The organism is Patescibacteria group bacterium, assembly GCA_041651155.1.
GTDB lineage: Bacteria > Patescibacteriota > Patescibacteriia > CAIXNZ01 > CAIXNZ01 > JAPLYF01.
This window is the reverse complement of sequence record JBAZJU010000007.1, coordinates 1-86,644: the sequence shown is the minus strand read 5'-3', so window position 1 is coordinate 86,644 and position 86,644 is coordinate 1. Positions and strand designations below refer to the sequence as shown.

The following is an 86,644-nucleotide window of genomic DNA, read 5'->3' as shown; positions in this document are numbered from 1 at the left end:
CGTCTCACCTGCCCACAGCCCATTACTTATTACCTCCCTTTCTTCAAGGGTTAAACGATGATATTTGTTTTTCATAGCAAAACCTTAAATGATTTTAAAGTTTTGCGCTAGTCCTTTGAACCCAGTTATGGGTGTATTGACAAAAACATTAAAATATAGTAGTTTTAAATATAACTTGAAAACAAAAAATAGGAGGGATACAGTGAAAAGTATAGTTTTGATGGTGGCCATGGATATTGAAATTCCAGATTCTTACCAAAAAAATCAAGGTAAATTAATAGTATCTGGTTTTGGTCCCCAAAATGCCAGCCAAGCCATGCGAAAACTTTTATCCCAATCGCGGCCAGACTTTATAGTTTTTACTGGTTTTTGCGCATTTGTTGATGATAACCTTAAAACTGGAGACATAATTGTCGCCAATGGTTACAAATCAGAGTTCGGGGAGGAAATAATTAGCAAACCAGAACCGCAGATCTTAAAAAAACTTGAAAAGAAAATTTACTTCACCCAAGGAAAATTTCAAAGCTTTTCGCATTTCGTAGAGGAGCGAAAAATAGTGGCTCCTGATATAACTGCGGTTGATATGGAAACTTTCGATTGGGCGCGAGAAGCTACATTTTCTAAAATCCCATTTATTACTGTCAAAGTCTGCTGTGACCTAATTCCTCCAAGGGAGAATGAAGTTTATCCCATTTTCCCCAGAGCCAAACCATTTTTAAACTTGGTTTGGCAGGAACTTGTCAAACTTATTTGAACTCAAAAGCGCCTCGGAAAACCGGAGCGCTTTTTTTATATTCTATATTCCTACCTCCGCTCTTTGAGCTTCGGCCTTCGCCGACTAAAGTCGGTAGGCAGGCTAAATTCTTTATTCTATTTCAGCAATAACCCCACTATCAACAAAGCCACAATATTTAAAATCTTAATCATCGGATTTATCGCCGGTCCAGCAGTATCTTTATACGGATCGCCAACAGTATCGCCTGTTACAGCAGCCTGATGGGCAAAAGATTTTTTGCCGCCGTAATTGCCTTCTTCAATAAATTTTTTAGCATTGTCCCAGGCTCCGCCGCCACTTGTCATGGAAATAGCCACAAAAATTCCAGTTATAATAGAACCGACTAATAAACCGCCTAAAGCTTGAACGCCTAAAATAAAGCCGACTAGAATTGGAGCAACGACTGGAATTAAAGCAGGGAATATCATTTCGTGAATCGCGCTTTTAGTTACAATATCAACTGTCTTGCCATAATCAGGCAGTTCAGTGCCTTGCATAATGCCTGGCTTTTCTTTAAATTGCCTGCGCACTTCTTCAACTACGGAACCAGCTGCCTTGCCTACTGCTTGCATGCATAAGGCGCCAAAATAATAAGGCAAAAGACCGCCAATAAATAAGCCGACTAAAACCCGGGGATCATTAATTAAAAATGGGACATTATCGCCCAGTGCATGAGTAAAATCAGCAAATAAAACTAAAGCGGCTAAAGCAGCGGAAGCAATGGCATAACCTTTGGTCACTGCTTTGGTTGTATTGCCAACAGAATCTAAGGGATCGGTAATTGCTCTGACTTCTTCTGGCAAGTCTGCCATTTCCGCAATACCGCCGGCATTGTCAGTGATTGGGCCATAAGAATCAATGGTCACGATTATGCCAGCTAAAGAGAGCATGGCCATAGCTGCGATAGCAATGCCATAAATACCTGCCAATGCATAAGCAATTAAAATTGCCGCGGAAATAACAAGGACTGGCCAGCCAGTAGATTTCATGGATACTGCCAGGCCGGCAATAATATTTGTGCCATGGCCGGTTTGCGAAGCTGCAGCAATGGATTGAACAGGCTTGTATTTTTTAGAAGTGTAATATTCAGTAATTGCAACCATGGCGCCAGTAACAGCCAAGCCAACCAGAGAAGCAAGGTATAAATTATTTACATTGTACAAATCATTAGTGCCGAGCAGCCATTTTGTTACTGGATAAAAAGCAATGGCGGCTAAAACACCGGCAGCGATTAAACCTTTGTATAAAGCACCCATGATATTTTTCTTACTGCCTAAGCGGATAAAAAAACTTCCAATAATAGAAGCTATAATTGCTACACCGCCCAAAACCAAGGGAAAGACAATCGCATTTTCCCAGCCCTTAAAAAGCAGTGAGCCTAAAATCATGGAAGCAATGGTCGTAACCGCATAAGTTTCAAATAAATCAGCCGCCATGCCAGCGCAATCACCGACATTATCGCCAACATTGTCCGCAATCACAGCAGGATTTCTCGGGTCATCTTCTGGTATGCCAGCTTCAACTTTGCCAACAAGGTCGGCGCCTACATCAGCAGCTTTGGTATATATGCCGCCGCCTAAACGGGCAAAAATAGAAATTAAAGAACCGCCAAAACCAAAACCCACTAAGGCAGTCAAATCTTTGAAGATTAAATAGAATAAAGTCACTCCCAATAAACCTAAGCCAACGACTAAAAAACCAGTTACTGCTCCGCCTTTTACCGCTACATTTAAAGCTGATTTTAAACTATTTCTTGCAGCTTCAGCAGTACGCACATTTGCTCTGACTGAAACATTCATGCCAATATAACCGGTTAAAGCAGAGAGGATAGCCCCGAATAAAAATCCCAGAGCTGTTGTCCAGGCAAGTAGAAAGCCTATTACTAAAAATAAAACAATAGCGACCAAACTTATGGTTTTATACTGCCTGTTTAAATAGGCTTTGGCGCCTGTTTGAATGGCTTTGGCAATGGCCTGCATTTTTTCATTGCCAGCTGGCATTTTTAAAACAATTTTTATCAGGATTACGCCATAGGTAACTGCTAAAAGGGCTGCAATTAAAGCGAAAATAAGGCTGGAATTCATAGGTTTTATAATTATAATTAAAATTTACGATATATTTATCTTAACTTTGTAAAAAGTTTTTGTCAAACGCTTTCTGCTAACAATAAATAGGCTTGTCGCGTGGTATGGCAGCTGAACTGCTTCACCATAATCCCTAAACTAATTCCCTTTATTTTTGACATCTCTGGGATGATTTGGTATATTAAGAGTAATAATTCATCTTGCTTTTAAGGCATTTTTTTATTTAAGGCGGGATAACTGAATTTAGAGCTAATTTTGGGGAAAATGCCTGGCTGGATGAAAAGGAAAAAAATTATTAGCAATAAAATTAAATTAATTCTGATCAGAATTTTATTGGGCATCATTAAAGGCTTTAAATTTATCATAAAGTCCTTTTTTAATTTGTTAAAGCCCTTGGCTTGGCCGTTGAAAAAAATGCTGATTATTTTGTATAAATATGTTTTTTTAAATAGCTATAAGCTCGTATATTTTTTAAATAAAATAGTCAGATCAATTTTTCCAGCCCGGCAAATAAAGCCTATTTATTTATTTGTCAATAAATATATTGTGCATATTATTGCTGTTTTAATGACTTTTATTATTTGTTTTACTAATCTTTTTATCAGCCAGACCAGGGCGGCAAATTATGGCGAAAAAAGTATTTTATTTGCCTTAGCCAATGGCAGTGATCTGGAAAGCGATTATGTTGAAGAAACTATCCAGGTTGCGCCGCCAGCAACTACCAGTTATTTGGGAGAAGGTAATGGCGCTGTCTCTCCATCAATTCAGGCTTTGCCCGAGCCTAATCTGAATCAGATTGAAAATGATTCTCTTTTAAGCGGAGAAGGCTCGGCCTTGCTTAAGCCTGAATTTTCTTCGCTTACAGCAGCCCAAGCGCAACGTGATAAATCACTTGAGTATATTGTAAAAGATGGTGATACTTTGGGTTCAATCGCTACTGATTTTGGCCTTAATATGCAGACAATATTATGGGAAAATAAATTGACCAAGACAAGTTTAATCAGGCCTGGCCAAAAGTTAGTTATTTTGCCAATCGATGGGGTTTCGCATAAAGTTGTAGCGGCTGATAATTTAGACAAGATTGCTAAAAAGTATAAAGCGGATAAAAATAAAATTATTGAATTTAATAATTTAGCCGATGCCAGAGATATCCAGGTAGGACAGATATTAATAATACCTGAAGGCCAAGCTTATTTTGCGCCTCCAGCCAGTGTGCCGCGTCTGGCGCCAATTCAGCAAATTTTTACAGGGCCAGCTTATGTGGAAACCGAACCGAGCGAGGGTAAAATGCTCTGGCCAAATGGCTGTCGCCGCATCACCCAATATTTTAACTGGAGACATACCGGCGTGGATATCGCTTGCCCCGCAGGTACTCCGATTCGGGCAGCTGATGATGGCACTGTGACAGTAGTTAAATATTTAAATACCGGTTATGGCCATCAAGTTGACATTGATCATGGCGGAGGAAAAATGACCAGATATGGCCACATGACAACAATTTATGTTAAACCTGGACAGAACGTTAAGCGTGGGGAGGCGATCGGGCTTGAAGGCTCAACCGGCCGTTCAACCGGTCCTCATTTGCATTTTGAAGTTAGATTTTTTAACAAGGTCTATAATCCTTTAAGCTATATAAAGTAAAATTAAATTGCATCTATATAAAAAGCCCCTGCAGCACGGGGGTTTTTTAGGCCTAATGTTTTAACGGTTAAAACGATATTGCAGCGCCTCGGCCAAGTGTTGAGTTTTAATATTTTCAGAATTTTCCAGATCAGCAATCGTTCTGGCTAATTTTAAAATACGATGATAGGCGCGGCCTGAAAGATGAAATTGGCTTACAGCATTTTTTAATAATTCCAATCCCTGGTTATCAATGCGGCAAAATTCTTTGACTTCTTGAGGTCGCATTTCGCTATTGGTTAGCCGCCCTAGATCTTTAAATCGTTCTTGCTGAGTAATCCTGGCTGCTTCAACTCTTTGCCTGATCTCAATTGAACTTTCTGCGACCTTTTGATCAGTTAATTTTTCAAAACTCAAACGCGGGACTTCAATGTGCAGATCAATTCTATCAATAATCGGTCCGGAAACTCTTTGTTGATATTTAATAATCTGGCTAGGAGAGCAAGTACAGCGCTGTTCAGGGTCAGTGGCAAATCCACAGGGGCAGGGATTTTGCGCGGCGATTAAAATAAAGCGCGCAGGATAAGTGAGAGTGCCATAAACTCTGGCAATAGAAACTACGCCATCTTCCAGCGGCTGTCTTAAATTTTCTAAAACTTTGCGGGGGAATTCAGTAAATTCATCCAAAAATAAAACTCCGCGGTGCGCCAGGCTGATTTCACCTGGCTTAGGAATCCGGCCGCCGCCGACCAATGAGATCGCTGAGGCTGAATGATGAGGAGCGCGATATGGCCGGCTGGTGATTAGGGGTTTATTAAGAGGCAAAAGACCGGCCACGCTATATATCTTTGTCACCTCCAGAATTTCCTCAAAAAGCATTTTAGGCAAAATAGAAGCCGCTGCTTTGGCCAGCAAAGTTTTGCCAGCGCCAGGCGGTCCTGACATAAGTACATTGTGTCCGCCTGCGGCCGCGATTTCCAGGGCGCGTTTGGAATGTTCCTGGCCAGTGATATAGGCCATATCAACTTCAAAATCATCATAATTTGTATTCTCATAATTGCTCTCGTTTGTGTAAGCAACAAGCAAATTTTTGCCAGTCAGATGATCAACTAATTCAGTTAAATTTCTAAGCGGATAGATATTTATGCCTTTTATTAGGCCCGCCTCTTCTTTGTTTATCCAGGGCACAAAAATATTTTTAAAATTATGTTCTTTGGCAAAAATAACAGCTGGTAAAATGCCATTAGTATGCCGTAAATTACCTTCCAGGGAAAGTTCACCCAAAAAAATTGAATCATTTAAATTAAATTTTAATTCCAGTTCATTGAGCAAGACTCCCAGAGCCATGGCCAGGTCATAGGCCGGCCCTTCTTTTTTTAAATCAGCTGGCGCCAGATTAATTACTTTTTTCTTGTCCCAGGGATAAGGGAAACCCGAATTTTTAATTGCCAGGCGTATTCTTTCTTTGGCTTCCTGTACAGCCAAATCGCCCAAGCCAACAATAAAAAATTTTTGGGGATCGCCCATAGAAACATCTACCTCAACTTCAACTAATTGAGGGTTTAAGCCAATGACAGCGACTGAATTTAGTCTGGTTAACATAAGAGAATTGAAACGCGGATTTTGTTCACAGATCGCACGGATAATTTCTGTATTCCCAAAAATCAGTGCCTATCCGTGAATTAAATCCGTGGTTTAGAGGATTCAATATATAATTTCTTTTGGAATCATTCAGTAATTAAAATTTCGTGGTTAATCATTCTTAATTATCATCTTATCTTAATCCCTTGACTTTTTCAAATTAAAAAATCGTCCAGGTGGACGGGTTTTTTCTTTTTTAAAATTTTTCAAGACTAAAGCCTGGAAGCGGGTATAGTGGTTTTTTGTTTTTTAAATTCACTAAGAATATAAATAAAAATTCCAGCCACAATCATCACATCGGCCAGATTAAAAACAGGCCAAATGCGGATATTTATATAATCAATTACATAGCCATAAAATAAACGATCAAGCAAATTGCTTAACGCGCCCAAAATTATTAAAGAAGTTGCTGCAAATTCCCATAAATTTTGTTTTTGTAAACTTTGCAGCCAGATAATGCCTAAAATAATAAGTATAACTATAACAATTATTATGATAAGTATTTGGGGTAAGGGCAGGCTAAAGGCAGCATTTTGGTTTGGAGTATAAACAATTATTAAAAGATTTTTTAAAAAATAAAATCCCTCTTTAGGGATTTTATTTAGAAAATAGTATTTGATTAAAGATTCAAGTATAAATAAGACAATGCTTAGGCAAAAAATTAGAGAGATTTTTTTTATTCTAGCCATGGCAGGTTATTGGCTGGTTAGCTTTTCTTTGCATTCAATACAGGCATTAGAAGTAGGCCTGGCCATTAAGCGATCTTCGGCTATTTCCTGGCCGCAATAAGCGCATTTGCCATAGGAGCCATCTTCAATTCGCTGTAAAGTCTTATTAATATCGCGTAAAGTTTTTTCTAATGAATATTCAATAGAAAGGTTATCTGTATATTGAGCGACTTCCTCGGCATTTTCATCTTCTTTATCGCCATAATCAGGAAATCCAGAACGATAATTGTCTTTAACAAATTCGTCTTTTTTTGTAAAACTGGCTAATTCTTTTTCAATTTGTTCTTTGCGAAGAATAAGGTCTTTTTTAATTTTTTCTAATATGTCTGCTTTCATATGTTTAATTTTCACGCTTAACTTTATTAAAATTGGTTTAATTTGAAATTTGTTCCTTATGGATGCTAATCTGCTAATAGATAAAAGATAGAAAAATTAGTAGATTAGTAAAGAATTAGTGAATTAGTAACCTTATTAATATTATATCAAAATCAAACAGTAATAAATAGTATAAACAAGATTATTGAAAAAAGCAAGTATTTGGTAAAATTTTGGCAAAATGAAAAGGCCTCGTGCTTCGGTCCATATAAAATTATTTTATGACCTGACGAGGCCTCGACTTCATTAGTTTAGCGCCCGCCTTACGCGAGCCGTTAAAAGTTTGATGAAGTCGGTTTGACTTCCCTTGGAACTATGTGAAAGTGCGACCTTTCACCGTCCTTTGGCTTAAAACTAAGCCGTAGTTTATAAAAATATAAGAAAGGATAAGAGTTTTATTTTTATTTTTGGGATTCTCCCAAGTGAATCCTGAATAAGGCAGTGAAAGGCAGGGAAATTTAGCCAAAATTGCTGTTTTCGCTCAATTTCTCTGGTTATGTGAAAGAACTATTATTATATTGTCATTATAGCAATCTTGAGACATTTTGTCAAGTTTTGGATGTTAATAACTATTAAATTTTATCTAGAATTAGCTAAAATAATGATAATTTATAAATTTTGATAAAGGAATTTCAGTTTATTAAATTTTATATAATTTGGCTAATTTTAAATCTTTTCCCCAGGTTGTCCACAAAATTGAATTTTTACTCTAAGCATAGCGAAAATTCACCATTTTCAGTGCTTAAAAATGAGATGGATGCTATATATTTGGCTAAATTTGGCCAATAAGACGCCATAAGCTCATTTTTTATGTATAATTCCGGGTTATTTTGGCAATTATTAAAAGCATTATAATCAATTAGATCTTCAGAATTGGCTAGTTTTTCTAATTTTTCTTTAGAATTGGCCAAGAATAATGTATTATTTTGGATAAAATATGCATATTCGTGAGAATCAATTAAATAATGGATAGGAACATTATTTATTTCCTCAGTTTGGAAATTGTAATTTTGTGGTTGTTTAGTGATCTGGATAATTTGAGTCTTGTCTGGCAAGGTTTTTACTTTATTAATAGGATTTTGTTGCGCCACATATTGTTTAATAATATTTTCTAGTTTATTAACTTTTTCAGTTATATTTAAATCTGATTCAAGGTTAATTGCCAGAATATAATGATTGTCATTATCAGCAATAATTTCAGCATGATTGGAAAACAAGGCGAGAATATCATTATTAAGGTTAAACCCATATAAGGCTTCTAGATATTCCTTATTTTTCTTCAGCTGGTTGAAATAATTTTGCTCTGTTTGAAATAAGAGCATGTAAATTTTTTGAAATTGCTTTTGGCCATTATTAAAATTAAAAATAAGACCGGTGTTTTTTGGAATTTTTTGCATTAAGGGCTGACTTGTTTGATTTTCATTTTTAAAGCCAAGCGGTTGTAAAAATATTTTATTCTCTTTAATTTTCAGCCCCAGATAGATATTATCTAGATTATCAGCCTTTAAGGAAGCGATTAAGAGTTTTGTTTTTATATCTTTGATATTATTCAGATTATCTGCCAGATATGAAAAATCAAAATAGATTTTTCCCTGATAATCAAGGCTAAATTTATTCAGGTTTAATTGCACGTTTATATTTTGCGCTAATGACAACTGATTTTTGCTGATGATTTTTTTAACTGTTTGCATTGTTTTTGCTGAATTGCTGGCCAAAAAAATATTTTTATTTACTACTTGATTATTTGAGACAATCGCCTGCCAATTATTTTCAGTAAAAGACTGAGCTAAATCTCGAGCTTTATTAGCATTGCCGTCAAAATCTATAATCAGCAGATAAGAATAATTTATTTCATTATTAATAACTTCTGGGATTATTGCTACGGACATATTGTAACCTGCCATATAGTTTAAGTCTTTATAATCTAAGTTTGGCAGATTAAAGTCTTGTTTTAATAATTCAAAGTCCCGGCGTAAAAGCAGATTTTCGTTTAATTTATTGTTTAGCTTAAAAGTTGAATATAAAATGGCATTTGCCGGCACATATTTGATCAGATTGTCTTTTTTAAAATATAAATAATAATAAAAAAACAGGGCAATGGCAATAATTAAAAGGATTACCCCGAAAATTTTACTTAAAAAAATAATTAAACGTTTGTGCCAAAGTGACATAAAAATGCGAATCTACCCGTCTTCGCTAAAGCTTCGGCGGGCGGGCGAATTAATGTGAATGCTACGAATATTTTTAAGGCTTATTCTAATTCGTTTCATTTGCATTAATATATTCGCATTGTATCAAACCCCTTGACTTTTGCCAATTATATGTTAAGTTAGAGATACGTAAATTTCCTTTGAAAGGAGGCAGTAAAATGGAAGAAAAAGTCAAAGGCGTTATGCTTTTACCTTATCAAGAGCTTATTAAAGCCAGTCCGTCTTTAGACTGGAACAAGTACCTTAAAAATGAAGATTGGGATGTGATCCGTGGCAGAATTTTAAATTTATGGTATCCGTTCGGAACATTTGAAAGGTGCGGTTTGGCAGCCTTTAATCTGATTGCCAAAAAAAATTTTAAAGCTGTGAGAATCTGGGCTAAACAAAGCGCCACTCAAATTTTCCACATCTATAAGATGATTGTTGAAGCAGGCAACCCAATCAGCGGTATTTCCAATATGCTGGGTATCCGTACAATACTTTTCAATTTTAACTTATTTGACGCTGAAATTGAAAAAATTGATGACCGGCACATTAAAACCAGCTCAATTGCCAAGAAAAAAACTGCTGAAGGGATTGAAGCTTTTAATTATCAGCTGATTGGGTGGTTTGAATACATTATTGAACAAAACAATGGAAAACGCCCAAAAATTGAAATCCTGGCCAAACAATGGGCAGGCGCGCCAAAAACTATCCTTGATATTAAATGGGAATAATAACTCAAGGGGCAATCAAACGATTGCCTCTTTTTTTAATTGACATTTTTAAATTATTTGTTAAAGTGTAGTTACGCGAGAGCGTTCTGTCTCTAAGAAAGAGATAAAGCTCCTTTAAAATTAATTCGGGTTCCCAAAAACAAATTGGCCAAAGCGTGAGAACACAATAGTTTTGGAAAAAACTAGGTCAAACAAATGAAAAGGAGAAACGCAATGATTAAGATTGAACAGGAAGTTAAATCAGCAGGTAAAACACTTTTTGGTGAAAGCATCAGTGAATCTTTACTGGAGGCCTTCACTCACCTATCCCGAACTGAAAAAAAAGAAGGGTTTATAGATCCTTTTAGCTTAACCAGAGCTTCCCTTAAGGGTCTCTGTTTGCAGACAAAGAGCTGGCAGGACATCGCTAAAATAGTTGTCGCGGCTGTGGCTTATAGGCCTGGTTCGGCTGAAAAATGGCTGCAAGTTATCTGCGAACCATTTAGCTTAAACTTGTTTAAGGAAGACACGGATCTCCTTCAAGCAAATCCAGCTTTTATTCTAGGCACGACACTCGGTCTTTTTCAAGCCATAAACTGGCTTGATCAGCACTGGCGCACCCTTACGGCCTTTGAAAACGACTTCTACGATGAAATCGCTGAAGTTATTCTGTGGAAAGATCAGTTTTCTGATTTGACTGACCAACTATTGCCTGATCCAACTTATGAAAGCCAGCTTTCCCAGGCAATCAAGGCCTTTGTGCGTGGCGAGCCAGGACTTGGATGGAAAGGCGAGAGATTATATTTCACTCTAAGCCTAGTGCAAAAAGTTCTGAGCAAGCTGGTTAATCAAAACCGACGAAAAAAAGAACTGTCTAAAATCGGCACGCTGGTTTTGGATCAAATCAGCTATGCCTGGTGGGGAACAGAAAGCTTAATGGGACGTGTCAACGGCATCGCAATCCTCGGGAAAGAGCGCGATTTTGACAAAAATATTGCTGCTCAGGCAATCCCTAAACTTTTTGAGGATAAAGAGCTTTTTTATGCGAGCAATCTGGCATCGGATGCTGAAAGCAGCTGGGAACAAGCCGCTTTTCAAATGTTGGCCAAAAGCTTTAGCGAGAGTAAGCCGGCAATAATCTGGCAGATCATCAAACAGGCAGATGAAAAGATAAAGGGAAAAATAGAGCTATCAATGCAGGCCCAGATTCTTGCTGACAAAATCGCTTTCGCGATCTTTGATCAGCTGGATGTTTTTGGCCGGGCTCTAACAGCCATTCTTCCTTTAACTACAATTCTTAACGAAATTTGTTCGCAATCGGGCAGAAGATTACTTCAACCTGATTTGTGAAAATTTCCAGGGGCAATCAAAACGATTGCCTCTTTTTTTTATTGACTTTTTGCAGATATTAAGCTAAGTTTTAACTAGCGTGAGAACGCTAAACGCTTTCAGCGAAGGCACAAAGTTCTTTGAGAAAAGAAGGAGAAGGAAAATGGATATGATAACAGAAAACAGGATGGCCAATATACTTTTTGGCCAAAAAGGAAGCAACAATTTGTTTAGGGCAAAAACTTTTGCCATATTAACAAAAGATGGGCCAGACAGATTTCGGCTTTTGCGAGAATTAGTTGTGGGATATAGCGCAGAAACTCTTTCTGTCGATCCAAATACAAGTTACGATCACAAAAAAGTTGAAAATATCAGCAAAGGATTGATGGCCCTGACAGCCAGCGATCTAGAATCTAATTCTTGGCTTGAGCTATTTGCAGAACCTTTTGACAAAGGTCTGGATTCAAATGCTTTTGAGACAATAGCCACGGAAAAGATTATAGAAAATGCCTCATTCTATTATACTCTCGGTTTAGTTTTAGGCATTTTTCAGTCAAACAACTGGCTGGATAAAAATTGGACAAAGAATGTTTTGGCAGAGAAAATTCCAGAGACTCTGGCCAAAATTATTTTTTGCCTAAATAAGTTAACTGAATCCTGCCAAATTCATGAGAGATACGAGAGTGAACTTGCCAAGGCTGTTAAGCAATTCTTGAGAGACACACCGTATTGGCAACAGCGAATTACTATGCTCATGAAAACAATTTATGAGCCAATTACACATTTGAAAAATACTTCCACAATTGGCCAATTAATTGTTGAGCAGCTAAATTACGCCATATTTGGAGCTTTGAACTTCACTTCGCGCATTGATTTTTTGGCCATGTATTGGCAAGAACTAAACAAAAAACAATAACACTTCCAAGCTTTAACAAAAGCACTCAAGGGGCAATCACGCGATTGCCTCTTTTTCTTTTTTCCATTACAATTAAATCATCTAATTAAATATTTTTATTTTTATGCGAAAAATTATTGTCTTATTTTTGCTCTTTAGCTTGCTGGCCTTGCCTGTTTTGGCGCAGACAGAAAGCGACTGGCTGAATGCTAAAAGCAGAACTATCTCCGCCCAAGCCGTTTACAAACAGGCTCAGGCAGATTATAAGGCAGATAAAACCCCAATTAACGAGCAAAAGCTTATTTCGGCCACCAAAGATGTTTTAAATGCCGCGCTAAATGAAGTTGAAGCCTGGTTAAAGTGGAAAAATAATGAGGCCAAAAATAATCCTGACGCGCCGGCTGATATAAAAAATGATATTGAATCCGATGTTAATAAAAATTTGGCAAAAATTGCGGATTTCAGAATTGAGGTTTCTGGCATCACCACCCAAGCGCAGGCAGGCATTGTATTTTTAAAAATGGCCGTCGCTTATCTGGAATTATTAACCGATGTGGCCAGAAATACTGGCGCTATGTGGGTTGAAATTGGCAAAAAACAAATTTCTCAGTCGTCAAATTATGAAGTAAAATTAAGGGTAGCAGCTGAAAAAATTTCAAATAGCAGCGAAATAATTAGAATTTTGGACTCAGCCAAGGGAAAAATTACTGAAGCGCAAAATAATGTAAATTTGGCAGAGAGCGCTTATAAAGTCGTGAAATTACCTGGCACTCCTCTTATAAAATTTAATGCCGGCAATAATTACCTGCGTTTAGCCAGATCAAATTTACTTGAGGCGAATTCTGAATTATTATTTGCCTTAAAATTATTACTTACTAATAAATAAAAATATGAGGAAATTAATTATAAGTCTTAGCTTGATGCTTGTCTTTATCTTAATTTTAGGAGGCTGTGCCGCTCAACAAGGTAAAATCGAGAATAACGCAAATTCAAATAGTAACGAAAAACAAGCAGCTAATAAAAATGAGGCTGCAAATTTGAACAAGGAGACATCAGAGGAAAATAATAAATTAAATGTAAGCGAAGACGATCTCAATAAGTTAAAAGCTGACATTGAAAAAAATAGCTACGAGGATTTAAAAAGTTTATAGCCGACAATAATCACATAACAAAGAAGGAGCGATTCATGAATCGCTCCTTCTTTGTTATGTACTTCTTAATTTATTTATCTTTCCCTGCGTTTAAAAAATCCTTTTTTATCATCTCGTCCGCCACGACCGCCAGAGCCACCATGACCAAAGCTGCTGCGCCTATCAGAATCTCTTCTCCCGCCTCCAAATTCCCCGGTAAATGGCGGAGGAGTATTGCCGCCTTCCATTAAAGCTAAATTAATTCTGCCCTGGCTGTCAATTTCAATAACTTTAACTCTCACTTCCATGCCTTCTGTCACAACATCAGTAACCTTATTAACTCTGGTTGGGGCTAGTTTGGAAATATGGATCATGCCGTCTTTGCCAGGTAAAATTTCCACAAACGCGCCAAAGTCCATAATGCGCACTACTTTGCCATTGTAAATTTCACCGACTTCCGGCACTTTAACAATATTTTTTATCCATAAAACAGCTTTTTCAGACATCTCGGGATTATTGGAAGTTACCAAAACTAGACCGCTGTCATCAACATCAATATCAACTCCGGTTTCTTCAATAATCTTACGAATCATTTTGCCGCCCGGACCAATTACGTCTTTAATCATATCCGGTGGAATAGCAAACGAAGTAATTCTTGGCGCAAAAGGTGAAAGATCTGCTCGTGGTTCGCTAATGCACTTTTTAATACCATCCAAAACCTGGTCTAAAGCTTTGCGGCCTTGTTTTAAAGTCTTTTCAATCATTTCCATTGTTAAGCCGTCAGTTTTAGTATCCATTTGAATGGCAGTTAAACCATTTTGCGTGCCAGTGATTTTAAAGTCCATGCCACCTGGCCCGTCTTCAAAATCCTGAATATCAGTCACGATTTTATAACCGCCTTTGCCATCTACGGCCAAGCCCATGGCAATGCCAGCCACTGGATTTTTAATTGGCACGCCGGCATCCATTAAAGCCAAAGTTGAACCGCAGGTTGAAGCCATAGAACTAGAACCATTTGAACCCATGGTTTCAGAAACTACCAAAATTGTGTAAGGAAAATCTTCTTTTGAAGGGATAACAGGATTTAGGGCTTTTTCTGCCAGAGCGCCATGGCCGATATCTCGCCTGCTCATGCCGCCCATCCTTTTAACTTCACCGACTGAATAAGGCGGGAAATTATAATAATGTATATATCTTTTTTCACCAACCTCTTCCATTGTATCTAATGACTGCACATCACCTGGCGAACCTAAAGTGACAAAAGTCATAACTTGAGTTTCTCCTCTTTGGAATAAGCCAGTGCCATGAATTCTTTTTAATAAGCCAACTTCAAATGAAAGCGGCCTGATTTCATCAAGTTTTCTGCCGTCAATACGCACTTCGCGTTCCATGATGGCGGCGGAAATTTTAACTTCTGCCAGTTTGGCGACTTTTTCAACCGCAAAATTGATTAAGTCTTCGCTTGTACCTTCGGCAGTTAAATTCCTTTCCAATTCTGCGACTAATTCATTGAGCCCGTGCTTGCGCAAGGCTTTGGTTGGTTTTTTCTCGTTCAAAATATAAGGGTCAACTTTGGCAGCCACAAAAGCTTCAACTTTTTTAGTAACTTCTGCTTTAGCAGCTAAAGTTTCTTCAGATTCTTTGGGCATTAATTCCAAAATATCTCGTTTTGGCTTGCCTGCTTTTTTTTGCACATCCTTAATTAAATCCAAAATATCTTTTAATGCTTTGGATCCGAATTTAAATGCTTCTAAAATTGTTTCTTCCGGGATTTCTTTGGCTTCAGCTTCAACCATAATAATTTTTTCCGGTGTTCCAGCCAAATTTAATTCCAAATCACCTTCGGCTAATTCTGCCACGGTCGGATTTAAAATTAATTGGCCTTCTTTTTGGCCCACTGTAATGCCGGCAATCGGATCGTTCCAGGGGATATTGGAAATTGCCAGGGCAGCTGAAGCAGCGATCAGGCCAACCATTTTTGATTCATTCTCGCCATCATAAGATAACGCTGTCACAATCACCTGAACTTCATTTCTAATGTCTTCAGGGAATAAAGGGCGAATAGCTCGGTCAATTAAGCGGCCGTTTAAGACAGCTCCATCGCTGGGTCTGCCATCTCTTTTAATAAAGCGAGAACCCTTAATTCTGCCGGCTGCATAAAATCTTTCTTCAAATTCCACAGTGAGCGGGAAAAAATCAATGCCCTCGCGGATTTCATTGGAAATTACACAAGTAGCTAAAACAACTGTGTCGCCATAGGACACAGTTACGCTGCCATTAGCCTGCAAAGCCAATTTACCGGTCTCAATAATGAGTTTTCGGCCAGCGATTTCTTTCTCAAAACGTAAACTTTCCATAAGTTTTCCTTTCTTGCCATGCCGTAGCTTTTAGCGAAGGCGGGCTGCTGGCCTGCAAGCTCCTGAACTTGTTAATTAAACAAGCACAGATTGTTTGCGGGTCAGCTTTTATTTAATTAATTTTTAATTATAAATTTTTAATTTTTAATCAATTATTAAATGATTTAATGACTAAATTTAAACATTTACTCATTAAAAAATTGTTTAGTAATTAATCATTAAAAATTAGATATTAACCCCTTATCTTCTTCTTTTCAAAACTGACTTCAAAAGATATTTCCCCGGCTCTTTTCCCAAATCAACATAATCATCAACAACTTCCAGCAATTTCCCTGATGTGCTGCGTTCAAAGGAAATTAATTCAACCAAACAGCCCTTATTCTCTCTCAAATAATGTATCAGGGGAATAAAATCTCCATCGCCAGTAACTAAAACAACCACATCAAGTTTGTCAGCCATTTTAATGGCATCAACTGCCAAGCCAACATCCCAGTCGCCTTTTTTAGCTCCGCCTGGGAAGATTTGCAGTTCTTTGGTCTTAACTTCAAAACCCTGTTTGCCTAAAATTTCCAAAAACTTTTTTTCCTCGCCGCCAATGGTTATGATGCCATAGGCAACAGCGCGGATTAATTTTCTGCCTGCGACTGCGGTTTTTAAAATTTCTTGGAAATTAACATTGGCCTTGTATAAATTCTTGGCTGAATGGTACATGTTTTGGACATCTACGAAAATGCCCACTCTTTGCTCTTTGTGTTTGATCATACACGAATTTTCGCAAATTTTTGACTAATTAGTCTTAATTCGCGTGAATTAGTACAAACAAAAACCCCGTTCGCACGGGGAATTGTATTATGTGGTAATTGTTTTTAATTTTAAAGCTTTAGTCAATTTCTCGTAACTTTCCTGATTCTCTCTTCTTAAATAGGTTAACAGTTTCTTTCTTTCTTGTACTTTTTTAATCAAGCCCAAACGGGAAGAAAAGTCGTGCTTGTGTTCTTTCATGTGGTTTGTCAGCTGTTTGATTTCTTCAGTCAAAATTGCAATCTGCACTTCGGCTGAACCAGTGTCAGTGGCATGGATGCGGAATTTCTTTATAACCCGATCCTTTTGTTCTTTTGAGAGTGGCATAGTTGGTTGCTTTCTTGTGCGCTTATCCGAGCTGGTCCCTTGCCTGGGATTAGCCAAGAGTAACGCTTTATTTTGTTAGTTATTGAAATAGTATCATTGAATTAGTGAGATGTCAAGGCAAAATAGGATGATACTAATGTACTAATAAATTACGAATAATACTAATGGGACAGTTGTAATGATTGTAATATTAGTATCATTAGTATAAAATTAGTAAATTAGTTTCGCTTGACATTATTACAAACCTTTGCTTAAATTAAAATCAAGCGCGGAAACAGTTGTAATCGCACCTATGCATCATGAACCTGCGGATTACCGGGAATCGTGTCCCAAAACTGGCTCTATCAAGGAGTTTACTTTCGAACTTAGGCAAGCTGGGAGGCGATGAAGTCTGAGTCGGTAAGTAGGTGGTATAGGGCTCTATTTCGCTTACTTAGGCTGAGCCGAAAGGTGGAAGACCAGCCTTAGGCAAACTGACCCCGTTGGATTCATGGAGATTAAATTTTCGTGCTATCTCAACGGCTTTGGGAGTTCTGCGCTTTAGCCCCGTATCATTTGGTACGGGGCTTTTACTTTTATGATACTAATGTACTAATATGTTACGAATTATACCAATGGAACAGTTATTACGGTGTAATATTAGTATCATTAGTATAGAATTCGTAAATTAGTATCAGTTGACAAATCTTAAAAATCTGCTATTATATTGTAAGTACTTTACAACCTAACAAACTACGGAGGGAGTCAAGTAATGATTATTCGGTCGGAGCTTTTTAAAGAGTGGGGTGTCGTTCATGGCGTTTCCACCAAAAACTATGGCAACATGTCCTATGATAGGGATAAGACTGGCAAAGCTGAAGAAAATTTGAGGAGGTTCTTAGCCAGATTGGATTTAAACCTGGATGAAATAAGCTTGCTCAAACTGCCAGTAAATAACACCTCAAACGTGGCTTTAATCAGCAAGTTTCAGAAAAAAGGCAGAATTATTTTGCATGAAAAAAGCCGCGAGGTCGTTGACCTGCATAAGTTTGACAAAAAATCCGGTTTTGATGCTTGCATTGGCTTTTCGCAGAATACTTACCTAGCCATACTGCCTGCAGATTGCGCGCCAGTAATGCTTTTTGAGCCGAATACTGGTTATTTTGCAATGATTCACGCTGGCGCAGCGGGTGTAAAAGACATGATCGTGGCTAAAACTATATTTTGCATGAAAAAGTGGTGCCAGATTAATCCGCAAACGCTAATCTCCTATGTTGGCCCGAATATATGTTATAATCATTACAAAATTGAGGGGCAAAGCTATAACATAGCAGGCGCTATCAAAGGCCAATTGCTGCTAGCTCAAGTTTTGGAAAAAAATATTGAAATGGACACCCATTGCACGTTTGAAGACGAGCACTTATTTTTTTCGCATTTTCGCGCTGTAAAAAAAGAGGATGAAGGTCGGCAAATCGCCATTATCGGCAGAAAGTAAAAAGGAGAGAATATGAAATGGCTAAAAAGACTCCTGGGTTTTAAGGATGAAAACGATGAATCATTTCTTCCTGAAAATCCGAGAACGCGTGAACGCTGGAAAGAGTTTGCCAAGAAAGAGGGCATGACCTACAAACAGGTTCGCCAACTTTTCAAGGCGCAGCTCAAAGAAATCCCCTTACGCCTTAAATCGGTTCCGTATGCCAGAATTTAAAAGGCCGCAAGGGAAATTTAAAAAGAGGTTGATTTTATTCAGCCTCTCTTTTTTTTTGAGTTTTTTTAACTCCCAGGAAAAAGTGTTGATGCAGTAGAGAACCCCAAAGATACAAAGGTCAATCTCAAGCATCCTTGTAAGGTTTGACGAAATTGTTAAGTATCCGCCCCAGCAAAAGAAACCCATCGCTTCCAGCAGAAAAATATAAGTTTTGAAAATAGCGCAGATCTCCATTCTCCTCATTTCTTCTCCTCCTTGCCTTGAATACTAGGTGATTCAGGGCTTTGTTTTGGAAAAGAGTTTGATTTATTCAACCTCTCTTTTTTTGAATTTTTGATTTTTTTCTTAAAATAATCAAAGATAATGATTCGGCCAGCTAATACAATTCCCCCAGCCATTAGAATTGAACAACTAAGCGACCAAATGATATGGTTACCTATGTCATTATCTAAAGTAGGATTACCTGTAGACAAGTTAGCCATCCATTTAAAAAATATGGTGAGCAAAGAGATTCCAAAAAACCAAGCACCAAATTTTAATCTCTTACCATATTTTTGCCAGACGGCTTTCTCAATCTCGTTTTCCTCTTTCTTTTTTTGTAATTCTACTAATTGTTTTTGCAGTTCTGATTGTTTTTTAGCTTCATCTTCTGTCTTAGCTTGAGAAATATTTTTGCCGTTATTGGGACAAAATTTCAGATTTGGCAGGTGTTTTTTATTGCAGGTGAGGCATGGTAAAAGCAATTGTTCGCCACAATTATGGCAGAAAATGTAATCCAGCTGATTTTCAGCGCCACACTTTGGGCATTTATTCATTTTTATTCTCCTTTTTCATTGTCTTTTTTATCTGGTAAAAAGTAATTGACACACCATTAAACAAATTAATCCAATTATTGTAATTAAAGCCATTTTTTCAACTACAGATAATTGCTTTAGTTGTTGCCAAAAGGTAAGCCTTTCTCGCAGATATGTTCCGCACTTTTCACAGAATTCGTTAGCTGGCATAATTTCGGCTCCACACTGACATTTAGGGAAGACCTTTGTTTTAGTTCCGCACCGCGTGCAGTATACTTGGTTAATAGATGCATAAGATTTACATTTTGGACACCATTTAACCATTTTTCTCCTCCTTTTTTGTTACTTTAAAGATGAAAAAATTCTAATGATGTAAAGTGTTACAATTGTACTTACTAGAAACATTGCTCCACTAAATCTCAAGCCCGTTGCATCCCACAGGAACCACTCGATTGATGGCAATCCTAGTATCAATATAAGTCCTGCAAGAAACACTGCAAAAGATGTTAGAAATTTCACTAAGTTACTTTTTATTTCTTTCTTGAGGCTTAACTTTTCATCATCACCTATTGTCGCCAGTATGAAAAGCGTCCACAACTCAAGGCCGAAATATAACAAACTAAAATTTAAACTTACCTTGTCAAAAATACGTAAGAGCGGCAACACAATCGCACTAGCGCAAAACCAAATAACCAGAACTTTAGTTTCTAATTTCATTTTTCTCCTCCTTTTTATTTAGAAAAGACCGTAAAGTGCCACAGCTCCGAGAAAAAAAATCATACCAAGGAATATGATTTCATTTGGATCGGAAATGTGGATTAGGGATGGATTTAGTTGTAAGGAATATAGAACAATGACCAATAGGGTAAGTAGCCAAAATACAATTTTCATTTCTCCTCCTTTTTTTTGTCAAAGAACATTTTGATCTTTCACTATAGTTAAAATATTTAATTATGTCAATAAATAAGGCAAAAATTAGCATTAAAATGGCTATAATAAGCACAAATTATCATTCAGAAGTTAAAAAGTTGATAAAATTCTTGACATTTTTAGAGTTGTATGATAAATTTAATGCGATTGCTCATGAGGCAAGGAATTCAGACTTTAGTCTTTTATGGGACTTATAAAACCCTGAAGGGTGAACTCCGAAAGGCATGAGCAATCGCATAAAAATATGGAAATTCTAGACCAATTACAAAATCTGGACTTAAAGCCAAGTGAAGCTAAAACATTTCTGGCTATTTTGGAAATTGGGCCAGCTTCTATTTCAGACATTGCCAAACGCGCTAAAATAAAGAGGCCGACAACTTATTATTTAATTGAGGAATTAATAAAAAGAGGATTGATTTTAAAAGTCCCGGCTGGCAAAAGAGTTTTTTATAAAGCTATTGATCCCAAGCAAATTTTAAATCTCTTGGAAAAGAAAAAAAGTAATTTTGAGAAAATTTTGCCTAATTTAGAGGCCTTATTTCTGGCCAAACCCAGCCAGCCCAAAGTGAGGTTTTTTGAAGGCAAAGAAGGCTTGAAAAATATTTATGAAGAAATGTTAAATACTTCTAAAAAAGTATATTCTCTTTTTTCCTTTGATGATTTTTTAACTGTTTTTTCAGAAAAAGAAAATGAGCAATTTTTTGAAATTATTAAAAACGCTGGCGGAGTTTTATATGATCTAATTAAACCAACACCTTTGGCTCAAAAATCAGTTAAAGAAGAAATTTACAGAAAAGGCGTGACTAAAATTAAATTTTTACCAGCTGATTTTAAGGTTTCAGTTGACCAGTTAGTGTCCGGCAATAAAGTAGCTATGATTTCTTTTAAGTCCTTGGCTGGCGTAATTATTGAAGACCAGGACATTGCTGATTCGCAAAAAGAATTGATTAAATATCTTTGGCATTCTATTAAATAAGGAGTGCAAATCTTTAGATTTGCCTTAATCATGGTAAGATAAAACTAAAGTTTTATACTCCTTCCCACTTAATCCCCTTAAGGGGTTATTTTATTTGTCAAAAGATTAATTGTGTCGTAAAATGAATGCATGACTAAGTTAGAGCAATTAACAAGGGAGTTCTTGGAGTATTTAGAAATAGAAAAAGGACGCTCGCAAAAAACAGTTGAGAATTACCAGTTTTATCTCAAGCGTTTTTTTAGTTGGGCGAAAATTAAGGAACCAAGCCAGATTGAACAGGATTTGGTGCGCAATTTTCGTTTATGGTTAAACCGTTTAAAAGATTTCAATAACCAACCCTTAAAAAAGAATACGCAAAACTACCATTTAATTGCTTTACGCACTTTTTTAAAGTATTTAGCCAAACGCGATATTAAAACTTTGGCTCCGGAGAAAATTGAATTGGCCAAAATGCCTGACCGTCAGATTGAATTCATGGAAGGCACTGATTTGGAAAATTTTCTGGAAGCGCCGTTTAAAATTGAACAACCAGAAATAATAAAATTCCGCGACAAAGCCATTTTAGAAACTTTATTTTCAACCGGCCTGCGCGTGTCAGAATTAGCCAATCTAAAAAAGAGTGAAATTAATTTAAATAAAGAAGAATTTACAGTCAGAGGCAAAGGCTCAAAGCTAAGAGTGGTTTTTCTTTCCAATCAAGCTAAGCACTGGCTTAAAAAATATCTGGATACCAGAAAAGATATGTCTCAATTTTTATTTACTAATCACGACAAGGCCAGTTTAAAAAGAAGTAAAAATAAAGATGACAAGGGTTTAACTCCGCGCAGTGTGCAAAGAATTGTGGAAAAATATGCAAAAATTGCCGGGATAACTAAGAAAATCACGCCGCATGTTCTGCGCCATTCCTTTGCCACTGATTTACTGCAAAACGGCGCTGATATTCGTTCAGTTCAAGCCATGCTCGGCCATAGTTCAATCACCACTACCCAAATTTATACGCATATTACTGATAAGCAATTAAGGGAAGTTTATAAGAGTTTTCATGGGAGAAAAAGAAGAGGCGAATAGATTGACAACACGCTAGTTTTTTGCTAAAATACAACTATTATTTTTTATAATATATTCCAAAATTGAAAATTGATCATTAGTTATTGATCATTATCCAAGGCCCCGCCCAGATGCAAATTTATGTACAAATACAATATACTTTTTAAAACTGCTAAAAATAAGGTCCCCGCCCAGATGCAAGTTTATGTATTCCATCCTAGAACGGATAAAAGTTTATTGAAAAAATAAGAATTCGGCCCCCGGCCAGATAAAAGTTTATGTAAAATACGCTTTTAACCGTATTTAACGGTTTTTATATGTTTGTTGTTTAATACAAGGGAATACGCAGACTTTTATCTGGCCCCGTAGTTCAATGGATAGAACGAAAGCCTTCTAAGCTTTAGATCTAGGTTCGATTCCTAGCGGGGTCATAGGTGAGTTAAAAGTTTAAATTGCAAAGTGCAAAGTTCCTTTGTTAAGGATTACAAAATTTTAAATTTTGCATTTTTAATTTTAAATTTATTTTGGTGGCTATAGTTTAACGGTAGAACAGCGGGTTGTGGTCCCGCTAGCCTGGGTTCAACTCCCAGTAGCCACCCACTATGAATAATCTTTCTGATGAACAATTAGTCCATAATTATTTAAAACATAAAGATGAAAAATCTTTGGAAATTTTAGTTGCCCGCTATTTAAAGCCGATTTATGGTTTTGTTTATAGATATACTAATTTGCTTAATGAAGCCGAAGATATTACCCAGGAAGTTTTTGTAAAAGTCTGGCGTAATTTAAAAAAATTTGACCAAAAAAGAAGTTTTAAAACCTGGCTTTTTCAAATTGCTAAAAATACTGCCATTGACTTTTTGCGCCAGAAAAAAAACATATTTTTTTCAGCTTTTGAGACAGAAGATGGCGAAAATCCTTTGCTAAATACAATTGTTGACCAAAATCCCTTGCCCATGGAAATTTTTGACCAAAAAAATTTGGCAGAAAAACTAAGTGCGGCAATTGACTTGCTTTCAGAAAAATATCGCCAAGTTATACATTTACGTTATAATAATCAATTTACTTTCCGAGAGATTGCCGAAACACTTAATGAACCCCTGGATACTGTTAAAAGTCGCCATCGTCGGGCATTAATTGCATTGAAAGAATTGCTTTGTCAATAAGTAAAAGAAAAATATCCGGAATTTTAAGAATGCACCAATAAGCATTCTTTTTTCGTATTAATTAATAATGATTAAATAAAATTATGACTAAAGATTTGGAAAAACTATTTACCTATTATAATGCGCCAGAACCGCCCAATGATTTATTTGGAAAAATTATGGAGCGGATTGGACAAGAAAAAAAACTGCAAATGTTAAAACGTCGCATATTTATATTGGCTGCTAGTTTATTTGGAGCCTTAATACTTTTTATACCCGCCCTCAAGGCAGTCATTTCAGGTTTTGTAGAGTCTGGCTTTGCACAGTATTTTTCATTGCTTTTTTCAGACGCAGGAATTGTCCTGACCTATTGGCAAAATTATGCACTTTCACTCCTAGAAACATTGCCAGTTGTGAATTTAATTTTACTTTTAGCGACTATTTTAGCCATATTAGAATTGCTTAAATTGTTGGTAAAAAATTTAAAAAACATAGATCTTTCTAAACAATTAATACATAATTAATTTTCAAATTTATGGACATTAATAAAATTTTTCAATCTAAAGCATTCCAGATAATCATCGTGGGCATAGCAGCCCTGATCATTGTGTTGTTAATTTTTAAAGCAGGTATGATGATAGGCATAAAAAAAGCCGATTTTTCCTGCCGTTGGAGTGATAATTATCACCGCAATTTTGGCGGGCCTAAAGGTGGATTTATGGGTGGTTTTGGCGACCGTGATTTTATGGATGCGAATGGCACCTTTGGCCAGATTATAAAAATTGAAGGCAATTTAGTGACTATTAAAAGCGGTCAAAATACTGAGAAAGCAGTTGCTCTTAACGAAAGTACCGTTATTAACAGCATAAAGGGAACAATAGAATTTGCAGATTTAAAGGTTGATGACAATATTGTAGTTATAGGCGAGCCCAATCAAGCTGGTCAGATAACTGCCAAGCTCATTAGAATTCTTCCTCCTCCGCCAACTGGTCAAAATCAACCTGGCTTTTTACCTCAACCTGGGCTAAATCAACCGGCTCAGACAGGAACCTTGCCCCAACCTGCTCCGAATTTTTAAATTTTTCCGGCTTCGGCTCGGATTAAAGAAATAAAAACTCGATAGATTAATATAAAGCCGAGACGAGCATTTTTAATTTTTAATTTTTTCGTATGTTTCAGAAAATTTTAAATTATTTAATTAAGCATAAAATAATTATCGGCTTAATAATTATTATGCTGGCTGTCGGAGGTTATTTTATTGTTAAATCTTTAACTTCTGCTCCTGCGGCAACGCGTTATGTCTTAGCTGCTGTTGAAAAAGGGACAATAATAACTTCTGTTTCTGGCACTGGCCAGATTTCCGCGACTAATCAGGTTGATGTCAAAGCCAAAGCCTCCGGAGACCTCTATAATGTTGCGATTGTAGCAGGGCAAGAAGTCAAGAACGGCGCTATTTTAGCTCAGATAAATGCTAAGGAAGCTCTTAAAACAGTCAGGGATGCCAAAGCAAATTTGGATAGCGCCAAATTATCTTTAGAGAAACTGCAAAAAGCCGCTGACCAATTATCTGTAACTCAAGCAGAAAATGCTTTGGCTCAGGCTAAAGAAGCAAAACAGCAGGCTGAAGATGATTTGCAAAAAGCTTATGATGACGGCTTTAATACAGTCTCTAATGTTTTTCTGCAGTTGCCCGATATAATTACCGGGCTGGAAGATGTTCTTTTTGGCAGTGAATTAGGCGGCAGCACACAATGGAACATAGATTATTATGCCAATGCCGTGCCCTTTGATGAAGCTAAAATTTTTGAATATAAAGAGCTTGCCTTAAACTCTGCCAAGACTGCCCGCTCAGAATTTGATAAAAATTTTAGTGATTATAAAACTGCCAATAGATTTTCTGACATTAGCACAATTGAAACCCTGCTTGATGAAACTTATAATACCAGCAAAATTTTTGCTGAAGCCATTAAAAATACAAATAATTTCATCCAATTTTATGAAGATGCTCTGGCCAGACATAATCAAAACCCAGCTAGCGCTGCCAATACACAATTAGCAACTTTAAATACTTATACTGGCCAGGTAAATACTCATTTGCAGAATTTATTATCAATTATAAATACAATTCAGGCTGACAAAACTTCAATTGTTAATTCCGAACGCACTATTACGGAAAAAACCCAATCTTTGGCAGAATTAAACGCAGGGACAGATCCCTTGGATCTTAAAGCTCAAGAATATGCAGTGCAGCAAAAGCAAAATGCTCTTGCAGATGCGAACGAAAAATTGGCGGATTATACTGTGCGCGCACCTTTTGCCGGGGTTATTGCCGCTGTCTCTGTCCAAAAAGGCGATTCAATTTCCAGCGGAGGCACAATTGCTACTTTAATAACCAAGCAAAAAACAGCGGAGATTTCCTTAAATGAAGTTGATGTAACCAAAATTAAAGTCGGTCAAAAGGCTACTTTGACTTTTGATGCGATTGACGGGCTGAGCATTACCGGCGAAGTTGCCCAGGTGGATATTATCGGCACAGTGAGTTCAGGCGTGGTTACTTATAATGTTAAAATTATTTTTGACACTCAAGACGACAGGGTAAAATCAGGCATGAGCGTTTCAGCGTCAATTATTACAGAGACAAGCCAGGATGTTTTGGAAGTTCCAAGTTCGGCGATAAAAACAAGCAACGGAGTCAGTTACGTTTTGCAGCTAGGCGATAAATATACCGATACTAGCAGCGCAGGAATTGTTTCGGCTGATGCGCCCACGCAAACCCAAGTGGAATCTGGCTTATCTGACGATACATATACAGAAATAATTTCTGGCTTAAAAGAAGGAGATTTAATAGTTGTAAAGACAATTAAATCATCTGCTGTTTCATCTTCCAGCGCTACAACAAAAACAAATACAAATAAATCATCTAGTAGTTCTAGTATCTTGGGCGGAACAGGTGGCGGACCCGGAGGAATGCCGCCGCAATAATTTGTAAATGCTATGATTGAAATAAAGAATATAACCAAAATATATAAAACAGGCACTATTGAATTCCAAGCGTTAAAAGGTGTGAGTTTTAAGATAAATGATGGAGAATTTGTAGCCATAATGGGTCCATCAGGATCTGGTAAGTCTACGTTGATGCATATTATAGGAGCTCTTGACACGCCGACAAGCGGAAAATATTTTTTGGATAATAAAGACGTTTCAACTTTAAGTGAAGATCAACTTGCCGATATACGCAAGGAAAAAATAGGCTTTATTTTTCAGTCTTTTAATTTATTGCCCAGGGCGACAGTGTTAAGGAATGTCGTATTGCCTTTGGTTTATGAGGGTATAAATAAAGAAGAGCGCGAAGTACGCGCAAGAAAAGCCTTGAAATTAGCGGGTCTTGATGAGGAATTCTTTGACCATCTTTCTAATCAATTATCTGGCGGACAAATACAGCGCGTGGCCATTGCCCGCGCCTTGGTTAATAATCCCACGCTAATTTTGGCGGACGAGCCAACCGGCAATCTTGACACGAAAACAGGTGAAATTGTTTTAAGCACATTTGAAAGATTGAATAGAGAAGAAGGCAGGACGATTATTTTAATTACCCATGAACCTGATGTTGCTCAACACGCAGATAGAATAATTTTCATTAAAGATGGCGCAGTAGTTTCTGATTCAAAAAATATTAAGAAAAAATAAATAATTCTATGAAAGTTATTGATATATTAGAAGAAACAAGAATATCTATATCAGCAAACAAGGCTAGAACTGGCTTAACTGTGCTTGGTATCGTGATCGGTATCAGCTCTGTTATCGTAATGCTCTCTATCGGCCAAGGTACACAAAGTTCAATTGAATCAAGTATTGAATCAATTGGTTCTAATTTGATTACAGTATCAAATGGTGCACAAAGGGGTTTTGGCACGGTGGTCAGAACAGAACGCGGTTCAGCCAAGTCTTTAAAATTGTCAGATTCAGAAGCAATTTTAGCCCAGATTAATAATATTGAGGCCGTGGCCCCAGAAGTTGATGGTCGCTATCAGGTAACGGCAAAAGGGAACAATACAAACACAGAGATTATTGGAACAACATCCGCGTATACCATAGTAAAAAGCATTACAATGGAAAGCGGAGATTTTATTTCTGACCAAAATGAAAAATCAACTGCAAAAGTTGCTGTTTTGGGACCCACAACCAGGGATGATATTTTTGGCGAAGATGCAGAAGAATCTGCTGTTATTGGACAATCCATTAAAATAAATAAAATGGAATATAGGGTGATTGGAATAACAGTCGCAAAGGGCGGTTCTGGTTTTGGCAGTCAAGACGATAGGATTTATATTCCTTTAAGCACTGCGCAGAAATATCTTTCGGGCGATGAATATTTATCATCAATAAATGTTTCTGCGATTGACACTAATTCAATTTCAATAGTACAGGAAGATATAAACACCCTTTTGCTGGATTTACATAAAATAAGTGATTCAGCGAATGCAGATTTTAATATAATGACTCAATCAGATATTACTTCTACAGCCACAAGCATTGCAAAAACTCTAACTATATTGCTGGGAGTCGTAGCTGGCATCTCTCTTGTTGTGGGCGGAATTGGCATTATGAATATGATGCTTACCACAGTAACTGAGAGAACTAAGGAAATTGGTTTGCGCAAGGCCATTGGAGCAAAAAGAAGAGATATTAGCATAGAGTTTTTGATTGAAGCAGTAGCTTTAACTTTTATTGGCGGCCTGCTTGGGATAATCGTTGGTTGGTTGGTGGCGTTTGGGGTGAATTATTTTGGCTGGACGACAACTGATGTGAAATTGTATTCAATTGTTTTAGCTTTCGGAGTATCTGCAGGGATCGGTATTGTTTTTGGCTATTATCCAGCAGTTAGGGCTTCTAAATTAAATCCGATAGAAGCTTTGCGTTATGAATAAATCAGTTTCAAGCTTGCCTGCCGGCAGGCAGGTTATAAAGTAGAAAGTTGTAAAGTTTAATCTAAAATTACCCATGCTTTATAAACTTTACAAACTTTTTACTTTCTACTAATTATTAATAAATTAAATTATGAAAAAAAATCAAACACTTATTATTTCTATTATCATTGTGCTTGTAGTTGGCGCCGGTGCTTTTTATGGCGGCATGGTTTATGCAAAAAGTCAGAAGGGCAGCATGGCCAATTCCGGGCGATTTCAAGGATTTAATGCTGCTGGCGCTCAGGGCAGTACTCGTTTAGCAGCCAATGGCGGTGCAGTCAGCGGTCAGCTTCTGTCTCAAGATGACAAAAGTATAACGTTGAAGTTAAATAATGGCGGCTCTAAAATTATTTTCTTGTCTGATACGACTCAAATTACAAAGTCAGTTAGCGGAGCAGTTGCTGATTTAACCACTGGTGAAAATTTGATGGTTAGCGGCACGGCCAATGCAGATGGCAGCATAACAGCGCAGACAATTCAGATCAGGCCGTCAGTGCCTACTGACTCCGGCCAACCAGGACAGCCTGCTCAACTTGCTAACCCAGCTCAATAAATGATCTAAAAAAGCTACGCAGGGCATGACTTTTTTATAGCAATCTTTTATAGGGGTATTGACTTTTTTCAGCCTTTTTGCTATCATTATAATATAAAATTTACCTTTCTAAGTAGAAATGAGTCGAATTTCTGCAAAAGGCTAAGTTTTGCAGTTAATTCATTTTTTTTATCCTATTATGACAGGCAAAATCAAAAGATTGACAGACAAAGGTTTTGGTTTCATCACTTCTGATGATAACCCAGAAAAAGACCTTTTCTTTCATTCCTCAGCTTTGCAAGGCGTAAGCTACAATGATTTGAAAGAAGGTGACGCAGTTTCCTTTGACACCGAAGATTCAGATCGTGGCCCTCGCGCTATCAATGTAAAGCTCGCTTAATACTCAGCGGCAAAAACACTTCTTTTTATTAAGGGTGTTTTTTGTTTGAAAAAATTGGTATAATTTAAATAGCCTAATTAATTAATAATTTTTTATGAAAAAATTTAGCTTATTCTGTTTTATAGTTTTAACTTTAATTTTGGTCTCGGGCTGTAATTTGTCTCAGCCAATTACCAATAGCCAGCCCAATACAAATCAAATCTCAAATTCAAACCAGCCTCAAGAAACAATTGTCAGCTTTTTGGTACCGGCTGAAGATCCATTAAAATACTGTAATGGAGCAGATATGGATAGCGCTGGTTTTAGAAAAACGATTACTAAAGCAGTAACCAAAACAATTACTCAGACAAATTTGATCCAAGACCAGTTGGTAAATAAAACATTAGAACTTGCTGCCCAAGAAGCCAACATCACTTTCCCTCAAAGCACCACAGATACCTCAAATTACATTAAAGTTATTGGCGAGACAGCTTATGTCCAGCCAATAGATGCCTGGGCTGGCGTCTCAATTTTTCTGTGCTATTGGAAACCGTTTGTGGAAGTAAATCTTTTATATTTAACAAATATAAAAAATGTTGTCTGGGTCAATGACTGGACTCAGTGGGATAATCTAAAATAAAATTTTAAGAGAATTAAAATAAGGACCCGCTTTAAAGCGAGTCCTTTTATTTTTAGCATTGGCCGCATTCATTTTTTGGAGTGCGTTTTAAAAGCTCTGTGGCCAGATCCTGTTCTATGTCTCTGAGAAGGCTTCCCTTAATTTCATCTTCCTCATCAGCATGAAGCCATTCTTCTGCGTCTGTCTCCCATTCCATTTCGTGGAGGGTCAGTTCTGCTCTTATCTGAGCCGAAGTCTGAGTAATTTTGTAGGCGTTTTTTTTGAGCCATTTTTTGAAGGGTTTTACCTTAACCCGGTATGTCCAGCCATCGGTTTGAATCAAACCAGGTTTTTGTTTGCCGTATTCGGCCGATAGTTTTCCCAGATCAATGGGATGCGGCAGAAATATGTTCAGGCGAGCCAGATAAAATCCTGACAAAACAGCAAGCGGCCCGGAAACAATATTTTTTTTGTCGGTTAAAATTTCCTGGCAGATGAGAAAATATTTCCTGTAAATGTTAAAGGGCGGTTGGGCTGGACATTGATGCCTTTCTGTTATTGACTGAACAAAGCTGTTGTCAAAGGATTCAATTTCTCCTGTGGCAAGATTTTTCGCGCAAACCAACGGGGATTGTTTTGTGGAGCCGCCGTTAATAAACCCTAATCTCGGTTCCACCTTGATGACGATACCATCAAAACTTTTGCCGCTGTGCCGGAAAAGGACTCGGATTTTATCGCCTACATTTACGTGCATGTACTTTGGACTTGCGACTTTTCTTTTCACTAAAGCTACCTCCTTAAAGTATTTTTCATTTGGAATTTTATAGTTTAGCGAATTTTTTAATGTTTGTCAAGGGCTACCCAAAATAAAAAAAGACGGAATTAAATTTCTGCCTTTTTATTTTAAACTTTACTCCACAAACGGCCCGATAAATTCTATTTTTTTATCTGGATGAATAATTGTCTTGCCGCCTATCGGAATAATCATGGGGTTGCGCAAAACATTATGGCCAAGATTATCAACTTTTAAAATATAAAGCGGATCATTTTTAGCCAAACGCTCTTTGATTGCGTCACTGATTAGATACTCAAAAACACTGCTCATTTTTTCCTGTTCCTTCTGCCGTCCAAAAATATAATTTAATTTTTGCAAATCACTTTTAAATTCAGGTTCGGCAATTCTGCCCAAGACTATTGCTTTGATATGTTTAAAAACGCCTTTTTGATCAAGGGCTATAATATCCGGGTGAGAATCTTGCATATCCATATCATATTCTTCAATAAAAAGAATGTAATCTTCCCAGGACTTTGGTTTTAAATCACAAATGTCTAATAAATTACGAAAAGTAGAAAAATTACCGCCAAGGGCAATACCTTCTAATCTATTTTTTGGAGCATTAGCCGGCGAAAGCCATTTGTAATTATTTTCCAAAAAGGAAAAGGAGTTTTTTTTGCCAAAAATTATATCAAAAAATAATTTAGAATTTTTAGTATCAAAAATGCCAGCTGCGTTGGTAAAATGAAAAGTTAGCAATTTGATTTTAAAGTATAAATAATTTATCAGTGAAGTCGTGTCGCTAAACCCATTAACAATCGGCCTGTTTTTGCGGAATTTGTCTAAATCATCTTCGTTTAGGCGTCTGACTATATCAATGCAGCCGGTTCCGCCATAAATTGGCGCCAGCCAATCCACTTCTTTAATCGCCTGCCTAAACTTTTTTAAACGCTCATCTTCAGAGCCGGACAAATAACGGGGATCCAGTTCTGTCCTTTGCACATCATAAAAATTTAGGTTGGGAAACATCTGTTTCAACTTACCTAAAGCAAAAATAAAATCATCCCAATCCTCTCTTTCAACCGGTGAAGAAGTATGGATTAGATTTACTTTGCTGTCTTTGTTGATTTTTTTGGGCAGTAACATATAATAAATTTAAAATGCAAAATGCAAAGTTTAAAATCACAATTTAAAAACCAAAATTTGTAATTTTCAACTGCAATTTTTAAATTTAAACTTTGAACTTTAAATTTCAATCAGTCACATACACTGCGCCATCCTTACGCCTGGCTTCCTTTTCAGCAGCATTGGCATAATCATGGGCATTATTATAACTTTTGCCTTTTTGCATTAAATTTAGTTCAAAAAGTTCGTGAACCGAAATATATTTTCTTTCTTTAGGCGTAACTGAATCATCAATCCAGACTTCGTTTTTTGGCACATACTTATAAACCAGATAATGCCCGCCAAAATAAAAATTCGGATCTAAATTTTCTCTTATTTTTCTGCCCTTTACTAAATATATTTTTAAATTGCCTTGTTTTTTTAGCAAGTTAAGTTTAACTGTCTCAATTTTGAAATTTTTGGCAACTTTAAAACGCATCATTTTTTTAGCTTTTTCATAGCCATACTTTTTAACTAATTTTCGGTTCTCATTATATTCAGCCAATATTTTTTTCTTTTCAGCTAAAAAAGCGCGATCAAGCCAAATCTCGCCAGGCTTCATGTATGGCGTATTTATATAATCTGCCAAAATACCGAATTCGTCATCAAATGTATTTCTGATTTTAAAGCCGTCAACTATTTTGATTCTCATAATAATGCGAATAGAATTTAATGCTAATCTGCCCGCCTGCCGGCAGGCAGGCGAATAAATTATCTATAGCTCTTAAAGTAATTTTATCATTTTTTCAGCTTTAACACAAAAAGAAAGAGCGGACTTTTTAGATCCGCTCACTTGAGGTTTTAGCTGCGCTTTGTTTTCGGTCCGCGCAGCAGACTTTCAGTAAAATCTAAAGTTTCTTGAAGTTGCTCCATTTTTTTCACAAAGAGAAACTTTAGCCATTCGCTGAAATTATCGCAATCATACAGAGTATCCATTTTCTGTTTAAGCATGAAACCCAGACCGTTAAAACCACTTTTCTGTTCGCTAAATCCATTACTACCCATAAAAATATCGGGCAATAAGGAAAGTAACCCCAGATCAACTATTGCTCCTGCCTCCTGGGATGAGAGATTCTGAAATTGATTGCAATCGATGTAATTACAGGCTGGGAAATTTGGGATCATCTGCTTAATCATCAGATGGAAAATAACACTCCAAAGTTCCTTATTGGTTAATGACGTAAAGAACTCCATCCGGCAACCAGTGCATCCAATTATTAAATTTGCGTATTCTTGCCATGGTTCAGGGCGGGGCCTCTTAAAAGGATGGACGACTAGGGAGCCGGAGCATGACTTGAAACCTACTGGCTCCTCATTATCGTAAATTCTCCCCGTTGATAAACAGCCTACGTGTAAAAGTCCCGTAAAGTCTTTTGAGGAATTGATTATTTTTTGCATTTGCCCTGGATTGATAATCCATTCATCATTAGACCCCTTGGTTAATTCTGGTTGGATAATGGTGAATTCTGAAATCCCAGTCCTATAGGGTAGATCAGATTTCGCTTTTTCATTTTTGACATTTCTCATCTTTTTCTCCTTTGGCCATGCATCCGCTTATTAGCACGCATCCGGCCTTTTAAAGAATTTGTTGTTTTCTGCTCCGCAACCATCCCGCTCAGAGGGACTGCAGCCGGCAGGCTTGTAAAGAACCAAGTTAAGCTTATCTCAAATTAGAATTTTGTCAATATAACATTTTGCGGCAAATAAAAAAGCGGATCTTTATGATCCGCTCTAGAAATTTTTACATTATTGATAGTACTAGGGTGCAAAAGTTATGGATTTTATGCACACTGATGAACCCCAATCACCAGAGGCCAGCACAAAATTAAGATCATCTATGGTCTGACCAGCATCAATATTAATTACTAGAATACCGGTAGCTGGTCCTGTTACTATAGAATCTGGAGAATTGCAGGAAAAAGAATAGTCCTGTGTTTGGCTTCCGGTTGAAATCTGCAAATAAGGTTCATTGAAACAGGTCGATGCGCTTGCTTTATAGGCAAATAGGACTGTCATGGTTGCAGGCGCAGTAAATCCCACGCTTAAACATTCAAGGACGTCGGCACCAGTAGCATATATAAACTCAGACTCCCTTAAATGCTGGCAACGCGTTGGCAGGCAAGGAAAACCAGTGATGGCAGTTTTAGACGTACACATGCCATAACCATCAAACAATGTCCTAGTCGCTACCGGGCCATCATAACTTGACTCGTCATGACCATTATAAGCGTAAGCCCGGTAATAATAGTAGGTTTCAGAATATAGATCCTTGTCTTCATAGGTAATGTACCCTAGGTCATGGTCATAACCGACATCAGCAATTTGGGAATAGAATATACCATCAGTACTGCGTTCTAGTTTGAAACCGTCAGTATGGTCGCTTCCTAATAGCCAGACATTAATCTGAGACACTGAGGCCGCATCCACGCCTATGCCGTTAATTTCAGCAGAATCGTCTTCAGGCGAACAGGAAGCTATTGTTACTGTTAAAAAAAATGCTGTTGCCAAAACCAAAACCGTTTTTAAGCTTTTCATTATTTTCTCCTTAGCCAGGCGTTCACATCCGCAGGAATCGCAACAGGCGCTCTTTTGATTGGATTTTACTGTTTAAAAGACGTTCAACTGAACTACAATTAAACAGGGTTTTAAAGAACCACTTTAATCATAATACCATTATAAATTTTGTCAATATAACATTTTGGGGCAAACAAAAAAAGCGGATCTTTGGGATCCGCTCTTTGATTTTATTTTTAACGAACTTTCAAGGTATCACCGTCTAAAGTTATGCCCTTTGGTTTTATAATTACTTTTTTAGCAGTGCCTTGTTTTTCAACATGGCCAGCCTTAATAGCAATAAGATTATTTTTTTCAGCAATGCTTAAAACCGCAGCAACGTCTTTTTCAGGCACAAAGAGCACAAACCCAGCGCCCATATTTAAATTACTGTAAGCTTCCTCATCATTGATTGGTCCATGTTTTTGCAAAAAGTCAAAAATCGGCTGAGGAGTTGGAATTGTTTCAATTACATAGATAAAAGGTTCGCTCGCTCTCATGATTTTGCGCCAGCCATGGCCAGTAATATTTGAAGCATAATGAATATTAATGCCCGCTTTTTGGCAGTCTTCAATAATCGGCACATAAATAATTGTTGGCTCTAAAATTGCTTCGCCAAATGTTATGTTTTCATTATCTAGCGGGGTTAAATAGCCTGCTGGCAATTTTTCAGCAATTTTTCTAGCCAAAGTAATGCCATTAGCATGGATGCCAGAACTTTTAAAAATAATTATAGCATCTCCGTCTTGAATGTTTCCAGTAATAATTTTATCTTTAGGTTTAATAAGGCCTAAGGCAGAACCACTTAATAAAATCGTTTCAGGATTTACAATATCTTTTAACGTTGGAGTCTCTCCGCCACCCCAGGCGCAACGCGCTAAATTGCAGGCTTTTTTCCAGCCTTCAATTAAATTTTGCGACCGTGCCGTGTCATTAAACCAATTGGAATCGCCGACAGCCAAATGCATTTCCAGAGAAATGGGCAAAGCGCCTAAAGTTATCATGTCATTAATTATCATGGCCACTCCATCCTGGGCGATTTTATCAAAATAAAGCTGGCCGGTTAATTTTTGCATGGCTTCAGCTACAATATTTTTTGTACCCAGACCTTCTTCCACATGTGCAAAATAACAATCATCAGCTTCTATCAAATAAGCGCTTTCACCGCGGCTGGCACCGACTTCTTTTAAATTAAAGCGGACAATATTTTTGGCCGTGGCTTTGCTGGCAGTTTGGGCGGCAATTTTAAATGGATCCATGGCGCCATAATTAATGCCAGTTTGGGCATAAGTCATAGTTGGATTATTTGGTTTGCTTTTTGGATTATTTTTTTCCTGAGTATTTTCTTGGCACCATTTATAAGCATTTTGGAACATTTTTAACCAAGGAGAAGCTGGTAGATCTTGCCACTCTTTGGGTAGATAAGGGAATTGCCATTTTAAAAATGATCTTTCAGGGTGCGGCATCATGGCAAAATGACGGCCATCAGGAGAGCACAAGCCTGTAATTCCTTCAGGTGAACCATTGGGATTAAATGGGTAGTTCTCTGTTTTTTGATTTTGATCATCAACAAAATTTAAGGCAACTAGTTTTTGATTTTTAACTTTTTCTAAAATTGTTTCATCAGGAAACTGCAGCCTGCCTTCACCATGAGCCACCCAGGCGCCCAAAACAGTGCCAGCCATGTCTTTTAACATAATAGCCGGGCTATCTTGAACCTGGAGTGTTATCCAGCGTGATTCAAAGCGGCCAGAAGTATTCCTGACAAAACGCGGCTGTTTTTCATCTGCAATCCCTTGCCACGGCACCCAGCCCAAAAGGCCCATTAACTGGCAGCCATTGCATACCCCTAAAGAAAAAGTATCTGCCCGATTATAAAAATCATTAAACATTTTTTTTAATTGGTCAGAAAAGCGGATGGTGCTGGCCCAACCTTTGGCTGAACCTAAAGTGTCAGCATAAGAAAAGCCACCTACAAAAACCACGCCTCTAAAATCAGCTAAATCAGCTCTGTTATTTAGCAAGTCTGTCATGGTTATATCCCAGACTTCAAAGCCAGCCAGATAAAACGCACTGGTCATTTCTCTGTCGCCATTACTGCCTTCTTCGCGGATAATTGCTACTTTTGGTTTATAATTAGAATTTAAAATTTCTGCAGCAGTTGGCAACGGCTCAAAAGTCAATTTATATTCAGGGGATTTCTGGTCATAAGTATTTATTTTTTCCTGATCAGCACAGCGATGATTGGTTTGCATTCTCTCCAATTGATAGCTTGTTTCCTGCCAGACCTGGCGCAAATCTCTCATATCTTGATCCAAAATTACTCGTTGATTATAGCTAATAATGATTTGAGGGTTTGAAATTGTCCTGCCCAAACCATGTGTTAATTCAATCAAATTATATTTTTCAATAATTTCTTTGAATCTTTCTTCTTTTTCTGGGGTTACTTCTACTACTAAACCTAATTCTTCATTGAAATAATATTCAAGGGCAGAAACTCCTGGCCAATCAAAATCTATTTCTAAACCGCAATTGCCAGAGAAGGCCATTTCTAAAAGGGTAGTAATCAGGCCGCCATCTGAACGATCATGGCCTGCTAAAATTACTTTTTCATCTATCATGTCTTGAACTGCAAAAAAAGCTTGTTTTAAAATTTCAGGATCATTAACATCAGGCGCTTGATTGCCGATTTGTTTTAAGGTCTGGGCTAAAGCAGAGCCGCCTAAACGATGTTGGCCCAATCCTAAATCAATCAGCCAAAGACTGCTTTGCCCTGGATTTTTAATATCAGGAGTAATTACTTTATTTATATCAGGCACTGTGGCGTAAGCAGATACAACTAATTGGCTTGGTGATTTCACTATTTCTTGGCCGACTTTGGCAGCCATGCTTAAGCTGTCTTTTCCGCCATCAATGGCAATGCCCAAATCAATCATGATTTCACTTACGGCTTTGGCCGCATCATATAGATTGGCTCCCTCACCTGGCAATTTCGCTGCCCACATCCAATTGCCTGAGCATTTAATATCTTGCAAATTGCTTATTTTTGCCCAAACTATATTGGTTAAAGCCTCAGCCACTGACATTCTTGCGCCGACTTTTGGATCAATCATAATTTTATTAGGCTGTTCACCAATTGAAATAGCTGCGCCTGTTTGGGAAAAATGGCTTTGGGCAATAACTGAGACATCAGCTACAGTCAATTGTAGCGGACCAGCGCATTGTTGTTGCGCAATTAAACCAGTGACGCTGCGGTCAACTTTATGGACTAAAAATCCTTTTGAACCGACTCCAACTAAATGCAAAACATTATTCAGGGCATTTTCAAATGATAAATTCGCAGGAATTTCTAGGGGATTTAAATTTAAGTTAAGGTGTTTGTCTTTAAAAACTTTTTGCGGCATTTTACCTAGGATTTTTTCTAAATCAAGCTCAACTGGTGTTGAATCATTGCTTTCATCATAAACAACAACTTTGCCATCACCGGTTATTTTACCTAAAATTTCATAATCAGCTCTTTCTCTATGGCAAATTTCCTCAAACTGTTTAATCCTTTCGGGTTTAATTAGCAAGGCATCTCGTTCTTGGTATTCAGCTCCCCAAATTTCTAAAACAGACAAGGTCTTGTCACCCAATCTTATTTTTCTGATTTCAATTTTACCGCCCACAGGTTCTATTAATTCAGTTAAAACATTACACGGACCGCCAGCCCCTTGATCATGGATAGAAATGATTGGATTATCATTGCCCATTTCCACACATGCCCTGATCACACGATTCATTTTTTGTTCCATTTCCGCATCGCCTCTTTGGACTGCATTAAAATCAAGCTCAGCCACATTTTCACCCTGGATCATGCTGGAAGCAGAGCCTCCACCCATGCCAATGCGATAAGCAGGTCCGCCAATCTGGACTATAAGCATGCCTGGCTCGGGTTTACGTTTTTCTACATGGCGGGCGTCAATCTGGCCTACGCCGCCGGAAAACATAATTGGTTTTAACCATTCCCGGCGTTCGCTATTAGGCAATATTAAACCAAAAGAGCGGGTAAAGCCCTGGATTAATGGTTCGCCAAATTTATTGCCATAATCGGAAGCGCCATTACTGGCTTGAATTTCAATATTTAATGGCGTAGCCAGATTATCAGGATACATAAATAATTTTTCTTCCCATGGCATGTCATAACCAGGAATTTGCAAATTGCCAACGCAGTAGCCAGCCGTGCCTGCTAAAACCAAAGAGCCGCTGCCAGTCGCATTGACATCACGAATGCGTCCGCCGCCACCTGTTTCAGCGCCAGGGAAAGGCGCAACTCCACTAGGGAAATTATGAGTTTCAGCTGTAAATATAATATGGTAGGTTAATTTTTCTTTTTTGAATTTGGAAAAAAATCCTGGTTTTTCTGGCAGAATAGTTTCTATTTGATAACCTTTAATCGCACTGGAGTTGTCTTTAAAAGCAATGGCGCTATTTTTCGGGTTGGCTTTTAATGGCGCAGAGACTAATTCCATTAAACTCTGCGGCATCTCTTGCTCATCAATTATTAATTTGCCCTTAAAAAACCAATGGCGTGAATGCTCGCTGTTCGCCTGGCCTAATTGAAAACATTCAACATTGGTCGGATTGCGCCCGATTTTATTTACAAAGAGATCATAGTAATAATTAATATCCCAGTCATCCATGCCTAAACCCATTTGCTGATTTATTTTTTTCAAGGCTTCAGGTCCTTGTTCAATTAAAGGCACAACAAAAACAGGTTCTGGCTTTAAACCTGTTTCAAAACTATTTAATTTTTGCTGATACTGAAATTCTGTCATGCGGTCATGATTTTCTCTGACAAATTTATCAGCATCAATATTCTCAGGCAGCTTATAACGCCTTGATCTCTCAACCCTGCTAATACTATCTAGGCCGCATGATTTACAGATGGCCACTGCATTTGTGGAAAAAGCTGTGGCAAAATTTAAGCGTGGTCCCAGCTCTATGACTTGGTCATTAGCTTGATATTCCGACTGATCTTTAATTGAATCTAATATGAAACCATCAGCCAAAAGTTGCTTTAAAACACTTAATTCATTCTCGCTTAATGGCTTTGATGTTTCAACATTAAAACAATATTCAGTTTCTTTATCCCCCTGACCGTATAAATGGTACATAAGCTGATTTAGATTATTTTTTACAGATTATCTAAAATATAACTCAATCTTTTTTCTCGCCAATTTATTGGGAGATTATTCTTGTCTGTTTTATGAACAACAGGCACTTTAATCAAAGGGATATTTAATTTTTGATAAGCTTCCTGCAAATATTTATAGAGTTTAATTTGCCCCTCTGGTGTTTCTGTTCTAGCATAATCTTTTTCTAATGGCCATGATTCAAATAAAAAAACTTTTTTGTAAACTGAATTTCTCACTGCCTCAGCCAGGATAGGATCGTTTTCTAAACCGCACAATTTATAATAAGCCTGGCTGTCAGGGATGCCTCGGTCTAAAAAAATAATTGACTGGGGATCTAATTTTTTTTCAAAATCAATTTTAAACTGCAGAATTTTTCTTTGAAAAGCTAATTCATCTTGTCGTAATTCTTCCAGAGTAATTCCCTTGGCTAGTTGCTCGTCAATATAAACTCTAGCTAATTCGGGCGTAGTCTGAAAGCCTTTTTCCTGCAGCATTTCAATTAAAGTTGTTTTCCCGGAACAAGGCGCTCCGGTCAGCACATACCAATTATTCATACATCTACAGCTTAGCACAAGTGAAAAATTTTTCAACATTCGCAATTTAGTTGACTTATTAAATATATTATAGTTAGATAATAAATAGCAATTGATCTTTCAAAAGTTAAACATTTTAGCCTTGATTGATTAGCCAAGAAACAGCGACTGCCTAGTCTAAGAATAGGAGGAAACTATGACAAAGCAGGACTTTAAGCGATTCCTGATATCGCTGGAAAAAACAATGTTTTTTTTCTTTGATTTTGACAACACTGTTGCCCATACTTTCTTGCACATACCCAATGAGTCAGACAATATCGTGGTAGGCGCTTATGGCCAGGCACTTAACATGATCTGGGAAAAAGATGCCTTTGAGTTGTTGCATTCAGTTAATGGCCTGAAAAACAGAGCGCCTGGAGAACTGATAAGAGCTATTTTGGAACAAGCAGAAAAAGAATTGCCTGGTAGCCGTCAATCTCTGATCACCAAGGCAAAAGCAGCTTTCCATGACAAATTTATGGGGAAACCCATGAATGAAAGGCTCTCTGCTTGCGTGGCTTCTGGCAAGGGATTTCCCTGGATATGGGATGACAAGAAACCCGAACAAACCATTACAGAATTTCTGGTTCGGGCAAAGCTAAATACTCTGCTTGTCAAAATCGGAGAACACTATCCGACCCCCTGTCCAGGCTTTGTGCAATTTTACCAGAAACTGCGCTGCCAGGAACCAGGGAGCTACAATGTCTCTGGGATTATTTCTTCCGGGCACGAGGTCTTTATAAAGCAGACTTTTGCTGCCTGGAAAATCAAATGCCCGTGTCTGCTTCTAACCGACGATGATTTGCGCGGTTCAACTAAGATTGATTATGTGCAGGCAGCCAAGCCAAATCCAATCCTGGTTGATATGCTTTATAGAATTTGGTTGAAAAGCCAGTTTTCTTCATTAGCAGCCAGGCAATTTCAGGAATTCAAAGAAGTTGCTAAGGCCAGGACGATTTATTTTGGCGATGACCTCAACAAAGACGGCGGGTTAGCCAAAAATGCAGGCGTTCGCTTTGGATATTTCAATCCAAATTACGACCCTGAAAAGGGAAATGAAAATGCTGGCTCAGGCAATTTCGTTTTCTATGACTGGAGGCAAGCCATAGAAATACTTGATTTGTAAAAAACCCAAAAAAATAAGCCCCGTACTTTCCGCAATGCGGAATTGTCCGGGGCTTTTCTTTTCATTTTGTTTTGTAGGCTCGGCAGGTCTCAGGGCAAAAAGGAAGTTCTTTGTACCAGGCAGGCACAAGCACTGTCTCTTCCTGATAGCGGATTTGCTCTGTAACTACTAAACCGGTAATGAGCGACTGCCAGCTGTGCTCTATTTTATTCACTCTTTTACTCAGGCTGTCAGCATCATCGTCCTGCCGGATTAAAACCGGGAAATTGAAGAAAAGGGCTTTTGGATCGTCAATGATTGGGGTCGCGAAATGCATACAGACGGCAGAGCTTGTGATCCCGCCTTCTTTAAATGCAGCTGTGACCCGTTCATGCACACTGTGTCCATACCAACTTTTGCCACCAAAGCCAAACACAAGAGCCGGATGGATATTAACAGTGCGCCAGACAGGCAGGCCATAGACAATTTTTATCCAACCAGATAACGATACCCAGCGCGCTCCGTATTTGTTAAAAATCTGCAGATAACCCTCGGCTGTAAAAGGACCGGGCCAGAATTCAAACGGAATGCCGAGTTTGTCAGCCTTCTCTTTCACTCCGCCGTTTTTATGATGAGAAACTACAGCGACAATTTCCGCTGGTAAAACTCCAGTTTTGGAATTTTCCACCAGTTCCTGAAAACCTGAACCGCCTCCTTCTTTTTCGCCCGAAGCGAAGACCAGAAGCTTTTCCATCTTTTCCTCCTTGATTGATATTTTTTACCCGCCAGGCGGAGTTTTTTTTCAAAGAAAGTATAAATCAAAAAATTGTCCCCCCAGACAATTTTTTATGTGCCTTAAACATATTAAAAAACAGATATTTTGTCAATTAAATAAAGGCTTGTAAAAAAGTGAAAAATTTTGCTATAATATAATAAGTTTAAAGCCGATCTTTTTTTATTTAGATTTTGCTATTTGTTATTATAATTCTATGCTTTATCTTTTATTTACAATTTCATATTTGCTAGACATTGTCCTGCTGATTTTGCTGATTTTTTTAGTTTTTAGCGTTGCCCAGGCCATTAAATCATTAGGCCAACAATTAAGTTTTCAGGAAAAACTTAAAATTGCTCCGCAGTTGCTCTTGCAAAAACCTGCAGACTCTTTTGATGATCTGGCGCAGAAAGATAATAAGGGCACGTATGCGGCTTCCTTTCATCAGCATAAAAATGTTAATGGCTTGATGAAAAAAATTATTGGCAGTACTCTTGGATTTTTAGCCATAAAATTAGTCATTGTGAGCTTAATTTTTTTAAATATTCCCAGAGAAGGCGATGCCCAGCCTAAAGTTTATAGCGCTTTATACCAGGCTAAAGAAGCTACTGATTTTGCCAAAGGCAAGTTTAATTTAGCGCAATGGGATGACAACAGTATCACTTTGCAAGCTGGCCAGCTGGCCGGCAGTTATATATCACAGCCAATAGGTTCTGATAAGACGATCAGCCAGTGGAAAAGTCTGAGCTGGGAAATGGATAATAATTATAATCAAAAGCCTGTTTATCCCAAAGGCATTATGGCTATTTGGGATTTTGATTCTTTAGATAATTGCACAGCAGCTGCTTACGCTAAGTATAAATGTCAGAACAACTTAGTCGGACTAACAAGGGGAATCTATAATTCTAATGCCTATAAATTTGATGGTTATAAATCAATGGTAAAGATTCCCCAGAATATTACTTTTACGGGTTCTTTTACGATTGGCGCCTGGATCCAGCCCAGCGTCAATACCCTCAACGGCAGCGAAGATCAGAATTTTGCTATTTTTACAAAAGCTTATGGAGACTATGCTGATAAAAAGCCTTATGAATTAAAATATAATCTTTTTTTTGGTTTTAAAAATGGCTCTTTATCTTTGATGTATTGGCCTGATGGAAATAAAGAACACTGGGTGATTGGCCAAAATAATAAATTTAATTTTGAGAAAGGTTCTTGGTATCACGTGGCTGCGGTTTATGATGATAAAGCCAAAACCATAAAAATCTATATTAACGGAATTGAGTGTACAAATATCTCACAAAATTATGATGGCGCCGCCATAAAATTATCGCCGAAACTCAGTCTAGATAATTTTCCTAGCTGGTTAGGCTGTGTTGGCTATCGCTGGCAGGATAAAGAAGAAAAAATGCTTAATGTTTTCAAGGGCGATATGGACGAGGTTTTTTTGGCCAATGCCGCGTTTGGGCTAATGGACATTAGAAAATTAGTTAATCAATCAGGTGAGATTATGTTTCAAGTCAGGACCGGAGATAAATTGCCGTTGCAAGGTGATTTTTGGGGTCCCAAGGGCGACAGGACAGCTTTTTTTACCAGTCCAAAAAATAATGATTTAGCATTTTTAAACCAGAGCCGGTATTTACAGTATATTATTTATTTATATCGGCCCAATACGAATTTTGAACCCAAAGTCACTGACGTTAATGTAGAATATTTTACAACGGAAGAAAATAATATTCAGGCTTCATTGCAAGCTGACAATTCTGCTGGCCAGCCATCTTCCCAGCTTTTTGAGCGCGATTTTGAGAAAGAAAGGCAAGCGATTGATTTGTTTATACAGTTTTTCAAAACAAAACCCGCAAGCGATCTTGATTGGCAGTTCGTTAATATGGTAGCTTATAATCAAGCTGAGGAACGAGACTTAACCAAAGAAGCCATTGCCATCCGTGCTTTTGCAAATTATATGAAGCGGTTGCCTACTTCTAATTTAGACTGGGGCATAGTAAAAGCTTTGGCTTATAATGATAAGGGCACGATATTACTGATGAAATGGCTAAAATTAAAATAATTTAATTAGATGAAAAAGGGGGTATTTCTTAGACTCTCTTTTTATATTGTTAATTTTTAATTAAGGAAAATTTAATCTATATTTAATCGGCTAATAGTTATTATAAACTCAAATAATTCTTAATATTTAGACGTAATTTTTTTGCAATTCATTAAGATTTGTAATATTTCATAAAAAAAGCTAATCTATAAGCACATTAATATTAAAATTATGAGGATATTAATTATAGAGGATGAAAAGGATATTGCCAGTTTTCTTAAAAAGGGCTTGCAAGCAGAGCACTTTGCAGTTGACTGCGCCAATAATGGCAAAGACGGGATTTATTGCGCCTTAATAAATGACTATGATTTGGTAGTTTTGGATTTAAGATTGCCAGATATTTATGGTTTGGAGGTTTTTAAGAAAATCAGGGAAACAAAGCCTGAACTGCCAGTGATTATTTTGACAGTAGAAAATGAAATCAAAAAAAAGGTTGAAGCCTTTGACCTGGGCGCCAATGATTATTTAACTAAGCCTTTTGCCATAGAAGAATTAATTGCCAGAATAAGGGCATTGATGAATCGGGGCAAATATTACCAGACTGGCACTAAATTGAAAATCGCTGATTTGGAAATGGATTTAAAAACGCACGAAATTAAAAGAGATGATAAAAAAATAGATTTAAGGCATAGAGAATTTGACCTGTTAGAATATTTAATGAGAAATCCCAATGTGGTTTTAACCCGCAGTATGATCTTAGAGCATGTTTGGGACATGAATATAGATCCATTTACCAACACAGTGGATGTCCATGTGCGTTATTTAAGAAAAAAAATAGACGACGGATTTAAAAAGAAATTGATTAAAACGATTCACGGCAGCGGCTATAAGATTTCGGAAGAATAATGTTTTAATTTATTTTTAATTTGGATTTAATAAAGCTTTAACACCACGTTAAAGTTTTTTTAATTTTAAATACATTATCCTTTAATAAAAGGGGGAGTTTTTTATTTGCGAATGTTCTTTAAATTTCCAAACAAGAAAGGAGAGTCAGATGTCAATCTGGGTTATGAAAGAAAATGCAAAGCCAGAAGAATTGCTTATGATTCGTTTGGCTACGCAGGAGGATTTACAGCAGGCAAATTGCATCCTGATTAGAGATGCAACGCTTGCAGATATACCTGCTATGATCGTAGCTGAACATAAATCCTGGCCAAAAGAAAGCCAGCGCGCGACCACCGAAATATTGGTATCTCGGATGAAAATCTTCCCAGAAGGGGTGAAAATTGCTGTTAAAGGCAACGAGGTTCTAGGGATTGCTTCAGCTCTGCTGGAAGATTATTCTTGGGAAAACCAACCAAAAAGTTATTTTGAGCGAACTGATAATGGGCTAATTAGAAACCACGATCCCATGGGCGATACGCTGTCAGGCACAAATATAGGAGTAATTCCAGATGCGCCACCCAATGTCGCCACTGCATTAATGCAGGCATATATGGCACTGGCCATAAAAAAGGGATTGTCTTTTGCCCTTAGTTCGCCTCGATTGCCCGGCTACCATAAGGTTAAAAACAAAATGACCGCAAAAGAATATGCCTTTGCCACAGATGAAAAAGGCAGGCCGCTAGATCCTGTGATTCGATTGCATACCAACATGGGGTTGGAGCTGGTAGATGTTCTGGAGAATTATTACCCTGACGAAGAAAGCTGCAATTGCGCGGCAATTGTTAAGTGGAAAAATCCTCTTCTGCCTTACTACCTAACCAAAGTCTTTAACCATTTCAGCCGGAAAAATGAGACGCATATGATTTTTGCCTTCCCTGGCGGATGTTACTGGGCAAAAAGCGCTCAAGGCGGCTGCACTATGTGCGGCTTTCAGCGTGGTTTAGACCAATTTTGGGGGATAGCCAAAATGATGGGAATCAATTTAACCGACTTCGTCAGTATTTTTGAGAGGGCCTTGCTTCACCTCAAAGATACGAGCTGCCTTGATCTTTTCACTGGTGGCAGTTTTTGGGAGATTCCCGACCACATCATGGCTTCGCTATTCAAACGTCTAAATCAGATTGGTCAGATTAAAGAGGTAATGATTGAATCTCGTCCAGAATTCGTCACGGGTGAAAACGTCCAGAAGCTAAAAGCAATGGCTAGGCCTGGTCTAACTCTAAAGGTGGCCATTGGATTGGAAACTGTTAGCGATCAGATCAGAGAAAAGAATATCAACAAGGGTTTTTCTCTGCGGGACTATCAGAAGGCAGTTAAACTCTTAGAAAATGAAGGAGTAATACCCTGCACGTATGTTCTGCTTAAACCGCTCGGTTTATCTGAAAAAGAAGCCATTGCTGAAACCATAAAGACGGTTGAATGGGCAAGCAACAATGGCTCAAAATTAACCTTGTTGCAGGTAGCATTTATTCAAGAGGGAACAGAGCTGGCAAAAATCTACAAAAAAGGCGAGTATCGTCCGCCCTGGCTCTGGAGCGTGCTGGATATACTGTCACGGCTATCTCAAAAATATCCTGTTTCTCTTGGGCACTTTGACGATTATCCACCGCCAATTGCCATTACACACAATTGTGGCCAGTGCGATAAGGAGATCAATTTGATCCTTGAAAAATATCGCCAAACCAATCTTTTGCCCGTCCAATTTCCTGAATGTGATTGCTACCAGACATGGCAAAATGAAGTTAAGTGAAATTAAAATTTAAAATTGAGGGGGACAATTTTGTCTCTCTTTTTTTTGGCAAAATTTTTAGATTTTTTCAAAAAATTATGCAGATCTTGTTTTATTGGCATGATAACGTTAAAATTATATAAAAGAATGTTAATTTTTATATGATGCTAAATCTAATTTTTTTAATTATAGTAATCATGCTGGCGTTATTGGGTGTTCTGGTAGTGCGCGATAAGCCAAAAGAAAAGATAAATAGATCTTTTTTTATTTTGGTTATTTTTATAATTGTATGGTTAGTGTTTAATTATTTAGAAAATGCGCCTTTAGGTCTAAGATGGAATAATTTATTTTTAAAGCTTGATTTTTCTTTTGGTCCATTGCTTGCTTATTTTTTTCTGCTTTTTGCTTTAAATTTTCCTGAAAGTAAAAAATATAAATATTTTACGAAAATATTATTTTTGCCCATAGCTATCTTGGCCTTTTTAAGTTTTTTTACCCCATATATCATTAAAGATGTTCATTTATCCAATGGCCGATTATTATTTGAAGATGGTTCTTTATTTGTCGGAGATGTTATTGTTACTTTAATTTATTTTGGCATGGGCTTCATCAAATGGGTATTAAATTATAAAAAGTTGAAAGCAAGAAAAAAGATGCAGCTGCTGTGTGTATTTTTGGGAGCTCTAATTTCAGTGACGCTTACTTTGTTCGTCAATATTTTTTTGCAAAAAATTGTAAATATCCAATATTTTCGATTGGCAAATTTCAGCACGGTTTTTTTTGTCGCTTTTACTGCGTATGCAATTTTAAGGCACCAATTATTTGATATTAGAAAAGCAATCCAAATCACGATTTTATACGGCATAGCTTTTTCTTTCTTTTTAGCAGTTTACACTTCGCTGATCTACATATTTGGTCAATTTTTTGCTCTCATGATTACACCAGCTTTAAGTTCAATTATTTCGGCAAGTTTAATGCTGTTATTATACCCCAATTTTAAATTATTTTTTCAAAAAAAGACTGATAAATTTTTTTACCGCTATCCATATGATCCCCGTGTTGTGTTGAAAGAAATCAGTGATAATTGCAATCACAAATTTGATTTTGATGAATTTTTCGATTGTTTCGTTAATATTATAGAAAACAGAGTTAAGATAAATAAAATTTTGCTGGTTGTCTTAAATGAAAAACGCGAGCCGATGATAATCAAAAACCATAATTTTAACAGGAAAATGTCCTATTTTATTAAATCTACTAAATGTCCGAAACAGATTCTTGATTATTTTAATAAGTATAAATATCCTGTACCATTGCAAAATAAATCCAATGAATTGGAAAAACTTATTGCCAATGATAAGCAAATTGAGTGGCGCAATGAATTATTAAAAAAAAGCGCGGTCACTCTTATTTTGCCGGTCTATAAAAAGAATAATTTGATTGCCTTTTTTTTCTTTGGCCCTAAACTTTCGCAAGAAATTTATTATCCGCAGGATCTGCAGATTTTTGAAGGTCTGATTAACCATCTCAGCTTAACTTTTGAAAACATTTTTCTTTATACCGAGCTGAAAAAATATTCAAAAAATCTGGAAGAAAAGGTTATGAGGCGCACGCGCCAATTAGAAGATCTCAATGAAAATCAAGCTTTATTTATGGCTGATATTTATCATGAGCTGCAGACTCCGCTGGCAGTTTTAAAAGGTAATTTGAGTTTGATGAGCAATCGAAGGCTGAATGAATTTGAAACTGACAAAGCATTTGTCAGGATGGACAGATCGGTTGACAGGCTTTCAAATTTGATTAAAGATTTGATTTTTTTATCAAAGGCTGATGTGGGCAAAGTTGAGCTAAAAAAAGATAATATAAATTTCAGCGAGCTAACTTTAAATATGTTTGATGATTCTTTAATTTTGGCTGAAGACAAGGGCATTGAATTGCTCGCTGATATTGAAAAGAATATTTTTATCAATGCAGATCGTGAGAAAATAAAAAGTCTTTTATTTAATCTGGTCAGCAATGCCTTAAAATTTACGCCTGCAGGAAAAATTATTAAAATCAACCTTTCTCAGGATGGGCAAAAAGTTTATTTTCAGATCGCGGATCAGGGCATTGGCATTGCAGAAAAGGATTTACCCAATCTTTTTTCGCGTTTTTACAGGATTGATCATTCAAATGAGGAAAAGGGCAGCGGACTTGGCTTGGCAATCTGTAAATGGATTGTCCAGGCTCATGGCGGAGAGATCAACGTAAAAAGCGAATTAGGCCAAGGGAGTATTTTTAAAGTGAGCTTGCCTTTATATTTTTAATTATTATCCTTAAAGGAACAGCCGGCTCCAACAGATCGGTTTTAAAACGTTGTTTGAATACAATGTTTTTTTATTTTTTAAGGTAAGGGGTCTGTTACGTTTTTTTAGAAAATTTTAATAAATACATTACATCGTCTTAATCTTCTTGGCGTAAAATAAGGTCATTACTCTGGATTAATTTTTTTTAGAATTTTTATTACGAATTAACAGCCACTAATGCCTTTAGGGCGCTTATTACATAATAAGTTTATTAGAAATAGCTTTATTTTGATCTTTGGCAATATTGCCGCTGGATTTTTAGGCTATATTTTTCAGCTTTTAGTCTCGCGTAAATTGACCATAACAGGCTATGGGGAGCTGCAATCTTTAACCTCGTTGATCAGTATTTTGGCCGTACCGGGCGCGGCGATTAGCTTTTTCACAATTAAACACTCAGCCGAGTATTTTACCAAAAATGATTACCCGGGCAATTATGCGTTTTATAACTGGTTAAGGCTGAAGATTTATAAAATAGCCGTTATTTTGACAGCGATTTTTCTTTTGTTCTCCCCGTTATTAATGAGATATTTGCATTTAAGCAGTTACGCAAATTTGTTTTTAACCTGGCTGGGAGTTTTTTTCAGCTTATTGATAGTTATAAAAACAGGAGTTTTATACGGCTGGCAGGATTTTAAGCATCTCAGCTTGAATTCAATCTTGAGCGCTTCTGTAAAATTATTTGTCGGTGTTTTATTAGTCCAGTTTGTCGCCAGTGTTTTTTCAGCTTTGCTGGGAATTGTGGCAGCCGGCATATTTAGTTTTTTATTTTTAAAGATTTTTTTAAAGAAAGAAAAATATTATGGAAATCCGCCAGACAAGAGGGCAGACGGTTTTTCAGACCAGGCGTTAAAAAAGGAAATAAAAAGCTTAATTCTGCCGATCCTATTTTTTACATTTTTAATTTCCATGCTTAGTTCTGTTGATATGCTGATGGTGAAAAACTTATTAAAACCTGAAGCGGCGGGGTTTTATGGCGCGTTTAATATCCTGGGGAAAATAATCTTTTGGGCCAGTTCATCTGTAGTTGCCGTTGTCTTGCCCTTAGCCTGCGCGCAAAATAGCCAAAATAAAAAACTTGACAACAAAACATTATTTTATGCCAATGCCCTAATTTTTATTATATGCTTAAGCGGCTTAGCAATTTATTATTATTTCCCCACTCTGATTGTTAGCTTGCTTTATGGCGCAAAATATCTGCCAATGGCTCATAATCTCTGGGTATTTGCCCTTATTTCGCTGTCATTGTCGCTTTTGAGCCTGGAAGCGAATTTAGCTTATTCCAGGAATGATTTCAAAATTAATTATATTTTATCAGCCGTTGTCATCTTGGAAATGATTTTAATATCCCGTTTTCACCAGACAATTTTTGCCATAGCCATTTCTATTTTTTGTTCCCAAATATTCGGCTATTTGTTGAGCCTGCTTTATAATGCTTTTTCCGTAAAAAAATGCCAAAAATTGCAGCCAGCGGAAATTCCCCCTCTTTAATCAAAAAATATGCAAAAAACGATTTCTTTAATTGTCCCGGTTTATAACGAAGAAAGGAATATTCCCTTGCTCTATGATCGGCTGAAAAAAGTTTTAGGACGCTGTCCTTTTAATTATGAGATATTATTTGTCAATGACGGCAGCAATGACTGTTCCGCGAGCGAATTAAAAAAAATTTCTGTTCTGGATAATAAAGTGAAGGTCATAGAATTTTCCCGCAATTTTGGCAAGGAAATAGCTTTGACAGCGGGGCTGCATAATTGTTTTGGCGATTGCGCCATTATGTTGGATGCGGATTTTCAGCATCCGCTGGAATTAATACCCGAATTTATTGCTAAGTGGGAAAATGGCGCAGAAGTAGTTGTGGGAGTCAGATCAAATAGTAGTGAAAAATTTATAAAAAAATATGGCTCTCTTGTTTTTTATAAAATAATGAGCAGAATTTCTGAGACCGAGCTTTTATCGGGTGCTACTGATTTTCGCTTATTGGACAAAGCAGTAATCTCTGAATTCAGGCGTTTTACAGAAAAAAATCGTCTGACCAGAGGACTGATAGCCTGGCTGGGGTTTAAAAGAGATTTTGTTTATTTTAATGCGCAACCGCGGATAAATGGCGTGCCTGGCTATGGCACTTTAAAACTAGTAAAGCTGGCCATGTCTAGCATTGTTTCTTTAAGCTTGTTCCCTTTGAAAATTGCAGGTTATTTGGGCATCTTTATTACTTTGGTTTCTGGGATAATGGGACTTTTTATAGTTTTGGAAAAATATATTTTTAATGATCCGTGGCGAATGAATTTCACCGGTTCGGCAATCTTAGCGGTTATTATTTTATTTTTGGTGGGTATTATTTTAAGCTGTCTGGGCTTAATCGCCTTATATATCGCTCATATTCACAGCGAAGTAATTAATCGTCCGATTTATGTCATCAGAAAAAGAGAAAACTTTTAAGGATACGAATCTACTAATCTGCTGCCAATCTACTAATTGGTTAAAATATAATTTGAGGGTTTGCAGAAAATTAAATATTTTGTAACTTCATGGATACGAAAAAAATAAAATTTAGTTTTATCATTCCAGTTAAGGAAATAAATGGATATGTCAGGGAATCAATCTCAAAAATCCTTGAGATCAAAAGAGATGATTATGAAGTAATTATTTATCCAGATGAAATTAATTCAGAATTTTGGCCCAAGACCAGGCAGATAAAAACCGGTAATGTCGGGCCTGCGCAAAAAAGAAGCCAGGCCATAAAAGATGCCTTGGGTGAAATTTTATGTTTTATTGATGACGATGCCTACCCTAATCATGATTTTTTAGCCAAGCTCGATTCTGATTTTAAGGAAACTGGTCTTGTCGCTGTTGGCGGTCCTGCGATTACTCCTGTTGATGATAACTTTTGGCAAAAAGTTTCAGGTTCAATATTTTTGAGCAAAGTAGCTGGTGGTTTTCCGGAAAGATATCGTTCTGTCGGGGTAAAGCGATATATTGATGACTGGCCAAGCGTTAATCTATCAGTCAGAAAAGAAGCATTTATTAAAGTTGGCGGCTTTGACTGCGCTTATTGGCCGGGTGAAGACACAAAGTTTTGCCTAGATTTGGTGGAGAAATTTAAAGACAAAATTTTGTATGATCCGGAATTAATTGTCTGGCATCATCGTAGGCAAGGCCTGTTTAAGCATTTGAAGCAAATAGGCAATTATGGCTTACACCGCGGTTTTTTTGCCAAGAAGTTTCCCCGGACATCATTTAGGCTCAAATACTTTTTGCCCAGTTTTTTTCTGGCCTATGTAGCTTTAGGCATATTCGCAAGTTTACTTTTTAGTCAGTTCATAAAGATTTATTTTTTTGGCTGGCTGGTTTATTTGAGCGCGTTAATTTTTGCCGCTTGGGAAATTTATAAACATGAAAAAAATATTTTAATTATATTAAATTCACTGTACTATATTTTTTTTACTCATTTAATTTATGGCTTGAAATTTATCCAGGGTTTTATTTTTGTTAAAGAATTACAAAGCAAATTACGATAAAAATAAAATTTAAAACAATAAAAGTTTGATATTTCAATTTTGAGCTTTAAATTTATTTTTGACTTTTGAATCTTGGTATTTATCATCTCCTATATTTATGAAGGTCTCCATATCATTTCCACCATTGGTATCAGATAAGGGCACTCCGCTTTTAACCCAGAATCGCCAGTTCCAATGGTTTAACAGCCCGACTTATATTTATCCCATGGTCCCTGCTTATGCGGCCACGCTTTTAAAGCAAAATGGCTATGAGGTTTTTTGGGATGACGCGATTGCGGAAAATTTAACTTATGAACAATGGCAAACAAGAATTATAGAAGAAAGGCCAGATCTTATCGCTATTGAAACTAAAACCCCAGTGATTAAACGTCACTGGCAGATTATTAATGAACTTAAAGAATTAAGTTTGAAAATTGAAAATTGGGAATTGAAAATTGTTCTCATGGGCGATCACGTGACAGCCTTGCCTAAAGAATCCCTGTTGAATTCTCAAGTTAATTTTGTTATTCAGGGCGGAGATTATGATTTTATTCTGTTAAATTTAGTGAATTATCTTGAAGGCAGGGAAAAATTAAAAGGTGGCCTTTGGTCTCGCCAAAACAATGAAATAAAAAACAGCGGCTTATATAGTTTGCGGGACAATTCTTTGGACGACTTGCCAATGATTGATCGCCATTTAACAAAGTGGAAGCTTTATGCTTATAAAAATGGCAATTATAAATATACCCCCGGCTCCTATATGATGAGCGCCCGCGACTGCTGGTGGGGACGCTGTACTTTTTGTTCCTGGACAACCATGTTTCCCGGAAATAGCTGCCGCTCCCGTTTGGCTGCCAAGGCCTTGGACGAAGTCGGCTTATTAATTGATTTAGGCGTCAAAGAAATTATGGAAGATTCCGGCACTTTGCCGATCGGATCTTGGCTGGAAGAATTTTGCCAGGGCATGATTGAGCGCGGCTATCATAAAAAAGTGAAAATTGATTGTAATATGCGAATAAATGCCATCTCTGATTTAAAAACCTGGCAATTAATGAAAAAAGCCGGTTTTCGCCTGGTACTTTTCGGCTTGGAATCAGCTAACCAAAAAACCCTGAAAAGAATTAATAAAAATTTAAGAGTTGATGAAATTGAAACAAATCTAAAATTATGCAAGCAAGCCGGCTTGGAACCGCATATTACGGCTATGGTCGGCTATCCATGGGAAAGCAAAGCAGACGCGCAAAAAACCATTGAATTAGCGAAAAATTTATTTAAAAAGAGCTATGTTGATACTTTGCAGGCAACAATTGTCATCCCCTATCCCGGCACGCCCCTTTATGATTATTGTTTAAAAAACAATCTCTTGAATTTTACTGATTATGAACGCTTTGATCAAAGGGAGCAGGTAATGAAGTCAGGTTTAACTTCTGAAGAAGTTAAAAAAATGACTCAGGATTTGTATAAATCATTTTTATCGCCAATATTTATAATTAAAAAAATTGCAAGTATCCGTTCTCTGGCTCAATTAAAATTTCTTTATAACGCGGGGATTAAAGTTTTAGCGCACTTAAACGATTTTAAATAATATAACATGGAAAATTATTTACCGACAATTAGCGTTTGCATGGCAACTTTAAATGCTGAAATACCTTTGCAGGAATGCTTAGAAAGATTATTTAAGCAGAATTATCCAATGGAAAAGATTGAATTAATAGTCGGCGATGGCAATTCTGCTGACAAAACCAGGGAAATAATAAAAAATTATGATGGTCAAATATATGATAACCCTTTAAAGACTGGCGAGTCTGGCAAGGCCGTGGCAATTAAATTTGCCAAGCATGATTTAATTTTAATTCTTGATTCCGATAATTATTTGCCTGATAGAAATTGGTTAAGTAAAATGGTGGAACCATTTGAAGATGCGCAGATAAAACTGGCTGAGCCGATTTTATATACTTGGCGAAAAGAAGGCGGGTGTATTGAACGTTATTGCGCGCTAATCGGCATGAATGATCCTCTTTGTTTATTTTTGGGTAATTATGACCGCTGGAATTTCTTAACGCAAAAATGGACAGAAGTTAAGCATAAAGAAGCTGATATTGGTAATTATTTAAAAATAAAATTGACAGCTAATGGCTTACCCACGGTCGGTGCTAATGGCACGATTTTTCGCCGGGAATTTTTACAAAATTTTAATAACTCCAACTATTTATTTGACATTGATGTAATCGCCAATGAATTTAAAATTAATGGACACATTTTTATCGCCAAGGTTAAAACGGGCATTATTCATACTTTTTGCGAAAATGATTTCAAAAAATTCATTAGAAAGCAAAAAAGGCGGATTAAAGATTATATTTATCATAAAAAAAATAAATCCAGAACTTTTGATTGGGATCAATTTGAAATCAGCGGCCGTTCTTCCTTAGGTTTATATAAATTTATTATTTATACCATATTAACTTTCCCGCTTTTATTTCAGGCGCTTAAAGGTTTTTATAAAAAAAGGGATTGGGCCTGGTTTTTCCATATCCCTGCCTGTTGGGCAACTCTAATTATCTATAGCTGGGGAAAATTTGTCGGGATATTTAATCAGGGTGAATTTAATCGTAATAATTGGAAACAATAAATATAAATTATTTTTAGGAATTATGAAAAAAGCTTTAATTACCGGGATTACCGGCCAAGATGGCAGTTATCTGGCTGAATTGCTTTTAGAAAAAGGTTATGAGGTGCATGGAATCATCAGGCGTTCCAGCAATTTTAATACCAATCGGATAGAGCATTTATACCAAGACCCCCATTTAGACAACGTGCGGCTTACTCTGCATTACGGAGATTTAACTGACAGCAGCAATATCTCCCGCTTAATAGAAAAAATAAAGCCAGATGAAATTTACCATCTGGGTGCGCAAAGTCATGTCAGGATCAGTTTTGATATCCCCGAATATACAGCGGATGTGACTGGGCTAGGCACTTTAAGAATTTTAGATGCTATCAAAGAAACTGGCTTTAAAACAAAATTTTATCAGGCTTCGTCTTCTGAAATGTTTGGCAAGGTCTTGGAAATTCCGCAAAAGGAAACGACGCCGTTTTATCCCCGAAGTCCTTACGGCTGCGCTAAAATTTTTGCTTATTGGATCACTAAAAATTACCGGGAAAGTTATAACCTTTTTGCCTGCAATGGCATCCTCTTTAATCATGAATCGCCGCGCCGCGGTGAAACTTTTGTCACCCGTAAAATAACCAGGGGCTTGACCCGCATTAAATTGGGTCTGGAGGAAAAAATTTATCTGGGCAATTTAGAAGCCAAGCGCGACTGGGGCTATGCCAAAGATTTCGTTGAGGGAATGTATTTAATGCTGCAACAGGAAAACCCCGATGATTATATCTTAGCTACAGGTGAAACTCATTCGGTCAGGGAATTTGTTGAATTAACCGCTCAACTCTTGGATTTTAATCTCGCCTGGGAGGGGGAAGGCTTAAATGAAAAAGGGATTGATAAAAAAAGCGGACAAGTGATCGTTGAAATTGATCCAAAATATTTTAGACCAGCAGAGGTTGATTTTTTAATCGGCGACGCTAGCAAAGCAAAAAGAATTTTAAGCTGGGAGCCAAAAACCAAATTTCATGAATTAATCAAAATAATGGTAGAAGCAGATTTTAAAACCCACCAAAAAAATAAATAATATGAATAGTGATTCAAAGATTTTAATCGCTGGCCATCGCGGCTTGGTTGGCTCTGCTATTTTAAGAAGGCTCCAAGCTGATGGCTATAATAATTTAATTTTAAAAACCAGACAAGAATTGGATTTGCTAAATCAAAATTCTGTCTCAGACTTTTTCCGGTCAGAAAAACCCGAATTTGTTTTTTTAGCCGCAGCTAAAGTTGGCGGCATCATGAGCAATAAACTCAACAAGGCTGATTTTATCTTAGAAAATTTGCAAATCCAAAACAATGTAATTTATTACGCCTGGAAATTTGGGACTAATAAACTTTTATTTCTAGGCAGCTCGTGCATCTATCCCAGAAATTGTCCTCAACCTATCAAAGAAGAATATCTACTTTCAGACAAACTTGAAGACACAAATGATGCTTACGCTATTGCCAAAATTGCCGGCATTAAAATGTGTCAAAGTTTTAATGAACAATATAATACTAATTTTATTTCAATTATGCCTACTAATCTCTATGGGCCAAATGATAATTTTGATTTAGAAAACTCTCATGTCTTACCCGCTTTAATCAGAAAATTTCATGAAGCTAAAATAGAAAAAAAAGAAGAAATAATCTTATGGGGTTCTGGCGAAGTTTATCGAGAATTTTTATATGTTGACGACCTCGCCGATGCCTGCCTCTATTTAATGAATAATTATAACGATTCAGAAATAATCAATATTGGCACAGGGATTGATCTGAAAATAAAAGAGCTTGCTTACAAAATAAAGGACATCGTTGATTACAAGGGGAAAATTTTATGGGATACAAACAAGCCGGATGGCACCCCGAGAAAGCTGCTTGATGTCGGCAAATTAAGTGCTTTGGGTTGGCAAGCCCCAACTCCTTTAGACGAAGGCCTTAAAAAGACCTATCAATGGTTTATAAAAAATTATGAACAAATTAGAAAATAAAAACATTATCATCGCAACCCATGTCTTTGCGACCGGCCCTGCCCAGGACCTGAAAGAATTTTTATTGTTAAATAAAATCAATAAATTATTATTTGTCGGCCATCCGTTATTTTATGACATTAAACTTAACGGCTCTGGTTACGAAATATATAAACAGGGCAAAAAAATTACAGAGACATATAAGAAAATCAAAAAACTTTGGGAACCGTGGAGTTATCTTAAAAGCATAATTTTAAATTTTTACTGGTCTTTCAAGCAAAAAACAAAGTGGGATATTTATATCGGCAGTAATAATCTAAACGCTTTCAGCGGCCTTTTATTAAAATATGTAAAAAGAACGAATAAGGTAATTTATTATGTTATTGATTATAATCCGAAAAGATTTAAAAGCAAAATTTTAAATAAAATTTATCATTGGGTAGATCAATTTTGCGTCAGGCATTGCGATGAAACCTGGAATTTATCTCCGCGGATGGAGCAAGCTCGCCTGGAATATTTTGGTTTTGCCGATAAAAAACAAAAAATCGTGCCTATCGGCATTTGGTTTAAAAGAATAAAAAAATATAATTTTAATGAGATCAATAAACATACCCTTGTCTTCATGGGGCATCTGATTAAAAAACAAGGCATCCAATATGTCTTAAGGGCAATCCCCGGCATCTTAAAAGAAATACCTGATTTTAAATTTTTAATCATAGGCGATGGTAATTATGCGGAATATTTAAAAAAGATGGCTCAGGATTTTAAAATAAATGAATGTCTGGAATTTACCGGCTACTTAAAAGATCATGCGAATATAGAAAATAAGCTTGCCAAATCTGCTTTAGCGGTTGCTTTATACGAAAAATACGATCAAAATAACAATTTAACTTTCACCTATTTCGCCGATCCGAGCAAAATTAAAGTTTATTTGGGTTGTGGCGTACCGATTTTGCTTACTGATGTGCCCCATAATTCAAAAGAAATTTTAAATAAAAAATGCGGTTTAATTATAGATGATGATAAGGAAAATATTACTCGAGCTGTTATTAACCTAATGAAAAATGAAGAATTACTTAAACAATTTCGCAAAAACGCCTTAAATTATGCCAAACAGTTTGATTGGAATTTAATTTTTTATAAAAACCTGAGCAAGATATTATGAAGCATTTGAAGGACAAATTTAAAATGTATGGCGTAAAAAAGTTTTTTATTTATTGCCTTTATGAAGTAAAAAATAAAATTTTTATGCGAATAATAAGAAACTCATACAGCCAAAAAGGAGAAGATTTGGCAATTGATCGTTTTCTTGGCAATAAGAGAAGCGGTTTTTATGTTGATATTGGGGCGAACGATCCCAACAGATTTAGCAATACAAAGAGATTCTATAAAAAAGGCTGGCATGGTATAAATATCGAACCGGATTTTAATAATTATAATAAATTCAAGTGTGAAAGAGCTCGTGATATAAATTTAAACATAGGCATAGGAGTAGAAAATCACAAAGCAACTTTTTATAAGTTTATGCCGGATACATTATCTACTTTTTCCATGAAAGAAGCCGATAGATATATTTCCCAGGGCTATAAATTAGTTGATAAAATGGAAATTGAAACGATAAAATTGCGTGATATTTTAGCAAAATATTGCAATAATCAAGATATTGATTTTTTTAGTATTGATACCGAAGGATTTGATATGCAGGTTTTGCAAAGCAATGATTGGTTAAAATTTAAACCCAAAGTTATTTGCATCGAATCGGTCTCGCACGACATTAATAATTCTGATAACAAAAAGGAAGATAATCATGAAAAATTTCTAATTGAGCTTGGTTATAAAAAGATATATGATAACAAACTGAACTCATTATTTGTTTTAAATGAAATTAAGTATGATAAGTTTTCAAAATTCCAAAGCAAAGAATTTGATAAATTTTCCAATTTAAGAAAAAACGTTGTTGCTAAAAAAAACAAATCCTCGGAATTTGAGTATGCGAAAATTTTGGGTAAAATGGGCGATAAATTAGACGATAAATCAGTTTTAGATCTTGGTTGCGGCACTGGCAGATATTCAATGGAATTAGCAAAAAAGGCGAAAGAAGTCGTTGGTTATGATATATCAGAAAAATCTATAGAAACAGCCAATCATATTTCCAAACGCGAGGGTATAAATAATTTCGTGGGAATTGTCGGTGATTTTACGAATTTTCTATATTCTAATTACTTTGACTATGTTTTAGTTGTTAACATGCTCCATCATACAAAAGATAAAAATTTGATATTGCAAAATATAAAAAAAGCCTTAAAACATGATGGAAAATTAATTATTTTTGAATTTAACCCCCTTAATTTAATGTTTATACCATTTTTAATACGCCTGGGGCAAACTAGAAGCCATTTAAATTTTGAGTATTGGCGCAGCAATATATTTAATTTAAATAAAATTATATTAAATAATGGCTTCAAAATTGACGAGGCAGAAAAATATGCTTTCTTGCCGACGTCTTTATATAATTATTCAATGTTTTTCGAAAAATTAAATAGATTATTAAATCAAATTCCCTTATTAAATACTTTTAATGCTTTTAATATTATAATCTGCACAAAAAATGAAAAATGAAAAAGAAATAATGGAATATATTTGCTGCCCGAAATGCAAATCAGATTTATTGAATCAAAATAATTTTTTAATTTGCAGAAAATGTGACAAGCAATACGAAATAATTGAAGGCAATATTATAAAAATTGCGCTTGATCCAGCCGCGGACTTAGAATTATCAATAAAAAAATGGGATGAATCTTATAGCAGGCAGTTAACGGGGAAAATATATATAAAGGCCGAAGAAGATTATAAAGAAAGATATAACACAGACGTGTATCAACAGCTAGATGAATACAAAAAAATAGATAGTGATTTAGTCTATTTAGAAATTGGATGCGGCCCTATGTTTTTTGGCCAAGAAATTGCGAATAAATGCAGGCTGATAATCGGCATTGATTTTTGCCCGTCCGCGCTAAAAATTGCCAAAAAAATGCTGGATGATAAAGGTTGTAAGAATTATTTATTAATACAAGGCAATATTTTAAATCTGCCAATTAAAGAAGATGTAATTGACCTAATCTATGGAGCAGGGGTAATTGAGCATTTTAAAAATACCCAGATATGTATTAATGAATTGCATAGAGTGTTAAAAAAAAATGGAATAAGTTTTAATACAGTCCCTTATTTAAATCTGGGATCTTTAACTTATAGGCAAATTTGGGGTAATATCCCCAACCTTCCTGTCCTAAAGCAGATAGCAGAATTTATTCATATAAAGCTACTAAAGGGAAGACACATGGTTTTTGGCTATGAAATGTCGTTTCTGGGTTCAACCCTAAAAAACATCCATAGAGACGCGGGGTTTAAAAAAGTAGTGGTTGAAAAATTCCAAGTTAATCTAGTGTTTGATTTTATTCCTAAATGTTTAAGGCGCACGTGCATTCGGCTGGCAAGTAATTCAAAATTATTCTGGCCGATGGTTAAAGTTATAGGCAAAAAATAATCTACCATGAAACTTTCAATAGTTATTACAACCAGGAACAGAGAGGACAATTTACTGAAGTGCGCTAAGTCAATCCAAAAATCAAAGGATCTGAATTTTGAGTGGGAGATAATTATCGTTGACGACAACTCTTCTGACGGCACTCAAACTCTTTGCTCGACCGATATGAACATCAAAAATTGCAAGTTTGTCCACAATTCAAAGCAGCGAATGATGATTTCGTCCAGAAACATTGGCGCCAGGCTTGCGACAGGTAAATATGTCCTATTTATCGATGATGACAATATTATCGACCCGGAAATGATTGCGCGCCTGGTTTACGCGGCTGACAAGCATACTGAGTACGGAATCTTGGGACCGTCCATGTATTTTCTCGAGAATTGCAAAAAGTATCTCGATTTTCAAAAAATAAGTTTTTTTACCGGAAAAACTGCGGGAAAGATTGATGCCAAAAAAAGAGAAATCTGTGACAGCGATGGCGTCCCCAATGTGTTTTTAATCAAAAAAGCAATTTTTGACAAGTGCGGTTATTTTGATGAAAGATTGATTCAAACCTACACCGAGCCGGATTTTGCTTTTAATGCCAAAAAATCCGGGTTCAAATGCGGCATTGTTACGAAAGCGCTAACCTATCACGATGTATTGCCCAATGGACAATTCACGCCCAGAATGCTGGGTGGCACATTTAGTCAAAAATCCTACTGCTTAATACGCAACAGAACAGTAATTGTTTCACGTTATGGACGATTTTATCACAAAATAATATATTTTTTATTTTTTTCATGGTTATGGCCCTTGCTGTATACTTTATTAATTTTAAAATACAGGAGGTTTGATTTAATGCGTTCGTATTGGGTGGGATTTATTGACGGAATTATTTATCTATTTACTAAAAAATTAAGATTTTCTTATCTAAAATAAATATATGTGTGGTATTTTGGGTCTGCTTAAAAAAAATGGAATTAATAGCGGAGATCTTGAAATTTTTCAGGGCATGTTGAATATGCTTAAAAAAAGAGGACCCGATCAAGAAGGCATATATACGGATGAAAAGATAATTTTAGGCCACAAAAGACTGTCAATAATAGATTTATCTGAAGCTGGCCGGCAACCCATGTTTAATGAAGACAAAAAAATTGCCATTGTCTTTAATGGCGAAATCTACAACTATCAGGACTTAAAGCGCAACTTAAAACAAAAGCATTTATGGCAAAGCCGCACAGACACGGAAGTCTTAATTCATGGCTATGAAGAGTTTGGACAAAAAATTGTTGAAAAAATAGAAGGCATGTTTGCATTTGGTATTTATGATAAAGAAAAAGAAATTCTGACATTGGCTCGCGATCACTTTGGCAAAAAACCGCTCTATTATTATCACGATCAAGATACTTTTTGCTTTGCTTCTGAGCTAAAAGCGCTGATTATGAATCCTGAAATCAAAAAGAGGCTGTTAATCGATCAAGCTTCTTTAATTAAATATTTATTTTATGGCTACATCCCTTCCCCTAACACAATTTTTGAACAGATAAAAAAACTGGAGCCGTCCTCGACTTTTCAGTTTGATGTCAAAAAGTGGGAAATTATTAAGAGATATCGATTCTGGCGCCTTGAAGATATCAAGCTAAATAATAATATTAGTGAAAAAGAAATTTTAGAAAAAACGGAAAAGTTGCTTAAAGATGCTGTCAGCAAACGGCTCATGTCCGATGTTCCTCTCGGAGTTTTCTTAAGCGGCGGGGTTGATAGCAGTATTATATCTTATTACTTGTCTCAAAACTCTTCAAATGTAAATTCATTCACGGTTTGCTACAAAGACTCTCCATTCGCGGATGAATCTTTTTATGCTGAAAAGGCGGCAAAATCACTGGGCATTAATTATCATCTTTGCCAATTTGAAGACAGCCTTGTTGAGTCGAATTTTCTTGAAATTATTGATTACCTTGACGAACCCATGGCTGACGCGGCAATTATTCCGCTGCACTTCATTGCCAAATTCGCTAAAAAAAATATTTCAGTAGCTTTAAGCGGCGATGGCGGCGATGAAGTTTTTGGAGGGTATGAAAAATACAAAGCGCAGAAATTTGCAGAAGATTACAAATATTTTGGATTTCTCGCCGGCCTGCTTGGAGCAATTATTCCTCAGGGTAATAATTATTCAAGATTCTTAAAGGTTTTCGGCCTGGATTTTCCCATCAGGCAATTCATTTGGGGCAGCGGAGGCTTTTTACCGAATGAAATAAAAAACTTGCTAATTTTAAAATCTTTAGATTTAAACCAAATTTTTTCAGAAGCAATTAATCTCTCCCAAGAATTTAAGCAAAACGATACCATTAACAAAAGTCTTTACCTGGATTGCAAAATTCTGCTGCCTGACTGGTATTTGGTCAAAGGCGACCGTGCCACAATGTGTAATTCGCTCGAGATGAGAAACCCATTTCTGGACAAAGATCTGGCAGAATTCCTGTTCAGCTTAAGCGGCAGATGGAAGGTGCGAAATGGCGTAACAAAATATGTTTTAAAAAAAATCGCGGCTCAATATATTGATCCGCAAATAATTTATCGGCCCAAAGGCGGCTTTGGCGTCCCTCTCGACAAATGGATCAAAACAGAATTAGAGCCTCTTTTCAAAGAGTATCTTTTAAAGCCTTCTCCTTTTTTCAACCGAGCGTATGTCGAAAAAATATTTCGCGAACATTTGAGCGGACAGCGGGATAATCAGTTCCTGCTTTTGCGTATTTTTAATTTTAATTATTTTTTAAATAAATATCATGCGTCTTGAACGATTATATAAAATATATTTCTTTATTTTCCCCATGAAAATAATCCGATACCATCGCTATCGCATTTTAAAATTTGTAAAAAAAGTTGTTGCTGAATGCGATGTCGCAGGCAAAAAGTTGCTAGACATCGGCGCGGAGGAAACACCCTATAAGCCGTATTTTAAAAATTTGCAGTATTTTGCGCAGGATATTACGCAAAACACTGAGGGAAGCATTGATTATGTCGGGGATATTAACGACGGATTAAAAATGATTGCCACTGGCTCCTTTGACTACATTTTGTGCACACAAGTATTAGAACATATCAAAAAACCGCACGTAGCATTCTCTGAATTTTATAGAATATTAAAGCCCGGAGGTAAACTTTTTTTAACAACGCATCTCTGTTTTGAAGAACACATGATTCCTTATGATTATTTTCGCTTTACCAAATACGGCCTAAAATTTTTGGGAGAATCAAGCGGATTTACCCTGGAACATCTCGCGCCGCACGGCGGGATATTTCAGGTGATTGCCTTAATCTTTGATACTCTGGGCATAAAACTATTTTTTAAAAAGGGCCTGCCATATCATATATATATCGCGCTCTTTACTCCGTTTATCTTGGTTTTTAATTCCGCTTGCTATCTGCTGGATTTTTTGGATAGGAATAAAACAATGACCCTGAATTACGAATGTATCTATAAAAAAAATTTATGAAAAAAATTTGGGAGTTTGTCATTAAGGAACAAAACAAAATTTTTATCGGCCTCTTTTTTATTCTGGGATTATTGGTTTTTCATTGGTTCAAAAATGAGAGTTTTATCTCCGGAGGCAGCTTCTATTGGCCGCTAAATTTTTTGGATTATTTCAAAGACACGATCGCCGGCTGGCGGACAGCCGAGTTGTTCGGCAGCCACAATCTGCGGCAATACGCCTATCTTTTCCCCTTTGTTATCGCAGGGATTCCTTTTTTTGCAATTTTTAACAGCTCCCTGATTTATGAAATATTTTTCTTTTATATTTGCTTTGTTTTTTCCGGCCTGTCCGCCTATCTGCTACTTAGGCGCTATAAATTAGATAATCTGGTCTGCTTTGTTGCCGCAATTTTCTACATGTTTTCCCCCTTCGCCCTCATAACCGTCTGGTATCTGTCAATAGGGTTTTACTTCCCCTTCTATGCCTTTCTCCCTCTTTTTACGCTCCTTTTCCTTGACTATGTGGAGGGCAAAAGAAACCTAGCCATAACCTTAATCTTAATATTTATCACGCCACTCGCGACAACTTTCGGCAACCCGGCATTTTTATTGTTAATCGCTGCCCTTGCTTTTATCTACGTGCTTACTAACTTAATCGTAAATCGCCAGGGTTTATTGAATATTTTCAAAAAAACAGTTTGGTTTTTTATTTTTTTCCTGCTGCTTAACAGCTTTTGGCTGCTGCCATTTGTTCTTGATTTGAACAACCAATATGTTAGCGCCGATAATGTGTCTGGCCTAAATACCATTGATGATAAAGAAAATATTGCGCTAAATAGTTTTTCCAATCTTGAAAATTGGCGTAATTTCGGTCTATGGAGCTTTCACGCGGAAACAAATAAAGATTATTATTATCCCTGGCATGAAAATTATCGAAAAACCGGTTTTATTCTTCTTTCTTTTATTACTGCGATCGCCCTGCTTTTCTCATTATTTTATAAAGAAAAAAATAATTTTAAGGACAAGACGTTCTGGCTCATCACCTTCCTGATTTTTTTCACCCTCAATGTCTTCAGCTCCTCGCCGCTAAAAGATGCTCTATTCTTCATTTATGATAAATTTCCGTTTCTGGAAAGAGCCTTTCGTGCCGGCGGTACGAAATATGGGTTTATTTACACCCTAGCCTTCGCCGTACTATTGGCATTTGGTTTGCAGTTTTTACGGCGAAAAATTAAGAGTTTCATCCTGCTATTTTTAATTCCAATCTTTATAGTCAGCTACCCTTTTATAACCGGCGATGTCATTTACAAAGGTGGGAAATATTTGCAAGAATACTATGCCCAAGTCCCTGCTGAATATAAAATGCTTAGAAATTTTTTACATCAGCAAGACCTAATTGGCCGCAGCTTAGTTTTCCCCACTGCCAGTTTCTATAATTATTATAATAATTGGAAATCGGGTTACGCCGGATCTGATTATATAAAAGAGATCGCAGCGGATGAAATAATCAGCATCTCGGATCAAAGATTGGTTCCCCTTATTTATCTTTTTGCCAAAATCGATAAGACCACCCTGACTAAAATGCTCGATCTGCTTAATATCGGACAGGTAATTTTTCGCAGTGATTATGACAATAATGGTAAATTCTATAGCTTTGACGAATCACTTGTTTCTTTCCCTGAGAACAAAAAGATTTACGAGGATAATATTTTCCAAGTTTTCCAAAGAGAACAGTATTTGCCGCGCTTTTATGTGCCGGAAAAAATATTTCTGGCTGATGGCGACTACCAAAACCTACCATTTATCTTAAGTAACAAAAATTTCGATAATCAAAGCGCCGTTATCTTTATGGATGAAAATCCTAAAAACTCCGCCTCTGCCAAGTTAGAACAAAATACAATAATAAACAGTCGGGAAATTGAAATTAAAACCATTAGCCCCAATGAAACTCTGTCTAAGCAAATTGAAATCTATAAGCAAGTTTTTAGCCAAAAAGAGTTTAAGTGGCAAAGCCTAAATTCACGGAAATATATTGCTAAAAGCTATCCGGGATGGAAAAATATCATTCGTCTAGATGGCCAAAACAAAGATTCTATTCTCTCATTTAACAATCCGCAATCAGCGCCCTATACTTTTCCCTCTTTCAGCCGAGAGGCGTGGAACGCCAAAGATTCCAGCTTAATCTATCTGAAAACAGGCAATACTGAGCTGGCCATAAACGGCTTTATCCTCAGTAATAGCCAGGAAAGGAAACTAATCAGGCCGGTACACGTATTTTGGGACACGGGCTGGTACGGCATGGAAACAAAACCAATGCCGCAAATTATCAAAATACCCGCGCAACAAAAAGTTATTTTTCAAATAGATAGTCTGATCGATAGCAATGCGCAAATAGAACTAAGCTATGATACTAATCTGTCTTGGCAGGATTTAAAGCCCGATACCTTTTTAATAAAAAACAATATAAACCAATGGGCTTATGTGATTAATTGCCAGCAGGGGGATGAATTTTTGCGGCTTGGGAAAAAAGACGCGTCATGCCCGTATGAAAAATTACTGAAAAAATATTCCAGCACGCAATTCAATGTCTTTAACGGTCTTTTGGTTTATTTGCAAAACGGCTCTAAGGAAACAATTATAAAAGGCTTCACAAGCAATGGCCAGGAAGTTAAGCCGGTTGCTGTTTTTGGCAGCTTTCTACCTGACGGCTATCTTGGGCTTGATAAAGAAATATCTTACCCCATAACCATTCCGGCTGATGAAAAATTAATTGCCTATTTAACTGACGCTAAAGATCTGGAACCCCTGGTCAATATTGTTACTGACAACTTTATTTGCCAAAGCAATAAATTCAGCGCTCAAAACAATAGCCAGGAAATTTTCGCCTATAATTATCTTGACGATCAAGAAACTTTACTGCCGCATAAACTTGGGCAATGCAATCTTGAAAATGCAAGCTACACATATCTGGAGATTAATAATAAAAGCAGCGAGGTTATAAATTTAAAGAATTTGCTTAGCGAAAAACGGGATGATCAGCCCATAATTTTTGCCAGTTGCGATAACAATGTTTATTCATCCAAAGAAGTTAACAATGGTTTTTTAATTCCAGCCGGTTCCAAGGGAACAGTAGTTGTCAAAAACAATCTGGACGATAAATTATTTTTAAACACCTATGAAATCGCCTCATCTAACAAAATCAAACATTTACCGCAATATAATTTCGAGAGAATTTCCGGCACCAAATATCAAGTGAAGATATCGGGCGCTGCTGATGATTTTCTGCTTGTGTTTTCTGAAAAATTCAATCCTGGCTGGAAAGCATCGCCTCGCGGGATGCAAGCAAATAAACTTAAAGAATGGTTTGAGAACAATATCTTAGCCGAAAAAGACCATTTTCTAGCCAACGGCTACGCTAATTCTTGGTGGCTAGAGATTGAAAAAATCTGCCAAAAACCAAATCAATGCGTCAAGAATGCTGACAACACCTATAATTTTGAACTAATGATTGAATTCCAGCCCAAACAATGGTTTTATTTCGGCTTACTTATTAGCGGTACAACTTTAGCCGGTTGTTTGGGATATTTGGCTTATGTGAAGATAAAGAGTCTAAGATTAAAAAGAAAAAATAAAAAAATAAAAACTGCGTAAACTATGCCTAAAGAAATAAAAATTGAATTTAAAATCCCCAGCGTTAGAGAAATCCTGACTTTTACCAAAAAAGTTAATTTAAAAATTTTAGTTTTTTTTAAAAAAGTGATTTTACAATATCGGACAGTTGCCTCGGTTTTTTTATTAAACATATTTAGAAAAATTTTAGCTGATATTAAATATAAAAAATGGCAGGGTTTAATTGTTGTTGCGTTTACTATCGTGGCATTTTTTCTTTGGGGGTTATCAAATGCGATTTTGTGGCTACTATTTCTAGTTTTCCTCGTTTATGGCTGGGAAAATAGGATTATCGCGGTTTTGGCTTTGCTTTCCCTGGCAGTCAGCCCGATTTTATTAATATTAAAAAAGGAGGCGCTGGCAGAGCAAATGGCTGTTTACGCATTTTTTTTCTTAGTCATGACTGTTATTTTACAGATAATTGATTACAAATTTGGTGAATACCTAAAAAACAGAAACTTATGGTAAAAAAAATACCTGGCGTAATCTATCTTTCTATAATTTTTGTTATTTTAATTTTATGGCAGATGCTTTTACCGGGCTATATTCTTACTCTAGATATGGTTTTTACTCCCAAACTAAACACATTATTCAGCGATGGTTCTTTTTATAATAGTTTACTGCTCAAATATGCACTCAAATTCTTAAATCTATTTTTGGATGGCTGGATTATACAAAAAATAATGCTTATCGCGTTATTCTTTTGCTTATTTTATTTGGCAACTAAATTTTTGCCAGTACCAAAAAAATATTACGTTAATTACTGGGCCGGTTTATTTTACGCCATAAACCCTTTTGTTTATGAAAGATTTATAGCCGGCCATTGGACGCATCTCTTTGCTTACGCCCTTTTACCACCATTTATTTTTTATTTATTTAAATTTGCGAAAAGCCCCGGCTGGCAAAATTCAGCTTGGCTTTTAGGCTGGTTATTTTTAATTGGCATATTTTCTCTGCATTTTTTAGTCATGGCAATTTTGATTTTAGTAATTTATTTATTATATCAACTAGCCAAAAATCTGATTGCCAAAAAATTAGAATTAGCTAAAGATATTTTAAAATTCAGCATAATTTTAGGTTTTATCTTTTTAATTTTAAACAGCTATTGGCTGATCCCTTATTTAATTAATCAAGAACAATCAGTCCTGAATAGTTTTAGCCAGCAAAACATTAAATTGTTTAAGACTTCAAATGATCCGCGCTTAGGAACCGCTTTGAATGTTTTAGTTCTTTATGGTTTTTGGCAGGAAAACCAGCCCTGGACCGATTACTGGCTCTGGCCTAAAGATAATTTTATTTTTTGGTCAATTATTGGCGCGTTATTAATATCAATTATCGCCTTGGGTTTGATTTATGGAATTAAAAACGATAAACACAGAGACAAAACTCTTTTTTTCCTGATTTTGGGCCTGGTTGCTTTTATTCTTTCAGCCGGCTTAGCTGAAACTTGGTTTAAAGCTATAAATCTTTGGCTGTTTGAACATATTAATTTCTGGCGCGGTTTTCGCGACACGCAAAAATTCAGCGGATTTTTGGCATTAAGTTATGCTTATTTTGGCGGGCTGGGCATAATTGCAATAACAGAATTTTTAAAGCTAAAAAGAGTTAAATGCTTTAATTTAATTTTGGGAGCTTTATTTATAATTCCGCTTTTATACACTTATCCGATTTTAGGCGGTTTTGCCCGACAATTACAGCCTGTCTGGTATCCTCAAAGCTGGCACAAAGTAAATCAGATATTGAATCAAGACAAATCAGGATTCAAAGTTTTATTTTTGCCCTGGCATCAATATTTGTCTTTTAATTTTAATCACAATTTAATTATTGCTAATCCCGCCTTTGCTTTTTTTGATCAGCCAATTATCCAAAGTGAAAATATGGAAATTAATAATATTTTAACCCAATCCACCCAAACTGAATATCAAGAAATAAATAATTTGGTCTTAACCCCTGATAATTTACCAGCTCTTACAGTTATTAGTGACCTAAAAGCTAAAAATATCAAATATATTATTTTTGCACAGGACTTAAAAAATCAAGATATTTTTAAATATTTTTTTCTTGACTCAGATAAAATCAGGAAAATATATGATTCCAGTGAAATTGTTCTCTATGAATTGCTTGATTTTTAATCTTTTCTCTCGTGGTTGATTAAAAATAAATTAAAAATAAATAAATTAAAAATTAAGCTAAGGTTAGCTTAAAAAGTGGATAACTTTTATTGACTTTAAACTCAAAAAATCAGATAATTAAACAAAGATTTAAATACTCTAAATTAATAAAAAATTTGGAAAAATATGAGGACTAAATCAATTTTTCAATTTGTTAGTTTTTTTATTCTCTTTATCACAATTATTGTTTTGTCTGGATTTTTAGGCACTGGACTGTTTTGGGGCATTAAAACTGCCTTTGGTTACGGCGGGGGAGGAGGAGGCGGCGTTTATATACCACCTACCAATACAAATACCAATACAAATACAAATAGCAATGAAAATGTTAATACTAATCTAAATTTGCCGCTTGAAGTGCCTATCCCAACAGTTGATGCATTTGCCAGCCCAACAAGCAATTCAGCCTTAGTTTTAAGCGGCGGCCGAGAGGCTGATACCACGATTTTTATTAATAGTTTAGATGATTCCGTATCTTATCCAACAGCCACAACCTGGCAAGCATCAATTTCTTTGGAAATAGGACTAAATTTTTTTACTCTAATTGCCAAAAATTCAGCTGGCACTAGCAGCGGAACTGTAGCGGTTTTTATCAGCCGCATTGGTTCTGCTGATATAACCGGCGATAATATAACTGATGATCTTGATTTGGCTAAACTAGTTTCTAATTGGAATAAAAATTGGTCGGACGGCGATTTTAATAAGGACGGGATAATTGATGATCTTGATTTGGCCTATCTGGTCAGCCATTGGGAGATTTAAAAAAATTATTATTAATTTTTAAAATAACTGTAAAATTATGAAGAAAATATTCATTATTTTAGTAATGTCATTGGTTTTAACTTCAATTTCATTGCCAGCCTCTGCCGCCTCTGCCACCTTATCCCTAACAGCAGGCAAAACAAGCTATAAAGTTGGCGATGTGTTTAAAGTTACCATAAATATAAATAGCGGGGGCAATCTGCTACAGGTGGTCAGGGCTAAGGTAACTTACCCGGCTGATTTGCTGCAAGCTCAAGGTTTTGCCCTGGGTTCGCTCTTCCCGCAAAAAAGCCCGGGTGAAACTATTGGCGGGGGTACGCTTTATGTGGGCGGTTATCGCATAGGCGAAGGCACAAGCTCAAATGGCGCCTTAGGCACTGCAACTTTTAAAGTTTTAAAGGATGGCAAGGCAATTTTAGCTTTAATTGCCGGCTCCAGGATGATTACGGCTGAACCAAAAGATATTTATAGCGGCGGCAATAGTATTAGTTTGGCTCTGGGTGTTGTTGAAAAACCAAAAGAAGAAGCAAACCCGGTCAAACCCGAAGAAAAAATAATTTTAGCTGCCCCGGAAATTTCCTCAGCCACCAATTCTGAAGATGCCTGGTCAAAATCAAAAAATGTCACTTTCAATTGGACAAAACCAGCGAATGCACTTGGTTATGTGACAAAATTATCAGCCGATACTTTAGAAGATATTGGGGATGTAGTAACAACTGAAGATAATGCCATAACTTATAATAATATTGAAGATGGCATCCTGATTTTTTATCTTAAGGCAAAATATCAGGCTGGCTTTAGCGAGCTGGCTAGTTATGCCCTGAAAATTGATACAATTCCGCCTTTGATTGCGCAACCTTCAATTGAAGCCAGATCAACTGCAAATGTTTCAAATGAGTATCAGATTTTCTTTAATACAACGGATGCTCTCTCTGGCGTTGATTATTACCAGATAAAATTTGATAATGGCGATTTTAAAGATGCCACAAGTCCATATATTCTGAATGAAAGTGAGCGGACAGCAAAATTAGTTGCTGTCAAGGCTGTGGACAAAGCCGGCAATGAAAGCGTCGGCGCATTAGCAATTGCTGACTACATTGCCAACCAACAAGAAATAGCCTCAAAGATGCTGAATGAAAAGACCACCCTGTTTGATATTCAGGCCGGTGCCGCTAAAAGATCATGGTTAGAATTTTATATCGTACTCGGAGTAATTGTAATAATTTTTGCTGCCATTATTATTTGGCTGATTACCCAAAAAAGCAAAAAATAATTATTTTTTGGCGAAGATTACAAAGTCTTGAATTTTAAAATAAGCCAAGGGCATTAGTGCCTTTGGCTTGCTGTTCTCACTTAACTTGCAAGTTGAGAAAAAAATTGATACATTTAAAATGTATAAGTAAAAGATAAAATTCATGCCAAACAAAATATTTATGAGATTATTGCTGTGTTTTTTGTTAATTAGTCCAACTATGTTTTGGGCTAATCATTTTGTTTCGGCTCAAGAATTAAGTAAAATTGAGGTAACAACCATTGATCAATTCCAAAAGGTCGCGCCAGGCGAAAGTCTGCCTGTTTCCATGAAGTTATTTAATATGGGCGGCAGTGGCAGAGTAGATGTTGAAATAACCTATAGGATTGAAGACATTAACAAAAAAATAGTAACTGAAGAATTGGAAACAGTGGCAGTGGAGACCACTGCCTCATTTATCAAACAGGTCAAAATACCTCCTGATTTGAAACCAGGCAAATATTTTGTGGTGGCTGATATGAAATATTCTGATCAGAAAGTGCCTGCAGTTTCAAAAATGCCCTTTCAAATTGAGCATAAATTTTTAGGATTCTTTTTGGGGCAATGGAAAATTTTTGGGCTGGTTATTTTTGTCGGCGTTAGTTTAATTTTACTGGTCTCTTATTTAATTAATAAAAACAGGAAAATCATTGTTTCCCAATTTGATTATAAGGATGTTAACCCCCAGCTTAAGCCATACTATGAATTAATCAGCGATATTATTTTGACTATGCGTCTGCACATGGGCGATAAGGCAATCAAGCTGGCTAATCAGATAGGCGGATTGCAGGTTTCTGATTTGGGCAGAGTTTTGAGTCTTGAGAAAGAGCCAATGGAAATTGTTACGCTTTTAACTTTGGAATATGAAAAAGATTTGGGCTATGGCGGTTTAAAACTGTCCGAGCAGGCTCTGAATTTTAGAGAACAGAAAGCAGTGGCTATTGAAGATAAGATTGAATACCAAAAGACCGCCAAATTATTGAACAGTGTCAGCGAATATTTTTCAAAAAAATAATAATTTTTTAAATACGGCTCGGAGACGGCCGTATTTTTAATTTTAATTTAATTTCGTTTTTAATTTAATTTAACTGCAAAAGAAGTATTTTAATATTAGAGGGATTTTAAAATTTTTCAAGGCCTAATTTATTAATTTAAAATATATGGCTAAAATTTTAGTTGTTGATAATGATTTGGACACTTTGGAAACAATTTGCTTGAGTTTGGAATCAGGCGGTCATAAAGTAGTTAAGGCCGAAGGCGGGCAAAAAGCTTTAAATATGATTAAGCAGGAAAAATTTGATTTGATTCTATTGGACATTATGATGCCGGAAATTGACGGCATTAAAGTGGCCAAAACACTGGCTACTGATGATAAAAATAAATTAATTCCAATAATTTTTATTTCTGCTTTGCCCGTTGAATCGCGCAATTTTAAAGATGCTATAAAAGAAACGCAAGATTTGCCCAATATCAAAGGCAGTATTGAAAAGCCGTTTGTACTAGATGATCTTCTGGGAAAGATTGCTAAAGTATTAAAGAAATAATTACTTTTGATATTTATGGAAGCGCCGGTAAATAATAACAAAACTTTCGCCAAAAATAAAAAAAACCAAGCTGATTTGCAGGAAAAAGCTTTTGTTACTAATTCTTTAGTAAGATTTTATAGCGCTACTGAACATTCATTTTCCGGCATTTTTATCTTGGATAAAAATTTTAACATAGTTTACCTCAATGAAGCGGCTGCAAAAAACCATGGCCGCGCCAGGACAGAAATTACCGCCCAAAATTTTTTTGAATTTATTAAATATTCGCCAAGCGCGCAAAAAGAAAAAATCCTGGACAGCTTAAAAGAAGGGAGTTGGGAGGGTAAGATTCAAATAAATGAAACTGATAAAAGCAAAGCCTTCCAATTTTTTATTAATAACCTGCCCAAATCAAATGACGAGAAATATTTTTTAGTGATTGAAAATGAACTTTTTGATTCAACATTCGCGGCTCAAAAGGTAAAAGAATCAGAAGAAAGGTATAAGGTGCTGTTTGAAGCCAGTGCCGATGGCATACTTATTGCGGACATTGAAACAAAAAAATTTATTGATGCAAACCCGGCTATCTGCAAAATACTGGAGTACTCGCGGCAAGAGCTGATTGGCTTGGGTCTTAAAGACATTCATCCCCCGGATAAAATAATAGATATTGTGGCCGAGTTTGAGGCTCAAGCCAGGGGAGATAAAACATTGGCGGAAAATATTCCTTGTGTAAAAAAGAGCGGGAAAATCATTTATTGCGATATTAATACGAGTTTGATTATGGTTGAAGGAAAAAAATGCAACGTTGGCTTTTTCAGAGATGTCAGTCTGCGTAAAAAAATAGACGAAGAGACAAAGGAGAAGAATTTAGAATTGGAAAAATTCAATAAACTGATTGTCAGCCGTGAATTTAAAATGATTGAGCTGAAAAATAAAATTAAAAAGCTGGAAAGCCATTTTAAAAAATAACTAAAAAAATGCATATATATTTGTTTCAAAACCCTTACGTCATTTTGCCTTTTATGGGCTTTTTTGCCAATGTAATTTTGGCAATATATATTCTTTCAAAAAATTCTTCCAACTTGGAAAATAGATTATACGGCTTATTCGCTTCAACATTGGCTATTTGGTCAGCAGCCGATTATTTTCAATTTTCTTCAGATTCTGGCCAGGACGCTTTATTTTGGGCTAGAATCAGCACCATTTGTGCCGGCTTGGCTGCTTTTTTCCTGCTTTTATTTTTTTTAGAATTTGTAAAAAATAAATTAGCCAGGAAAAAAATAGCGGTTGCTGTTTTATTATTGCCTGTTCTTTTTTTTTCAATCATGGATTGGCAATTTAATGCAGTTACAGAATCTGTGCGTCTATCCTGGTGGGGCTATGAATCAGCAGGCGGAGTTTTATTTGGAGCATACGTCATTTATATATTGCTATGCACGATAGCCGGGCTTTTTTTGGGTTACAGATTTTATAAGCGATCAAAGAACTTTAATGAGAAAAAACAGGCAAAATTAATGATCCTGGCCATAAGCATTCTGCTTGTAGGGGGAACATTTACGGAAATTATTCCTCAATTATTTAATTTTAGCATGATACCTTTAACCTCGTCCTTGACTACCTGCACTGTAATAATTATCGCTTATGCGATCGGCAAATATAAATTGATGTCTATCTCTTCTGCCATTGCCGCAGAGACAATAATTAATGCCATGTCTGATTCCCTTTTCGTTTTAGGGGCTGAGCAAGCAATAATGCTGGTTAATCCAGCGACTTTGAAACTTCTTGGGTATGAAAAAGATGAGTTATATGGCAAAAGTGTAAATTTTATATTTGCCACTCGTGATTTTTTTAAAAAAAATATCCTGGCAGAGCTCTTGGAAAAAGGCGAGCTCTATAATTTTCAAGCCTTTTATTTATCAAAAGCGCGCAAGCAAATCCCTGTCAGTTTGAATTTAAAGATCATTAAGAATAAGGCAAAACAGCTGATTGGAATAGTCGGCATAGCCAGGGATATAACGGAACAAAAAAAATCAGAAGAAGAACTCAAGAAAAAGAATGAGGATCTTGAGCTTTTTAATAAAATAGCTGTGGGCAGGGAGCTTAAGATGATAGATTTAAAGAAAAAGATCGCAGAGCTAGAGAAATCAATAAAAAAGGATAATTTATAATCTTAAAAATACAAAAATTATCGGATTAAAAATCCAAAAGAAAAAAAGCAGAAATTATGCGCAAACAAGAAAATAGCCTAATTTTATTTATTTAAAAATTTCTATCTGTGAAAATTATATATAAGCTGATAATTATAGTTGTATTAGCCACGCTGCTCGCTTCTGGCGCTGGCACTTTTTTATTTTTTTATGTCGGACAAAAGTCGGTTTTGGAAAGATTCGGCGAACAATTAAAAAGCGTTGCAATTTTAAAAGAAAACCAAATACATTATTTTGTTCATGAACAGCGCTTCAAGGTGGAAGAAACTGGCGCAGACTTGATGGCTATGCTTGCAACGGAAAACGAGGCAACAAAAACAGATAGAAAAATTTCAGACAAGGCTCCTGATTTTCATGATGTTCGTTTTTTAAATTTTTTAAAGCGAAATTTGAGCTTTTGCCGGCATTTCAGAGAGTTTTTTATTTTAGATCTTAGCGGCTTGGCCGTCGTGTCTACTGACAATCTGCAGGAAAATAAGAATTTTAGCGATAAAGATTATTATTTAAACGGCTTAAAAGCCGTATATGTCAGCAATTTTTATTATGTCCAGGACACAAAAAAGACCGGGCTCACAATTTCAATGCCTTTGACAAATAATGAAAATGTTACGATTGGGGTATTGGTTGGCGTAATAGATTTGCAGGGAATTTCTGAAATAATGTCAGAACGCGCTGGTTTGGGCATTTCAGGCGAGACGTTTTTGGTCAATAATTATCATTTTCCCATAACCGCTCTAAAATTTACGACCAAAGAGGCAATGCCTGTTCCTATTTCAACTGATCCTGTCAATTATTGTTTGAATGGAAATTCAGGCCAGATTTATGCCAAAGACTATAGGGGAGTAAATGTCATTGCCGTTTATAATTGGCTGGAAGATTTTGATGCCTGTCTTATAGCTAAATATGACCGTAATGAAGCACTCGCGCTGTTTTACGATTTGACGGAAAAAATCATCTTTTTTTCAATCCTAATTATTTTTCTTGTGATCCTCCTTGGTTATTTATTGCTAAAAACGATTGTTGACCCCATTAAAAAATTGCGAGATGGCGTGCAGATTATAAAAAATGGCGACTTGGACCATCGTGTCGGCACAGAGTCAAATGATGAAATCGGGCATTTATCCAGAGATTTTGATAAAATGACATCTGCGATAAAAGAATCACGTGTGGAGATAAATAGAAAGGTTGAAGATCAAACCAAAGAAATAATTCGGAAAAATAATGATATTGAAAAACAAAGGCTGGCTATTTTAAATGTTTTGGAAGACGTTTCTCAAGAGAGGGACCAGTCAACCAAAGAAAGGGACAAGATAGATACGATTTTAAAAAGTTTAGGCGACGGGGTTTTGGTTGTGGATAATGAACAGAAAGTAGAATTTTTAAATCCTGCGGCAGAAGAATTGACCGGCTGGAGCTTGGCTGCGGCTCAAGGAACTTTTGCGGAAAAAGTTTTCAATATCTATGATGAAGCAAGCATGAAAAAGCGTGAATCACCAATAGCAGCCGCTTTAAAAACAGGCAAAATATCTATTTTGTCAAACCATACTGTGCTCAAAACCAAAGACGGACAGATAATTCCTATTGCTGACAGTGCGGCGCCGGTTAAAGATAGCGAAAACAATATTAACGGTGCGGTCTTGGTTTTTCGCGACATGATTCAAGAAAGGATTAACGAGGAAAAAATTATCCATGCTAAAGCATCATTGGAGGAATTAAACAAGGAGTTGGATTTAAAAGTTGAGCAAAAAACAAAAGAGTTACGCAAAGCCTTTGATGAATTAAAGGGGCTGGATGCCATGAAGGATGAATTTTTAAATATTTCCGCTCATGAGTTAAAGACGCCTTTGACTTCAATTATCGGCCTGTCGCAGTTAATAATGCTTAAAAAACAGGGCGGTGTAAATATTAAGCAGAAAAAGAGCTTAAGTATAATTTTTAATGAAGCGAACAGACTTTTGGGCATAATAAAAAAAATATTAGGCATTACCAGGATTGAAGCCAAAAAGGCAATTTTTAACATGCAAAAAATGGATGTTTGCCAGCTCGTGCCCAAAGTTATAGAAAGCTTGCAATCTTTGGCAAAAAATAATGACGTGTCTATTGTCCACAAATGCTCAAGCAGCAGGGCGCTTGTCAGTGCGGATCCAGATAGAATTCAAGAGGTGATTTATAATTTAATTGATAATGCCCTGAAATTCAGCCCTCCCAAAAGCAAAATATTCGTTTCCAGCGAGATTGAGAAGGGACTGTTTATTTTTTCAGTCAAAGATCAGGGCCCAGGCATTGACCCTAATAAAAAAGATAAACTTTTTCAAAAATTTTCCCAGCTTGATACCGGCTTTGCCAGAAAACAGGAAGGGACTGGTTTGGGACTGTATATTTGTAAAATTATTTTAGAAAACATGAAGGGTAAAATCTGGGTTGAATCTGTGCCAGGCCAAGGTGCGACCTTTAAATTCAGCCTGCCCTTGGCAAAAAAATAAATTTGATTTTTTATTTGAATATAGTAAGATAAGATATAGTTGGCAATATCAATCAATGAGGAGGGAATAATGAGCGAGGAAGTGAGTTTAACGCCTGAAGAAGAACAAATGTGCGCTGGGTTAGAGCAAAGGCATAGTGAGGCAGGCAGCTGGTGCTGGGTGGATGGGAATTCGGAAAGGTTTAATGGCTTTAAAACACCGGCAGAGGCTCTGCTCCATGCCAAGAAAAACAAGGCTGTGCCGCCAATCATACTCAGCCCGTTAAAAACAAAAGTTTAAGCCAATTTTTTTAAGCGCAAGCGGCCATAAAAAGCCGCTTTTATTTTTTGACCATTGACATTTTTGCTTATTATTATGATGATTAATAATCATAAAAGGAGGCGTTTAATGAAATGTCAGGAATTTGTCTGCGGAGCCTGTGGCGGAAAATTGGTTAAAGTCAGAACTGGCAGATTTAATCGGGCAATTTATAATTGCCAGCAATGCCAGGCAAATGAATTATACGAGTGTACAATTTGCCATAAACCCAGGCAGATTTGGGCCAATGAAGATAAAACAATCTGCGCTTTTTGTTTCTTGAATTATTTAGATGGCAAGGTCAGATTAAAGCCAAGCCAGGTTTACATGATTAGGGAATGGAAAAATAAGACCAGGTTTATAAAATAACCGCTATTTGGAAGGTAGCGGTTTTTTCTTTATGGCAGTATAATAATAGTATCTAATTCTTAATTTAAAAGTATGACTACTGTAAAAAAAGTAGACATAATGTCTATGGCCAAAGTCCATGCTGTCATTGCTGCAATTTTTGGCCTGATTTTGGGCATTATAGTTGCTTTATTCAGCGGGCTTATCGGTTCAATGGGCGGCAGATATATGGGTGGCTGGGGCGTTGCTTCTATTATTATCACCCCGATTATCTATGCTGTCATGGGCTTTATTTGTGGAGCAATAATCGCAGCCTTGTACAATCTAGTTGCTGGCTGGATCGGCGGGATTAAAGTTGAATTGGAAGAAAAGAAATAGAATTTTAATAAAAGTATTTAAAACCGCTTCGCTTAAACGGGGCGGTTTTTATTTTTGGATAAAAATGATAAGCTGTTAGTATGATACGAATGTACCTGCCTGCCGGCAGGCAGGCTAATATTATACAAATAATACCAATTAGTATTATTAGAAGCCAATTAGTAAATTAGTAACAATATGAAATTTGAACAACCAGAAATAATTAATTTATTAAACCAATATAATATTGGCCAGATTAAAGCTATTGAACCGATTCAAACCAGCGGCAATTTTAGTTTTTTAGTTACCACAGATTTGGGCCAATATTTTTTGCGTTTGTGCGGGGAAAGAAACAGATTTAGGAGTAAAGAAGAAATTGAAGGCGAATTAGATTTGCTGGATAAATTAAAAGTTAATAATTTCCCGGTTATTGACTATTTGAAGACTAAAACTGGGGAACGGGTTGTAAGCTTAGAAAATCATAATGGTTATTTTAGGAAATATTTGACAGGCGATTTTGTGCAAGGTAATCCTACAGATAAACAATTAACCGAAGTGGGGAAATTTTTGGGTCAATATCATAATATAGTAGAAAATTACAAAATTGAGAAAAGAAAGAATATAAATTTGGGTTTAGAAAAGACAAGAAAATTTTTTGCGGAACATAAGGAAGAAATTTTACAAAGTAATTTTAAGGAAGCGGATAAATTTGTAGAAGTTTTTAATGAAGAAATAGTTAAATTAAATTTTCCAGAAGATTTGCCCCAAGGCATGCTCCATGAGGATTTGGGAAAGCGCCATGTGATTTGGCAAGGCGATAAGATAGCGGCCATTATTGATTTTGATCGTTCATATTTCGGATCTTTGATTTTAGATTTAGGCCAAGCCTTGCGAGGCTGGTGTTTTAAAGATAATTGGCAAAAGTGGAGCAAAGATAATACCAGAATACTTTTAGCTGGCTATGAAACTGAAAGGAAGCTAAGTGATTTGGAAAAAGAATATTTAGTGCCAGCAATTAAATTTGCGATTTTGGAAAGGGCATTGTCTTTTTGTTTAAAATATATTTACTCTGATAATCCTGATCAAGAGGACGAAAAGTTTAGCCGAGATAGTTTGTTCCGACAGATTAAACAAATAAAAATTTAAAAGGAGCCAGTGTAATAACTGACTCCTTTTTGACTAAAATTTTTTAAAAGTGAAGGAGATTTTTGCGCCAATGCCTTTGGGAATGACCAAAAAGGTTTTGATTCTCGAAGCTTTGAGGGCAATTAAGTCTTCACTAATGGTTTGCCCACGCTTGGGAAAATGCTGCCAGAAATATTTTATAATTCCAGGCAGATTGCGCCAATCTTGCGGCTGGCCAGTACCGAAATTGCAATTAAGGTCAGGGTCCCAGGCGTATTTACCATTCTCAAACCAGATGCGCATGCGGCTGAGCCAGTAGCGCAAATGAGTGAACCAACCAGGCAGCACATAAAGCACCAGGTCATAGACAGGCAAGGGGTAGACGGCCATAGCTGTTGGCCCGTGTACATCCTCCAGAAAGTAGTAGTCCCATGGCGAAAATTCCCTGGACAATTCTGCCCGATCATGATCCAGGTCAAGAAAGATTGCATCGGGTATTGGCGGATGAATCTTATCCAGCCATTTAAGCAGACTGCTTTTACCGGTAACTCCCAATCCTGTTATTAATATTTTCAATCTACTACCTCCTTTATTGTTTGATTTATTAATTTATCATTATTTTTGGCGCTTGTCAAGCTATTGTACTATACTATTTATTCTATTTTAATAATTTTGTACTTTAAATTTTGGCCATTAATTTCAATTTCCACCTCGTCGTTTAATTTATGGCCAAGCAAGGCCGCGCCAATGGGAGAGAGGTGTGAAATTATGCCCTTTTGCGGATTTGTTTCCTGGGAGCCCAGGATTTGAAAATTTTTCTGCGCGCCGTTTACTTCTATGGTCACTTGGCTGCCCAATTGCACGCACTCGCCCGGCGCGCAATCAATAATAATGGCATTGTTTAACTTGTCCTGCAAAATCAAAATGCGATTATTAATACTGCGCAATTTACCTTTAGCCATTTGATAAGCCGCATTTTCCGAAAAATCACCGAGCTTGGCATGCTCGGCAACCTCATTAGACGCAGCCGGTCGGGCAATTTTAATTAATCGTTCAAGTTCTTTCCTCATTTCCTCAGCTTTTTGGCTGGTGATGTGCGGGTCATAATTGCCTTGGCTGTTATTTTCAGATTTTCGTTTGGATATTTGCATAAATTTATAAGAGAATTATAGCATGGCAAGTTTTTTATAAAAAGAAGAGACTCGCTGATCCGAGTCTCTTGTGGTCTAGTCATTTTGTTAATTCAGAGATTTTTTTGCTTACTTGCTGTAAATTTTGCGGATGTATCGTTGCGTGTAGGCTTTTCACTGGAAAAGGCAAAACACTTAAGTACCAACCCCAGGTTGGCTTTTCTTCTGACGCTTCAATTTTTTCAGCGTAAGATTCAGGCGCGACTTTGTGAGCGTGAAGCGACGCAGCGATCCTTTTTCGGAAATTTTCTCTTGTATCTCCAGGATCTTCCTCGTCAGGTTTGGTAAAGTCCACTAAATATAAGAGAAGACCGATTTTTTCAGTAAATTGAAAATGCAATCTTATCTTATGATTGAGATTAACTCCGACTTCAACCAGGTTGGTTAGTATTTTGGGGAATGGTACCTCCACACCATCACCGAGATCAATTCTGGTTTTTTTTAAAGTTCCCATGGCTGTTGTCAACAAGGCCATATTCTGTATTTCTACAATTTCAGGGTTCATGTCATCCTCCTTTGTTTGTTTGATTTTTAATATTATATGCCTCAAGGATATTTGTCAAGCACATTAAGTTTTGTTAAGCTTAAAGTATAAAATTCAATTAAAAATCAACTATGAAATTAGAAAAATGGGAAGAATTAGCACAAGAGATTGTTTTTGAAGTAAATCGGCTTATTAAACTAATCTTAAGATATTGATATAATAATACTATGGATTCAACAAAAATTGTTTTATTTAAAGACAAAAAAATAAGAAGAACGCTATTTGATAATGAGTGGTGGTTTTCGGTTATTGATGTTATTGAAGCATTAACAGATAGCGTCAATCCCAATGATTATTGGTATAAAATGAAAATTCGGGTTAAAGCTGATGATGAAGTTGAGTTATCGACAATCTGTCGACAACTGAAATTATTGGCTAATGACGGCAAAAATTATCAAACAGATTGCGCTGATACAGAAGGTATATTTCGTATCATTCAATCAATTCCTTCGCCCAAAGCCGAACCATTCAAACGTTGGTTGGCTCGTGTGGGCTATGAACGGGTGCAGGAAATTGAAAATCCAGAACTGGCGACTAAAAGGACTAGATTGCTCTATAAGCTCAAAGGCTATCCTGATGGCTGGATTGAAAAGCGAATGCGCGGCATTGCTATTCGCGAGGAATTAACTGATGAATGGTCAAAACGCGGCGCCGAGGAACAAAAAGATTATGAAATCTTAACCGCGGAAATATCTAAAGCAACCTTTGGCATTACGCCAACAGAATATAAGGAGTTGAAAAGTTTAAAAAGGGAAAATTTACGCGACCATATGGATGATTTGGAATTAATTTTTACCATGCTGGGCGAAAGGGCTACTACGGAAATTCACCGGACAGAAGAGTCTTCAGGTGTCGCCAAATTAAAGAACGATGCCAAAACAGGCGGTAAGATTGCCGGTGGTGCCAGAAAACAATTGGAAAAGCGTTTAAAGCGGCCAATTGTTTCTAAAAATAATTTTTTGGGCAAGAAAGAAATGCCAAAAGAATTAGAAGAGTAAATAGTTATGAAATTCAAACTCAAAACAACCTACAAACCTACAGGAGATCAACCTTCCGCAATAAAGAAACTTGAGGAGGGATTTTTAAAGTACCCGCAACAGACTTTGCTTGGTGTAACTGGTTCTGGCAAAACTTTTACCATGGCCAACCTAATTCAGAAAGTCCAGCGGCCGACTTTGGTTTTAGCGCATAATAAAACTTTGGCTGGGCAATTGTATGAAGAATTTAAAGAATTTTTTCCTGAAAATAAGGTTTGTTATTTTATTTCTTATTATGATTATTACCAGCCGGAAAGTTATGTGCCTTCAACAGATACATATATTGAAAAAGATACAGCAGTGAATGAAAAAATTGAGGAGTTCCGTTTGGAAGCCGCGTCCTCAGTGGTTTCACGCGAAGATGTGATTGTGGTGGCGTCTGTTTCCTGTATCTATGGCTTGGGTGATCCTAATGAATATAAACAAGGTATTTTTACAATAAATGTGGGTCGTGAATTGGGCCGCGATAATTTAATTAAAGCCCTGGTTCAGATTCAGTTTGAACGCAATGATACTGATTTGCGTTCTGGCAGATTTCGCGTGCGCGGCAATACCATTGATTTAATTCAAGGTTATGGCCGGAATATTTTTAGAATAAATTTTAAGGGTGAGACGATTGAATCTATTAAAGTTATTGAGCCGATTAATTTAAAAGTCCTGGAAGAAATTGATAAGCTGGATATTTTTCCTGCTTCGCCTTTTATGACATCCAAAGATTCAATTGAACGCGCTTTAAAATCAATTGCAGCAGAACTTAAAGAAGTTTTACCAACTTTACCCCAGCTGGAAGCGCATCGTTTAGAAAAACGCACTAAATATGATATGGAAATGATCCGCGAACTTGGCTATTGCAAGGGCATTGAAAATTATTCGCGCCATTTTGATGGCCGCGCGCCTGGTGAGCCGCCAAAAACTTTACTGGACTTTTTTCCTGAAGATTTTTTATTTATTATTGATGAATCACATCAATCTTTGCCCCAGGTTCATGGCATGTATAAAGGAGATAAATCCAGGAAGCAAAATTTAATTGACAATGGTTTTCGTTTACCCTCAGCTTATGATAACCGGCCTTTAAAATTTGAAGAATTTGAAAGATATTTAAAACATGTGGTCTATACTTCTGCTACGCCTTCAGATTATGAGACAAGAAATTCTGGGCAGGTTGTTGAACAGATCATTAGACCAACGGGCTTAATTGATCCGGAAATTTTTGTCAGGCCTAGCGCAGGGCAAATGGATGATTTGATTGCAGAAATTAAAAAGACGATTGAAATGGGCAATCGCACCTTGGTGACGACTTTAACCAAGCAAATGGCAGAAGATTTGACTGATTATTTTTTGAAAAAAGATTTGAAGGTTAATTATATGCATTCTGAAGTTGACACTTTGGAGCGCACAGAAATAATTGCTGACTTGCGCCGTGGTAAATATGATGTTTTAGTAGGCATTAATTTACTGCGTGAGGGGTTAGACATTCCTGAAGTTGGATTGGTAGCAATTTTAGATGCTGATAAGGAATCATTTCTACGCGATGCCCGTTCATTAATCCAAACCATTGGTCGTGCCAGCCGCAATGTTGATTCTTATGTTTTAATGTACGCGGATAATATGACTGGCTCAATGAAAGAGGCAATCAGAGAAACTAATCGTCGCCGCAAGATTCAGGTGGAATATAATGAAAAGCATGGCATTACTCCAGCTTCAATTATTAAAGCCATTAAAGAAAAACCAGCCACGATTAAAAAAGAAGCTGATAAGTTTGGATTAAAGAAGGTCGGTTCATTAGAAGAATTAATTATTGAAATGGAAACACAAATGCAGATCGCGGCCGAGAATCTTGACTTTGAAAGGGCAATTGAAATTCGTGATGAGATAAGAAAACTAAGTAGTTAATTATTGGAATTTACCCTCCGAAGCTCTGAAGGAGCGAAGGAGGGGATTTTGAGAAAGCTATAGAAATTCGGGATGAGATAAGGAAGTTAAACAGCTAGGCTTGACAGAAATTAGATTTATTGTTTATTATAGATGAAAGGAGGTTGTTAATTATGGATGGAAATCAAGGATTAATTGCAGTCCTAATGAAATTGTCAGAAAAGATAAAAAATCGCGAGATTTCTTGCCGACAATTGCAAAAGGCTATTGATCAGCGTCTGATAGTTGTTAAGGATCAGCCACAGACTCATGATGACCCTGATGTGAATAAAGCCTTAGCTGAAGTAGCATCTGAATTTGCCGAATCCTGGGACATCAATCATGTCAAAATTGGTATGGATATACTTTGGGAATTTGGGTATGGAGTGGCGACAGGGACTTTTGGTCAAGAATTTCTTAGAAATTTCATTGACCAGTGTGAAAAAGAAGAAAAATAGATAAAAGACAAAACGTGATAATAAAAAAGGACTCAGTGAGTCCTTTTTTTTATTATAAATAATTTTTTAACCTGAACCGAAAAGAATTACGGGGAAAGCTACGCCATGTGGGACATTGCCAAAAAAGCAAGGTATTGGCGTAGGGACAAAAAGGCCTGCCAGCCAGATGCCTCTTGGCAGCTGACGTATCATGTAAAGTCCAGGAACTGGAGGTCCTACGGCAATTAGGAAACTGGCAGTATTTGTACAGAGACCTATTATTGTGCCTGGACCAGCAAAAGGAACTTGCGCAGCTACTGGCCTGACACTTAAAACCGAATTAATAACCAGACTTAAAGATAAAAGCAGGGTAAAAAGCGCAATAAGTTTGACAAAGTTTTTCATGCCTTAATTATAACAAAATTTTGAGAAATTTAAAAAGGGGACTCGGATGAATCCCCCTTAATATTTTTTGAAAATATTTTTAGGCAGCCACGGGTTGATAAGGCGCCGCGATCAGATCCTGATCGATTATTGGCTGCGCTATTTTTATTTCTTCGGTCTCTATTAATGTTCTTTTTGCTCCCAATAGGGAGTTTTTAAATTTTTCCTCTGCCTGTTGGCAGTTTTGGGCAAATACGATTGATTCGTGGATTTTACCGAAACGGTCAGAACTCGTGATAATATATTCATTTTTTCCGTCCAATAGTGGTCTCTCGTCTTCGTCGTTCATCTTTTTATGCAGTTCTTTAGCCATGGTAACTCCTTTGAGGCATTTTTGTAGGGAATATTGCATTATAGCATATTTGGTTATAATTGTCAATAGTTTATTGAGAGATAGCGTCCCCTTTTGCGACTGCTAAGAATATTGGATTTTCTCTAAGGTTGGAAGAATATCAGGAATTATCCTATTCTTAAGGGGATAATTCATTAAAATTACCGTTATTATGACAAAAAAAACG

General features: G+C 36.6%; 79 protein-coding genes and 2 tRNA genes. 58 read left to right on the top strand and 23 right to left on the bottom strand.

Features of this window, described 5'->3' with window-relative positions:
• The first annotated feature begins 202 nt into the window (after nt 1–202).
• The gene (locus WC460_05620; protein MFA5188812.1) at nt 203–754 is read left to right on the top strand and encodes a hypothetical protein; all 552 of its coding nucleotides are present in this window, start codon (nt 203–205) and stop codon (nt 752–754) included.
• A 116-nt stretch (nt 755–870) separates the two neighbouring features.
• Here the strand turns inward: WC460_05620 and WC460_05615 are convergent, their stop codons facing one another.
• Nucleotides 871–2,859 carry a sodium-translocating pyrophosphatase gene (locus WC460_05615; GenBank protein ID MFA5188811.1) on the bottom strand — a complete coding sequence of 663 codons (1,989 nt, stop codon included), beginning with the start codon at nt 2,857–2,859 and terminating at the stop codon, nt 871–873.
• Nucleotides 2,860–3,135: 276 nt separating this feature from the next.
• Here WC460_05615 and WC460_05610 point away from each other — a divergent pair, with 276 nt between their 5' ends.
• Entirely contained in the window at nt 3,136–4,500 is a 1,365-nt protein-coding gene (locus tag WC460_05610) for a M23 family metallopeptidase (protein MFA5188810.1), read from the top strand.
• Nucleotides 4,501–4,560: 60 nt separating this feature from the next.
• On the opposite strand, the gene WC460_05605 is transcribed toward WC460_05610, so the two are convergent.
• The 4 genes from WC460_05605 to WC460_05590 form a co-directional block, all read right to left on the bottom strand.
• Nucleotides 4,561–6,081: a YifB family Mg chelatase-like AAA ATPase gene (locus WC460_05605; GenBank protein MFA5188809.1), complete on the bottom strand. Its 1,521-nt coding sequence runs from the start codon at nt 6,079–6,081 to the stop codon at nt 4,561–4,563.
• Nucleotides 6,082–6,332: 251 nt separating this feature from the next.
• Complete coding sequence (gene lspA / locus WC460_05600; GenBank protein ID MFA5188808.1) at nt 6,333–6,809, bottom strand: signal peptidase II; 477 nt, start codon at nt 6,807–6,809, stop codon at nt 6,333–6,335.
• A gap of 6 nt (nt 6,810–6,815) precedes the next feature.
• The gene (locus WC460_05595; protein MFA5188807.1) at nt 6,816–7,184 is read right to left on the bottom strand and encodes a TraR/DksA family transcriptional regulator; all 369 of its coding nucleotides are present in this window, start codon (nt 7,182–7,184) and stop codon (nt 6,816–6,818) included.
• A 743-nt stretch (nt 7,185–7,927) separates the two neighbouring features.
• A complete protein-coding gene (locus tag WC460_05590) occupies nt 7,928–9,394 on the bottom strand; it encodes a hypothetical protein (GenBank protein ID MFA5188806.1) in 1,467 nt (488 codons plus the stop codon).
• 197 nt (nt 9,395–9,591) lie between these two features.
• Here WC460_05590 and WC460_05585 point away from each other — a divergent pair, with 197 nt between their 5' ends.
• The 5 genes from WC460_05585 to WC460_05565 all read left to right on the top strand — a co-directional run bounded on the left by WC460_05585 (nt 9,592) and on the right by WC460_05565 (nt 13,503).
• Nucleotides 9,592–10,149 (top strand): hypothetical protein, encoded by a 558-nt coding sequence (locus WC460_05585; protein ID MFA5188805.1) that lies wholly within the window; start codon nt 9,592–9,594, stop codon nt 10,147–10,149.
• A gap of 213 nt (nt 10,150–10,362) precedes the next feature.
• A complete protein-coding gene (locus tag WC460_05580; protein MFA5188804.1) occupies nt 10,363–11,478 on the top strand; it encodes a hypothetical protein in 1,116 nt (371 codons plus the stop codon).
• Between the two features lie 142 nt (nt 11,479–11,620).
• A complete protein-coding gene (locus WC460_05575; GenBank protein ID MFA5188803.1) occupies nt 11,621–12,373 on the top strand; it encodes a hypothetical protein in 753 nt (250 codons plus the stop codon).
• 103 nt (nt 12,374–12,476) lie between these two features.
• Complete coding sequence (locus tag WC460_05570; GenBank protein ID MFA5188802.1) at nt 12,477–13,238, top strand: hypothetical protein; 762 nt, start codon at nt 12,477–12,479, stop codon at nt 13,236–13,238.
• A 4-nt stretch (nt 13,239–13,242) separates the two neighbouring features.
• On the top strand, nt 13,243–13,503 hold the full coding sequence (locus WC460_05565; GenBank protein ID MFA5188801.1) for a hypothetical protein: 261 nt from the start codon (nt 13,243–13,245) through the stop codon (nt 13,501–13,503).
• Between the two features lie 74 nt (nt 13,504–13,577).
• Here the strand turns inward: WC460_05565 and pnp are convergent, their stop codons facing one another.
• The 3 genes from pnp to rpsO form a co-directional block, all read right to left on the bottom strand.
• Nucleotides 13,578–15,839, bottom strand: a complete 2,262-nt coding sequence (gene pnp / locus WC460_05560; GenBank protein MFA5188800.1) for a polyribonucleotide nucleotidyltransferase — start codon at nt 15,837–15,839, stop codon at nt 13,578–13,580.
• 240 nt (nt 15,840–16,079) lie between these two features.
• Nucleotides 16,080–16,601 carry an NYN domain-containing protein gene (locus WC460_05555; GenBank protein ID MFA5188799.1) on the bottom strand — a complete coding sequence of 174 codons (522 nt, stop codon included), beginning with the start codon at nt 16,599–16,601 and terminating at the stop codon, nt 16,080–16,082.
• Between the two features lie 87 nt (nt 16,602–16,688).
• Nucleotides 16,689–16,967 (bottom strand): 30S ribosomal protein S15, encoded by a 279-nt coding sequence (gene rpsO / locus WC460_05550; GenBank protein ID MFA5188798.1) that lies wholly within the window; start codon nt 16,965–16,967, stop codon nt 16,689–16,691.
• Between the two features lie 751 nt (nt 16,968–17,718).
• Between rpsO and WC460_05545 the strand changes: the two genes are divergently transcribed.
• Nucleotides 17,719–18,441: a polyphenol oxidase family protein gene (locus WC460_05545; protein MFA5188797.1), complete on the top strand. Its 723-nt coding sequence runs from the start codon at nt 17,719–17,721 to the stop codon at nt 18,439–18,441.
• Nucleotides 18,442–18,453: 12 nt separating this feature from the next.
• Nucleotides 18,454–18,654 carry a hypothetical protein gene (locus WC460_05540; protein MFA5188796.1) on the top strand — a complete coding sequence of 67 codons (201 nt, stop codon included), beginning with the start codon at nt 18,454–18,456 and terminating at the stop codon, nt 18,652–18,654.
• Nucleotides 18,655–18,893: 239 nt separating this feature from the next.
• Here WC460_05540 and WC460_05535 read toward each other — a convergent pair whose 3' ends face one another.
• Together WC460_05535 and WC460_05530 are read right to left on the bottom strand one after the other, a co-directional pair.
• Nucleotides 18,894–19,469, bottom strand: a complete 576-nt coding sequence (locus tag WC460_05535; GenBank protein ID MFA5188795.1) for a zinc ribbon domain-containing protein — start codon at nt 19,467–19,469, stop codon at nt 18,894–18,896.
• A 321-nt stretch (nt 19,470–19,790) separates the two neighbouring features.
• Nucleotides 19,791–20,165: a hypothetical protein gene (locus WC460_05530; protein ID MFA5188794.1), complete on the bottom strand. Its 375-nt coding sequence runs from the start codon at nt 20,163–20,165 to the stop codon at nt 19,791–19,793.
• Between the two features lie 236 nt (nt 20,166–20,401).
• Here WC460_05530 and WC460_05525 point away from each other — a divergent pair, with 236 nt between their 5' ends.
• The 14 genes from WC460_05525 (at nt 20,402) to WC460_05460 (ending at nt 30,064) form a co-directional block, all read left to right on the top strand.
• On the top strand, nt 20,402–20,575 hold the full coding sequence (locus WC460_05525; protein ID MFA5188793.1) for a hypothetical protein: 174 nt from the start codon (nt 20,402–20,404) through the stop codon (nt 20,573–20,575).
• Nucleotides 20,576–20,622: 47 nt separating this feature from the next.
• On the top strand, nt 20,623–21,354 hold the full coding sequence (locus WC460_05520) for a helix-turn-helix domain-containing protein (protein MFA5188792.1): 732 nt from the start codon (nt 20,623–20,625) through the stop codon (nt 21,352–21,354).
• Nucleotides 21,355–21,483: 129 nt separating this feature from the next.
• Nucleotides 21,484–22,422, top strand: a complete 939-nt coding sequence (xerA, locus tag WC460_05515) for a site-specific tyrosine recombinase/integron integrase (protein MFA5188791.1) — start codon at nt 21,484–21,486, stop codon at nt 22,420–22,422.
• Nucleotides 22,423–22,760: 338 nt separating this feature from the next.
• Nucleotides 22,761–22,832, top strand: a tRNA-Arg gene (locus tag WC460_05510).
• A 96-nt stretch (nt 22,833–22,928) separates the two neighbouring features.
• Nucleotides 22,929–22,999 (top strand) — tRNA-His (locus tag WC460_05505).
• Nucleotides 23,000–23,003: 4 nt separating this feature from the next.
• A complete protein-coding gene (locus WC460_05500) occupies nt 23,004–23,567 on the top strand; it encodes a sigma-70 family RNA polymerase sigma factor (GenBank protein ID MFA5188790.1) in 564 nt (187 codons plus the stop codon).
• 83 nt (nt 23,568–23,650) lie between these two features.
• On the top strand, nt 23,651–24,070 hold the full coding sequence (locus WC460_05495; GenBank protein MFA5188789.1) for a hypothetical protein: 420 nt from the start codon (nt 23,651–23,653) through the stop codon (nt 24,068–24,070).
• An 11-nt stretch (nt 24,071–24,081) separates the two neighbouring features.
• On the top strand, nt 24,082–24,624 hold the full coding sequence (locus WC460_05490) for a hypothetical protein (protein ID MFA5188788.1): 543 nt from the start codon (nt 24,082–24,084) through the stop codon (nt 24,622–24,624).
• 92 nt (nt 24,625–24,716) lie between these two features.
• Nucleotides 24,717–26,528: an efflux RND transporter periplasmic adaptor subunit gene (locus WC460_05485; protein ID MFA5188787.1), complete on the top strand. Its 1,812-nt coding sequence runs from the start codon at nt 24,717–24,719 to the stop codon at nt 26,526–26,528.
• Between the two features lie 12 nt (nt 26,529–26,540).
• On the top strand, nt 26,541–27,233 hold the full coding sequence (locus tag WC460_05480; GenBank protein MFA5188786.1) for an ABC transporter ATP-binding protein: 693 nt from the start codon (nt 26,541–26,543) through the stop codon (nt 27,231–27,233).
• Nucleotides 27,234–27,241: 8 nt separating this feature from the next.
• Nucleotides 27,242–28,474 carry an ABC transporter permease gene (locus WC460_05475; GenBank protein MFA5188785.1) on the top strand — a complete coding sequence of 411 codons (1,233 nt, stop codon included), beginning with the start codon at nt 27,242–27,244 and terminating at the stop codon, nt 28,472–28,474.
• A gap of 130 nt (nt 28,475–28,604) precedes the next feature.
• The gene (locus WC460_05470; protein ID MFA5188784.1) at nt 28,605–29,066 is read left to right on the top strand and encodes a hypothetical protein; all 462 of its coding nucleotides are present in this window, start codon (nt 28,605–28,607) and stop codon (nt 29,064–29,066) included.
• A 178-nt stretch (nt 29,067–29,244) separates the two neighbouring features.
• The gene (locus WC460_05465) at nt 29,245–29,445 is read left to right on the top strand and encodes a cold shock domain-containing protein (protein MFA5188783.1); all 201 of its coding nucleotides are present in this window, start codon (nt 29,245–29,247) and stop codon (nt 29,443–29,445) included.
• A 94-nt stretch (nt 29,446–29,539) separates the two neighbouring features.
• Complete coding sequence (locus tag WC460_05460; GenBank protein MFA5188782.1) at nt 29,540–30,064, top strand: hypothetical protein; 525 nt, start codon at nt 29,540–29,542, stop codon at nt 30,062–30,064.
• 52 nt (nt 30,065–30,116) lie between these two features.
• Here the strand turns inward: WC460_05460 and WC460_05455 are convergent, their stop codons facing one another.
• From WC460_05455 to WC460_05425, 7 genes are all read right to left on the bottom strand, one after another.
• Nucleotides 30,117–30,827, bottom strand: coding sequence for a hypothetical protein (locus WC460_05455; GenBank protein ID MFA5188781.1), 711 nt, complete (start codon nt 30,825–30,827; stop codon nt 30,117–30,119).
• A 126-nt stretch (nt 30,828–30,953) separates the two neighbouring features.
• The gene (locus tag WC460_05450; protein MFA5188780.1) at nt 30,954–31,964 is read right to left on the bottom strand and encodes an LD-carboxypeptidase; all 1,011 of its coding nucleotides are present in this window, start codon (nt 31,962–31,964) and stop codon (nt 30,954–30,956) included.
• A 106-nt stretch (nt 31,965–32,070) separates the two neighbouring features.
• The gene (locus WC460_05445; GenBank protein ID MFA5188779.1) at nt 32,071–32,634 is read right to left on the bottom strand and encodes a hypothetical protein; all 564 of its coding nucleotides are present in this window, start codon (nt 32,632–32,634) and stop codon (nt 32,071–32,073) included.
• Between the two features lie 149 nt (nt 32,635–32,783).
• On the bottom strand, nt 32,784–33,509 hold the full coding sequence (locus WC460_05440) for a hypothetical protein (protein ID MFA5188778.1): 726 nt from the start codon (nt 33,507–33,509) through the stop codon (nt 32,784–32,786).
• Between the two features lie 231 nt (nt 33,510–33,740).
• Nucleotides 33,741–34,517, bottom strand: a complete 777-nt coding sequence (locus tag WC460_05435) for a hypothetical protein (protein ID MFA5188777.1) — start codon at nt 34,515–34,517, stop codon at nt 33,741–33,743.
• Nucleotides 34,518–34,732: 215 nt separating this feature from the next.
• Nucleotides 34,733–39,691, bottom strand: coding sequence for a phosphoribosylformylglycinamidine synthase (gene purL, locus WC460_05430; GenBank protein ID MFA5188776.1), 4,959 nt, complete (start codon nt 39,689–39,691; stop codon nt 34,733–34,735).
• Nucleotides 39,692–39,711: 20 nt separating this feature from the next.
• Nucleotides 39,712–40,266, bottom strand: coding sequence for an ATP-binding protein (locus tag WC460_05425; protein ID MFA5188775.1), 555 nt, complete (start codon nt 40,264–40,266; stop codon nt 39,712–39,714).
• 175 nt (nt 40,267–40,441) lie between these two features.
• Here WC460_05425 and WC460_05420 point away from each other — a divergent pair, with 175 nt between their 5' ends.
• Entirely contained in the window at nt 40,442–41,410 is a 969-nt protein-coding gene (locus WC460_05420; GenBank protein ID MFA5188774.1) for a hypothetical protein, read from the top strand.
• Nucleotides 41,411–41,471: 61 nt separating this feature from the next.
• Here the strand turns inward: WC460_05420 and WC460_05415 are convergent, their stop codons facing one another.
• Nucleotides 41,472–42,143: a formyltransferase family protein gene (locus tag WC460_05415; protein ID MFA5188773.1), complete on the bottom strand. Its 672-nt coding sequence runs from the start codon at nt 42,141–42,143 to the stop codon at nt 41,472–41,474.
• A 235-nt stretch (nt 42,144–42,378) separates the two neighbouring features.
• On the opposite strand from WC460_05415, the gene WC460_05410 reads away from it, so the two are divergent.
• The 31 genes from WC460_05410 (at nt 42,379) to WC460_05260 (ending at nt 80,584) form a co-directional block, all read left to right on the top strand.
• Nucleotides 42,379–44,229, top strand: a complete 1,851-nt coding sequence (locus WC460_05410) for a LamG domain-containing protein (GenBank protein ID MFA5188772.1) — start codon at nt 42,379–42,381, stop codon at nt 44,227–44,229.
• Between the two features lie 210 nt (nt 44,230–44,439).
• Nucleotides 44,440–45,114, top strand: a complete 675-nt coding sequence (locus tag WC460_05405; GenBank protein MFA5188771.1) for a response regulator transcription factor — start codon at nt 44,440–44,442, stop codon at nt 45,112–45,114.
• 148 nt (nt 45,115–45,262) lie between these two features.
• On the top strand, nt 45,263–46,903 hold the full coding sequence (locus WC460_05400) for a hypothetical protein (protein ID MFA5188770.1): 1,641 nt from the start codon (nt 45,263–45,265) through the stop codon (nt 46,901–46,903).
• A gap of 140 nt (nt 46,904–47,043) precedes the next feature.
• Entirely contained in the window at nt 47,044–49,185 is a 2,142-nt protein-coding gene (locus WC460_05395; protein ID MFA5188769.1) for an ATP-binding protein, read from the top strand.
• A 216-nt stretch (nt 49,186–49,401) separates the two neighbouring features.
• Nucleotides 49,402–50,712 carry an oligosaccharide flippase family protein gene (locus WC460_05390; GenBank protein ID MFA5188768.1) on the top strand — a complete coding sequence of 437 codons (1,311 nt, stop codon included), beginning with the start codon at nt 49,402–49,404 and terminating at the stop codon, nt 50,710–50,712.
• A gap of 9 nt (nt 50,713–50,721) precedes the next feature.
• Nucleotides 50,722–51,660, top strand: coding sequence for a glycosyltransferase family 2 protein (locus WC460_05385; protein ID MFA5188767.1), 939 nt, complete (start codon nt 50,722–50,724; stop codon nt 51,658–51,660).
• An 89-nt stretch (nt 51,661–51,749) separates the two neighbouring features.
• On the top strand, nt 51,750–52,739 hold the full coding sequence (locus tag WC460_05380) for a glycosyltransferase (protein MFA5188766.1): 990 nt from the start codon (nt 51,750–51,752) through the stop codon (nt 52,737–52,739).
• A 97-nt stretch (nt 52,740–52,836) separates the two neighbouring features.
• Nucleotides 52,837–54,303, top strand: coding sequence for a radical SAM protein (locus WC460_05375; GenBank protein ID MFA5188765.1), 1,467 nt, complete (start codon nt 52,837–52,839; stop codon nt 54,301–54,303).
• 6 nt (nt 54,304–54,309) lie between these two features.
• A complete protein-coding gene (locus WC460_05370) occupies nt 54,310–55,347 on the top strand; it encodes a glycosyltransferase family 2 protein (protein MFA5188764.1) in 1,038 nt (345 codons plus the stop codon).
• A gap of 22 nt (nt 55,348–55,369) precedes the next feature.
• Nucleotides 55,370–56,407, top strand: a complete 1,038-nt coding sequence (gene gmd, locus WC460_05365; protein ID MFA5188763.1) for a GDP-mannose 4,6-dehydratase — start codon at nt 55,370–55,372, stop codon at nt 56,405–56,407.
• 1 nt (nt 56,408) lies between these two features.
• Entirely contained in the window at nt 56,409–57,350 is a 942-nt protein-coding gene (locus WC460_05360; protein ID MFA5188762.1) for a GDP-L-fucose synthase, read from the top strand.
• Nucleotides 57,331–58,494, top strand: a complete 1,164-nt coding sequence (locus tag WC460_05355; protein MFA5188761.1) for a glycosyltransferase — start codon at nt 57,331–57,333, stop codon at nt 58,492–58,494. Before WC460_05360 ends, WC460_05355 begins: the two co-directional genes overlap by 20 nt.
• On the top strand, nt 58,491–59,948 hold the full coding sequence (locus tag WC460_05350) for an FkbM family methyltransferase (protein ID MFA5188760.1): 1,458 nt from the start codon (nt 58,491–58,493) through the stop codon (nt 59,946–59,948). The genes WC460_05355 and WC460_05350 overlap by 4 nt, the downstream gene beginning before the upstream one ends.
• Nucleotides 59,938–60,873, top strand: coding sequence for a methyltransferase domain-containing protein (locus WC460_05345; GenBank protein ID MFA5188759.1), 936 nt, complete (start codon nt 59,938–59,940; stop codon nt 60,871–60,873). Before WC460_05350 ends, WC460_05345 begins: the two co-directional genes overlap by 11 nt.
• A 6-nt stretch (nt 60,874–60,879) precedes the next feature.
• Nucleotides 60,880–61,794, top strand: a complete 915-nt coding sequence (locus tag WC460_05340; protein MFA5188758.1) for a glycosyltransferase family 2 protein — start codon at nt 60,880–60,882, stop codon at nt 61,792–61,794.
• Nucleotides 61,795–61,798: 4 nt separating this feature from the next.
• Nucleotides 61,799–63,652 (top strand): asparagine synthase (glutamine-hydrolyzing), encoded by a 1,854-nt coding sequence (asnB, locus tag WC460_05335; protein ID MFA5188757.1) that lies wholly within the window; start codon nt 61,799–61,801, stop codon nt 63,650–63,652.
• Between the two features lie 34 nt (nt 63,653–63,686).
• Nucleotides 63,687–64,352, top strand: a complete 666-nt coding sequence (locus WC460_05330; GenBank protein MFA5188756.1) for a methyltransferase domain-containing protein — start codon at nt 63,687–63,689, stop codon at nt 64,350–64,352.
• The gene (locus WC460_05325; protein ID MFA5188755.1) at nt 64,349–67,981 is read left to right on the top strand and encodes a hypothetical protein; all 3,633 of its coding nucleotides are present in this window, start codon (nt 64,349–64,351) and stop codon (nt 67,979–67,981) included. Before WC460_05330 ends, WC460_05325 begins: the two co-directional genes overlap by 4 nt.
• Before the next feature lie 3 nt (nt 67,982–67,984).
• The gene (locus WC460_05320; protein MFA5188754.1) at nt 67,985–68,467 is read left to right on the top strand and encodes a hypothetical protein; all 483 of its coding nucleotides are present in this window, start codon (nt 67,985–67,987) and stop codon (nt 68,465–68,467) included.
• Nucleotides 68,461–70,131: a hypothetical protein gene (locus WC460_05315; GenBank protein ID MFA5188753.1), complete on the top strand. Its 1,671-nt coding sequence runs from the start codon at nt 68,461–68,463 to the stop codon at nt 70,129–70,131. The genes WC460_05320 and WC460_05315 overlap by 7 nt, the downstream gene beginning before the upstream one ends.
• 165 nt (nt 70,132–70,296) lie before the next feature.
• Nucleotides 70,297–70,929 carry a hypothetical protein gene (locus tag WC460_05310; GenBank protein ID MFA5188752.1) on the top strand — a complete coding sequence of 211 codons (633 nt, stop codon included), beginning with the start codon at nt 70,297–70,299 and terminating at the stop codon, nt 70,927–70,929.
• A gap of 37 nt (nt 70,930–70,966) precedes the next feature.
• Nucleotides 70,967–72,202 carry a cohesin domain-containing protein gene (locus tag WC460_05305; GenBank protein ID MFA5188751.1) on the top strand — a complete coding sequence of 412 codons (1,236 nt, stop codon included), beginning with the start codon at nt 70,967–70,969 and terminating at the stop codon, nt 72,200–72,202.
• Between the two features lie 199 nt (nt 72,203–72,401).
• Entirely contained in the window at nt 72,402–73,235 is an 834-nt protein-coding gene (locus WC460_05300) for a hypothetical protein (protein ID MFA5188750.1), read from the top strand.
• Nucleotides 73,236–73,380: 145 nt separating this feature from the next.
• Nucleotides 73,381–73,764: a response regulator gene (locus WC460_05295; GenBank protein MFA5188749.1), complete on the top strand. Its 384-nt coding sequence runs from the start codon at nt 73,381–73,383 to the stop codon at nt 73,762–73,764.
• Nucleotides 73,765–73,779: 15 nt separating this feature from the next.
• Entirely contained in the window at nt 73,780–74,715 is a 936-nt protein-coding gene (locus tag WC460_05290) for a PAS domain-containing protein (protein ID MFA5188748.1), read from the top strand.
• 8 nt (nt 74,716–74,723) lie between these two features.
• Nucleotides 74,724–75,914: a histidine kinase N-terminal 7TM domain-containing protein gene (locus WC460_05285; GenBank protein ID MFA5188747.1), complete on the top strand. Its 1,191-nt coding sequence runs from the start codon at nt 74,724–74,726 to the stop codon at nt 75,912–75,914.
• 107 nt (nt 75,915–76,021) lie between these two features.
• Nucleotides 76,022–78,436 (top strand): ATP-binding protein, encoded by a 2,415-nt coding sequence (locus WC460_05280; protein ID MFA5188746.1) that lies wholly within the window; start codon nt 76,022–76,024, stop codon nt 78,434–78,436.
• A gap of 69 nt (nt 78,437–78,505) precedes the next feature.
• A complete protein-coding gene (locus WC460_05275) occupies nt 78,506–78,715 on the top strand; it encodes a hypothetical protein (protein ID MFA5188745.1) in 210 nt (69 codons plus the stop codon).
• A gap of 75 nt (nt 78,716–78,790) precedes the next feature.
• Nucleotides 78,791–79,102 (top strand): hypothetical protein, encoded by a 312-nt coding sequence (locus WC460_05270; GenBank protein ID MFA5188744.1) that lies wholly within the window; start codon nt 78,791–78,793, stop codon nt 79,100–79,102.
• Nucleotides 79,103–79,174: 72 nt separating this feature from the next.
• A complete protein-coding gene (locus WC460_05265) occupies nt 79,175–79,459 on the top strand; it encodes a hypothetical protein (GenBank protein ID MFA5188743.1) in 285 nt (94 codons plus the stop codon).
• Between the two features lie 177 nt (nt 79,460–79,636).
• Nucleotides 79,637–80,584 (top strand): phosphotransferase, encoded by a 948-nt coding sequence (locus WC460_05260; GenBank protein ID MFA5188742.1) that lies wholly within the window; start codon nt 79,637–79,639, stop codon nt 80,582–80,584.
• A gap of 33 nt (nt 80,585–80,617) precedes the next feature.
• On the opposite strand, the gene WC460_05255 is transcribed toward WC460_05260, so the two are convergent.
• The 3 genes from WC460_05255 to WC460_05245 form a co-directional block, all read right to left on the bottom strand.
• Nucleotides 80,618–81,139, bottom strand: a complete 522-nt coding sequence (locus WC460_05255; protein ID MFA5188741.1) for a hypothetical protein — start codon at nt 81,137–81,139, stop codon at nt 80,618–80,620.
• A 77-nt stretch (nt 81,140–81,216) separates the two neighbouring features.
• On the bottom strand, nt 81,217–81,714 hold the full coding sequence (locus WC460_05250) for a GreA/GreB family elongation factor (protein ID MFA5188740.1): 498 nt from the start codon (nt 81,712–81,714) through the stop codon (nt 81,217–81,219).
• Between the two features lie 79 nt (nt 81,715–81,793).
• Entirely contained in the window at nt 81,794–82,258 is a 465-nt protein-coding gene (locus tag WC460_05245) for a hypothetical protein (protein ID MFA5188739.1), read from the bottom strand.
• Between the two features lie 206 nt (nt 82,259–82,464).
• Here WC460_05245 and WC460_05240 point away from each other — a divergent pair, with 206 nt between their 5' ends.
• The 3 genes from WC460_05240 (at nt 82,465) to WC460_05230 (ending at nt 85,703) form a co-directional block, all read left to right on the top strand.
• Entirely contained in the window at nt 82,465–83,295 is an 831-nt protein-coding gene (locus WC460_05240; protein MFA5188738.1) for a Bro-N domain-containing protein, read from the top strand.
• 6 nt (nt 83,296–83,301) lie between these two features.
• The gene (gene uvrB / locus WC460_05235; protein MFA5188737.1) at nt 83,302–85,227 is read left to right on the top strand and encodes an excinuclease ABC subunit UvrB; all 1,926 of its coding nucleotides are present in this window, start codon (nt 83,302–83,304) and stop codon (nt 85,225–85,227) included.
• A gap of 152 nt (nt 85,228–85,379) precedes the next feature.
• Complete coding sequence (locus tag WC460_05230; GenBank protein ID MFA5188736.1) at nt 85,380–85,703, top strand: hypothetical protein; 324 nt, start codon at nt 85,380–85,382, stop codon at nt 85,701–85,703.
• A gap of 66 nt (nt 85,704–85,769) precedes the next feature.
• Here WC460_05230 and WC460_05225 read toward each other — a convergent pair whose 3' ends face one another.
• Both WC460_05225 and WC460_05220 read right to left on the bottom strand, forming a co-directional pair.
• Nucleotides 85,770–86,087: a hypothetical protein gene (locus WC460_05225; GenBank protein MFA5188735.1), complete on the bottom strand. Its 318-nt coding sequence runs from the start codon at nt 86,085–86,087 to the stop codon at nt 85,770–85,772.
• A 79-nt stretch (nt 86,088–86,166) separates the two neighbouring features.
• A complete protein-coding gene (locus WC460_05220) occupies nt 86,167–86,478 on the bottom strand; it encodes a hypothetical protein (GenBank protein ID MFA5188734.1) in 312 nt (103 codons plus the stop codon).
• Nucleotides 86,479–86,644: the final 166 nt, after the last annotated feature.

Excerpts from the sequence above, each read along its gene's own strand:
- WC460_05445 (MFA5188779.1), bottom strand. The coding sequence starts at position 32,634 with ATGAGAATCAAAATAGTTGACGGCTTTAAAATCAGAAATACATTTGAT.
- WC460_05370 (MFA5188764.1), top strand. The coding sequence starts at position 54,310 with ATGGAAAATTATTTACCGACAATTAGCGTTTGCATGGCAACTTTAAAT.
- WC460_05350 (MFA5188760.1), top strand. The coding sequence starts at position 58,491 with ATGAAGCATTTGAAGGACAAATTTAAAATGTATGGCGTAAAAAAGTTT.
- uvrB (MFA5188737.1), top strand. The coding sequence starts at position 83,302 with ATGAAATTCAAACTCAAAACAACCTACAAACCTACAGGAGATCAACCT.
- WC460_05460 (MFA5188782.1), top strand. The coding sequence starts at position 29,540 with ATGAAAAAATTTAGCTTATTCTGTTTTATAGTTTTAACTTTAATTTTG.
- WC460_05440 (MFA5188778.1), bottom strand. The coding sequence starts at position 33,509 with ATGAGAAATGTCAAAAATGAAAAAGCGAAATCTGATCTACCCTATAGG.
- WC460_05345 (MFA5188759.1), top strand. The coding sequence starts at position 59,938 with ATGAAAAATGAAAAAGAAATAATGGAATATATTTGCTGCCCGAAATGC.
- WC460_05420 (MFA5188774.1), top strand. The coding sequence starts at position 40,442 with ATGACAAAGCAGGACTTTAAGCGATTCCTGATATCGCTGGAAAAAACA.
- WC460_05615 (MFA5188811.1), bottom strand. The coding sequence starts at position 2,859 with ATGAATTCCAGCCTTATTTTCGCTTTAATTGCAGCCCTTTTAGCAGTT.
- WC460_05355 (MFA5188761.1), top strand. The coding sequence starts at position 57,331 with ATGAACAAATTAGAAAATAAAAACATTATCATCGCAACCCATGTCTTT.
- WC460_05555 (MFA5188799.1), bottom strand. The coding sequence starts at position 16,601 with ATGATCAAACACAAAGAGCAAAGAGTGGGCATTTTCGTAGATGTCCAA.
- lspA (MFA5188808.1), bottom strand. The coding sequence starts at position 6,809 with ATGGCTAGAATAAAAAAAATCTCTCTAATTTTTTGCCTAAGCATTGTC.
- WC460_05480 (MFA5188786.1), top strand. The coding sequence starts at position 26,541 with ATGATTGAAATAAAGAATATAACCAAAATATATAAAACAGGCACTATT.
- WC460_05570 (MFA5188802.1), top strand. The coding sequence starts at position 12,477 with ATGCGAAAAATTATTGTCTTATTTTTGCTCTTTAGCTTGCTGGCCTTG.
- WC460_05540 (MFA5188796.1), top strand. The coding sequence starts at position 18,454 with ATGAAATGGCTAAAAAGACTCCTGGGTTTTAAGGATGAAAACGATGAA.
- WC460_05275 (MFA5188745.1), top strand. The coding sequence starts at position 78,506 with ATGAGCGAGGAAGTGAGTTTAACGCCTGAAGAAGAACAAATGTGCGCT.
- WC460_05400 (MFA5188770.1), top strand. The coding sequence starts at position 45,263 with ATGTCAATCTGGGTTATGAAAGAAAATGCAAAGCCAGAAGAATTGCTT.
- WC460_05535 (MFA5188795.1), bottom strand. The coding sequence starts at position 19,469 with ATGAATAAATGCCCAAAGTGTGGCGCTGAAAATCAGCTGGATTACATT.
- WC460_05300 (MFA5188750.1), top strand. The coding sequence starts at position 72,402 with ATGTTTTGGGCTAATCATTTTGTTTCGGCTCAAGAATTAAGTAAAATT.
- WC460_05230 (MFA5188736.1), top strand. The coding sequence starts at position 85,380 with ATGGATGGAAATCAAGGATTAATTGCAGTCCTAATGAAATTGTCAGAA.
- WC460_05525 (MFA5188793.1), top strand. The coding sequence starts at position 20,402 with ATGTCAATAAATAAGGCAAAAATTAGCATTAAAATGGCTATAATAAGC.
- WC460_05500 (MFA5188790.1), top strand. The coding sequence starts at position 23,004 with ATGAATAATCTTTCTGATGAACAATTAGTCCATAATTATTTAAAACAT.
- WC460_05425 (MFA5188775.1), bottom strand. The coding sequence starts at position 40,266 with ATGAATAATTGGTATGTGCTGACCGGAGCGCCTTGTTCCGGGAAAACA.
- WC460_05530 (MFA5188794.1), bottom strand. The coding sequence starts at position 20,165 with ATGAAATTAGAAACTAAAGTTCTGGTTATTTGGTTTTGCGCTAGTGCG.
- WC460_05405 (MFA5188771.1), top strand. The coding sequence starts at position 44,440 with ATGAGGATATTAATTATAGAGGATGAAAAGGATATTGCCAGTTTTCTT.
- WC460_05415 (MFA5188773.1), bottom strand. The coding sequence starts at position 42,143 with ATGGAAAAGCTTCTGGTCTTCGCTTCGGGCGAAAAAGAAGGAGGCGGT.
- WC460_05470 (MFA5188784.1), top strand. The coding sequence starts at position 28,605 with ATGAAAAAAAATCAAACACTTATTATTTCTATTATCATTGTGCTTGTA.
- pnp (MFA5188800.1), bottom strand. The coding sequence starts at position 15,839 with ATGGAAAGTTTACGTTTTGAGAAAGAAATCGCTGGCCGAAAACTCATT.
- WC460_05375 (MFA5188765.1), top strand. The coding sequence starts at position 52,837 with ATGAAGGTCTCCATATCATTTCCACCATTGGTATCAGATAAGGGCACT.
- WC460_05315 (MFA5188753.1), top strand. The coding sequence starts at position 68,461 with ATGGTAAAAAAAATACCTGGCGTAATCTATCTTTCTATAATTTTTGTT.
- WC460_05325 (MFA5188755.1), top strand. The coding sequence starts at position 64,349 with ATGAAAAAAATTTGGGAGTTTGTCATTAAGGAACAAAACAAAATTTTT.
- WC460_05360 (MFA5188762.1), top strand. The coding sequence starts at position 56,409 with ATGAATAGTGATTCAAAGATTTTAATCGCTGGCCATCGCGGCTTGGTT.
- WC460_05340 (MFA5188758.1), top strand. The coding sequence starts at position 60,880 with ATGAAACTTTCAATAGTTATTACAACCAGGAACAGAGAGGACAATTTA.
- WC460_05310 (MFA5188752.1), top strand. The coding sequence starts at position 70,297 with ATGAGGACTAAATCAATTTTTCAATTTGTTAGTTTTTTTATTCTCTTT.
- xerA (MFA5188791.1), top strand. The coding sequence starts at position 21,484 with ATGACTAAGTTAGAGCAATTAACAAGGGAGTTCTTGGAGTATTTAGAA.
- WC460_05240 (MFA5188738.1), top strand. The coding sequence starts at position 82,465 with ATGGATTCAACAAAAATTGTTTTATTTAAAGACAAAAAAATAAGAAGA.
- WC460_05585 (MFA5188805.1), top strand. The coding sequence starts at position 9,592 with ATGGAAGAAAAAGTCAAAGGCGTTATGCTTTTACCTTATCAAGAGCTT.
- WC460_05290 (MFA5188748.1), top strand. The coding sequence starts at position 73,780 with ATGGAAGCGCCGGTAAATAATAACAAAACTTTCGCCAAAAATAAAAAA.
- WC460_05385 (MFA5188767.1), top strand. The coding sequence starts at position 50,722 with ATGCAAAAAACGATTTCTTTAATTGTCCCGGTTTATAACGAAGAAAGG.
- asnB (MFA5188757.1), top strand. The coding sequence starts at position 61,799 with ATGTGTGGTATTTTGGGTCTGCTTAAAAAAAATGGAATTAATAGCGGA.
- WC460_05270 (MFA5188744.1), top strand. The coding sequence starts at position 78,791 with ATGATGATTAATAATCATAAAAGGAGGCGTTTAATGAAATGTCAGGAA.
- WC460_05295 (MFA5188749.1), top strand. The coding sequence starts at position 73,381 with ATGGCTAAAATTTTAGTTGTTGATAATGATTTGGACACTTTGGAAACA.
- WC460_05520 (MFA5188792.1), top strand. The coding sequence starts at position 20,623 with ATGGAAATTCTAGACCAATTACAAAATCTGGACTTAAAGCCAAGTGAA.
- WC460_05435 (MFA5188777.1), bottom strand. The coding sequence starts at position 34,517 with ATGAAAAGCTTAAAAACGGTTTTGGTTTTGGCAACAGCATTTTTTTTA.
- WC460_05410 (MFA5188772.1), top strand. The coding sequence starts at position 42,379 with ATGCTTTATCTTTTATTTACAATTTCATATTTGCTAGACATTGTCCTG.
- WC460_05475 (MFA5188785.1), top strand. The coding sequence starts at position 27,242 with ATGAAAGTTATTGATATATTAGAAGAAACAAGAATATCTATATCAGCA.
- WC460_05220 (MFA5188734.1), bottom strand. The coding sequence starts at position 86,478 with ATGCAATATTCCCTACAAAAATGCCTCAAAGGAGTTACCATGGCTAAA.
- WC460_05610 (MFA5188810.1), top strand. The coding sequence starts at position 3,136 with ATGAAAAGGAAAAAAATTATTAGCAATAAAATTAAATTAATTCTGATC.
- WC460_05575 (MFA5188803.1), top strand. The coding sequence starts at position 11,621 with ATGGATATGATAACAGAAAACAGGATGGCCAATATACTTTTTGGCCAA.
- WC460_05380 (MFA5188766.1), top strand. The coding sequence starts at position 51,750 with ATGGATACGAAAAAAATAAAATTTAGTTTTATCATTCCAGTTAAGGAA.
- WC460_05465 (MFA5188783.1), top strand. The coding sequence starts at position 29,245 with ATGACAGGCAAAATCAAAAGATTGACAGACAAAGGTTTTGGTTTCATC.
- WC460_05305 (MFA5188751.1), top strand. The coding sequence starts at position 70,967 with ATGAAGAAAATATTCATTATTTTAGTAATGTCATTGGTTTTAACTTCA.
- WC460_05490 (MFA5188788.1), top strand. The coding sequence starts at position 24,082 with ATGGACATTAATAAAATTTTTCAATCTAAAGCATTCCAGATAATCATC.
- WC460_05260 (MFA5188742.1), top strand. The coding sequence starts at position 79,637 with ATGAAATTTGAACAACCAGAAATAATTAATTTATTAAACCAATATAAT.
- WC460_05450 (MFA5188780.1), bottom strand. The coding sequence starts at position 31,964 with ATGTTACTGCCCAAAAAAATCAACAAAGACAGCAAAGTAAATCTAATC.
- WC460_05590 (MFA5188806.1), bottom strand. The coding sequence starts at position 9,394 with ATGTCACTTTGGCACAAACGTTTAATTATTTTTTTAAGTAAAATTTTC.
- WC460_05285 (MFA5188747.1), top strand. The coding sequence starts at position 74,724 with ATGCATATATATTTGTTTCAAAACCCTTACGTCATTTTGCCTTTTATG.
- WC460_05485 (MFA5188787.1), top strand. The coding sequence starts at position 24,717 with ATGTTTCAGAAAATTTTAAATTATTTAATTAAGCATAAAATAATTATC.
- WC460_05605 (MFA5188809.1), bottom strand. The coding sequence starts at position 6,081 with ATGTTAACCAGACTAAATTCAGTCGCTGTCATTGGCTTAAACCCTCAA.
- WC460_05265 (MFA5188743.1), top strand. The coding sequence starts at position 79,175 with ATGACTACTGTAAAAAAAGTAGACATAATGTCTATGGCCAAAGTCCAT.
- WC460_05245 (MFA5188739.1), bottom strand. The coding sequence starts at position 82,258 with ATGAACCCTGAAATTGTAGAAATACAGAATATGGCCTTGTTGACAACA.
- WC460_05390 (MFA5188768.1), top strand. The coding sequence starts at position 49,402 with ATGCCTTTAGGGCGCTTATTACATAATAAGTTTATTAGAAATAGCTTT.
- WC460_05580 (MFA5188804.1), top strand. The coding sequence starts at position 10,363 with ATGATTAAGATTGAACAGGAAGTTAAATCAGCAGGTAAAACACTTTTT.
- WC460_05595 (MFA5188807.1), bottom strand. The coding sequence starts at position 7,184 with ATGAAAGCAGACATATTAGAAAAAATTAAAAAAGACCTTATTCTTCGC.
- WC460_05495 (MFA5188789.1), top strand. The coding sequence starts at position 23,651 with ATGACTAAAGATTTGGAAAAACTATTTACCTATTATAATGCGCCAGAA.
- WC460_05250 (MFA5188740.1), bottom strand. The coding sequence starts at position 81,714 with ATGCAAATATCCAAACGAAAATCTGAAAATAACAGCCAAGGCAATTAT.
- WC460_05320 (MFA5188754.1), top strand. The coding sequence starts at position 67,985 with ATGCCTAAAGAAATAAAAATTGAATTTAAAATCCCCAGCGTTAGAGAA.
- WC460_05565 (MFA5188801.1), top strand. The coding sequence starts at position 13,243 with ATGAGGAAATTAATTATAAGTCTTAGCTTGATGCTTGTCTTTATCTTA.
- WC460_05545 (MFA5188797.1), top strand. The coding sequence starts at position 17,719 with ATGATTATTCGGTCGGAGCTTTTTAAAGAGTGGGGTGTCGTTCATGGC.
- WC460_05225 (MFA5188735.1), bottom strand. The coding sequence starts at position 86,087 with ATGAAAAACTTTGTCAAACTTATTGCGCTTTTTACCCTGCTTTTATCT.
- rpsO (MFA5188798.1), bottom strand. The coding sequence starts at position 16,967 with ATGCCACTCTCAAAAGAACAAAAGGATCGGGTTATAAAGAAATTCCGC.
- purL (MFA5188776.1), bottom strand. The coding sequence starts at position 39,691 with ATGTACCATTTATACGGTCAGGGGGATAAAGAAACTGAATATTGTTTT.
- gmd (MFA5188763.1), top strand. The coding sequence starts at position 55,370 with ATGAAAAAAGCTTTAATTACCGGGATTACCGGCCAAGATGGCAGTTAT.
- WC460_05330 (MFA5188756.1), top strand. The coding sequence starts at position 63,687 with ATGAAAATAATCCGATACCATCGCTATCGCATTTTAAAATTTGTAAAA.
- WC460_05395 (MFA5188769.1), top strand. The coding sequence starts at position 47,044 with ATGATGCTAAATCTAATTTTTTTAATTATAGTAATCATGCTGGCGTTA.